Origin of the sequence: Methylovulum psychrotolerans, assembly GCF_002209385.1 — a bacterium.
Lineage (GTDB): Bacteria > Pseudomonadota > Gammaproteobacteria > Methylococcales > Methylomonadaceae > Methylovulum > Methylovulum psychrotolerans.
Map to the genome: position 1 here is coordinate 1,327,034 of NZ_CP022129.1, position 115,343 is coordinate 1,442,376.

A 115,343-nucleotide genomic window follows, 5' to 3' on the forward strand; every position below is an offset into this window, starting at 1 on the left:
TACCAGCACCTGTAAGCCCCGAGCCAAGGCGACAGCAATTAACTGCATATACACCTCCGTCTTACCGCTGCCCGTCACCCCATCCAGCAAAAACACCCGAAACTGCCCGAAACTCTCGGTCACAGCCGTAATCGCCGCCTGTTGGTCGGCATTACACGCCAAGCCCAGCTGTTGATTAAACGCCTGTACCGCCACCTCCGGCGCGTCGGCCAAAGCCAGCAAACCTTTGTCTTGCAACGCCTTCACCACCGCCCGCCAAGTGCTGCCACCTAACGCCAATTCCGCTTCTGAAATAACCCCATCCTGTCCCTGCAACTGTTCGACCAGCTTTTTTTGCTGCGGGGCGCGTTTTAACAACAGCGTATCGAAGCCCCTACCCGCCTCCGTCAGCGCGTAATAACGGGCGCGAGCCAACACCGCCGCCTTACCTTGGCGCAAACCCGCAGGCAAGGCAGTGCTGATCACCATCCCCAACGGATAATGATAATAACGGCTCACCCACTGCAACAACGCCATATCCGCCGCCACTAACACAGGCTGCTCATCCACCCGCCGCACAATCGGCCTTAACTTCGCCTCCACCACCGTACTGCTCTCCGCCAACGCCACCAGCACCCCGATTTTGTTACCCTTCCCAAACGGCACCTCCACCCGCACCCCCAAACAAACCGGGGCATCATCAGGTGCCAGATAATCAAACAGGCTAAAAATAGGCACAGCTAACGCGACACGGTAAATCCGCGCCGAAGTATGGGGTGATGTGGGCATGGGGGCAAAACTAGAAAATGGGATAGGGCATTATAGCCATCTGGGGGAATGGCGGGGGAAATTGTTCAAAGGAAGATAAGCTTGTGGATGAAGTGAGGTATGGCGAGGGATGCAACTGGATTACCACTTCTGGAAGGTCAGACAAAAACGTCGCATGAACACTTAAAAATGCCATAGCAGGCGCGGGGGTGAACATCCATCGTGGCAACGGGTGAGAGAGCAGTGTCCACTCGGAAGCATTTTATATCAAAACTGTTTTAAAACAGTTTTGATATTTTTAAACCAAAAACAAAATAGAACTACAAAATCCCGCCTTTACCCCGCCACCTCCAGCATCCCCGCCTGAATAATAAACGCCTCAATATCCCCCAAGCCCGTGCCCGTTTTCAAATTACTGAACACAAAAGGCCGTTCTCCACGCATTTTCTTCGCATCCCTGTCCATCACTTCCAAAGACGCGCCGACATAAGGCGCAAGGTCGATTTTATTAATCACCAACAAATCCGAACGGGTAATGCCGGGGCCGCCTTTGCGGGGGATTTTGTCGCCCGCCGAGACATCAATCACATAAATGGTCAAATCGGCCAGTTCCGGGCTGAAGGTCGCGCTCAGGTTATCGCCGCCGCTTTCCACCATGATAAAGTCCAGATTTTCCCAACGCTCGCACAGTTCATCCACAGCCGCAAGATTCATCGACGCATCTTCACGGATGGCGGTATGCGGGCAACCGCCCGTCTCCACGCCTAAAATACGCTCTTCCGGCAAAGCTTGGCTACGGATTAAAAACTGCTGGTCTTCGCGGGTGTAAATGTCGTTAGTCACCACGGCAATTTCAAATTGGTCGCGCATTCGTTTGCACAAGGCATCAACCAACGCCGTTTTGCCGGAACCCACCGGGCCGCCTATACCTACTCTTAAAACAGATTTATCACTCATGCTCTATACCTCCTAGGATCGGAATAATCGGGAATATTGATTTTCATGGCGGCTACTGGCCAACGCCAAGCCGAAAGCGCTGCCGCCCAGCTCGGCATCGGCCAGCAAGGCTGCACGGTCAACCTGCGCGGGAATCTGTGCCGCTAACGCCTGTAACAACTGCTGGCCCGCAACTTGCCCTAGCGGCACTAACTTAACGGCGCAGAGGACTTGGTTCTCTAACCAGCCCCAAACATAACCGATAGCCGCCGCACGCGGCACTATCCCCCAGCGCACCGCCGCCAAACTATACGCCGTCGCTAGCGTCGCCTCAGGATGACGCAACCACGCTTGCGCGTCGGGAATCGCTAAATTCACCAATAAGCGGGCTAACGCCTGCCCGGTCTGCCGATCTTCGGCGCGTAATTCGGCGGTTTCGCGGCAAGCCGTCAAGGTTTGGCTCCACTCGCCAACCGCCGCACTATCTTCACGCTGCCAAGCGGCATACAATCTCAGCAGAATCGGCACATCCACCCGTGTCATACCCGTCTGTAAAATGCCGCCTATCCACGCGCGGGCAGCCTCGGCATTACTGACCCAACCATCCTCCACCGCCCGCTCCAAGCCTTGCGAATAGCTATACATGCCTATCGGCAAACCGGGGCTAACCAGTTGCAACAAACGCAATAAAGCCAGATCAGTGACCATGGCTCTTATACGCGCCAGCTTCCGGTTCAAACGGTAAAATGTCGTGTATTACCACACCACCCAAGCCCTCGACCATCGCATCCAGAACATGGTCACTCAAAAACCGCAACTCCCCCGGCAAAATCTGCAACGCAATATGGCGGTTGCCCAAATGGTAACAAAGCCGCGCGAACAGCAAGGCATCATCCGTGCGGACAACCGACAGCGTTTCTGGCGCGGCCTTAATCATCACCCGAAATTTTTCATTACCCGTCAGCACCACACCGGAGCGCAAATACTGCCCGCGCTGTAAAAACAAACCGACTTTTACCCCGCCATCGGTACAGGCAGGCAAACGGCTTTTTTGCCGCGATTCAAACGGTAAGGTCAAAATATCATCGGCTTGGGTATCAGAGGGGGCTAGTTCGGTCAGTTTCAACATAGTAAATTAGTAAAAGGTTGGGTATTCTTCCAGCGGTAAGTTTGAAAATCACGCTTATCGGTACTCAAAATCCGCCCATGCCCTAAATGCTCCGCCAACAGCACCAAGGACGCATCCGCCAAATCCATGGGCAAATCGGCATATTGCCGCATCAGCGACAAAATACGGCTTTTGTCTTGGGTGGGTATGTCAAATACGTCAAAAGCACCAAATTGATACATCGTAATAAATTTAAGTTGTGCCGTAATACCCTGCCGTTTCAACAGCAAATGGCATACCTCCGTCATTACCGGATAAGTCGAAACCAATTTTTCACGGCTGGTTTTTGCGAAACTATCGGCCTGTAGATGATGTTTATCGTTTTTATCGCCCAACGCCAGCCAAAAGCCAGTATCGGCAATAATCATACTTTGTCGCTCCAGTCCAAATAACTTTTATAATTTTCCGAAAACGAGCCATCACCTTCCATACAGCCAATAAATCCCGATTGCTGCATCAATTGGTAAGCATTTTTCCCTTCTGTTACGCCCACGTTTTTTACAAACAGCTCATCAATCGCCAAGGCAATTAACTCGGCGCTTTCTTTTTGCAACGACTGCTTTAATGCCTGTAATTTTTCCCAGTGCTGGCTATCTAATTCTGTAGTAATTTGCATAAGTTAACGCCTTCCTATCAAAAAATGCCATTCGTCAGCCCATCTAATGACTTTCAGCCCGACGTTCAAGTTAATAGTGGAAAATATTAGCTAAGACCTATTCACAGGCTCGCACAATTCCCCAATACTCAACTGTACCGTATTCTTGGCAAAAAATCCGCCCAACTCACTAATATCATCATTTTTCACATAATGGGCGGGACGTAAAACGACCACATCCCCTACCGACAATAACACCAATTCGGGATTATTTTGCCAAGCCGCGCGGTTTAAAACCTCAGCAGGTAACGTAATTTGCCCTTGCGGGGAAATGCTTAAAGTCGTCATAGCCTGCCCCATACAATCTCAAAACAAAAAATACCGCTGAGCCATCGGCAACACCGCCATCGGCTCACAGGTCAACAACACCCCATCCGCCCGCACCGAATAAGTCTGCGGATCTACCTCGACAACAGGCTGGTAAGCGTTATGCACCAAATCCTTTTTACCAATACTACGCGTATTTTTGACAATGCCAATACGTTTGCGCAACCCCAACGTGGCAGGCACACCACCCGCCACCGCTGCTTGCGGCAAGAAAATCATCGAAGTGGCGGCGGCGGTCACGCCAAAACTGCCGAACATCGGGCGATAATGCACAGGTTGCGGCGTGGGGATAGAGGCATTAGGGTCGCCCATCGCAGCGGCGGCAATCAGACCGCCTTTTAAAATCAAACTGGGTTTTACGCCGAAAAACGCCGGGTTCCATAACACCAAATCCGCCAACTTACCGACCTCTATCGAGCCGACTTCATGGGCGATACCGTGGCTAATGGCCGGGTTAATCGTATATTTAGCAATATAACGCTTAATACGGAAATTATCGTTACCCGCCGTGTCTTCCGCTAACGCCCCGCGCTGAAGTTTCATTTTATGTGCGGTTTGCCAAGTGCGCATAATCACTTCCCCCACCCTGCCCATCGCTTGCGAATCGGAAGAAATCATCGAAAATGCCCCCAAATCATGGAGAATATCTTCGGCGGCAATGGTTTCGCGGCGGATGCGCGACTCGGCGAAGGCGACATCTTCGGGGATGCTCGGATCAAGATGGTGGCACACCATCAGCATATCCAAATGCTCATCCACGGTATTGATGGTATAAGGCCGGGTCGGATTTGTAGACGACGGCAACACATTGGGCAATCCGCAGGCCTTAATAATGTCAGGCGCATGACCGCCCCCCGCGCCTTCGGTATGGTAAGTATGGATAGTGCGGCCTTGGAACGCGGCAATCGTGTCCTCGACAAAACCGGACTCGTTCAGGGTATCGGTATGAATCGCCACCTGTATATCATAGCGTTCGGCAACGCCTAAGCAGCAATCTATCGCCGCCGGAGTCGTGCCCCAATCTTCATGCAGCTTTAAGCCCATCGCCCCCGCCAACACCTGTTCTTCCAAAGCAGCAGGCAGACTGGCGTTACCTTTGCCGAGCAAGCCAAAATTCATCGGGAAACCGTCCAACGCCAACAGCATTTGCTGCAAATGCCAAGGCCCCGGGGTACAGGTGGTCGCATTCGTCCCTGTCGCCGGCCCCGTACCGCCACCGATCATGGTGGTCACACCCGAATTTAAGGCCTCTTCAATTTGTTGCGGACAAATAAAATGGATATGCGCATCAATACCGCCAGCGGTCAAAATACTGCCCTCACCCGCGATAATTTCCGTGCCGGGGCCGATAATCATATCCACACCGTTTTGAATGTCGGGGTTGCCCGCCTTACCAATCGCCGCGATACGGCCTTGCTTAACGCCGACATCGGCCTTAACAATGCCCCAATAATCGATAATCAGCGCGTTAGTGATGACCATATCCATCGCCTGCCCCGCCCCGACTTGGCTTTGCCCCATGCCGTCACGGATGACCTTGCCGCCACCGAACTTTACCTCTTCGCCGTATAACGTGCGGTCAGCCTCAACCTGCAAAAACAATTCTGTATCGGCCAAACGGACTTTATCGCCCGTGGTCGGGCCAAACATATCCGCGTAAGCTTGTCTGCTGATCTTGCTCATACTGTCTGCTCCAAATCGCCCATTACCGCTTGCCGAAAACCAAACACCCGCCGCAGCCCCGCAAACGGCACTAACTGGATTTCCCGTTGCTGCCCCGGCTCAAAACGCACCGCCGTACCCGCCGGAATGTCCAAACGCCACCCCCGCGCCAGCTCACGGTCAAACTGCAAGGCCGGATTCGTTTCGTAAAAATGATAATGCGAGCCGACCTGAATCGGCCTATCGCCGCTATTCGCCACCACCAAGCGCAAGGTCGGGCAACCCGCATTTAATTCAAGCTCGCCAGCGGCGGGGATAATTTCACCTGGGATCATGGGATGCTCCTACACAATCGGATTATGGACAGTCACTAACTTCGTGCCGTCAGGAAACGTCGCTTCCACCTGCACATCCGGCAACATATCGCCGATACCTTCCATGACATCCTCTTGGCTTAACAACGTGCGCCCGTACTCCATCAGCTCGGCGACCGTGCGCCCATCCCTGGCCCCTTCCATAATCGCGGCGGAAATATACGCGACCGCTTCGGGATAATTCAGTTTCAGGCCACGGGCTTTGCGCCGCTCGGCCAATAAGGCGGCGGTAAAAATTAATAATTTGTCTTTTTCGCGTGACGTTAATTGCATGGTGTGGTTTCCTCTTTACCTTCGTCTGATGCAGGCTAAGCCATCGGTTAAAATCAAGTCGCCCAAATGCGCGGCGCACAAGCCTCGCGCCCCAGCACCCCAGGACGCAAGACACGCCAAACCTGCTGGAAAAAATCCCGCAAACGGTCGGCGCGGTTATCTAAAGCGCGGCAGACCAACACATCGTCTATTAAGGTCACGCCCTGCCCGGCAGTCTCGCCAATCAACGCCTGCACCGCCGCCAACTGTTGCGCCGTCGCCGGATAGGCGAACAACGTACCACAGGCCGACTGCCCCTGCAAACCCCACTGGGCGGCAAACGCTTGCGCGTCTATCAGCAAACGTTCACGGTAAAACAACTGGCCCGCGCGGAAAATGTGCCAATTCATCGCCACTTCGCCTAGGTTAAACCCTTCATTAGCGGCAGGCCTGCCGAAGGCGAGAATTTCCCAACCGATAAACCGCGCCCCCGCCGCCAACTCCAAGCGTACCCCGGTCGCTACCCGCGCCCCTTCATAAACAATCGTCTCCTGCGGCAACCATTCCAAAGCCGCACCCGCCGCTACCGTCAACACCACTTGTTGCCGCGCCAGTTCCCCATCGCTACGGTAAAACTTACCCGCCGCCGGGGTCGTCACCAACGCCGCGCTACCGCTAGCCGCCGCCACCGAAATCGCCAAACAATCGCCCGCCACCACCCCGCCCGGCGGATGCAAAATATACAAATGGCACACCTCACCTTCGGGATAAAAAGGCCGTTGCACCGTTAACGGGCCGCTATGGCGACGCTCCGCCAGAACAGTTTTGCCATGCCGATGGGCAAAACCCAATGCCAAACGGGCTTGCCAACCTTGGTTGGGCTGGGGGTTTAGGTGAAAGGGGGTATCCTGTAGGGTATCGGGTTTCAAAAGGGTGTGACCGTTATGTAGGCGTAATTAAGGCAGAAGCATCGGAAAATAGTCCGTCAGCAAGATTATTTAGGCGGGCTTAGGTACAAGCGTTACCGTTCTGCTCAGCTTGCAATTGTGCCAAAGCCGGAATATCGACAACAGGCTTGGCCTCGCTAAAATCAAGGGCAGCATAAAGGCCATACCAATCATCGAAGTCAGCTTCCATAATAAGGGTTCATCAATAATACCTATTCCTCTGGCATAGCATCAAACTCCAGCCAACAACCCCACGCCAACCACGGCACAAACCAAACCAAAACCCGCCGCCAACATTTTAACCCGCGCCGCCGCAACCACGCCCGCCGCCAAACCCAAGCCATGCAGTGCCGCCGTAGTCAGCAGAAACCCTGCCGCATAACCCAAAGCATCGGCACTATCCGTCAGTTCTAACGCATGGACGTAACCGTGGGCAAGGGCAAAAACCGCCACTACCGCCATCGCCAAAGCCGATGACATGCGCGTGTTACGCCAGACCAATAGGCCAGCCATCAACACCGAACCCGCCACCGCCGTTTCCGCTGCCGAAATAGTGAGACCCAGCATAGACAAGCCTGCCCCCGCGCCCATTGCCATCAAAAACGCCAACGGCAATTGCCACAAAGCCTTCCCGCCGCGCAAAGCCGCCCACAGGCCAACCGCCAGCATCACCAAAACATGGTCTATGCCCAGCAAAGGGTGTAACGCCCCCGCCAACAGGCCATGCACTGCCCCTACGCCTGTATGGGCATGGACAGGCAAAGCGGACAATAATAAACTGGTAATAAGTAGTGATTTGTTCATTTTCATTAGAGCTTCCTCATTATTTATGGACATATCCGAATTGGAATCTGCAAACAGTAAAATTTACCACGAAAGGTATCCTGTATACGAAGAAAAACGTTGCCTTATCCCACGCTCCATTAACATTGTCCGGTAAGAAACCGCTGCCGACCCTCATAATCCGACAAGGCGAGTAAACAAGATTCGGCACATTGGCTACAGACCCAACGCGACCTCGTCGGCCATCGGCCATAAATAAGCTTAAACAGCTTAACGGACAACCAAGATTTTTCCCGTTTCGTCTGTCTGGCCATGCCGATATGGCCACATTCAGTACAAAGGCTTAACCTTAAAAAATTATCAGGCAGGTCAAGTTCACAAAGCTCAAGAAACTGCTTTGCCACCTTAATGATGAAGCCATCACTGTTTTCTTGGGCTAAACAGGCATTCCAAAAGTATTGCTCGCCTTGTTCAAGCCAACAAATATCCTCATCCAGATCATACCAGATACCATAAAGCGGGTTATCATCGGCAAAATCCCAAAAACATTGCAAGTGTCCCAGGCCAATCCTAGGTTTAAGCGTACCATTACACAGCTGTGTACAAAGGCTTTTGGCATAGTCAAGAATCGCAAGCTTCTCTTCTGGAATAGTCCAACCCAGTTCCGCCACACACTTTTCAAAGTATGCCCTGACCTCATAAATGTCGGGTGAGCGCTCCACCCCTAAGCTGGCTAATATCGCAATACTTTCTGATTCAATGGATTGAAGCAATAAATCTTCCGCCCAATCGCAATAATCTTTTGCTTGGGCGTGACCTACTGCCCTCTTACCTAATAACGTTGTGAAATCCATAGTGACTGCCTGATTAGCTGACTCAGCACACACTACCACTAATAAGGCAGAAAAAGAATAATCTCACCCATCAAACCGTCAAATACTGCTTAACCATCCCCTCGCTCAACGCCTCCATCGCCCCGGTCGCCACGGTGCGCCCCCTATCCATAATACAAAACCTATCCGCCACTTTCTTGGCAAACGGCAGTTTCTGTTCGACCAGTAACACTGTCACCCCCAATTCTTGGTTAATTTTGTTAATCGCCTGATGCACTTCACCCAAATCATTGGGATTAGGCTTAGGCATCGGCAACGGCGTACCGCGTGAGCGGTTGAGGCGAATAATGACATCACCAATTTCGCTGACGATATTCGGCTGGATGCCTTCGGTGGGTTCGTCCAAAATCAACAAGCGCGGATTCAGCACCAAAGCGCGGCCTATCGCCAATTGCTGTTGCTGGCCACCGGACAAATCGCCGCCGCGCCGTCTGAGCATTTGTTTTAAGACCGGAAAAATGTCATAGATATGGTCAGGGACTTTTTTAATGCCGTGCTTGCTAGCGGCACGCAAACCCGTTTTCAGGTTCTCCTCCACCGTCAATAACGGAAAGATTTCCCGTCCTTGCGGCACATAACCGATACCCAGTTCGGCGCGTTTTTCCGCCTTACCGTCGCCCAGCGTTTCGCCGTCCAAGGTGATCGTACCGCCCCGGACCGGAATCAAACCCATAATGGCTTTCAGCAAGGTGGTTTTACCGACACCGTTACGTCCCATCAGGCAGACACACGCGCCCGCCGGCACGTCCAAATCCAAATCCCACAAGGTATGGCTTTCGCCATAATATTGTTGCAATGCGTTAATTTTTAGCATTAGCCCCCCAAATAAACTTGAATGACGCGCGGGTCGTTTTGTACTTCGTCCATCGTGCCTTCGGTCAACACCGTACCTTCATGCAAGACGGTGACTTTTTTCGCTATCGAGCGGACAAACTCCATATCATGCTCGACCACCACTAAAGAACGCTCGCCTTGCAGCGATAACAGCAACTCGGCGGTGCGCTCGATTTCCTGATGGGTCATGCCCGCTATCGGCTCATCCACCAACATGACTTTCGGTTCCTGCATCAATAACATGCCGATTTCCAGCCATTGCTTCTGCCCGTGCGAGAGAATACCCGCCCGCTCCTTAGCAAACGCGCTCAAGCCAACCGTCTCCAGCACTGCCCCGATACGGTCGCGCTGTTCGCCGCTCAACCGGAAAAATAAGGTCTGCCATGTCCGCTTATCGGCCTTTAAAGCCAATTCCAAATTTTCAAATACAGTTAAGGCATCAAAGACACTGGGTTTTTGGAACTTCCGACCAATCCCTACTTGGGCAATAGCCGGTTCGTCCATTTTTAGCAAGTCAATGGTTTGCCCAAAGAATACCGATCCCACATCCGGGCGGGTCTTGCCGGTAATCACATCCATCATCGTGGTTTTACCCGCGCCGTTAGGGCCAATCACGCAGCGCAGCTCACCCGCATCAATGTAGAGCGATAGCTTATTTAAGGCCTTAAAGCCGTCAAAACTGACGCTGACATCTTCCATATACAAAATCGGCCCATGGCGGGTGTCCAGTTCGCCATCCGCCAAAACAGAAGACTTCAACTTATCATCTTCACCAAACAAATTTTCCGCAAAGGTTTTCATGCGTGTTGCTCCTGTAATTTCCGCCGCAACAGGCCGACGATACCATCAGGCAATAATAAGGTGATGACGATGAACACCGCACCTAAGGTAAACAGCCAGATTTCCGGCATTAATCCCGTCAACACCGTTTTGCCGTAATTGACCACCACCGCGCCGATAATCGCCCCATATAAGGTGCCACGTCCGCCCATCGCCACCCAGACGACAATTTCCAAGGAATTGAGCGGGGTAAATTCGCTGGGGTTGATAATACCGACTTGCGGCACATATAAGGCCCCGGCAACGCCTGCCAGCATCGCGGCAAAGACGAAAATCCATAACTTGAACATTTCCACCCGATAACCTAAAAACCGCACCCGCGACTCTTGGTCACGGATTGCGGTAACGACCCGCCCCAGTTTGGTGTTGACTATCCAGCGGCACAACAAAAATGCGCCGATTAAAGAAAAACCGGACAGGAACAGCAGCACCGAGCGCACCGCTTCAGATTGGATGTTAAAGCCTAAAATATCCTTAAAGTCGGTCAAACCGTTGTTGCCGCCAAAACCCATTTCATTACGGAAGAAGGCCAACAATAGCGCGTAAGTCAGGGCTTGGGTGATAATCGACAAATACACGCCCGTAACCCGCGAACGGAACGCCAACCAGCCGAACACAAACGCTAATATCCCAGGTGCCAACAGCACCATCAGCAGGGCAAAGCCGAAATGATCAAAACCGAGCCAATACCAAGGCAACTCTTTCCAATTCAAGAACACCATAAAATCCGGCAATAACGGGTCGCCGTACACGCCGCGCGTACCGATTTGCCGCATTAGGTACATGCCCATCGCATAACCGCCCAGCGCGAAAAACGCCCCGTGACCGAGCGCCAAAATGCCGCAATAGCCCCAGACCAAATCCAAGGACATGCCCAATAAGGCAAAGGTCAAATATTTGCCGATTAACGACACCGTATAAGCAGAAAAATGCAGCGGCGAATCGGCGGGGGTCAGTAGATTGCATAGCGGGATGATAAACGTCACCGCCGCCAAGGCCATCAACACGGTGGTGCAGGTTTTATCCTGGCTTGCTAATGTTAATAATTTCATATCAAAACCTTATTCAGAACCTTATTTGGGATAACACATAGTCAATATTAAGAATCCGCCGCCCTGCCCTTTTGCGGAAACAGGCCACGCGGACGTTTCTGGATAAATAAAATGATAAACACCAGCACCAAAATCTTTGCCAACACGGCCCCGGCAAACGGCTCCAAAAACTTATTGGCTATCCCTAAGGAGAAACCCGCCACCAAGGTGCCGAGCAAATTGCCGACCCCGCCGAACACCACGACCATGAACGAATCGACAATATAAGCCTGCCCCAGATTGGGGCCGACATTGGTGATTTGGCTTAAGGCCACCCCAGCCACCCCGGCAATACCGGAACCTAAGCCAAAGGTCATGGCATCGACCCGCGCCGTGGGTATGCCCATTGCCTTAGCCATCTTGCGGTTTTGCGCCACGGCGCGGACTTCCAAGCCTAAACGGGTACGTTTGAGGATTTGCAACAGCAGCACAAACACCAGCAAACAAAACACCAAAATGTAAAAACGGTTCCACGTCAATGACAAAAAATCATTGATCTGCCACGAGCCGCTCATCCATTCAGGCGTGGCAACACTGCGGTTTAACGGCGAAAAAATCGAACGCACACTTTGTTGCAAGATCAAACTTACGCCAAAGGTCGCCAACAAGGTTTCTAAAGGCCGTCCGTACAAGAAACGGATAATGCCCCGCTCTATGGCAATGCCGACCAGAGCAGAAATGACAAAAGCGGCGGGAATAGCCAGCAACACCGAAATGCCCAAATGGTTGGGCATCAGTTGTTGCATGACATAAGTGGTATACGCGCCCAGCATCATCAACTCGCCGTGCGCCATATTAATGACCCCCATCACCCCAAAGGTGATCGCCAAGCCAATTGCCGACAACACTAACACTGCCCCTAAGCTGAGGCCGAAAAACACCGTTTCTACCGAGCTGTACAGTTGCAGGCGGTTATTGATATTAATCAAGGCGGCTTTCGCCAAATTACGGATGTCCTCATCCGGCTCGACAAACTCGCCGCTCTCGTCCTTTTCCACCATCGCATTCAGGCGGTTGACCACCTCTTGGTTATTCTTGGCCTTTAAAGCCTCTATCGCCATAATCCGTGTGGCTTTATCTGGGCTATCCATATCCTGCAATAACAGCGTCACCTTAATGGCTTCTTTAACCGCCGGATCAGCTTCCTTATCGGCGCGGCTGCGCAACAAATCCAAGACCCTATCATCAGCCTCCTTTGCCATGGCCTTGACTGCCGCTAACCGCACCGCCGGGTCATCCGCGCTTAATTCCAATTCGCCGATAATTTTGCGCAACGTGCCGCGCATTTTGTTGGTTAAATTGATTTTGCTCAGGGCATCATGGTCAACCGCCCCTAAGGCGGCACCGCTGACGGCATCGCTGATGTCAAATCCCTGATGGTTATCAATGCCGATAACCAGCTTGGTATCGGTCTTGGTGGTAAATAATCGGCCATCCAGCAACGCTTGCAAAATTGCCAAATTATGCGCGTCCTTTATCTCGGCAAGCTGCATAATGGCCTGTTCGCGCTCCGGCATGGAGCCTTGCTTAAGGCTATTTAAAGCATCCAGCCAAGGCTGTGATGCGGTAATGGGGTCACTGTGCGCCGCCAGCGAAAATACCAGCATCAGCACCGCAAGCACATGATGGAAGCGCGTTAATGGAGGGATGTTCATCGTATTTTCCTTATCAGGGTAACAACAGGCCGTTTACCCCTGCCAATGGTTAGGCTTGTGCTGTTGGGGCGGGTGAGCCGGTTGCGCCGCACTAAGGCGGCGCAACCGGCACTTTATAAGCTAAGCGGACAAACTTAATAGTTTTGGCCGGAACACTTTTTGGTTTTGGTATTGTAGTTACCGCAATTGATAGGTGGGGTCCAGTCGGCAATAATCGGTTTGCTTTCCGGCAAATAATCCGACCAAGCATCACCGTCGATCAGCTTATTGGTTTGCCAAACGGTGACAAATTGGCCGTCATCCTGAATTTCGCCGATTAACACCGGTTTGCTGATATGGTGGTTAGGCAACATTTTCGCCATACCGCCGGTTAAGTTGGGGGATTCCACACCGATAATGGCTTTTTGAACAGCATCAGGATCGGTAGTCCCGGCTTTTTCAACCGCTTTCACCCACATATTGAAGCCGATGTAATGCGCTTCCATCGGGTCGTTAGTCACCCGTTTCGGATTCTTGATATACTCATGCCATTGCTTGATAAAGCCTGCGTTTTTGGTGGTGTCAACGCTCATGAAATAATTCCAAGCCGCCAAATGGCCGACCAACGGTTTGGTATCGATACCTGACAACTCTTCCTCACCGACCGAGAAAGCCACGACCGGAATGTTTTCCGCCGATACGCCTTGGTTGCCCAACTCTTTATAGAACGGTACGTTCGCGTCGCCATTGATGGTCGACACTACAGCAGTCTTCTTGCCAGTCGAGCCGAACTTCTTAATATCAGCAACGATACTTTGCCAATCGGAATGGCCGAACGGCGTGTAGTTAATCATAATGTCTTTCTTCGCCACTTTTTTCGATTTCAGATAGGCTTCCAAAATCTTATTGGTGGTGCGCGGATACACATAGTCCGTACCCGCTAAGACCCAACGCTTAACGCCTAAATCGTTCATCAGATAATCAACCGCCGGAATGGCTTGTTGGTTAGGCGCCGCCCCGGTATAAAAAACGTTCTTTGACGACTCTTCGCCTTCGTATTGCACCGGATAAAATAGAATGCCGTTCAGTTCTTCAATGACTGGTAACACGGATTTGCGCGATACCGAAGTCCAGCAACCAAAAATCGCCGCGACCTTATCCTTAGTCAGCAACTCGCGGGCTTTTTCCGCAAACAAAGGCCAGTTAGAAGCCGGGTCAACCACCACCGCCTCCAGTTTTTTGCCCAGCAAACCACCCTTTTTGTTTTGCTCGTCAATCAGCATCAGCATCGTGTCTTTCAGCGTGGTTTCGCTGATCGCCATTGTGCCGGATAGGGAGTGCAACACGCCGACTTTAATGGTGTCTTCGGCGTGTGCGGCGGGGAAAAAGGCTATCGCCGCAGCGGCGATAGGCGCTAAAAGCCGTTTCTTTGCGAACTTATTTGCAATTGTATTAAACATGTTCTTGTTCCTTAACATTTATACCGATGAGATTAGATTTGCACCTGAACGCCAAGCTTGATCGCATTGACAAACGTACCGTTGGCATTGGGGTTATAAATTGCGCCACCACCGGATAAATCACCGCCTTGCCATAACAAGGAGACACGGGCATTATGGCCATCAATGATATAGTTCATGCCGGCTTCATATTCACTTTGGTCTTGCTTAACATTAACACCACCAACAGAATAACCTTGGCGCGTATTAACTTGGGTGTACATGATATAAGGTTGGAATTGGCCTACCCACACCTTTTGGGGAATCAGATAGAGCAGGTTGCCGGTGACAGAGTCACCTTGGAATCCGTTCGTCAGACCGCCGCCGCCGCCGCCGACATAGAAAGTGGTCGGATCATTGGCACCAGGAGAGCCGTGGTGATAATCAATGCCAAAGTTTTTATATTCGGTATTGATCGTCAGTACGCCATTATTAGGCAGCACTTTTTCAAACTTAACATCACCACCTGCCAGGAGGAAATTGCCAGCGTTGGCGGCAGTTCCTGCACCATCTTCTTGATATTGGGCAAAACCAGCGAAGGTAAGTACATCACCATCGCCGCCATACGCCGTACCGCCAGAATAATAACCGGGTGCTTTTTCGGCATTTAGTATGTTATAGGCAATACGGGTACCATAAAGCAGATTGCCATCGGCATTAGCGCCCGTCTTATTGTGTTTTAAGCCCTGGAAGGCACCAAACACATATTTCAAATGGCCGTCCAAAGCCGCACCCCAATAGTTGACACCTTCATCACGGCCATAAGTACCGGCATCCATTCCCGGTATCACACCCTGAATACTGGCATCAGAAGGTTCGAAAGGGGCTTTAAAAGGTTCATAGGTCGCACTGTAAAATGGCCCGTTCATTTCCAGACGGCCTTCAGGCACCAGTTGCCGACCCGCCCAGATATTGGTGTAGGGATTAAATTCAAACTGGACAATACCGTCCAAAACCTGGATATCCGCTTTATCGTGACCATTACAACCCGGACATTCCGTGTTAAAGGTAAATTTGATATATTTATGGATTTGACCGTTTGTATACAAACGGAGGTTGTTCAGCGTGAAATCGGTCGACCATTTGGGATCGCCACCCGTATTTCCCGCCTTATCTTCAGCTGCCGAGAAACTGGTTCTCATCCCCAACCCGAGACTAATCCATTTGGTATCATCAATTTTAAACGTTGCTCCAGCTTCGGATACGGATGAATGACCTGCCACCAAAGCCGTTAAAGTCACCATTGGCAACCATCCGACCTGACGGATTTTTGCTAAATGCTTGCTTGAATTGTTCATGTTAAGCCCCTTTGATCTTAAGCTTGCGTTGATTGATACATCAAGCGGCACTTGATGTAGCCATGCGATACGGCTGGTAGAGATTATTTGGCTTATGCGGATATTGCACAATGCGTCATCTGACTCATAAGTTAAATGACGTATATCGGAAAAACCGGAGGATTTATACAGTAGCTGCCAGCAATCGTAGCGCGTGTTACAACGGAAAATGGGCAATACAGCGTCTTTGGATAGGGCGGTGTAGCGGTATTTCCAACCCGTGCGTGTATCCGGTATGCTATGCAAATACTGTCAGGTTACACTAGCGCCTTTCTGCCCAAGCTTAACCCGACCCCCAGCTTTCCATAGGAACCCGCACATGAAAACACCCACACCGATCTTGCTTTTGCCGCTCATTTTCGGCTTGATAGGGGGCGTAAATGTCAGCGCCGAACCGCTGGACAAACCGGCGATCAAAGCGATTGATCTGCAACTGAACCAGCAACCGCTCATTAAGTTAGGCTTATCCGATACCAAAGCGTTGCGTACCGCCGTCATTGCCAACCTTAGCCAATGGCGTTTTCCGCTCCAGACCGGAAACGGGCAAACGTACACGCATACCTTAACCGTCGAAATTGGCGACAGCAAATACGATCAAACTCCCGTGGGATTTTCTTTCACTAGCGGCAACTCCGACCCACGCGCTCCAGGTTTCCAAAAAGCCTATGTCACCCCTATCCAATGCCGTTTAGAAGCTAACGCCAACCCTAAGCAGGCAGAGCAATTGGCAATGACTTTTTCCGCACCTCCCGCCTCAATCAGCAGCCAAAAATTGCAGGAAACCTTAGCCGATAACATCAGCAGCGTGTGTTTTGATCTACTGGATAGCTTGAAATTTTTACCGCCAGCTACTGCCGCGCAAGCGGCGGCAACCGCCACCCAGCCAACCTGGATGCCGAGCGTACAAATAGAAACCGTACCCATTCCGCCGCTCCAACCCAAAGCAGAAAGCTTACCTACCGCGCCCTTACCCATAGCCGCCCCTGCGGCTATTGCTCCGCCGGTTCCTGCCACGACCTTACCTATGGCTACCGCCCCTAAAGCCATGGCTTCACCAACTCCCGCCGCCGCCTTACCTGCGCCAGCAGTAGAACCCGAAGAAACCCGTAAACAGGTCATCATCCATAACCAAGGCACACCTGTGATTATAAAATTTGGCTATGATCGGCAATAACATAGCCGCTTAAGCACTAGGGCAAAATGCCCTACCCTCCACCTCTACAATTAAATGCCATGGGGAGCCGGAGTAAAAAAACCTGTTTTTACTCCGGCTCCGATAACACCACGCAGAACCTTACCCGACCCTTATCCATCGGTTGCCTCCCCGTACGGGCCAATCCAGTGCAAAAATCCTTTCTTTGCACCTATATCAACCAAAATCTAGCCCCACGTTTGCACCAATATCCCCGTCAAGCACCGCTTTAACTGCGCATTAGCATGATTTTAATTCCGTTAACAGGCACCCCTCCATTTGGCATTGATAATGCATTTATTGTTGTATGCAACAATGGCGGGCAAGAATTATCCTGCCCATCGCTTTGCAGGCATAACAACACGTTTCGCCCAACAAGCAACGGTTACGCCGCCAGTTTCTGCCTATCTGGCGGGCTTACCTCTACCCATGAGACCACACTATGAACCGATACGTCACCAGCACACCTTACGCTTACCCTTACAACGGCGATTTACGGCCCGAAAACACCTGCCTGATTATCATCGACATGCAGTTCGATTTTTGCGGCGAAGGCGGTTATGTCGATAAAATGGGTTACGACATCGCACTGACACGCGCCCCTATCGGGCCGATAGGCCGTGTGCTGGAAACCTGCCGCAAACTGGGTTTTCACATTATCCACACCCGCGAAGGCCATAGGCCAGATTTAGCGGATTTGCCAAAGAATAAGCAATGGCGCAGCCGCCAAATTGGCGCGGGTATCGGCGATGTCGGCCCTTGCGGACGGATATTGGTGCGTGGCGAACCGGGCTGGGAAATTATCCCGGAACTCGCCCCCCTACCCGGCGAGCCGATTATCGACAAACCGGGCAAAGGCTCGTTTTACGCCACCGACTTGGATTTGTTATTGCGCAATCTTGGCGTAGAAAATATCGTCTTAACGGGCATCACCACCGATGTCTGTGTGCATACTACGATGCGCGATGCCAATGACCGTGGCTATGAATGCCTATTGCTGGCGGATTGTTGTGCGGCGACCGACCCTGGCAACCATCAGGCGGCACTGAATATGATAAAAATGCAAGGCGGGGTGTTTGGCGCAGTCGCGGATTCGGCAAGCTTTATTGCGGCAGTGTCGTAACACTATCCCCATCAACCTAGCCTAATCACCGCCTAAGCGCAGAGAACATCATTTTGAACACATCGACTGATTGTTTACCCTTGGATTTATTTTCCTTAAGACAAGCCTATCTGGACGGCACAACCACGGTATCGGCAGTGATCCGGCAAACCTTAGCACGGGTTAAGGATTTTAAAAACCACAATATCTGGATTAGCCTGTACGCCGAAAGTACGTTGATGGCGCAGGCGAAAAAGCTCGAAGGCTTAAATCCGCATGACCTGCCGCTCTATGGCATCCCCTTTGCTGTCAAAGATAATATTGATTGCGCCGGACTGCCGACCACTGCCGCCTGTCCGGGTTTCAGCTACCTGCCCGCAACATCGGCGTTTGCGGTGCAACGGCTGCTTGATGCAGGCGCTGTGCTGATCGGCAAAACCAATATGGACCAATTTGCCACCGGATTGACCGGCACCCGCTCACCAGAACCTTACGGTATTTGCAAAAACGCCCTCAATCCTGACTACATTTCCGGCGGCTCCAGTTCCGGCTCAGCGGTGGCGGTAGCGTTAAGTATCGTCAGTTTTTCCTTAGGCACAGATACCGCCGGTTCCGGGCGCGTCCCAGCGGCCTTCAATAATATTGTCGGCTTAAAACCTACCCGTGGCTTACTCAGTTGCAGCGGTGTTGTCCCCGCTTGTAAAAGTTTGGATTGCGTGTCGATTTTCAGCCCCACCCTCGCCGAGGCAGAGTACCTGCTGGACATCGTCACGGCTTACGATGCCCACGACAGCTATGCGCGTAGTGACCGTCAGTTGTTGGCCGCCGACCTCACCGCAACCGCCAAACTGCGCTTTGGCGTACCCAAACCGGAACAGCTCAATTTTTTTGGTGACGCGGAAAGCCAAGCCTTATTTGCCCAAACCGTCGCCAAGCTACAAACCTTGGGCGAAGTCGTGGCAATCGACTTCCAACCGTTTCTGGAAGCGGCGGCGTTACTCTACGAAGGCCCGTGGGTTGCCGAGCGTTATGCGGGTATCCGCCCGTTTATCGAGACCCATCCTGAACAACTGCATCCGGTCATCTTGGAAATCTTAGCGGCGGCAAAAACCAAAAACGCCATCGCCGCCTTTGATGCGCTGCATCGCTTGCAACAACTCAAACGTCAAACCACGACGCTATTACAAGGCTTATCCTGCATTGTTGTACCGACCGCACCGCGCATTTACCGTATCGAAGACGTGCTAGCCGACCCGATCCGCCTCAACAGCAATCTCGGCTACTACACCAATTATATGAACCTGCTGGACTTGGCCGCCGTTGCGATACCCGCCGATTTTTACGCCAACGGGCTACCATTTGGCATTACCCTGTTCTCAACCGCCTTATCTGATAACCGTTTGCTGACCATTGCCAAACGCTTTGCGGGCATCAGCGGGCAACCGCCCACACCCAGTAACTCGCGCTACCAACGCCTAGCCGTCTGCGGCGCACACTTGCAGGGTTTACCGCTAAATCCGCAATTGCTGAATTTAGGCGCCCGCTTTTACGCAAGCACCCGCACCGCCGCTAAATATCGGCTTTACGCCCTAGCCATTGCCCCACCGGAACGCCCCGGTTTAGTCCGCGACGACCACGCTGGCCAAAGCATCGACGTAGAAATATGGGAGCTGCCCAAAGAAAACTGGGCAAACTTTATCAGCAACATCAAAAGTCCGCTGTGCATCGGCTCGGTGGAAATGCTGGATGGCAGTTGGGAATATGGTTTTTTATGCGAGCCTTATCCGTTAGATAAATCGGTTGATATTACCCAGTTTGGGGGCTGGCGGAATTATTTGCAAAATAAGGCGTAAGGCAGGCAAATTAAGGCTTATAATTTAAAAAAACCGCCAAAAAGCCATTCCCTTTCTTACTGACAAGGCTATCATGACCCATCTAAAAACTCCCCTACCATTCACCCTATCCCCCGAAATGATTGAAGGCGATAGTGCGGACTGGCGGCAACTGCGCGAAGGCGTAGTGTTGCGTACCTTATTCGAAGATACCGACAGCGGCTACAGTGTCGGCCTGATCCGTTACCAACCCGCCGCTTGTGTCCCCCTGCATCGGCATATCGGCGACGAGCATATTTATGTGCTGTCCGGTTCGCAACAAGACGAACGGGGCATCTATGCGACCGGCAGCTACATTTATAACCCCGAAGGCTCCCAACATAGCGTCAGTAGCCAAGACGGTTGTTTGGTTTTGGTGCATTGGCATAAGCCCGTGCAGTTTATTGGCGATTAAATTTGTTAGGATATGCCCACAAAGAGCCTATCCTAATAACATCAATCAAACGCCACCCCACTTTCCGCTGGCTTAACGGCCGCAAATGGAAAACTGTTATTTTTGCGTATGCCCATGCGGATGATCGTCAGCATTTTGCTGAACTCTTCGCTTTTTTTGATATGGCGCAGCATTTCATTTTTCGCGGCTTGGATGTCGCGTTTTAACAAATATTGGAGGATGCGGTAATGTTCTTCGTAAGTTTTCCTGATGCGTTCCTGATCGGTAAAATCCAAACGCCGGACGATGCGGATGCGGTTGTTGATGTCGATCAGCAATTTCATTAACGCTTGATTGCCGCCGCCTTCGGCCAGCTTGATATGAAACGCCTCATCTAGGCCGGCTACCCGCTCCGCTTTGCCCTCATCATCTTCGGCGGTGTCTTGTTCCCAGACTTTACACAAATTTTTTAACGCCTCATCCGACATATTGGTGCAAGCCAATTCTAACGACAACATTTCCAGACTGACGCGGATTTGGTAGTAATCGGTAAATTCCTCCAAATCCATAGACCGCACAAAACAGCCTTGTTTGGGACGGATGGTAATCAACCCTTCGTTTGCCAAACGCTGCAAGGCTTCCCGAATCGGTGTTCTGCTGACATTAAAATAGTTAGCCAACTCGGTTTCGGTCAAACGCGAATTGGGCTGAACTTCAAAATTCAGGATCATGTTACGAAGTTTCTCATAAATGTGTTGCGCAGCCGCGCCTTTTGCTGTCGTCATGTCAGTTCTTAGTAAAAATAGAGGCATCTGCCAGCAATGCCCAAAAGATCAATAAAGTTAAGAGGTCGCCCTATTATGCGCCCTAATAGGTGAGTATATAACATCCGACCACCGAATATTGAAGTGCCCCGAAAAACCTGCCTAAGCCAGAAGTGCGACATTGATGTGCAAAATTACCGCTTTTTACACCCTATTGACCAGAAATTGTGCAGGCTTACTCCGCCATCAAATCCTTACCCTCCTTTTATTTTTAGAAATTACGAATTATTTACAATAACTTGCAAGAAATGTGCGGCAGTTTATCTAATAGGTATGGGACTTGCTTTGTTGTATACATAGTTGCATTTTACCTGCCATCTTCCCTACCATGCAGAGATCCGTTATGCAAACCATTGAAATTGATGCCGAACCCGAAGCCATCACCATTGAGCTAGCCAAAACAGCTATTGTCATCATTGATATGCAGCGGGATTTTCTTGAACCGGGCGGGTTTGGCGAATCCCTAGGCAATGATGTTGCCTTATTGTCAGCCGCCATTGAACCCTGCAAAGCCTTACTCCGTGCGGCAAGGCAAAAAGGCCTGTTGATCATCCATACGCGTGAAGGCCATCTCCCCGATATGTCCGATGCCCACAAGGCCAAAGTGGAACGTGGCGATCCCAGTGTCCGCATAGGGGAAATGGGGCCGATGGGGCGTATTTTGATCCGTGGCGAGCCAGGGCAAGACATTATCCCGGCTCTCTATCCGCAAGCGGGCGAACCCGTCATCGACAAGCCCGGCAAAGGGGCGTTTTATGCGACCGAGTTTGAAGCCATTTTGCAAGCCAACGGCATTGCAGACCTGATTGTTTGCGGCGTAACCACCGAAGTCTGTGTGCACACCACCATACGCGAAGCCAATGACCGGGGTTACCGTTGCCTCGTACCCGGTGATTGCTGCGGCTCTTATAACCCCGAATTTCACGAAATCGGCTTACGGATGATCAAAGCACAAGGCGGGATATTTGGTTGGGTGACGGATTCCCAACGTATTTTAGCGGCAATGGCCGGATAAAACACCCGCACGACAGTACCGCCGCCCAATTAACCCCCAGCCAAGATGCCTAAGCTCCAACTTGGAACCCCGGGCCGAGAAATTCTCGCTTCAGGAATTTTGCAACAAGCAGATAACACCGAAAATCCATCAAAGACTTACATACACCCCCCTAATTTACATTAGGCCTACCAAAACAGAGGGCAACATGACAACATCAAAGGTTAACATTTGGACACCCGGAGACTGGAACGCTTACTTCGGCTTTGGCACCAATATTTTGGTCAACTTGCTGGTCTTGACCGGGCTATTACGCTTTGTACTGAAAATGCCTGATGACCTGGTCTTCGGGCGCATTCTTCCGGCAACCGGGCTTATGCTGTTTTTAAGCACTATTTACTATGCGTGGTTAGCCTACAAATTGGCAAAAGAAACCGGTAGGGATGATGTCTGCGCCCTGCCCTCAGGCATTAGCGTACCGCACATGTTTGTGGTCGTTTTCGTTATCATGTTGCCGATTTCGCTGAATACCGGCGATCCGGTCAAAGGCTGGGAAGCGGGTCTGGCATGGGTGTTCATCCAAAGTTTTGTGCTCATGGTAGGTGGCTTTATCGCGCCCATTATCCGAAAAATCACCCCCCGCGCCGCATTGCTCGGCACGCTGGCCGGGGTGTCCATCGCCTTTATATCGTTACGCCCTGCCTTGGAAATGTTCATGACTCCCGTGGTCGGCGTGGTGTGTTTCGCCATTATTTTAGCAAGCTGGTTCGGCGGAGTACGTTATTTCAAAGGCATTCCGGCAGGTTTGGTCGCGATTGCCGTGGGTACGCTGATTGCTTGGTGCTCTACCTTAATGGGCTTGAATTACGGCGGCATGAGCTTAGAGAATGTCTCGGCATCCTTGACCAACTTTGGCTTTTCGTTTCCTATTCCGGCCATAGGCCATGTTTTTTCCGGGTTTGAATTTTTGGGCGTGATTCTGGTGACGGCTATCCCATTCGGCATTTATGATTTGGTTGAAGCCATGGATAACGTGGAAAGCGCCGCCGTGGGCGGCGACAGCTACCCCACCACACGGGTACTGAGTGCCGACGGCGTGGTTAGCCTGATCGGCTGCATGATGGGCAACCCGTTCATCAACGCCGTCTATATCGGCCATCCCGGCTGGAAATCGATGGGCGGACGTATAGGCTACTCGGCGGCAACCGGCGTTACCGTGCTGGTACTGTCTTGGCTAGGCATCATCGCGCTGATAGCCTCTCTAATCCCGGTCGTCGCCATCTCACCTATTTTGCTGTACATCGGTATGTTGATCGGTGCACAAGCCTTTCAGGAAACCCCAAGAAGCCATGCCCCCGCCATCATTTTGGCCTTAATGCCCAACCTTGCTGCATGGGGCAAGTTGCAGATTGATAATGCCCTAGGCGCGGCTGGTACCAGCGCCGCCACACTGGGCTTAGATAAACTGGGCAAAGTCGGGGTGCTGTATCATGGCTTGGAAGTATTGGGTGGCGGTGCGATTCTGGGCGGCTTAATGTTGGGCGCGATAGCCGCCTTTGTTATTGAGCGGGAATTGGTCAAAGCCGCAATGTTTGCCTTAGCCGCTGCGGCCTGCACGTTTGTTGGCCTGATGCACGGTGAAGCCATCGGTTTCGGCCAATCGTTGCCCGTGGCGTTCAGTTACCTTGCCGTGGCAGGTATTCTGTTGGTCTCAGCAAAATACGCCGAAATAATACCCGCTGCAAAAGACAGCCATTAAATCCTAACGTGCTGGTAAATGGCGTTAATGCCATTTACCAGCTGATGTTACGCAGCCCTTAGTTTTTGCAACTCTTCATAAGCCATTTGGTTGGCCTTGACGAACAGCTTGGCCCGCATAGCGAAATGATTGGTTTTATGTTTTATCTTCAGGCATTCGAGCTTGAACCATTATGATTTTGGCAAAGGTTTTCGCACCAAAAATCAAGGGAACGGCAATTGGGAAGACCGGGTAAGCAGTGAGTGTAAAAAGTGTACTTTCTGCACTCTCTGAAAAGTGAAATCGATGATCTTTAACTGGCTGCCGCCGAGTTTCACCGACGATAACCACTGTAAGAAGACAATAAAGTCCTATACTTAGCTGACCTTTCCAGTATGGCATCCATCGAACGCACCGCTTACCCACGCTTCAAGCGAAATCCGCTAGCCAATGAGTTGGATGCGCTCTACACCCCAAAAGAGGATGAGCTGCATTTTGCCAATACCCTGTCACGCAAAGAACCGACACGTTTTTGTATCCTATTGCTGCTTAAGGCCTTTCAGCGGCTTGGTTATTTTCCGGACGTGGCGGTTATACCTTCGGACATCGTGCAGCATATCCGTGCTGCCAGCGGTATCAGTAGCGAAGTATCACCGGTTTATTCCGACTTAAAAACACTGTATCGGCATCATCAGGCTATCCGGCAACATTTAGGTGTAGCGGCCTGGAATGATGACGGATTGCGGGTGGCCAGCGAAGCCATGGCTACCGCTGCCGAAGTGATGGATAACCCGGCCGACCTGATCAACGTTGCCATTGAAGAGCTGGTGCGGCAGCGTATCGAGCTGCCTGCCTTCAGTACGCTTGACCGGCATTCACGGCGAATTCGTACCCTGGCCAATAGCCGCATATTCGAAACGGTATTGAAACGCTTATCGCCGTCTGAGCGTGAAGGCCTCGATGCATTGCTGGAAGTCGGAACTAACCCCCAAAAAAAGTCCCTGTTCTTTACCATCAAGCAATTGCCTAAATGCCCGTCTCTGGGGCATTTACAGGATTTGCTGGATCATATTGTCAAGCTTTCCGATACGGTAGGAAGCGACCAGCACTTGCAGGGTATCCCTTATGCCAAGATCAAGCATTTTGCCGCAGAAGCTAAGGCCTTGGACGCTGCTGAGATAAAGCAGTTTTCGCCGCCAAAGCGGTATGTGCTCATCCTCAGCATGATCCACCGTGCCCGCATCCAGACCCGTGACGATCTTGCCAACATGTTCATCAAGCGTATCAGCCAAATCCATCGGCGAGGTAAAGATGAACTGGAACGGTTACGCATCAAATTCCGTCAGAAAACCGAGCATCTGGTTGCAACGCTGTCCGATGTCATTAACGTGCTGGAAACGCAGCCTGAAGATGAGGAGGCCGGGCGCACCATACGCACTTTGCTGACGGAACACGGCGGAGCCGCCGCCTTGCATGACGATTGCGCGGCCATCACCGCTTTTAGCGGTGATAACTATTTCCCGCTGTTGTGGCGTTTTTACCGTAGCCATCGGCCCGCATTATTCCGTATGTTGCGGTTGTTGGCCATGACTTCGACAACTGAAGACACGTCCCTGATGCAGGCATTGGATGTCTTGATGAAACACGAGCACCGAAAATGCGTCTTGATTGATGACACGGTGGACTTTTCTTTCACTAACGGGCGCTGGAAACGCACTGTACAAGTGAAAACCGAGAATGGCGAACGAATTAACCGCCAACACTTCGAAGTGTGCGTCTTTTCCGCATTGGCTGCGGAAATAAAATCGGGGGATGTGGCTATCCGGGGTTCGGAATCTTACGCCGATTATCGTGAACAACTTTTGGGTTGGGAGGAATGCGAACCCTTGGTGGGGGATTACTGCCTGCAATTAGGCTTTGCAAATAACGCGCAGGCATTTGTAACCAACTTGCGTGAAGTGTTGGCCCAGAAAGCCGCAGAAGTCGACGCAGGGTTTCCGAACAATAAAGCGCTGGGGCTCACTGAAAGCGGCCTGCCGATTCTGAAACGGAGCGAACCCCACGAATCGAAAGCCTCGGCCCGTGCGCTCGAAGCGGCTTTACTGCAACGGATGGATGAACGTAACGTAATCGACGTGCTTTGCAATGTCGCCCATTGGACAGGATGGAACCGTCATTTTGGGCCGCTATCAGGTTCTGACCCCAAGATCGAAAACCCTGGGGAGCGGTATATCCTCACCGCATTCACCTATGGCTGCAATCTGGGGCCGGCACAAGCCTCGCGTCATCTACGCGGCACGGTCACGCCGCACATGCTGTCTTTCATCAACCGCCGACATGCCAATACCCATAAATTAAATGCAGCGATTAAGGACATTATCAACCATTACCATACGTTTGAATTGCCAAAACTGTGGGGCACCGGAAAATCAGTTGCCGCAGACGGCACGAAATTAGAGATATACGTCCAAAACCTACTGGCGGAATACCATATCCGCTACGGCGGTTATGGCGGCATTGCCTATCACCATATTGCCGACACCTATGTGGCGCTGTTCAGCCATTTTATACCTTGCGGGGTATGGGAAGCGATCTACATCATTGAAGGCTTGCTGCAAAACACATCAGACATACAGCCTGATACCGTTCATGCCGACACCCAAGGCCAGTCGACGCCCGTGTTTGCCTTGTCTTATTTGTTGGGCATAAAACTAATGCCGCGCATCCGCAATTGGCATGATCTGGTGTTTTTCCGGCCCGGCAAAGACATTACCTACAAACATATCGATATACTGTTCAAGGATGCCATCGACTGGGAGTTGATCGAAACACATTGGAAAGATTTGCTGCGGGTAGTCCTGTCGATCAAGGCCGGAAAGGTTTCATCCTCGATCTTATTACGCAAGTTGAGCAACTATAGCCGTAAAAACCGGCTATATCAGGCTTTCAGGGAATTAGGCAGGGTGGCCCGTACCCTCTTCCTTTTGGATTACATCTCCGACATGGAATTACGCGAACAGATTACGGCGACCACAAATAAGGTGGAAGCGTACAACGGATTTTCCAAGTGGCTGTTTTTCGGTGGTGATGGCGTCATCGCCGACAACGATCCCGAAGAGCAGGAAAAAGTCATCAAGTATAATGATCTGGTGGCCAATGCCGTCATCTTCCAAAACGTGGTCGATCAGACGCGGATATTACGGATGCTCAAAGAAGAGGGTTTTCCGATAAACCGGGAGGATGTGGCAACTTTAAGTCCTTACGTCACAAGCCATATCAAGCGTTTTGGCGATTACGTTATCGATTCAAATGCCATTCCGGAGCCTATAGACCCGACATTGCCGATATAATCAACTGGGTTTGGCCGCTATGTCCTATTTTTACATGTATGTCGGCTGTACCCGATCATTGTGGTAGGGGAGGGGAATTATGCCGCCAGTTGGATTATGGTCGTTAGACCAAATAACCATAGCGTTTTAGCCGATGACGCAGGATATTTCGGCTGATACCCAGCAAACGGGCCGTTTGTACTTGGTTGTTCTCGCAATAGTCATAAGCAGTGCGGATAATCGTTTCTTCCAACGTATCGAACAGATTGTCCGCCGGATGTTCATATAAGGCCGCTAAGGCGTTTTCTAATGATGTCAGCGAAGCGGGAGCCGCAACGCTTGTGCTGGCATTACTGTAGGAACTGCCAAAATGGGGATTAAGATGTAAATCCTCAAGGCCTACCCGCCCGTCTTTGCAGACCAATAAAGCATGATGGATGACATTTTGCAATTCACGGATATTGCCCGGCCAACCATAGCGTAATAGGGCGCGTTCGGCATCTTTAGCCAATTCCAAACTATTTAGCTTTAAACGTATGCCATAGCGCTGCATAAAATGCTTTGCCAAGGGCAAAATATCGCCCGGACGCTCGCGTAAGGGCAGCAGATCCAAAGCGGCGACATTCAGACGGTAATAGAGGTCTTCACGGAACCGCCCCGCTTGGACGGCTTCCGCCAAATTGACATTGGTGGCGGCCACCAGCCGCACATCAATAGGGATGGGAGTTCTGGAACCGATACGCACTACCTCATGTTCTTGTAAAACGCGTAAAATCTTCACTTGCGTGGAGATGGGCAGGTCGCCGATTTCATCAAGGAACAAGGTGCCGCCGTTGGCGGCCTCAAACCAGCCGCCACGGGCGTTTAAGGCGCCGGTAAACGCACCGCGCTCATGCCCAAACAGTTCGCTTTCGACCAGTGACTCGGAAAATGCCCCGCAATTTAAGGCGACAAAAGGTGCGTCTTTGCGATGGCTGAGCTTATGCACTTGCCGCGCCACCAATTCCTTACCCGTACCGGTTTCGCCAATAATCAATACCGTCGCGTCACTAGGGGCAATCCTGGCGATATATTCCAGCAAACGCACGGAAACTGGGTCGGCAAACACCAAAGCCGTGGCACGGATGGAGGTTGCGTGGGCATCGGGGTTCGGTAAGGTGATCAGCGGTTCGCCGTAAAAATCGGCAACAGGGCTGCTGGTGCTTTTGGACTTATAATGATCCATAATTGACATAACCTATCGTGCAATTGTTAAGTAAGTGAGAATAGGCTTTCCATAGCTTTTGCCTTTCCTTATTGGTGTCTTCGGGTAGCTTGTGTGCTTACTCTAACAGCCTAATAGGTTTTTGGTAGTGATAAATTGTTATGTAGTTATCTTATTATTAGATATAACCATGCCTATTTACACGGCCCGATTGCCGCTTCTTCTTATACCCCTCGAGTTTCGTCAGAGAGGGTTTCCTGTCTTTATGCCCTTTGGGTATTTATGCCCTTTGGGTGCGCACCTTGCCGCACCCTTGGCTGATCCTGACAAAGCTTGCGGTATTCGGCAGGCAAACGGAAGTAAGGCATGTTGCCGCCTAACGTCAGTGACATCAGATGTTTTGATCGCATCGGTTAACGAAGCGGCTCAGCACAACCTCCTTTTTCTTTTGATGGCCGTAACAGTTGCACACCTTAGATGGCGCATCCTTTGGTTAACCATCAGTTATGTCAAAGTAAACATCCCCCCATTACATAATACCGTCAACCTCAGGGCTCGTCCCTATGTCCGCAGTATTGGTTTCTTATCCAGAATTTAAGTTCAATAGCATGGCTTGCTTCTTCGGGTGAGTTGTTAAACTAGGCCGACAATCACTGTAGCACTTTTTTGTAGAAATTTCACATTTTTAGCCATGAAGATTGGACTTAGGCTTCCCGTTATTGTTATGATTTAAGCCGTGGTCAGATTGTTCAGGTATTACGTTCACAGATAGACATTTGTCTGATCATGTCTTCCTGTTGTTTAACAAATAATGCGGTTATTTTTCAATTGATTGAAAAAATTAATTGTTTAGCAGAGCATGAGGATGTCGGTATTGGTAAGATTTTAGACAGGTAACACATCAGATGCGTCCGGCTTGGGCGGCGCAATAATGCACTTTTTAAGTTCTATTTTTTATTTCACCGAAGGTAACCATTATGTTGAAACATAACACTCTCTCTATTGCCATATTGACTGGCCTAGGTTTTTTGCCGCTCGCCAACGCTGCCGATGAATTTTTAGATAAACGTTGGTATATCGCTCCGTTCGGCTCTTTTGTCAGGACGGAAGGCGGTCATAACACCGCAGATGGTTGGGGCGGCGGTCTAGGTATCGGCAAGATACTCAATGAGCATTTTAATGTTGAAGTGAAAGGATTTTACCAAGCGTTTGGCAGTTATAATCCAAGCGGTCACTATATCGGTGACTGGCAACTGGGCGGCGGCACAGTCGATGCCCAGTATTTCTTTAACCGCAACAAATTCGCTCCTTATACGGTAGTTGGTTTGGGTGGTATGATAAGGCACTTTCCTTCCGGGAGTGAGGCAAAAGGCTTTATTGCCGAGCTAGGCGCCGGTTTCACTTACGAGGTGAGCGATAACTTTTTACTGCGCAGCGACGTGCGTTACCGCTATAACAATAATCCCTCTGTATCATCTTCATCGGGTTTAGACCAATTTCATGACGTGGTCGTTAATTTCGGTTTTGTCATTCCGCTGGGGGCAAAACCCACTCAAGTCGCCCAAGTCGCACCCCCCATCGTGAATGCCCCGCCCGTTCCCGACTGCAGGACACTTGACGCTGACGGGGACGGCGTTAACAACTGCCAGGATAGCTGCCCAAACACCCCTGCCAGCAGTAAGGTCGACGATGCAGGTTGCCCTATTAGGCTTATCCTGAAAAATGAACATTTCAATTTTGACTCGGCCGAGCTGACGTTTAAGGCTCGGCAACTGCTTGATGAAGTCGCGACCAGCCTGAACCTATATCCGCAAAAAAATGCTATTGAAGTGCAAGGCCACGCCAGCAGCGAAGGCTCTGATACCCATAATATGAAATTGTCACAACGGCGGGCAGAGTCGGTGGTCAATTACCTCAAGGGTAAAGGTGTCAGCAACAGATTGCGGGCGATAGGTTTTGGCGAAAGCCGTCCGGTTGCCGATAACAGCACAGAGGGCGGGCGCTCCGCAAACCGACGGGTCGAATTAATTTGGATTGAAAATTGATTTTACGCCATTAACCCAGCCGGACATTTACCGAATGGCTACCAGAACCTGCATATAAGCAGATATTTTATTTGCTAAGCAAGCGGTGGTCTCAATGGCTACCGCTTATCTTACCCTTCCTACTAGCCAACAGCATTCAATATCGAAAGCTGCTGACAATTTCTAGCGTTCGTCTACGGTCTTTTTGTTTGGCTATGCCGCTGTTAATTATTGAAAAATTTTTATTTTCGGCGCAAAGCCTTATTTAAAGCGGATTGTGGCTTTTACCCAAAGCCACGTCATTTAAGGCTTCCACAATTAACGGTGACCTAGCCTTTTGTATTGTTAGCCCCTACTGCATTTACACTGGCAACCATTTCTTTTCTCCCATGGAAAAACTGTTATGAGGGGGGGGGCGTGTATTCAGAAGCCTTCCTTATATAAAGCTCAATGTAGTGGTCAATGACTATCTTAACCCCCTCTCTTTTAACCATATATTTAAATTTTTGCAGTAAAAATCTGCATTTCACCATAAGTTGCTGGCGTAAAAATCATCTTAAAGCATCTATTCCTTCGCACGGCACTTACCTTTATTTATCCGTCATCGCTTAAATAAGTTATCTGTGTTTTATTTGTAACTGATAATTGTTTTTATTTGTAATAAATCAATTTAATCGATATAAGCGATAATATAGATACATTTTTATTATATTGTGCTATATTTAGCACCGTGCAATTTAGAGTCGATTTAATATGTAGATATAATTGAATTAATAAAACTTAACTGATTGAAATAAAGGCAATATTTACTTGATAAAATAATGTGTTTTGTTAATTTTTACCTATTGCCACTGGATATCGTCTTTATTTAGGTAATTAAAAAAATCTACCGTTGCAAGCCTACGCAATTTGCTAGAAAAATTTAAAGCCTTGCTTGAACTTCGGCCACAGACCCTCCTTGGCCGTATTTGAGTGACGGTGATTTCCGTCAAAGAGAGGGCTATATGAAAATTAATTTTCATATAGCTACGAGTAACGTTTTTCAATGCCAGCTAGTGAATAACAATGCAAAACTAATAGGTAATTCTGCTAAGGCAACAAATGATGCGTTGATTGCTATTTAATTTATTTTTGGTTTGCTGTTATTCAGTGTCCAAACCGCAACAAATGGAGACAGAAAAAATGCCTGCTTTACTTTTTCTGACATCGCTGCTGACAACGATTATTTTTATTGTTGTCTTATATCCTTGCGCACAAAAAATTGGTTTTTTGGACAAGCCCAATTATAGGAAGCATCACCAAAAGCCAGTGCCCCTTATTGGTGGCGCGGCAATATACTTGGCCATATTATTTACCCTATTGGTTACTGACATCCAGATTTTTCAACAGACGGGGTTTATTGCCGCCGCCACTATTTTAGTTTTAGTGGGCTTGTTAGATGACTATAGGGAGGTTGCCGTAAAGTACAGGATATTAGCTCAAATAGTAGCAACCTTAATTATGACTGAAATTTCAGAGATAAAAATTACAGGTCTTGGTGATTTATTGGGTACTGGAGATATTAATCTGGATGCTTTTTCAACTGCATTCACTGTCTTTGCGGTGGTAGGGGGAATAAATGCTTTCAATATGATTGATGGCATAGATGGCTTATCGGGCAGCTTGGCATTGGTCTCAGTCATAACAATAGCCATCCTGTCTTGGTCTTTAGAAAACTGGTTGATTTATTATTATTGCCTTATTTTAGCGGCAACAATAATAGCGTTTTTATTATTTAATTTACGGATATTCGGACGTAAAAGCGCCGCCATTTTTTTAGGCGATACGGGAAGCACCCTGCTCGGATTTTCAGTCTGTTGGCTGGCAATTTATGCCTCGCAGGGAGAAAACGCAATCATTACCCCAACTACTGTGTTATGGCTTATCGCCATCCCTCTTTTAGACTCTGTTAGTGTCATGTGCCGACGGATAAGCAAAGGCCGCTCGCCGTTTTATCCTGACCGGGAACATTTGCATCACCTTCTTGCCTTAGCGGGCTATAAAGTTAACCAAAAACTCATCATCCTCGTTGTTTTTGCCGTGTTTTTTTCGGGTGCAAGCATTATGGCCCCTGTTTTGCTGGATGTATCCGAGCAAGCGTCATTTATATCTTTTTTGTGTCTTTTTGCCGTCTATTACTGGTGTACCAATAAAGCTTGTCAAATGCAGAAAAGTAGCAAAACACAAACGCCCTGTGCCGAATCCGAAACAGAGCAAATAGAAAAATTAGAGCATATCCGGTTATCTTTCTTGGATTTAAAATCGGCTAAATCTTTATCCAGAGAGCCATAAAATGGGCAATAGGCTTAACCTATTTTTAATAAGAACATAGTGTGTTTAACAATATTCTTATTGTGTGTGTAGGCAATATCTGCCGCAGCCCTATGGCAGAAGTGCTTTTTAAAAAAGCCTTTGCCGATAAACAGGCTAACTGTGCGGTCATCTCAGCCGGACTTCATGCGGCGGTAGGCCATAAAGCAGATGAAAAGGCCTGCCAACTGATGACGGCCAGAGGGTTGGATCTGTCAAAACATCGGGCTTGCCAGTTAAACACGCAAATGGTGCGGCACGCCGATCTTATTCTGGTGATGGAGTCGGGTCATAAAATGGAAATTGAAAACCAAACACCTTATGCCAAAGGGAAAGTATTTCGGTTGGGCGAATGGGGTGGGTATGACATCCGCGACCCTTATCTACTGGATTTACGGACGTTTGAGTCGGTGCTGGAACAAATTGACCACGGTGTAAACCAATGGGTCAATAAACTTTATCCTTAAGGATAATAGTAAGGCTGTTAAAAATGACGATAGATTAACGTGTGATAGTCAACTAAGAATTCAAACATTGAAAATGCGGACACACGCTATGGGAAAAAAATATTTGCTGAGCAGTTTTCTGGTAATGCTGCATTTGACCGGCTGTACAATTGTGCCGGGGATGCACATGAGCCAATTTTCAAAACAATCCAGCATCGAAATGCCGGTTGAGGAAAATAACGCCACCACCTTAAAAAAGCTGAATATCCAAACCATAACCGCCCAAACGATTATTGATTTGGAAAAGAACTTCAATAACCGAAGCTTAGGGGCAGATAATGTAGTCAATCATTATTTTGATTACCGTATAGGTTCTAACGCGGTAAAAGGGGTGCCTGAAGCCGAAAACGGCCACCAATATCTGGTAGGGCCTAGGGATATCCTCGTTATTACTGTCTGGGAACATCCCGAATTGACTATTCCGGCCGGGGAATTCCGCTCCGCTGACAGTTCTGGGAATATAGTTGGCGAAGACGGCACTATTTTTTATCCTTATGTAGGGATTGTAAAAGCGGCTGGCAGAACGGTGGAAGATATCCGCGCGGAATTAACCCATAAGCTATCCAAATATATAGAACAAGTCCAGTTGGATGTACGGGTAACATCTTACCGTAGCCAACGGGTTTATGTGGTGGGGGAAGTTAAACAGCCCGGAATCCTGTTGGTAAAGGATATTCCCCTGACTGTTTTGGAGGCCATTAATGGTGCGGGTGGCTTAAATACCGAAGCCGATCTGCGCAATATCACCCTAACGCGTGATGGCGACACCTACAGCATCAATCTGCTGTCACTCTATGAAGGCGGCGACATTAGACAAAACGTGATACTTAAACACGGTGATGTGCTGAACATCCCTGACAATAGTTTAAACAAAATATTTGTTTTGGGGGATATTGCCGCCATCGGAGCAAATGGCGGTATAAATTCTCCGGGGGGGGCGCGTAGCATTGTGATGAACAAAGGCCGGATGACCTTGACTGAGGCGATCAGTGACGCGGGCGGTATTAGCCAGGCGACCTCTGATCCGGCACGAATATTTGTCTTTAGAAGCGGGATTAAAAAACCAGAAATTTACCACTTGAATGCAAAATCGCCGGATGCGTTTTTATTGGCAGACCGTTTCCCTTTGCAGCCGCGTGATGTGATCTATATCGATCGGGCCGAAGGTGTCCGCTGGAACCAGATCATTGCGGAAATTCAACCGACATTGCTAATGCTGAACTTGTTTAACAGTGCTGCAAAAGTAACCACTTCATTTGGTCAATAAATATGGCGAAATTATCAAACATGGCAGAGCCATTACCTGAGCAAGCTAAAAATGGCGAATGGGCATCATGAAAAATCAACTTTCAGATAGCAATGCTTCTCAGGGAAATTATCAATCTGACCAAGACGATGATGACATCGATTTAGGGGGATTAATAGCGACTATCCTTGACGGCAAATATATCATTGCCTTTGTGTCCCTGTTTTTTTTGCTGGCAGGTGTGGCCAAAGCGTTATTGGATACGCCGATTTATAAAGCCGATGGGATGCTTCAGATTGAGGAAAAGGCTAATACCTTAAACGCACTGGAATCGGTGACACCATTACTGGAAAGTAAAATGCCGGCTCTGACAGAAATAGAAATCATCAAATCGCGTAAGGTGTTGGGTCAGGCGGTGAAAAACCTTAACTTGGAGATTATCGCCAAACCGACCTACTTTCCTATTATTGGCGAGGCCTTTGCCAGGCACTTTCAAAAACAGGCGGTAGATAATCAAGTTGCCGTCCCACTATTTGGTAAAGACCAATATGCTTGGGGCGGTGAAATGATACGCGTAGATACCTTCTCGATACCAGAAACTTGGATCGGTAAAGAATTCACCCTACAAGCAGGTATACAAGGGCATTTTACCTTATTAGATAATGGACAAGCATTACTTAATGGCGAAGTTGGTAAACCTATCATCAAGCCCTTAACTGACGGCCAAGGCACGCTCAGCCTCTTTGTCCCGCTATTAAAAGCCCGCCCTAACACCTTATTTACGGTTATGAGACGGTCTTTGCTCAGCGGGATTAATGAATTGAGTGATAGCTTTGGCGTTGTTGAGAAGGGCAAAAATACCGGTATTTTAAGTTTTACCATGGAGTCCGCCAGTCCGACCTTGGCGGCGCAGACCCTCAATGAGGTGGCCAATATTTATGTCAAGCAAAATGTCGAACAAAAATCCAAAGAAGCGCAAAGCACTTTGGAATTTTTGGATAAACAATTGCCGGTTCTCAAAGACCAACTGGAGGCTTCCACCAACGCCTTAAACGACTTTAGGATCAACAAAGGTTCTATTGATCTGGATCTGGAAACACAAAGCGTTCTGGCAGGAGTGGTGGAAATCAAAACCCAAATTACCCTTTTACAGCAAAAAAGAGACGAATTACGCGGTCGGTTTACCGAATCGCACCCCACTATTATAGCGATTGACAAACAAATTGCCCGGCTTCAGACACAAATGAATGCTAATGATAGAAAAATCGAAGCCCTGCCTGAAATCCAACAAGTTATTTTAAGATTATCGCGTGACGTAAAAGTCAGTACCGAGTTATACACCACATTGCTCAATAGCGCACAAACCCTAAGGGTCGCTAAAGCCGGTACGGTAGGCAACGCCCGGGTAATTGACGAAGCCGTCTTGCCCTCCAGTCCGATTAAGCCGAAGAAGCCTTTAATCGTCGGTATATCGTTGATATTAGGCTTAGTTGTCGGTGTGGCCATTGTGTTTGTCCGCAAAGCCTTGCACCGGGGTATCGAAGATCCTGATCAAATTGAAAAGCACCTAAATATTCCGGTTTATGCCACCATTTCCCATAGTAACAGGCAAGTAAGGCTTAGCGAAAAACTAAAAAAATTGGGTAAAAACCCGACCAATGAAATTTGTATTTTAGCGTTGGAAAACAAAGAGGATTTGGCCATAGAAAGCTTGAGAAGTTTACGGACAACCCTGCATTTTGCCTTTTTGGGGGCGCAAAACAATATTATCATGATTACCGGCCCTAGCCCCGGAGTCGGCAAATCATTCGTTTGCATTAACTTGGCGACCGTATTAGCCGATGCTGGCAAGAAAATCCTGTTAATTGACGGTGATTTGCGCAATGGCTTTATTAACAGGTCATTAGGTGTCAGCAGGGAGGATGGATTATCTGAGCTGATTACCCAGGCAACTACGCTAGATAAGGCTATCCACACAATAACAGCCGCTAATATTGACTTTATTTCGACCGGTGCCATTCCGCCTAACCCGTCGGAATTATTGCTGCATGAGCGTTTTGGGCAGTTACTGGAAGCACTCAGCAAAAATTATGACCATATCATCATCGATTCGCCGCCGATATTGGCAGTCACGGATGCTTGCATTATAGGCCGTATGGCCAGCGCGACCTTGATGGTGGTAAAAGCCGGACAACATCCGATGCGTGAACTGGAGCAAAGTACCAAACGCTTAATCCAAGCAGGCGTGCATATAAAAGGTGTGGTCTTTAACGACCTGCCGCTCAGTTCGTCAAGATATGGCTATGGCTACGGTTATGGGAAATATGTCTACCGATACCATTATCAACGGGCCAGTTAACTGTCCACTTTCGAGATAAAGCAAACTATGAATAAAGTCGCCCTTATTACAGGTATTACCGGACAAGACGGCGCTTATCTGGCAGAATTTTTACTAAAAAAAGGCTATATCGTCCACGGTATAAAACGCCGCGCCTCGCTTTTTAATACGGAGCGTATCGATCACCTGTATCAAGACCCTCAGGTATCCAATCGGAATTTTGTCCTGCATTATGGCGATCTGACCGATTCGACAAATCTTATCCGTATTATCCAACAGGTGCAGCCGGATGAAATCTATAATTTGGCGGCTATGAGCCATGTGGCGGTCAGTTTTGACACGCCGGAATATACCGCGAATGCCGATGGCATAGGGACTTTACGCCTCTTAGAGGCGATCCGTTTGCTAGGCTTGGAAAAGAAAACCCGTTTCTATCAGGCCAGCACCTCAGAACTTTACGGCTTGGTACAGGAAATTCCGCAAAAGGAAACCACCCCTTTCTATCCGCGCAGCCCGTATGCGGTAGCTAAATTGTATGGGTATTGGATTACAGTCAATTACCGCGAAGCGTATGGCATTTATGCCTGTAACGGCATTTTATTCAACCACGAATCGCCGTTGCGCGGAGAAACCTTTGTCACCCGCAAGATTACCCGCGCCTTAGCCAGAATTAAACTGGGTATGCAAGACTGCCTTTATTTGGGCAACTTAAGCGCTTTGCGCGATTGGGGACACGCCAGGGATTATGTGGAAATGCAATGGCTGATGCTACAACAGGAAACGCCAGATGACTTCGTTATTGCCACAGGAGTCCAATATTCAGTCCGCGACTTTATTAATTTTGCGGCACAAGAACTAATGATAGGACTGCGTTGGGAAGGCGCAGGTATTGATGAAAAAGGCTATTGCACCCAGACTGGGAAGTGCCTTGTTGCCGTCGACCCCCGTTATTTTAGGCCGACAGAAGTTGAAACCTTATTGGGCGATCCCTCTAAAGCTAAAGAAAAATTAGGTTGGTTTCCTAAAACGTCACTGAAAGAATTAGTTGCGGAAATGGTCAAAGCCGACCTTAGCGTTGCCGAACGGGATGGCTTGTGCCAACGAGAAGGCTTTAAAACTTTTTGTTATAATGATAACGATTAAGCGATAATTTATTTTGAGCTATAAAAATGGATAATGTAAATACCTTTACAATACGTCCCCAAATATTAGCACTGACAGGGCTAAGGTTTTTTGCAGCATCAATGGTTTTTTTATTTCATTCTGGTGCTGGATTTGCCCTTAAAATCGGTGCCCCAATCTCGGTAGTTAATTTTCTATCAAACGGATTTCTGGGGGTAAGTTTATTTTTCGTATTGTCAGGGTTTGTGCTGACGTATACTTATAGAGATGGAGTATCTTCGAAAAAAAAATATTTATTAGCCCGTTTTGCCAGAGTTTATCCTGTTTACATGCTGGCATTAATTGTTTCGTTGCCACTTGTATACGCTAACTTACATTTTTCGGATTATGTATTCGTGCTTGGGATGGTGCAATCTTGGACACCCTATAATTCCTCTTATGGATTTATGTGGATTATGCAAGCTTGGACTATTTCAGTTGAGTTATTTTTTTATTTAACATTTCCATTTCTTATTGTGTTCTTAAAGAAAATACCAACAAAGATTGGATTGATTTTTTTGATAGTGATAATGTTTCTCATCATCAATTTTGGACTTTCAACAATCAGTCCTGGGTCAAATAGACCGGAATATCCTCTTTGGATTAACTTTGTTATTCTACCTGTTTTGAGATTTCCGGAATTTTGTTTAGGTGCTATTGTTTGCAGAATTTATTTAAATAATATTAGTTATTTAAATAAATTCCCTAAAAAATATTTGGATCTATCAATCTTTATTAATCTATTGTTAATAGTATTTATTTTGTCAAGATATAGCATACAAAGCTATTCTATTCTTAGCGTTGCCACATTATTATTTGTGGTTCTTATTTTGCTATTTAGTTTAGGAGATTCAATATTTTCAAGAGCAATATCTTGTAATGTATTGGTCTTACTTGGTGGGGCGAGCTATGCGGAATATATTCTTCAAGGGCCTATCAGAGAGTGGGTGCGCTTATTTTTGCCATCTAGTGTAATTGGGCAAATAATATCTCCAGTAATTCTTATTGCTGTTTCTATTTTTGTTTATGTTTTTTATGAAACACCGGTCAGGAGGAGGATACTTAACCAATTATAGGAAATCCCCAGACCTTGCCGCACTGCCATTAATTAAGTATTATTAATTAGTATGTTATATAGTCACATAAAGCCAAGTAGGATTAGCCGTTCGCCCTGAGCTTGTCGAAGCCTGTCCTGAGCCTGCGGAAGGGGATGTGGTCGGTTAATCGATCCATGGTTCGACCAGACTCACCACCAACGGATTAAATGACTACGATAATAGTCTCTATATTATTGAAATATAAGGCATAACCCATTAACTTAATGACATTGCGGCTCTGCCGGAGGGGATAGCACAAGTTTGACATTAACAACGACGTAATAAATGCGGAGGATTAGCTTGTATTGCTTATTAGGTATCTTAATAAAGTATTTAGAGAAGCTTCGCCTATTACAAACGACTAAATAGGATTAACCATGGAAACCAACAAGAACGCCAAGATTATAAATAATAATATAAAAATATATGTCGCTGGTCACCAAGGCTTAGTGGGTTCAGCTATTATCAGAAACTTGCAAAGCAAAGGTTACGATAATATCGTGACTCAAACTCGGCAAGATCTTGATTTGATGGATAAGGCGGCGGTCGATGCTTTTTTGGATCAAGAAAAACCCTTGGTGGTGATAGATGCAGCAGCCAAAGTCGGTGGTATCCATGCCAATGATAATTATCCGGCGGAATTTATTTACAATAACCTCAGCATACAAAATAATCTGATTGACGGAGCTTACCGTGCCGGGGTGCAAAAATTTGTTTTTTTGGGGTCTTCTTGTATCTATCCTAAAATGGCGGATCAACCACTTAAGGAAGAATACCTTTTAACTGGGGCTTTAGAGCCTACTAACGAATGGTATGCTGTCGCTAAGATAGCCGGTATAAAAATGTGCCAGGCTTATCGGCAACAATATGGCTTTGATGCCATCAGCCTGATGCCTACCAACCTTTATGGCCCAGGAGATAACTTTGATCTGCAAAACTCCCATGTGTTACCGGCTTTAATCCGAAAATTTCACGAAGCCAAAATAAGGCAAGATACCACTGTGAGCATTTGGGGGACCGGCGCACCCAAACGCGAGTTCCTTTATGTCGATGATATGGCAGATGCTACAGTTTTTTTACTAGAAAATTATTCTGATGCAGAGATTGTCAACGTGGGTACTGGGGAGGATGTCTCCATTAAAGCGTTGGCGCAGTTAGTGCAATATATTGTGGGCTTTAATGGCGAACTCGTTTTCGATGCCAACAAACCCGATGGAACACCGCGTAAGCTTTTAGACGTAAACAAGTTACACCAGCAAGGCTGGCAAGCCAAAACCGATCTGGCAATAGGAATACAACAAACTTACGGTTGGTTCTTGGATAACCAGGGGTATCTTAGAATTGAACAGTAGTTTACTGAAAAAATGCTACAGATTTTATGTAGGTTGATATGTTTAGGTTTATTAGGAGAAATTAGATGTTAAAAAATCTAGTCCGTAAGGCTTGCTATGGAAATAGAAACTACTCAAGGCTCCATGATGAAAAAGGCAATAAAATTGCTTATAAGCTTTTGTTTTTGCATAGCCCTAAAGCAATTATGACCGGATTGTTACGCATCGCTTTTGGTTATCGTCCGCTCCTGCCGTGGATTAGTTACAGCGCTATTGATTATTTACAGGATTTTCTCAATAAAGAGAAAACCGTTCTGGAATTTGGTTCTGGTATGTCTACTGTGTGGTATGCACAATTCGCCAAACAGGTAGCTTCCGTGGAAGATTGCCAACCGTGGTTCCAAAAAGTGAAAACTATTTTCAAAGAAAAAAATATCACAAATGTTGAATACGTCATTTTAACCGATGACGCTTATGTGGGTTACAAATCAGATTCAGGCGAACAGTTTGATTTGATAATGATTGATGGCAGTAACCGTCACCATTGCGCATTGAATGCGATCAACCTAATTAAAGAAGGCGGCATCATTTATCTTGATAACTCGGACAAGCACGCCGATACCCTTGATGGCGATACAAAATTGGCTGAAAACGTATTGCTTGATTTTGTCAAACGTAAAAAAGGGGCGGATGTGATTTATTTTACCGATTTTGCGCCGACAACATTTTTTGTACAGCAAGGGATGTTATGCCATTTTAAGAAAACTAATCATTAATTTCAAATGGCATCAACAAGTACGCACAATTATTTTATTACGTTTTCTACTAGTGTGTTTATCCAGCTGTGTACTATTCTTCAGGGTATTATTCTTGCGAGAATGTTAGGGGCTGATGGTAGAGGCGAATATGCTGCGATTATTCTGTGGCCAAATCTGTTTGCTGGAATAGGTATATTGGGCATTAACATGGCGATTGCCAGAAGAGCCGGACAAATTGGAAGCTCGGATAATTTAGTCGGTATCGCATTACTGGCCACTTTTCTGACAGCATCAGCCACATCTGTTATAGCGTTTTTCAGCTTGCCTTATGTCTTATCAGAGTCGGTCAAGCATTTGTTACCTATCGCTTATGTGTTTTTATGGTTCATCCCATTAAATCATTTGGGTATGAACCTGCAAGCTATCGATCATGGTAGAGGGCATTTCGGTTTGTATAATGTGACCCGTGGTCTTATCTATCCCGTTTTCCTGTTGGGCTTGGGAGTGTGCTGGTTCTGGGTTGAAAATAAGCTTTATGGCGTAATAATCGCCCAATTACTATCAAATGCGGTATGTGTATTCCTTAGGCTTGCCACCAAAATACGAGGATTGTTGTATATACTAAAAGGAGAGTTTGCAAAAATAATTTGCGAATCTATGCCTTTTTTTAAAGCTAATATATTGGAATTGCTTACGCAACAATTTGATAAGGTATTATTGATTTATTTATTGCCGACTACTGAGATTGGCTTTTATATGGTGGCCTTATCGTCTGCTAGTGTCATTAATTCGCTGTGCCAATCACTCGGTATTGTTGCTTTTACCAATGCGGCAAAGCGAAAAACCAGAACTGGTTTTCCAGTAATTATCACCGTATTAAGAAGGGCGGGGATTTTTTCTATGTTGGGAGCGGCTGCCTTAGGTGTATGTTTGCCTTGGTTAGTACCTTTGATTTATGGTATTGCCTTTGTTCCGGCAATAAATATTACATTAATACTATTGCCTGGCATTATATTATCAGGCTTATCCGAGATAACAAACCAAGATCTACGAGGACAAGGGCAACCGATGGCCGGAATGTTTGCCCGTATTGTTGGTTTGTTGGCTTTTGCCATTGCCGCTTTGTTTTTGGCACAAACATACGGGGCTCAGGGAATTGCCATCAGCTATGTAATTGGGGTAACAATTAATTTTTTCGGCATGTTAATCATTGTTTTTCGGTTTTATCGGGATGTCAGCCTTGGGTGTTTCATTCCCCGTTATGAAGATGTTAATTTTATTTGGCGTAGACTGGGACGCAGGGATAAAAAAATACAATGAATTTTGTATATACCTTAACAAAATTTTTTTTTCGGTTATTTAATCATAAATTGAAAATAATGCCCGGCGTAATCATTGATCCGCGTGCATTTTTGGCAAGAGGCGGAGATATTTCAATCGGCGAAAATAGTGTAATTAGGGCGGGGGCAATGCTTCTGCCATCAGGCGGCAGCATCACAATTGGAGCGCGTACCAGCCTTAACCACTATATTATTATTAATGGCGAAGGAAACGTACATATTGGTAATGATGTGATGATTGCGGCATTTGTGTCAATATTCGCCGCCAATCATCATTTTGACCGTATTGATATTACTATGCGCCAACAAGGTACGGGTACTAAAGGCGGCATCACGGTTGAAAATGATGTGTGGATCGGTACACATGCCGTTATCTTGGATGGAGTGACTGTGGGCAAAGGTAGTGTGATAGGCGCAGGAGCCGTCATCACCAAAAATGTTCCGCCTTATTCCATTATGGTCGGTGTGCCTGGGCGTTGTATTGGTAACCGTAAGAACTAACAAAATTAGATGGCTTCACTAAACACTCAACAAACCGTAAGGATATCGTAATGAGGGCTTTTAAGCTTTGTTTGTCCGACATATCCAATCGTTATATTTTATCCTAGCTATCAAGAGAGGAAACATCATGCAGACTTACCCCCTGAGATCGAAATTAGTTCAAGCGTTGTGTCCGGCACCTAAAAGATATGCCCAGCAACTGATTTTAAAATATGAATTAAATTCTGGGCTTGACATAGGATGTGGTGGCGACAGTATATTAACCGCTGTACGCTCTGCAACATTCGAATCGACAGGAATTGATGTTTTTCCTGAAAACATACAAAACTCGCGTCACGATAAATATATTCTTGGTGACTTTAGAAGTTATCACTTTGATCAAACGTTTGATGTCGTTGTGCTTTCGCACGTCATTGAACACTTTGCCCGTGATGAGGCATTTGATGTTCTAAAACGAGTAGAACAATTAGCCAACCGTCTAATTTACATAGAAACGCCTTATGGATTCCTTGAACAGTGCGCATATAAAAATAATGCCTTCCAACGGCATTTATCAGGGTGGTTTCCACATGATTTTATCAGTCGCGGCTATAGTGTGTTGGGTTCAGGAATGAGAGGCTTAACGGGCAGTATGGGCAAACCATGTATTTTGCCAAGCAATATCACAAGGGATATAAACAGAAGCTTGCAATGGTTTTATTTTAGGAGGCCACACTATGCATCGACTATAGCTGCAATCAAATATATAGATGAAGACGGCAATGTAAGGGGAGTCTGAGATTTAAACGCTACCTATAAGCAATCTGAGAAAGTTAAAAATATGCCTAAGCAGCCTTTTTTTTCGGTCATCATACCAACATACAATTACGCCTCTCTTTTGCCTAGTGCAATAGAAAGCGTTTTAGCCCAAAGCTTTAATGATTTTGAATTGTTAATCCAAGATGATATGTCAACCGATGACACAGATGCAGTAATCGGTCATTATGACGATCCAAGAATTTCCTACTGCAAAAATACGTCAAATTTGGGCATTTTTGGTAACCTCAATCAATTATGTGCCAGATCGAAAGGACGCTACATCAAGGTGTTGTGCGCCGATGATATGTTGTCGGAATGGTGTTTAGAATCAATCATTGGCATTCTTCGAAAAGAAAATTTCCAATATAAAGTGGTATCGGTTAAAGAGTCGCCAGACCCTATGCAAATTGTCCATAAGCCTTTACTTGACTTATTAAAAACCCATATAGTCAATCGTAATACTCTATTTTCTTATCTGGCAGAACCAGATAATTGGGGGGCTGGATTGGCAGAGCTCTGTGTTGAACGTGATTTTTTTGAATCGCTAGGTTTTTTTGGCGAGACTGATAAGTCAAGCGACTTTTCGAAAGACATCTTGACATGGCTGGAGATGGTTTTAAAAACCGATGCCTTGATGATTGCAGATTCCCTCGTCTTCCAACGTTCACATCCAAACCAAGCACGCTATAAATTAGCGCGTATCACTCAATTACGGGAAATGCTCGATTTTTTCTATGGACGTGAGAGTGATTTGTATTTATGTCCGGATTTTATCATGGGAAGACAATTTTATTTGGACCGCTATGTTTTAAGCCATTATGTATACGGTGTCAAAGCTACGTTTCAGGGACATGGTGCAGCTTATTTTCGGGAAGTCCGTAATCTCTTGGAGCAAGCTGGTTACCGTGGATTTCCTTGGTATTTGCTCATATCAAAAATGCAACAGCGTTTGTTATCCCATTTTTAAGCTAATTAGGAACTTCCCAGTGGCAGATATCTTAAAACCGATACGATCTCATCCGCCATCACAAATTATTGTTGCGATGATGGGTGCACGTCGTCATTACGCTATTCCCCGTATTTTGCATAATTCGGGTCGACTAGAACATTTTTATACGGATATTTGTGCTGTCCAAGGTTGGCCTAGCTTGCTAACCCACTTACCAAGACAATGGCAATCTAAGCCCTTGCAACGGTTAGCCGGAAGAATTCCGACAGACATCCCGGTAAATAAAATTACCAGCTATCCCGGTTTCGGTTTGGCCAATTCATTCCGGTTATCCCGCGCCAATTCATTAGGCAAAAAACTTGCAGTTTTTACTTGGGCCGGCAAACGATTTAACCATTTGGTTGAAACAAGTGGCTTTAAAAATGCGGATGCCATTTATACGTTTGATCGCGCCGGGTTGGAGTTAATGGGGACAGCGAAAGCACAAGGCCTGAAAACTATTATGGAACAGACGGTCGCACCTTTTATAATAAACCAGCGCTATATGCATGAGGAACAAGAACAATTTCCAGGATGGGAGCCTCCAGAAATTCTTAGTAATGATGCCGAGATGTGGTTTAGTGAACGGGAAAAAGCAGAATGGGCTAAAGCTGACCTCATTTTGTGTGGCTCTGAATATGTCAAGGCAGGAATAATTGAATGTGGCGGTGGTGATTTAAGTGGACGTTGCGTGGTGGTTCCTTATGGTGTTGATTCCCGGCTGTCTGGAATTCAACGGCAACCACACACTGGGCCACTAAAAGTCCTTACCATAGGATCGGTTGGATTACGGAAAGGCGCACCTTATATACTAGAATCTGCGCAACATCTAAAAGGCCGAGCAATTTTTCGAATGGTCGGTTCGGTAGATATTCTGCCCGCTGCTGAGGCAAAATTGCGTGAGCATGTCGAACTTACCGGACAAATACCGCGCTCTCTAATCTCAGAGCATTTTCAATGGGCTGATGTGTTTCTTTTACCTTCATTGAATGAAGGTTCGGCGGGTGTCATTTACGAAGCCCTTTCCAGTGGATTGCCAGTGATTTGCACTCCTAATGCAGGCAGTGTGGTGCGGGATGGTGTTGATGGGTTTGTTGTGCCTATCCGTAATCCACAAATAATTTGCACCCATTTGGAAAAATTGGCCCATGATAGGGAATTGCTTACAGAAATGTCACAACATGCCCGTCAAAGAGCCGCCCAATATACGCTGGCCGCATACGGAAATCGACTCACAGATGCTATTGATTTAATACCCGTTACGTTATGAGCATCTTACTCTTTTTTATTTTAATCGTTATTAGTTTATCGATGGTCGTTTGGGGATTGATGCGCCCTGAACGGATATTCCAGTTTCCACTCCTCGCAGGTTCAGTGTGGTTACTTTATATTTGCCCGCAAGCCTTGGGAGTGCTGATAAACCCTTATTGGATACCGATAGGTGCACAGCGAGATAATGGCATAGAAATGGCCCTAATTATGGCTAACTTGTGTGCCGGCATGAGTTTTTGGGGATATCTGAAACCCACTCCAAAATCTAACTATTCGCTACATCCCGCCTTTTATTCTTATTCACGCTTTTTCTTAGGCGGATGTATGCTTATTGCCATTGCTTTTTTTAGTTTTTACAAACTTGCAGGCCTAAGTGGCGGGCTAGTAGAGCATTACTCTGTAGAAGGCAATTACGAATTGGAGTGGACAGGCCTTCCAGTGGCCTATGTATTTTTTGTCAGGCTAATATATCCTGGGCTGATGTTGTGCCTTTTGGCAGCTCTTCATAAACCAACAACACTAAGAATCCTAACGGTTTTTATAGGTACTCTCTTACCTTTGGCAAATGTTTTTCTTTTAGGTCGCCGGACAGAAGCTGTTTTTCTGCTGCTTACCTTTGGTTTATGCTTTTTTTTCCAAAAAAGATGGATACCTAGGCGGTCTTTGGTAATTACAATGATTATACTAGGTGGAATTATGGTTATGGTGATGCCAAGCTATCGCAGCCATAGCCAAATTGGGGCGGACTACAGTGAGATTTTGGAAATGGACATTGAAAAAATTGTTACGTCCCAAGTGGAAGGAAAAGAGCCGGTTGAGTTTATTTATCCTGTCGTACAATTGCCCGCTACCCAACAGGCTTTTGAGTTTAATTATGGTTTAGGTTTTTATAATCGGTTAATAAAGGAATGGGTTCCGGCACTTTTTGTGGGCAGGGAATTTAAAAGTACTTTGATGATTGATGGACCAGATTTCGCTAAACATACTATCAATTATTATAGTTGGGAAGCTAGTTATGGTTGGATCCCATTGGGTATGACTGATGCTTTTCGGGAATTTTGGTTTTTCGGTGCTTTTTTGTATTTTTTGATAGGGCGTGGTTTTCGTTTTATTTGGGATCATGCTCATATCGGCTCTGATATGGCGTATAAAGTGTTTTATATTACGTTGGCTTCCGAAGCCATGCTAACCATTCTTCATGGAGTGACTCCGCTGCCATTTTTCATCGTTTATGCCATTCTTTCTCTGACTCCAATCATCTTATATTCTAGGGTCTATCCGCGCAATTATCATCGCACAGGATTAAGAAGTAGGCTCACATATTTTACGGGCGGCGCAGAAAATGAAGAATCTTAATCTTGCCATTCTGTTTCATCGTTTTGGCCCATACCATCACGCACGATTGGACGCTATTTCGCAAGTGGTTAATTTGACGGCAATTGAGTTTTCCTCCGTAGATACAACGTATGCTTGGAAAAAAGTTGGTAAATCTTGTTCATTTCAACATTTGACATTATTCCATGATACAGATGTAGAAAAAAAACCGCATTTGCAATAAAAGCCCGTATTGAAGCCATTTTCAATAATGCCCGACCTGATGTAGTTGCTATTCCAGGATGGTCTAGCAAGGGAGCCTTAACAGTGTTGTTTTGGTGCATATACCAATCCATTCCTGTCATTATCATGTCTGATAGCACAGCGTTAGATCGGCCCCGCAACTCTATTCAAGAATTCATCAAGAAACGAATTGTGAAGCTGTGTTCAGCTGGTTTGGTGGCCGGTACACCTCAATTTGAATATCTTCATAGTTTGGGCATTCAGCGTGCAAATATATTTTTGGTTTATGATGTTGTGGATAATCTCTATTTTTCGACTGGAGCAGATTTCGCGCAACAGAATGGCATAATCGTCCGGGAAAATATCCATCTTCCAGAACATTATTTTCTGTCCAGTTGCCGTTTCATCCGAGAAAAAAACCTGCCCAATCTCTTGATTGCCTATGCGGATTATAAAAAGCAATCTGGTGAAAAAGCTTGGCCTCTTGTGTTACTTGGCGATGGGCCATTGAAAGCTGATGTAGTGAAGCTGCGTGATGAACTTAATATCGGCAATCATTTGTTACTGCCCGGTTTTAAGCAATATCACGAATTACCTCTATTTTACGGTTTGGCAAAAGTATTCATCTTATCCAGTATATCAGAACCTTGGGGGCTGGTGGTCAATGAAGCTATGGCTAGCGGTTTGCCGGTTTTGGTTTCCAATTATTGCGGCTGTGCAGCTGATTTGGTCGAGGAAGGTAAAAATGGCTTTACCTTCGATCCTTACGATGTGAATGCCTTGACACAATTAATGCTGAGAGTAGCATCTGACGATTGCGATCTCGATATCATGGGTGCGGCAAGCCGTGAAATAATAAGCCATTGGACACCAGAAACGTTTGCAGACAATTTATTAAAGGCTACCGATGCCGCCCTTAAAGCCCTCCGTCCTAAAATCACACTGTTGGATAAGGCCTTGTTATGGGCATTAATCAGACGATGAATATAGGTTTTTTAAGCCCTTCGGTGTCCCGCTCTGCGGGTGGCCTATACGATGCCACCCGCTATTTGGCTTCTGGCTTAAGCTCCCAACCCAATTTAACTATGCAAATATTTGGAATAGGTGATGACTATACGGCTGCTGACTTATCCGGCTGGAGTGGTTTGGCCACCCAAATTTTTGATCGTAAAGGCCCCGGTTTTTTTTCTTATGCCCCGCGTTTACAACTGGCCTTACAAGAGGCTAACTTAGATGTCCTCCACTCGCAAGGCCTATGGATGTATCCATCTATGGCCTCATCGCAATGGGCAAAACGAACAGGCAAACCTTATCTTATTTCCCCGCATGGTATGCTAGACCCTTGGGCAGTGCGTAATTCCCGATGGAAAAAACGCTTGGCAGGTTGGGCTTATGAAAATGCCCATTTACATGGTGCAGCTTGTTTGCATGCGTTATGCGAATCCGAAGCAGAATCTATCCGTGCCTACGGCTTAAAAAACCCTATTTGTGTTATTCCAAACGGTATACATGCGCCTCCTAATACCATTTCTGAAACAGCCTTTTGGCGACAACAAATACCGGATAAAGCCAAAATCTTGCTGTATCTGGGGAGGCTTCACCCAAAAAAAGGTTTATTGCAGCTACTGGAAGCTTGGGCTACTGCCCATGAATATTCAGATGCCAATACATGGCATTTAGTGATTGCTGGCTGGGATCAAAACGGTCATGAGCAGATACTGAAGGCGTTGGCCGATAACTTGTATATACAGGGGAGTGTGCATTTTATCGGATCCCAATTTGGCGGGCAAAAACATGCCTGTTACAGTAATGCCGATGCCTTTATTTTGCCTTCTTTTAGCGAAGGGTTGCCTATGACCATTTTGGAAGCCTGGTCTTATTGCTTACCTGTACTTATGACTGAACATTGTCATTTGCCGGAAGGCTTTCAGGCAAACGCAGCTATACATATTGGTACAGATGCTGATTCTATCAAAAATGGACTGGCTGTATTGTTTAACATGTCCGATAGTGAGCGTTGTGCGATGGGAGAGAGAGGCAAGATGTTAACAATCAACCATTTTAGTTGGTCGCATATTGCCAAGCAAATGACCTTAGTTTATCAATGGGTGTTAGGAGAGGGTGATAAGCCTGATTGTGTTATTTGTGATTAAATGTTCTCATGAACTACATAACGAATGAAGCGCATTGTCTTTGCTGTCAGCGGACTATTTTTATTGCTTGGAATTGCTTTCGGTAACTTAGGTTATTGGTTATCTACACCCGCAAGTGAACCCATTAAGGCCGACCTGATTGTCGCGTTAGGCGGTGATAGCGGCGAAAGAGGACAAATGGCGGCTATGCTTTACAACGCGGGTTATGCCAACAAGATTTTGTTAACGGGTATGCAAGGGGGGCCGGATGCTATTCAGCGGCATTATTTACATTGGCGTTCCCAATTTTTGTTTAAACAAGGCATCCCTGCGGAAGCATTGATGTTTGATGACCAAGCGACCAACACACACCAAGAGGCGATCAGCATTGCCGCTTTACTGCAAACTCATCACTGGGAAAACGCGTTGATTGTCAGCGACCCGCCCCATTTGCGGCGTTTAGATTATTCGCTAAAGCCCGTGTTCGGAAAAGCGGGTTTGCATTATCGCCTGATACAAAGCCATGCACCGACTTGGCATCCTAATCGTTGGTGGCAAGATGAGAAATGGGCGCAATTTTGTGTTACGGAAGTCGTAAAGCTGGTTTATTATGCGTTCGCATACTGCCATTAGGAATAGAACCTGTGCCGAAAAATAACGTCAGATCATTAAAAAAACATAAACTTTCAAGAGCCAATAAACTGCTTCGAGTGCTTTGGCAATTGATTTGGCTGTTGTTATATAGACCTAGTCCTGTACTTTTGCATGGCTGGCGAAGGTTTTTATTGCGAGTATTCGGTGCAACTGTTGAAAAAGGGGCACATCCTTATCCTTCGGCAAAAATTTGGGCGCCTTGGAATTTAACCATGCGCCAACATAGTTGTTTAAGCCATCATGTGGATTGTTACTGTGTGGATAAAGTTGAATTGGGTGTCCATACCACTGTCAGCCAATATTCGTATTTATGTACCGCCAGCCATGATTATACGCGGCGTGATATGCCTTTAGTCACGGCTCCTATCATCATTGGTGATTATGGTTGGGTTACTGCGGATGTATTCGTAGGCCCCGGCGTTACTATTGGTGAGGGGGCGGTGGTTGGAGCCCGATCCACCGTTACCCGCAATGTCCCTTCTTGGACGGTAGTGGCAGGTTCCCCACCCAAAATCATTGGGTCTAGGGATTTTATAACAAGTGGAGAAATTTTAAATGTCTAATGTATCTATTGGCGGCTATATTTACCCCAATGCCGAACTTAACTACAGCCACAGTTACATACTCCCGACAGTTTACCATTTATTGGATTCGCTCAATTTACAATCTGGTGATCGCAGGATATTTGAATTGGGTTGTGGTAATGGCTCAACCGCCGCATATCTAACACAACAAGGCTTTGAAGTCGTAGGCATTGACCCTTCAGTTGATGGTATTACCAATGCGCAACGTGAATATCCGAACATCAAATTGGCATTAGGTGACTGCTACAGTGATTTGGCTGAACAGTATGGGCGATTTCCTGTGGTATTAAGCCTTGAGGTTGTTGAGCATGTGTTTTTGCCTCGTGAGTTTGCCCGGCGTGTATACGAACTTTTAGATGAAGAGGGGGTAGCGATTATTTCTACTCCCTTTCATGGGTATTGGAAGAATTTGGCTTTGGCACTGAGCGGCAAAATGGATGCGCATTTTACCGCCCTGTGGGACTACGGGCATATCAAGTTTTGGTCGGAACAAACTTTAGCGCAACTTCTCCGGGAGGTGGGTTTTAAATCGGTTGAGTTTGAGCGTGTTGGCCGTATAAGGCCGCTTGCAAAATCAATGATAGCTGTTGCGCGTAAGTAAATCATTGGAAATTTTCTTCTTATGTTAAACCTGACGATTATCGTACTCACCTTTAACGAAGAACGCCATATCCGACGTTGTTTAGATTCCTTCAGCGGTATTGCCAGCCGAGTGGTTGTCGTGGATAGCGGATCAAGCGATCAAACACGAGAAATTGCGGCCAATAGCGGGGCTGATGTCTATGGAAATCCATGGCTTAATTATGCCAAGCAATTTAACTGGGCTCTGGATCATTGCAATATCCGTACAGACTGGGTAATGCGCCTGGATGCTGATGAGATTGTCACACCCGCATTGGCTCTGCAATTGCGGCAACAATTGGCCTTGATTCCGGCAGCTACGGCGGGCATCACCATTAACCGGCAAATCCATTTTATGGGCAAATGGATTAGGCATGGGGCGATTTACCCCATCCGGACTTTACGGGTGTGGCGCAATGGCCGGGGACGTTGTGAAAACCGTTGGATGGATGAACATATTTTAGTGGAAGGCGATATTCACCATATCAATGCCGACATTGCCGACATTAATTTAAATAACATAACCTGGTGGATTAATAAACATAATCATTATGCCAGCCGTGAAGCGGTTGATTTGTTGATGGGCGAAAACAACAACACTGCCGGAGAAGCTGCCAAAGCAATGAATGCGCAAGCCCATATCAAGCGTTGGATTAAACACCATATTTACGCGCATTTGCCGTTAGGGATGCGGGCATTATGCTATTTTCTGTACCGCTATTTTTTTCGCTTGGGTTTTTTAGACGGTTGGCCGGGCTTGGTGTTCCATGTCTTGCAAGGGTTATGGTACCGCTTCTTGGTGGACGTTAAAGTGTATGAGCTGCGTCAGTTAATCGTGGAACGCGGGCAACCGTTGGCGCAAGTGGTCAAGGATGAGTATGGTTATGATATTTCCTAAAAATAGGAATTTTTGCTTTGACAAATAGCAATGCCTTCAGTCTCTGCGCTAACGGCTTACCCCTGATACACTTAAAAACTTTTCAGCCCCTCATTGCAACCGCCAGTTATTGCTATAAGTAAACGGAGCTTAGTTTGAAAATTTCCCTCATCACTTCAGTTTATAACAATCAAGAAACCATTGCCGAAGCCATCGGTTCGGTGCTTTCACAGACGTACCCGAACATTGAATATATCGTTATCGACGGCGGCTCCACCGATGGTACGGTGAATATTGTCAGATCTTACCAAGACCAACTGGCCACGTTTGTTTCCGAGCCGGATCGGGGCATTTACGACGGCCTCAATAAAGGTATAAGGTTGGCGACGGGGGATGTCATCGGTTTTTTGCATTCGGATGATTTGTATCAAGATAACAAGGTGATTGCAAAAGTCGCCCAAGCCTTTACTGATAATCCTGTCGATTCCGTATACGGTGACCTGACCTATATCGATAAAAATGATCCTACGAAAATTATCCGCTATTGGCAGAGCGGTCTGTTTTCCTTGAAGAAGCTGCGCTATGGTTGGATGCCGCCCCATCCGACTTTTTTTGTCAAACGGGACATCTACGAACGCTATGGTACGTTTGACACTAGTTTTAAAATTGCCGCCGATTATGATTTGATTTTGCGTTTTTTAGGTAAAAACCGAATTTCAACCTACTACATTCCTAGCGTCTTAATCAGAATGCGGGTAGGGGGGGCAAGCAACAAAAATTGGAAAAATATATTACGAAAAAGCACCGAAGATCTTCAAGCCATGAAAAATAATGGCATCGGTAGTGTATTAAGTTTGCTGATCAAAAACCTTTCAAAGCTACAACAATTTTTTATAAAAAACCTTAAGAATTAAACTGCCGTTATATCGGGTTAAGATAAAACCCTAACTTACCGTTAACGTCTATGTTGTTATCTTCTTGAAAGTTTCTGATTGCCATAGATTAAGCCAGAAATGAGATTTTATATCGGTTTTAAACGTCCCATTATCAGCTCAACCAGTATAGTTCTGTAACGGAGTAGCACTTCGTGGAGTTAGGTAGGCATGAATGAGACATTTTCGATTGTCGATAGGCTAATAATAGAATGACGACAAAATGTTGGGCTTATCATTCTGCAAATAGTTTTCTAACTCGGTCGCCTCGTCAGTTCTGACCCTGAATTTGACCAGCGTATTAGGGCCAAAGGTAGAACTGATAGCGACATCGGCGGCATCGCGGCCACGCGCTATCAATACCCGTCCAATTCTGGGCGTATTGTTACGCGCATCGAATGTGTACCAACAGCCATCAAGGTAAGCCTCAAACCAACCGGCAAAATCCATCACGCCAGGCAACGGCGCTATACCTATATCACCTAAGTAGCCTGTGCAGTAGCGGGCGGGGATATTCATGCAACGGCAAAAGGCAATGGCAAGATGGGCGTAATCACGGCAAACGCCGGCTTTTTCCTGAAAGGCTTCCCAAGCCGTCTTAGTGCGGCGGGCATGTTGATAACCAAAGGCAATATGTTGGTTAACATAATCGCAGATGGTTTGGACACGCATCCATCCCGTCGGGGCTTTGTCGAACAATTGCCACGCTATTTCAGACAGGCGGTCGGTTTCGCAATAGCGGCTCCCCAACAGAAACACCAAAGTCTCGTCTGGCAAAGCTTCTACTGGCATTTGTTTTGCGTGTGGGACAAAACTATCCGTTTGCCCTGTATCACGGATGACCGCATTAGCGGACAACCGCAACTGGCCTTTAGGGGCGACAATACGGCTGCACCAGTTGCCATAACTGTCATGATAGGCGGTAATTGGTATGGGTGGGTCGGTGATCATGTTGTCAGGAATAATTAAATCTGAGACGCGTGTGTGATGCACATTCAAGGTCAGGATCATTGGAGTCGGCTGCGGACAGTCGTAAATTACTTCATAGCCTATATTGATTTTCATGGTGATTGCCCTTAATTGATTGCAAAACTAGCCTGAGGCAAGTTCTAAGGTATTGATTAGCTTATGAGGATGTTCCGTAACACTGGCTCACAAGGGTTTGTCCTAACGATTCGATAAGGACTTTGCGTAGGTTTGGCCAAGCTTGACCTGCCCTGATAACATGCTTCTGATTGATTTCCAGCTCAATGCCCAGATAAGTTCCGGGCGGCATTTGTTGGCGTAACCAAGAGGTCAAGCCATCGCCTTTTCCTAAATAAGGGTAATTGCGGCGGACTTTTAAATCAGGTGCGCATCGCTTGAGCGCGAACTGCCAACGCCCGCACAAATCCGCTTCCCCTGGTCGGGCAGGATCGTACAGCAAGCCTATATCGGCGGTGCGTATTTTGCCGTTTAATTCGGGCGTAAAGCTATGCGACGAAACATGAATCACCAGCCCATGATAGGCAATCCCCTGCCTGACCAAACGTTCCACTTGCTCGCGGTAGGGTTGGTAATAGTGTTGCAAAATTTCCTGCCGCGCAGCCACTGAAAGGCGACGGATCACCTCTGCATGGAGGCGCGGATGACCGACAGAACGGTTCAAGTCAACCAACAAGCGGCTAACAGTGGCCGCCACTAGCGGCGCAGATAATGCTGTTGCCAGTTCTTTTGCCATCAGCAATGCACCGAAATCAAAGCCACAATGGGTTGCCAATTGCGCTTGATAGCTATGGAAAAAATCCTGATACGGTAGGGGGATTAAGTTGCCGCCATGCTCGCAAGTCACCACAAAGCCTTGGCTGATACAGTCTGTTACCGATTTATCCATGGCCTCAGTTTGTGGTTTTATAGCCAAGGCTTTCACCAATCCAAATTGGGCAGGCGGTTGAATACCTCCCGCGTACCTTCAGTCCATTGCTTACCCAAGGTACTGAAGTAGTCATCCCCCACCTCAAAGCGGCGGCGCATCTGCACCTTAAGGCTATCACGCTGATAACAAACTAAATCAATCGGCATACCGACAGATAAATTACTGCTCATTGTTGAGTCAAAAGACACGAGGACAGACTTTGCGGCATTGTTCAGAGACGTTGAGCGGGTAATGACCCGATCAATAATCGGCTTCCCGTATTTGGTCTCCCCTGTTTGGAAGTAAGGTGTTTCAACGCTAGCCTCGATAAAGTTGCCCTGCGTATAAATTCGGAACAGGCGGGGCGGTTCACCTTTGACCTGCCCCCCCAATATGAACGAGGCGTTAAAACTGATCGCACTTGCGGCCAAATGTTGGCCATCACGACGGTTAATGTCACGCATGGCATCCGACACCTGTATGGCCACATCGAAAAGTGTTTTCGCGCTCCAGAGATTAGGTTCGTCGTTATTTTCATTCCGCTGCTTCAATACGCTGACCACCGCTTGTGTCCCTGCCAAATTGCCCGAACTTAATAGCACAATGACGCGGTCAGCAGCGCGTTCAAACACTGTCATTTTACAAAAGCTCGCAATATCATCGACACCCGCATGAGTGCGCGAATCCGATGCAAATACTAGCCCCGTGTCGAGCATGATGCCTATACAGTAAGTCATGGATAAATTAGTCGGTTAAGTCATTGAGAGATCGGCTCTATAACCCTTAAAGAAAAAAGATGGGCAGAGTCGGTTGGGATTTTGTTGTCATTTTACCCCTTACTCAAGGATTGTCTGTGTGCTATCTAACATTGTGTGAGTTTAAGATGGGGGCTTGTAAAAACGCTTTTGTCGCAAAATTTACCGCATCTGCCTTATCCTACAACGGCAAACCATCTATTGCCTGATTATGCCCATCTGGCATTAGCTGCGCCCGTAGGACGCTGAGCTCAGCATAAGCTATAGCGTCATAATAAGCCGCTTTCCGGCATCATATCCCATTAAAAACACAAGGTTATTCCTGCGGCAACGTCTATGCTTGCCGAAAAATTGCCCGACTTTGTCATAAAAGCACCAAAACAGGCTATTTAATTACTGGCTAATATAATAAATAATCTTTATTTTTCAAAAAATTATATATTTCCCGAAATTTTTTTTATTTATTTCCGAAAATATTTACAAAAGTGTGAACTATTCACTCTACCTGAAATATAAATTATGATTTAATTCGGAAATGGTGAGTTAATAAAATTGTAACAATAACCCCTTAAGGCATTTCCAAGAAAAATACGCACCCGGAAATCGCCTTGATACCGTATTTTTTCTGCAATGGCTTACAGGAGTTACCTTAATGTCTTTACACACTTCGTTCGGCGAATCGGTCTATGAAGAACGGGTCGTACCGTTTACTGCCGCAGACGGTTTAGCCCTTAACCTGATTAATCTGCGTGGCCAGAGAAAGCCGCATAAATGTCCGGTGCTGTTGGTGCATGGGGCAGGGGTGCGCGGCAATATTTTCCGCGCCCCGGTCACTAAAACCATTGTCGATGCCCTGATTGAAGAAGGCTATGATGTCTGGCTAGAGAACTGGCGGGCGAGCATTGCCTTCCCGCCAAATTTGTGGACGTTAGACCAAGCCGCGCTGTACGACCACCCGCAGGCGGTCTACACCCTATTGCGGGAAACCCGTGCCGACGAAATCAAGGCTATCATCCACTGCCAAGGCTCCACTAGCTTTACCATGTCCGCCATTGCCGGACTCGTCCCCGATGTTACGACCATTATCAGTAACGCCGTATCGTTACATCCGATTGTGCCGTGTTGGTCACGTTTTAAATTGCAATGTTTGGTGCCGATAGTCGGCCTAATGACCGACTACCTTAATCCTCATTGGGGAGTCTATGCCCCTAACCTCATCGCCAAATTCATTACCCTGCTGGTCAACCTGACTCATCATGAATGCCATAACGCCGTCTGTAAACAAGTCAGTTTTACTTACGGCAGCGGTTTTCCGGCACTATGGCGCCATGAAAACCTCAACGAGGCAACCCACGAATGGCTAAAAGAAGAGTTTGGTGCCGTGCCGTTGCGCTTTTTTGCCCAAATCACCCGCTGTATCCAGCAAGGCCATTTAGTGGCGGTTGAAGACCTTGAAGGCTTGCCCGACGACTTTACCGCCGCACCGCCAAAAACCGCCGCCCGTTTTGCCTTTTTTGCGGGTGAGGACAATCTGTGCTTTTTGCCCGACAGCCAAACCAAAAGCCATGCGTATTTTTCGGCTTTGCGCAGCAACTACCATACGTTGCACCGCCTGCCTAACTATGGGCATTTGGATATGTTTATGGGCAAAAATGCCGCCCAAGATGTCTTTCCGTTAATGTTGCAAGAACTTGCCAAATAATTTTCACTCAGGGGCTGACCATGTTGTGTTTTTCTAACCGTATTAAAAATTATGCCGGACGCTATTCGTTGGTCGACGGTATCCCTTTCAAGCTGCCGGTGGCGGCGGTCAATTCGCCTGCGCTCATGGCGGTGTTTCCGATTGATGCCGAAAAAGCCAAGCAGTTTTTGCCGCACGGTATCCATCCGCTCCGGTTATGGACACAGAGCCTGTTAATTGTCACGGTGATTGATTATCGGGAGACCACCATAGGCAAATATATCGAGTACAGCATCGCCATTGCCTGCACCCACGGCGAAAAGCCCGCGCCGCGCCTGTTGCCCGGGCTGTTCCAACGCTTTTTTAAAGCCGGGCAATATGTTGTCGACCTGCCGGTCTCTTCGGAAATTTCTGTCAAAGGCGGCAAGGGCATTTGGGGTATGCCCAAGCATCAGGCCAATCTGGATTTTAAGATTAGCGAGACCAAAGTCAGCAGCCAGTACGATTTGGACGGCAAATTGGTGGCTTATGTCGAAATCGAACCCGCCAAATGCACAAAAATTCCGGTGAAAGCCAGAGCGTCCAATTATTGTTCGTTTCGCGGCATGTTAATGAAATCGGACATCCTGCTCGACACCCACTGCGGGGTGAGGTTGCTGAAAGCCGCCAAGGCGCGTTTTGTCATCGGCGACCATCCCCGCCTGCAAGCGTTAAAAGAACTGGACATCGGTGTCGCCATCGCTACCGTGTATTTGCCGTCGATTACCGGCACGTTAGATGACCATATCGAAAGCTGGTTTTTGGACTTCGCGCAATTGCCCGAAAAAGCTCCCGAAGGTTTTGAGTCGGTGATTAATTTAGGCTTGAGCGAAGCCTGGCTGGCTCCGCCGGATGCGCCTATACCGCCGTCATAAACCGACAGTGTCACCTGAGCAAATTCACGTTGTACCCTCCCATTCACTATAACTAAAAGGACAGAAACAATGACTACACCCTGCGGTTTCCAATTTAAAGAAACAATGGCGGGCGGTTTTGCCCTGGGCGTTGACACGCCTGCCGAAGGCCTGCATCAGGGCAACCGCCTCGATACCAAGTTGGCCATCCATGTCACGGTGTCGATTGATGATGTGGAACGCTTTATTAAAGAGCCTGAGCATCCTGGGCATTTATCAGGCACTATCGACTTTGCGCCTATGGGCTTGGGGATAGTCGCCAATACGGGTGTGTTTAACCTGTTCTCGCCCACCGACGACCCAGAATTAAAACTAATGGTGTATGAACTGGCTTTTGAGCATGACGGCGCAGCATATTATCTGGCGGGTAAAAAAGAAGTCCGCGACGATCCGGGTTTTGATTTGTGGTCGGACACCACCACTCTCTATACACAACTGCATAAAGGCACGGATAAAAGCGGGCCGCTGGCAGGGGCGGGGATTTTGACCTTAGGTGTTACCGACCTGATCAAGTTGGTCTCCACCATGACGGTGACCAATGCCAGTTGTGCCGCCGATAAGGCGAAAACCCTCAGCCAATTTGGCGGTTTCTTCTTAGGCGAGCTTTGGGACACTTACGGCTTACATCTGGGCAAGTAAGCATCCCTAGCACTTAACGTGATCGTCACCTTAACAAAAATAATAAAAAATAGGCCTTAATGGCCCGCCCTACCCAAGCGCATAGCTTGGCACGGGCGTAGCAAACAAAAAAAGGAGGAAATACCATGTCTATCCCTTATGACTACGAAGCCATTGTTATCGGCAGTGGTTTTGGCGGTTCCATTAACACTTGCCGTTTGGCAAAAAAATGGCCGGGGCAAGTGCTGTTGTTGGAACGCGGTAAGCGTTACCCGAAAGGCTCTTTTCCCCGCTCGCCCCAGACGATGGCGGACAACTTCTGGAATGTCCCGCTAGAACAGCGCAAACGCCCGAAAAACATTGCCACTAAGCGCCAAACCCACGGCATGTTTGATGTGCGTAATTTTGACAATATGGATGCTTTGGTTTGTGCTGGCTTGGGTGGCGGTTCGTTGATTTATGCCAATGTGTTCTTGCAACCGCCTGACGAGGTGTTTAATGAAAATTGGCCGGAAACGTGTAAAAAAGCCGCATTGCAACCCTATTATGCGGTCAGCAAAGCCGTATTGGGCGCACGGCCTATCCCGCAAAACGACGACCCGCGTCGGCAGATTATCCGTACCGGCTTATTTAAGGCGTTTGCCGAATCCGAACAGCGCGATTCCAAGTTATTGGACATTAACGTTTTCTTCGGCAATGATTTTGACAATCCTTTGGATATCGGTGAGCAGGACAAAAACCGTTATGGCGCCACCCAAACCTCTTGTGTCTATTGTGCCGAATGCGATGTGGGCTGCAACACCCATTCCAAGAACACCTTAGACTTGAATTATTTATTTGTCGCCGAACGCCGCTATGGGGCGCAGATTAAGACCGAAGTGCTGGCGCAAAAAATCGTCCCGCTGAATGCTGACGGGGCTGAGGATATCTCTGCCAATGGCGAATACGGCTATAAAGTGTACTGGCTGAATCTGCATGGCAATACCGAATGCGTTGCCGTGAGCCGCCGCGTCGTCGTGTCAGCAGGTACTTTAGGCACCAATGAGTTACTGATGCGCTGCCGCGATGTCCATAAAACCTTACCGAACATTAGCCAACAGTTAGGCAAGCATTTTTCCGGCAACGGTGACTTTTTATCGTTTGTCATCGACGGTGACAAACCCGCTGACCCCAATTATGGACCGGTCATTACCCAAGGCACGGATTATAATTTGTTTAAGGATTTCAACCGCGAAAACGCTTTTATCTTAGAAGATGCCAGTTTCCCCAACTTTGCCGCGTGGTATACCGAAGGTTTGCGTCCCGGCTTCTCGCATTGGCGGGCGTTTATCAGAACCGCGACGCTGGTGTTTTTGCGTTTTGTACGCGGCATTACCACCGGAGAGATCGGTTACGCCTTCAACGCCTTGTTAAAAGATAATTTGTCGTTTACCACCGCTGTCTTGTTGTGTATGGGTATAGATAAAAGCAACGGGGTCATGCAGCTCGACGCGCACGGCGCATTGAACGTGAAATGGCCGTATAGGGACAGCCTGCCTTTATACGAAGCGATTTTAGCGGTAGGCGAGCGTTTTAAAACATGGGCGGGCGGTAAGTTCTTTTTGCCGCTACCTAATTGGATTTGGCCAATCCGCAATAATATCACTGTCCATTCACTAGGTGGCTGCCGCTTGGCAGAAGATGCTTGCCAAGGCGTGACCAGTTCGGCATTGCATAATTTTGGCCAAGTATTTGGCTATCAAGGCTTGTATGTAGCGGATGGGGCGTTATTGCCGACCGCCGTTGGGGCTAACCCGGTGGCGACCATTTCGGCCTTGTCGGAACGGGTTGCCGAAGGTATTACCGGTATCGCACCTGATGCCGATCTATAAGCAACCCTACTACAACGGAGATTTTATTTATGCAAGCAGCCACACCAGAAAACCCTACGCCGGATTTGTATTTTGAACTGATCACCCATGCCAAGCCCGAACGGGCGAACCGTATGTGCGTGGTAGTCAGCGACCTGCATTTTACCGACGGTACTGTCGGCTTCCAGAACCTCGGCGATTATGCTTGGGAAGCTTTTTACAGCACTATCCTGCAACGTTGCCTGACTTACCGCATCCATGAACTGGTGCTGGTTTTGGACGGCGATATTGTTGATATGATCCGTAGCAGCAAATGGGCCGAAAAAGGCATTTATCCGTGGGAGCGTGACCGCAAGGAATGCTTTTCCGCTGTCGTCAACGCCATTTTAAAAGATGTCATTGATGTGCAACACGCCAATTTCTTTAAATTGCTAAGGGACTTGGAAGGTAGGTTAACCGCCGATACCCACAGATTAGACCGCCGTACCGCGTTTAAAAAAGTGAAAATCGTCGTGACGGTCGGCAACCATGATAAGGAACTGCTGTGCGACAACGCCGCGCTGACCTATTTTTATGAGCAGGGGCTAGGCATTAAACTGACTGACATAGAACCGGAACGCCGTCAAATGATGGGACGTATGTACGGCGACGAAACAATGTTTGACAGTGTAAAAACCGCGCCGTACTTGCCATTTTATTATGGTGACACTGGTTTCCGTTTTTTCACCACCCACGGGCAATGGCGCGACCCGGACAATAGCGCCGTAGTCGCCGCTGATCCCGACAAAGGTTTACCCGGTTGGTCGGCGAAAGACGGTTGGACGCTTGCGGTTTGGCAAAAATTAAAATTTTCGCCGTTTTTATTGCCGTGTTTTGGCGATACGGTGGCGGCAGGGGTGTTATCGACGTTTATCTATAAAACCAAAATTGCCATGGATCAACAAAATTGCCATGACCCAGTGATTGATTCCATTCTTGATGAATTGGATTTATACCGCCCCACTTATGCGGCCATCGAACGCATTCTGGAAGTCGCCGCCAAAAACCGTGCCGCCCAAACCAATCTGGATGCCGTGCAAATTATTGAGGATAAGCTTTATGAGTGCCTGCTCGATTGGCTGGGTTGGGATTTTACGTTGCAATCGTCACCGCCGTTGCGCCGGGTTGCCCTGATTGCCGCCAAATGGCTGCTGAAGCTGATGAGCCTATTTGGGCACAGCCTGCGCATTAGCGTTATCGGCGGCTTAATTAAGTTGCTTAAAATCGGCAACGTTCATGATACGCCCCCTACCTTCAATGAAATGGCGACCTTTCCGAGCTTCTTACCCGCTTATCGCCATTACGGTTTCCAAATCCACGGTGAAGGCCATACTCATGTGCCTTTACAGGGAGAGGCTAATATTGATAATGAAAAATATGCCAGCACTTACATCAACTTTGGGACGTGGCGGGATCAGATTGTGTTGCGGGAAAAGCAAGGCTACCGCCGCCGAGGCACTTTACGCAGCTTGTTTATCTTAGATTTGGAGAACTTGACCAAATCCAAAGACAGATTCCCCAGAAGTTTCGACTATTTTGTCTCCGATGCCATTACTTGGAGTGATTTAAACGACAATACGCATGAAGTAGGTAAAAACTCGGCGAAAATATAAAACTTGTCCGACCCTGCCGCAATGGCGGCAGGGTCTTCGATCGCTCCAATACCTCACAACCTAGTTCTGATAAAATCCCGCTGAGTTAAATGGGAGCGTATGTCCTTCAGGCCTTGCCGACGACTTATTATGCGTCAAATAACAAGACAAAGCAGCTTACTTGAAAGCTAGCTTCAGTTCCCTCATCAAAATCTAACCCAATCCTCATCTAATCTTAATCAAACCGCCCCATTTTTTCTCATCTTGCTTCTGTAACCTTTACATCAAATCATTGTAACTGCCCTATTCAGGCTATGGCAATGAACTTCGGTTGGGTCGGCTGTCGCCGAGTCCTTATGATGTATTGATAAAACAGAGGGTTAGTGTCATGCCACTTGGATTAGGAACTATTTTCAACGGGCTTTTCAGGCAATATGGGCATACGGTCATTCTGTTGCTGCGCTTTATCGACATAGTCATGCTGTTGTGCGCCGCTTGGCTTGCTTACTATTACTGGCACAGCCGAGCAATTATCGACCAGGATCACCGGATTGTCATCGCCTTGGGGATGCTGGCGGCCATTATCTTTTTTGAAATGGGGCAAGTTTACCAACCTTGGCGCAATGATGCGGTGCGCGGGGAAATCGCCCGTATTGTCAGGGCGTGGGTATCGGCTTTGGTGTCGGTCATCACCATTGTCGCATTAATTAGGCTGCATTTTTGGCTGGGCTCCAGTTACCGCTGGATTGCCACTTGGGGTGGTTTGGGACTGGTATTTGTCTTGACCGCGCGGGTGTTGCTGTCCCGGTTGTTGCATTGGCTGCGGGCGCGGGGCTGGTCACAGAGGCGTATTGTGATGGTTGGGCTTAACCAGATGGCGGTGGCGGTATGTCGGCAATTGCACGATTCCACTTGGGCGGGTTTGCAGGTTGTCGGTTTTGTCGATGATAACCCGGATAGCCTACCCTCTGGTCTTAGTGTTGCTTTGCCCCATCTTGGCCGCTTGGATGACTTGGCGGAGTTGGTGGCCGTGCAAGCCATTGATGAAGTCTGGGTGGCGTTTCCGGGTGAAGCACTGGCGGAACGGGTGCAGCATGAACTGCGCCACTTACCGGTCAGTATCCGCTTAGTGATTGACTGTTTCGCCTTCAAGCAAAGTAAGTTTTTAAATCTGAACAGTGTTGCGGGCATTCCGACCTTGGATGTTTCTGTCTCGCCGCTGCACGGTGTCAACCGCTATGTCAAAGAACTCGAAGACCGTATCTTGGCGGTCATTATCCTGCTGTTGCTTAGCCCTGTGATGTTAAGCATTGCTATCGGGGTCAAATTAAGTTCACCCGGCCCGGTGTTTTATCGCCAAGAACGGGTCGGTTGGAACAACCGCAAATTTATTATCCTAAAATTCCGCTCAATGCCGGTAAATACCGAAGCTAAAACCGGTGCCGTGTGGGCAAAACCTGGCGAGCAACGCGCTACCCGCTTCGGTGCGTTCTTACGCAAGACTAGCCTGGATGAACTGCCGCAACTGATTAATGTGCTTAAAGGCGATATGTCGTTGGTAGGGCCTCGTCCTGAACGGCCTGATTTTGTCGAAGTGTTTAAAGAGCAAGTGCCCAATTATATGAAAAAACACATGGTCAAGGCGGGCATCACGGGATGGGCGCAAGTGAATGGCTGGCGGGGTGACACAGACCTTAATCAACGTATCGAACACGATTTGTATTACATCCAGCATTGGTCGGTTTGGTTTGATCTGGAAATTGCTTTGCGCACCGTGGTGTTTGGTTTTGTTAACAAGAACGCTTATTAAGGGGTAGTTGCCATGTATAGCATGTATAGATTGATGCCTTTGTTAATGGCCTTGCTGTTGCCAGCTTGCTCCTTAACGCCAGGTATGCAGATGAAGGCGGAAGACAATTTGTCGGATGTGCTGGTACCCGTATCGGTCAACGGCAAGATGACCAAGGCCAAGCTCAAGATTGTCCCTATCACAGCCGACCTGATCATCGAACGGGAAAATATCCGGCAGGGAGTAGCCGACACTTTACCGCCAGTGGATGACAGTAAAACGGTGTATCGGCTGGGACCCCACGATAGGGTGCAGATTACGGTGTGGGAGCATCCCGAACTGAACGATCCGGGTGGTGAAAAGATTCTCCCCGAACTGGCGGGTAAGGTGGTCGATGACGATGGGCTGTTGTATTACCCCTACATCGGCAATCTGCCTGTGGCAGGTAAAACCGTGCCGGAAGTCAGAATGATGTTAACCCACGAACTGTCCAAATATTTCAAGAAGGTCAAACTGGATGTCCGGGTGCTGTCGTTCCAAAGCCATCGGGCGGCAGTGGTCGGCGAAGTGAAAACACCGGGTATCCAAGCGATGACGGAAACGCCCTTGACGGTTGCCGAAGCCATTAGCCGGGCGGGTGGTGCTAGTGAAAATGCCGACCTGAGCAATGTCGCTTTGGCGCGGGGCGGCAAGCTCTACAAACTGGATGTTTTGGCCTTGTATGAAACAGGCGGCGTTAAGCAAAACCTACTGCTCCAAGACGGTGATGTCCTGAATATTCCTGACCGTAAAGATAATAAGGTATTTGTGATGGGTGAAGTGGGCAGGCAACAGGCGTTAGACATCCATAAGGGCAGGTTATCTCTAGCACAAGCGTTGTCGGAAGCGTCCGGGCTTGATTTTAATTCTTCCAGGCCGGAACAGATTTATGTGATCCGAACAAGTGCCGTAAATCCTGAGATCTTCCAATTGAACGCCGAGTCGCCTGATGCCCTGATTTTGGCGGATCAGTTTCCGCTCCAAGCACACGATACCGTCTTTGTCGGCACGGCGGGGGTTACCAAGTGGTCGCGGGTGCTTAACCAAATATTGCCCGGCTCTTTCACATCGATCATGACCCGCGCTTCTTATGTGGGCATGTAGCGGCGGCTTTGTTTTACACCATTAGGATATGAACGCTATGTATTTACAAAACGAAACGGCAGAATTGCCGCCTTTAAGTCCGCAGGTCACGGTTGATTATGGTGTGGGTATCCGAGATTACGTTGACTTGTTGCACGAAGGTAAAGCGACCATTGTAAAAGCGGTGTTGTTGGCGGTGTTGGTGACAGCCGTGTATTTAGTTTTGGCTCCGCGTACTTACAAGGCGGACACATTATTGCGCATCGACCGCAATAAGGCCTTGCTGGCCGCCACTTTGCGCAGCGAAGCCAATCCGGCGCCAGCGACCGCCGAAAGCCCCAGGGCGCAACGCGAGGTGGAAATTCTCCGCTCCCGTTCAGTGCTGGGCAAGGTGGTCGATGATTTGAATCTGGTGGTGGAAAGCTCACCCAGTTATTTTCCGGTTATTGGCGAAACACTGGCCCGTAAGCATGATGCCCATGATGGTTTGGCTGCGCCTTGGTTGGGGCTGAACCGATGGGCTTGGGGTGGCGAAAAGCTGAAGATCGCCACGTTTACCGTATCTGACCGTTATCTGGATAAAGAATTTACGCTGGTTGCTCTGGCAGAAGGACGCTTCCGTTTACTCAGCCCCAAAGATGAGGTATTAGCCGACGGGACGGTAGGCGAATGGGTCAATGCCGATATGGGCGAAGCGGGCCAGGTCAGCCTTAAGCTGACCGAACTGAAAGCCAATCCGGGTACACAGTTTGAATTGACACGCAAAACCTCGTTGGCAGCCATCGAAACCTTACAAAAGGCCTTCTCTGTTAAGGAAGTGTCCAAAGACACAGATATTCTCAGTGTTGAACTGAAGGGCCGTGACCCTGAGCAACTGGCCAAGTCGGTCAATGACATCGCCACTATTTATGTTAATGCCACCGTCCATTGGGAGTCTGCCGAAGCGGGGCAAAAATTGGCGTTTTTGGAAAGCCAATTGCCTATCGTCAAGGACAGTTTAGAAAAAGCCGAGCAAGGTTTGAGTGTGTACCGACAAAAACATGGGGCTATCGACATCTCCACCGAGGCGGAAATTTTGCTCAAACAGGTGTCAGAAATGGAGACGCTGGGCATTCAGTTGAAACAGAAGTACGAAGAGCAGAACCAACATTTAGAAGGCGAACATCCTGACATGATCGCCACCAAGGCGCAAATCAAGCGTGTTGACCTTAAGTTGTCGGCATTGAACAAACGCATTAAGGATTTGCCGCGCACCCAACAAAATATGGTCAGCTTGGCGCGGGACGTACAAGTCAATACCGAGCTTTATACCTCTTTGCTCAATAGTGCCCAGGAGCAGCGCATCGCTGCCGCCGGTTCAATCGGTAACTCGCGTATTGTCGATTTTGCCGTCATCCCCGAAAAACCGTATTGGCCTAACCCCAGCCTGTTATTGGCTATTGCCACTTTGTTGGGCTTAAGTGCGGGGTCGGCGTTAGTATTTCTAAGGCATTCTCTGCAACGCCATGACAATTATCCCGCTTTGCTGGAGCATCGGGTAGGTTTGCCGCTGTATGCCGCCATTCCGCATAGCAAAAAGCAACGGCACTTGGCCCGTCTGATCTGCCAAGGCAAGGAGCGCCAACCCGGTATTTTGGCCAGCCAAGCGCCGCAAGATATTTCCGTGGAGTCACTGCGCGGCTTTCGGACAACCTTGGAGGCGACCCTCGCCAACAGTGAGAGCAAGGTCATCATGGTCAGCAGTCCGGCCCCTGGCATGGGCAAATCCTTTGTCAGCACAAACTTGGCGGCATTGTTGGCGAGCATTAAAAAACGGGTGTTGGTGATTGATGCCGATATGCGCAATGGTCAGTTACACGAAGCCTTTTCTGTCGCCCGCCAACCCGGGCTTGCTGATTTATTAGCGGGTAGAGCGACCTTAGGAGAGGTGATTGTCAGCTTGCCGGATGTCGGGGTGGATTTTATCCCTAGGGGCGGCACGGTGTTAAATCCGGCGGAATTGCTGGTGTTGGGTAATCTGGAAGAAACACTCGGCCAGTTGAAGAGTTTTTACAATCATATTGTGATTGATTCGCCGCCTATTTTGGGTGCGACGGATGCCGCAATTTTAGGCAAATACGCCGATGCCACCTTTTTGGTTGTTAAGGAAGGCCGCTATACGGCGCAAGAATTGGAAGTCAGTTTTAGGCGTTTCCAGCAAGTCGGTATCAAACCGAACGGTTTTATTATCAACGATATGAAAGAAGGTTCGTCGTATTCGCCTTATTACGGTTATGCCTACAGCCATACCGATAGAGCGCAGCAAAACCCGTCTGCCAAGATACCCGGTTATCAAGCTATTGGCGCTTGGTTCAGAAAAAACCGGACTATCGATGTGCTGCCTCCTTTAGTGACCGACGATGACGTGCAGGTGTAAGCCATGACGATACGTTTTGAAAAAGATTTGCCGATTCTGCTATTTGCGTTGGTCTGCGCGTCGGTTTTTGCTTCTTTGCCGCAAGTCGAATCGGCTTGGCTGGGCATAAAAGAGGTGTATGGCGAGCAGGATTTCGGCCTGCGCATTCTGCGTGAACTGATGCTGGTGGTGCTGAGCGGCTATGCCTTGCTGGAACCGCGTTTGCGGGGCGGTATTTTTATCAGCCCAGTGTTGGCGTTTCTGGGGCTGTTAGCCACCTATATCCTGTTGGAGATAGGCTACGCCCTGTATTTAGATTTACCGTTGGTGGTGCCGATGGCGGGACTGCGGGTTTTTGAATATTTACCTTTAGCGTTGATCGGCTTCGTGACCAGCCGCTTAGGGGCGGGTACACACGTCATTGCTACCTTTGCTAGCTATCTGCGTTATTTCATTGCCTTGCAGATGGTGTTGGCGCTGGCTCAGGCAATGTGGGCACCGCCTCTGTTTGGGATATCGTTTTTGGGCGGTGGGCGGCCTTTTGGCACATTTGTCAGCCCGAATTTGTTCGGCGCAACGATGGCAACCTGCGCCTTACTATTTGCGTTAGTGCCGGGTCGGCATAAATGGGTGGCAATGAGCGTGTTTCTGGCGTTGCTGAGCGGCTCGCGGACGGCTTTCATCAGTGCCTTATTGGTGGTGTTCTTTCAAGTGTACGCAGGGATGCGCCCACGCGACCGCTGGGCCTTGCTTATGCCCGCACCGATACTGGCGGTAGGCGCGTTGATTTTGGCATCCAGCCCGTTGTTAAGCGGGCGTGACGATGCCGACCCTACCGAAGATGGCCGTATCGACCTCTGGCAGCGGGTATTTTCCGCCCATATCCACGGCCCTGAGGATTTGCTGTTCGGTTGGGGGCTGGGGCTAAGTTCCAACACGATCAATATCCTCTATGGCGCCGAACATTTTCAGGGGCAATTCGATTCTGACAGTCTATATTTGTTTTTGCTGAACGGCTATGGCTTGATCGGGCTGTTAGCTTACCTTGGCTTTTTATGGCTAACGTTAAGGACATCTGCCCACCCTAACAAAAGCTTGGTGATGCTGTTTATTTTCGTGGCTGGGCTGACCTTCAATATGTGGGAATATTTCCCACAAAACGCCCTGCTGATGTTGCTATGGGGGATTGTGTTAGGCACTGGCTATCAAGCCACTTCGGGCTTGGCGCCACTTAAGCCGATAACTGGGACGACTTTTTCGGCGCTCTTAAAAATCCATCGATAAGGGGAAGCATCTATGTTCACGCTATTGAGAGAAAAACGTTTATTCGGCGATGCCTGGTGGGCGTTATTTGGCCAATTCGGTTCTGCCCTGGCTTTACTGGCAGGGACGCGGATGCTGACCGAATGGGTAACACCTGATATGTACGGCAAGGTGGCGTTGTTGAACGGTTTTGTCGCCTTAGGCGTTAGCCTGTTTTCTTACCCTTTCATCGGTGCCGGGATGCGGATTGTCTCGGAGTGCAAAAATGCTCTGGAAAGGGCGGACTTATACACGGTTGTGGCAAGCCTGACGGTTTGTTCAACCGCTATGGCCATCACGTTTCTCATGCTGGGCGGGGCGGCTTATGGCTATTTTACCGACAGCGACATCCGGCTGTTCGCACTGGCCAGCCTCTTACTGGCGGTCACGGTACGCCGCGAACTAGGCATCCAGTTATTGATCGGTGAGCGCAAACAACGCGGCGCAAGCTTTTGGCAAACCAGCGACAGTATTTTACGGCCTGTCTTGGCACTGGTGCTGGTTTGGTATTTTGGCGGTAGGGCGGAGTGGGTGTTGTCGGGGTATATCTTAGCCAGCCTGTCCGCCAATACCTTATGGGGCTTCGTCCAACGCCTGCAAATCGCTAAGCCAGAACCGCAAACCCAAACGGGTAAAGGCCGTGATTTCAGAAGCGAAGTATGGCTCTATGCCTTGCCGCTGATTCCTATGGAAGTGATTTTTTGGCTCAACGGCTTAGGTGACCGATATGTCATTGGCTATTTTATGACGGCGGCGGATGTGGGTTTATATGCGGCAACATACACCATCATTAACGAAGCGTTTAACCGAAGCGCAATGGTACTGTTGCGGACTTTCCAACCCGCCTATTTCCAAACCGTTGCCAAGAACCAGAGCCGCGAAGGCTTTGTACTGTTGTGGGCATGGATAGGCGGTATTGTCGCCTTAGGGGTGGGCGGTGTGGCGGTATTGCTGATGACTAAAGATTGGTTGGCGGATTTGCTGCTGGCCAAAGCCTACCATTCGGCGGTGCTGCTGATGCCGGCCATCGCTATCGGCTCGGCGTTACATGCCTTAGGAACGGTGGTGGCGCAACCGCTGTTGGCGAACAAACGCCCGCAAGCCGTATTAAAAGGCCGTATCTGCGGAGCAGTTATCGCTGCTATCAGTATCCCGTTACTGGTCAAGTACGACGGCTTAGCAGGCGCGGCTCTCGCCAATCCCCTTTATTTTGGCGTTGAAGCCCTGGTATTGGCGTTGTTGGCTAAGCCTTGGCGGGCCATTAGCCCAAAGGCCAGCTCAAGCGAAGACAGCAGATGTGATGTCAGGCTGCGGCGTATCAATTTAACAAAAATTCTAATAAAAAGCTAAAAGGAGCATAAAGACAATGATTTATACATCCGTTGTTTCAGGGGTTTATGGCGATATTTTGCAAGAATGTGTGGCTTGCCGGAATCCGCACATCAGTTATTGGCGGAAAAAAAACTTCCATTACACAGACGGTGAAGCCCAGAAGGAGTTTCATATTTACCGTTGCGCTAACTGTGGCACGGGCTTTTTAAATAGGCCACCCCATAAGCAATGGTTACAGGCCATTTACCAGTATTCAGGCCAAGCCTTAACTCAAGCGATAACCTTAGCGGAGGTTTTAGCGCGGGAGACGGAGTTTCCCAATTGCACAGCAGATGCCATCCGCATGACTGAACGGGACAGCCAACTTAACCGCTCAGGCAATCGGCAGGCGCTTGATATTGGTTCGGGCTTTGGTTTTTGCACCCATTCCCTTAGAAAATTGGGCTATCGGACGGTCAGCATTAATCCGGGCCAATACGAAAATACAGTGTTCAGGGAGCTGAATGGCGACGAACCACTACCTATCGTGTTTGAGGACTACCATGCCGCAGAGCCTTTTGGCATCGTGATGCTGTCGCAGGTCTTGGAGCATTTGCTTGAGCCGGAGCAGGCCATCGCTAAGGTCGGCGGCTTATTGGCTCAAAACGGCGTGTTGGCTTGTGCTGTGCCTAATTACCATTCGGTTTTGGTCAAGCTATTGGGCACTAAGGATAACGCCTGTTTATGGATACCCGAACATGTCAATTATTTTACCGAAAAAGGTCTGACGACCCTACTTGAGCGCAATGGCTTTAACGTGGTTAAGGTGGAGCAAATCACCCGCATCCCTGCCAAGGCCTTATCTAAACGCTTAGGCTTACAGGGTAAATCGGCGGCGGTAATGGATGCACTGACCCAGCGTTGGCAAAACCCGTTTGCACGTCTGATGAATGCCCTGGGTTGGGGTATTTATCTCAATGTATATGCGGTCAAGCAATGACAGTATCGCCCCCATTAACCCCACAATAGTAAAGGAGCCTTATGTTAACCGCCGTTATTTTGACCCAAAACGAGGAAGCGAATTTGCCGCATTGTCTGGCGGCAATTCCTGAGCCCTATGCCATTGTTATTGTCGATTCTGGGAGCACAGATAACACCTTGGCGATTGCCAAGCAACGGGGATGCGCAATCTACAGCAATCCCTGGCCCGGTTTTGCCGAGCAGCGTAACTTTGCCATTAAGCACTGTGCCATCAGTACACCGTGGATCTTGTTTATCGATGCCGACGAAATCTATCCCGAAGCGTTTTACGCTTGGTTTGAGTCGGGGATGGCTGGAATCGCTTCAGTAGATGTACTGATGGTGCCATCGCTCTTGTATCTGCGGGGCAAACGCCTAAACCACGCACCCGGCTACCCGATTTATCACCCCCGCCTGGTGCGTAGGGAAACCGTCCGCTTTGTCCGCAACCATACCGGGCATGGTGAAGCGGTCATCAATACTTGCCGAATGGGTTATGGCGATATTCCCTACCAGCATTATTTTTATCATGGCGAAATCATTGCGTGGATGCACAAGCATATCGGTAAGGCCGCCCAAGAAGTGCAGCTACATCCTAACAACGGGGCGGTAATGACCACGCGCGGACGCTTAAGCGTGTTATTGGGACGTTCATGGCTAAGGATACTAGCGCGGTTTTTCTACCATTTTGTCCTGCGCGGCGGTTTTTTGGACGGGGCAGGGGGGCTGGAGTTCGCACTTATGTTTACTTGGTATGAGGCGAGCATTTATTTACAAGCCAAAGCAGGCGTTCAAGCCGGGGGCTAACGATGAAAGTATCACTTATTTTAGCAACATTAGGCAGAGATGCCCAAGTATTGGATTTTTTAAAGTCTTTACAAGCACAAAGCTATGCAAACTTTGAGTTGGTTATTATCGACCAAAACCAAGACGGCAAAATTGACGCAGTGGTCGGGCAATTTAAAGGCTGTTTTGCAATGCGGCATATCAAAGTCAATTTTGTCGGCAACGCCAGGGCGAGGGATTACGGCATTGGTTTTGCCCAAGGCAACATCATCGCCTTTCCTGATGACGATTGTATCTATGACACGGATGTTCTTAAGGCGGTTGTCGCGGAATTTGTGCGGCGGAACACCCTCGCCATTTTAGTCGCGGGTTCCTACGATTTTTCATCAACCCGCTTCAGCATTGGCGTTAATAGCCACAAAGCTGGGTATTTTTCCCGGTTCCAAATGATGGGGGTCGAGTTTACGCACTTTTTTGCTGTGGACAGGATTGATCGGCGGCTGTTCTATTTTGACCATGATTTTGGCATCGGTTCGAAATATGCCGGGGGTGAAGGTTTTGAGCTGATGTACCGCTTGCTGCGGGCCAGAAACAGTGCGTTCTATAACCCGCAGATACGGATTTTCCACGCCAACAAAGACCACTATACCTTGGGGACGGCAAGAATGCTGATGTATTCCACCGGAGTGGGCGCTTACATCAGAAAATTCGCCAACCAGCGTGATAGGTTCATGCTCTATTACATCGTCCGCAAAATGTTCATCGCGCCCCTTTTTAAGATGCTGCTGGCGGGGATTTTATTTAACCGCAAAAGGCTGGCTTATGATTTTTACAATCTACTGGGGGTTTGGCGGGGATTTTTGGCGTATCGCAGGTGATGAGGCTGCATTATGCGGCCTTAGATGGTTTACAAATAAATCCAGGAGAAATGTTATGGATGTAGGTATTGTTGCAACGCATATCCCACCCGCCAAAGGCTATGGCGGCGTATCAGTCACGGCGGCAGTCTTAACGAAAGCGTGGGCGGAACGCGGTTATCAACAGGTGTTGATTGCCGCCGACGAATCGCTGGATGGCCGTTTATCGGCTAAGGATGTTCGGCTAGGCCAACAAGTGGAAGTCAGGCTTTATCAGTGCTATGGGTTCCGGCGCTGGGGATTTGGCTTGGGAGCCATCCCTAAAATATTCAGCGTCTGCCGACAAGCCCCTGTCGTTTATATCCACGGCATTGCCACTTGGCCGTCGACTTTGGCGGCGGTGTTTTGCACCTTGTTGCGCCGCCCGTTTATGGTGGCAGTGCATGGTGGATTAATGCCCGAACATGTCGGGCTAATCCGACGGCAAAAACCCCACAAATGGCTATTTTATCAATGGCTTACATTACCTACCTTGCGTAAGGCCATTGCCGTGCATTGCACCAGTCCGACGGAAGCCGAAGGAGTGCGTCAGGTATTGGGTGCAGATACCCGTATCGTCTTAGTGCCGAACGGTATAGACAGCCGGGATTTTAAGGTGGCTGATTATCCAACCGGAACGGGGCTTAAGCTTTGCTTTCTGGGGCATATCCAACAGGAAAAAGGGATTAATGCCTTTATCCGCGCTTGGTTAACGGTGCGCAATCCGAAGGATAGCTTACTGATTGCCGGCAGGAGTGTCGACGGAGCGTATTTTGAAGAATTTCAGACATTGGTCGGGCAGGCGCAAGGGGCTATCCGTTATCTGGGGTATTTACCGCGCGACGAAATTGTGACGGTGCTGGCCGACAGCCATTTTTTAGTGTTGCCTTCGGGTTTGGAAGCCGCTGGCGGTATGCGTGAAAACTTCGGCAATGTGGTGGCCGAAGCGATGGCGGCAGGAAGGCCGGTTTTAGTCGCCAAAGGCTTGGCTTGGGATCATCTGGAAACCGTGGGTGTAGGCTGGGTTTTCGAAAGGTCTGCCGCATCTTTGTGTGACGTGCTGCGTAAGGCACAAGCGGTGAACCAGCGCAAATGGGAGCAGATGTCACGGCAAGGGCGGCAGTATGTCGAAACCCAGTTAAATCCGGTGACGCTTGGCGAACGGATCTGGCAGGTGTTGACCCAAACAGTCGCGGTCAATAGGCCGCAATCGGCAATGGAGACTACTCATGACTAATATCGGCCTTATCGGCCTTATCGTACCAACCCTCAATGCGGGCTTGGCTTGGGAAGTTTGGCTGAAAGCCTTCGCACAACAGACCCGAAAACCGGACACGCTGTTGCTGATCGATTCTTCATCCCAAGACTACACCGTGGCTTTGGCTCAAGCCTACGGCTTCACCGTACAGCAGATTGCTAAAGCCGAATTTAACCACGGTGGCACCCGTCAGATGGGGATCGGTATGCTGCCGGAAGCGGAGATTATCGTCTTCTTAACCCAAGATGCCTTATTGGCTAGCCCCGATGCCATCGGACGGCTCTTGGCGGCATTTACCGATGCCCAGGTTGGTGCGGCTTACGGACGGCAGCTTCCGCACCGCCATGCCGGACCGATTGCCGCCCACGCCCGCCTGTTCAATTATCCGGTGGCCAGCCAAGTGCGCAGTCTGGAAGATAGCAGCCGCTGGGGCATTAAAACGGCTTTTATCTCCAACTCCTTCGCCGCCTATCGGCGTAGCGCCTTAGTCCAGGCTGGCGGTTTCCCTGTTGATACCATCATGAACGAAGACACTTTTGTCGCGGCTAAGATGCTGGTTAACGGCTGGAAAATCGCCTATTGCGCCGATGCGCAAGTGTTCCATTCCCACGACTATGGCTTTCTGGACGAGTTTAAACGCTATTTTGATATTGGCGTATTCCACACCCAGAACAATTGGCTACAAGAGCTATTGGGCGGGGTATCCGGCGAAGGCTGGCGTTTTATGTACTCGGAACTGCGCTTTTTGTTAAGACGGGCACCTTGGTTCATCCCGTCAGCCTTGTTGCGGACAGGACTTAAAGGCTTAGGCTATAAAATGGGCGGGGCTTTACCAAGAACCGTCAGCCGCTGCCTTAGCCTACATCCGACTTATTGGCTACAAACCCGGATCTCCAAAAAACCAGCAGCTAGCCTAGCCGTTAAGCGCTGACTTCTTTTTTCCAAAAATTGTAGGGTTGTCTGTTCGGCGGCAACACGACCTAAACCAAGCTCTTTTTTTGTCCATGTAAGCGGCTTAACCGTTTGCTGGGTTAATGAACGGATCATTATTATGTCAAATACCCAAAAATCACTATTGCCATCGACGCTAGGCTTAGCGGTTATTTTTGCCGCTATTGTACTTAGCGGTTGCCAGAGCCTGGGTGTGTCGCCCGACCCTAAAACTATCACACAGGTGGCACCTGAAATTACCCAAACCAGCATTCCGACCCATGAATTTGCGCTCACCGATGGTCAAACGTTAATAGGCACATTGGCGACGGTCAACACCCGAGAAAATGATACGCTCTCTGATATTGCCCGGCATTTTGGCCTAGGCTACAATGATATTACCTTGGCTAACCCCAATATCCCCGCGTGGACACCCGCCACAGACAGCCGGGTACTGTTACCGTTAAGCTTTATTCTGCCGGATTCGCCGCATCAGGGCATCACCCTTAATCTGGTCAATATGCGGATGTTTTATTATCCTAAAAGCCAACCTGACAAGGTTTACACTTACCCTATCGGCATTGGCCGACAAAGCTGGAATACCCCCACGGGATTGACCCGCATCGCCACTAAAAAAGCCAATCCTAGCTGGTATGTGCCTGCCTCGATACAGAAAGAACATGCCCAAAAAGGCGATTCCTTACCGACTGTCATAGGACCAGGCCCTGACAATCCCTTAGGGCTTTATGCCATGAACCTGGGTTTTGAGCGTTATCTGATCCACGGCACCAACAAACCCTACGGCATCGGTATGCAGGTCAGCCACGGCTGCGTACAGCTTTACCCGGAGGATATTGAAGCGTTATTCAATAATATTGCGGTCGGTACACCTGTGCGCATTGTCCATCAGCCGTATTTGACGGCATGGCACAACAATATGCTCTATCTTGAGGCCAATGAGCCGCTAGCCAAATGGGCGCATGATAAAAGCCACCAAAAGAAACAGTTATTGAAACAACTGCGCCAACTCAGTGCCGAAAAAAACTCGGCGGTTGATTGGGAAAAAGTCGAGCGTATTATTGCCCGCGCCGATGGCATTCCGACACCGGTAAGCCTATCCAGCCCTAATGAAGCGGAATTGGCAAAAGCAGCCGTGCCGATTAAGCATCCTGACCAACTTAACCAACAGCCGGTGGTTGCCGAATTGACAGACGGCGACTGGTCGGCGGTGGTCAGCCGCTTTGATAATGGGACGGAAGCGCAAAAACTGGCCGCCATGCTCAATCACCAAGGCCCTATGATACCGGCACGGAAAGTTCAGCAAGACCATAGCTATCTGGTAGTTGCCGGGCCTTTTAAAAATAAGCAAGAAGTCAATGCCGCCGCCAAACGTATCCACATGGATTTCGCCATTGACATAAAACCCTTACAGCCTAATTCAAGCCTGTCAAAGAAGTTATAAACCATTGCGGCATCACCAGAGACTGACATTTTTCGGCTTTAATTCAACCTTTATTTGGATAAAAATGCGTCTCTTTATTAGTTTTAGCTAAACGTAAGAATATAACCGTCATTTTCATCACCATAAGCCAAACTGCTCAATTCAGATTCACGATCCCAAACACTTGGTGTTTTTGGTTGTCGCTTTCCATTCCGACATACATAAATCCGGTTGGCAAACCTACCGTTTTAGTGTGCAGTTCAACAATGTGGATCGCATCATCCGCTGAAAAATCGCCGTCGTCTTGTAACTGACCCAAATCTTGCCGATAAGCTTCATCCAGTAAATCCAATGACGTAGATGTCATGAACGCTGTATAGGATTCGGCAACACCTAATTGTTGCGCAGCTGATCGGTTTTGTGTGGGGGATAATTTACTCATATTTTTTCTCAATTTGGTGGCCAGTTTAATTAATGGCTTTTGGCGGATACGGGAGATTGTAAAGCATAGGCCGGATTTATGTGTTATGGCAATACGCTAAAGCAACGTGCAAATGAAGCCCCATAACAAAAATGGCGATAAGTTGCATTTTCCAAGATGCCTGTCAAAGATCAACAGAATCCCGAGCCGTTATTTGGATTTTCTCCACAAGTTCCATGATTTGCTGGTCTAGCCTAAAGCGCAGTTCCCATTCCAAAGCCAAATCAGCAGGTAAGCTGTCGATACGGTGATGTTTGGTATAACTTTGTTTCAGCAACTCGTGGATATCGGCAACCTCAGTCCAAGTTTCTTGTTGCCCGCCTTGCAGCATCAATGCCGCATTCTCCAACTCGCTTGCCAAAGCCTTATCGAAAGCGCGGCTATATTGTTGCAACTCATCAGGAAAATGGCTAAATTGCTGCCCGCTCAACAAACGATAGCGGCGCCGAATCTGTAGCAGGCCAGACAACTTTCCGGCGGCTTCAATCAACGCACTCAGCGTTGTCCTTTCATAGATTTTGTGGCTTAATTTAGCATCCGGTTCCAGTATCGCGTGAACCACCAAATCCTGAGCCGCGGCCAAATCTTTATCTGCCGACAAACGTAATGGCAGGGTATGCGTGAGTAACACGCCTAAATCCGGCAATCGGGCAGTCAGCTTGGCTATGGTGTGCAATGCGGCTATGCTATGGTGGCGGGCAAGCACAATCGAACGCCGCGGCCATAGCGCGTAATCGAGCACGCCCATCACGATAATGCCCAGAAAAATGCCGGCAACGCGGTCACGCGGCAAATAAAGATCGGAAACCGGGCCAAAATCATGTAACACGAACATGGCGAACGAAAACCCCAGTTGCCTGCCCAGATAAGCGATACGCTCACTACCCGAGGAAATCCAAGCAGCCAAAGCCCAAAACGGCGCCGTTGCCAGCGCAAAGCCCGCTACCGTGTCAAGCTGGGACTGGAAAACCAGCACGTAAAAATAGGCGCACAAGCCACCTACAACCGCACCCGACAAACGCAATAGCGATAAACGGTAGTCGGCGCCAAGACTGGTCTGCGCGGCAACCAGACAAGTGGGGATGGCGGTATTGATAGCTGGCCAACCTAAACTTTCCACGATCAATGCACAAACTATCGCCCCTAAAGAAAATTTAATGCCAAATTGTAAGCTATCTGCATGGGTGGCCCAAAATGCATAGCCAAACCAAGCCGGAAACCAACGGCCCTCTGTTTCGTCATCGTCCGTTTCGCCAGCCAAAGTTGGCACGTCCGTATCGGGCTGATGCAAGTCATGCAGCAGTCCGGTAATCCGTTGCAGTGCCCGCCACATAGCCGTTAATATCGAGGGGTTGGTTTGCGGCGCATAACTATGCAGCACCGCGTCGGTCAGCAGCGTACCGATTTGCCCGGACACATCGCGTGATTCCTCCACGCCTTGCCGTAACATTGCGCAGGCACTTTGTAAGGCCAGATAGACATTTAACTTCTCCTGATCCATCGGTTGCCTACGAAACGCTGGTGTCAAGGTCTGATCCAGCCAGATGGCGATCTGCCGCAGGCCATCAATTTCCAGCAATAAGGCAAGATAAGTGTCGTGCTGCTGATGTGTGGAGGGATGTAGCAGTTCCGTGTTGGCCAGCAATACCAAAATCTTACCCAAGCTGTCTGGGATGGTATGCTTTGGCATAGCCTGTGTCTGAAGCGTCACACCGCTGTCGGCCAGACGTGTACTTAAAATAGTTTCCACGGCCGCCAATTGCGCCGCGATACTTGCCTTCAGTTGTTTGAGCGGGTCTTGCGGTTTAATGGTCAGATGCACCACTGTCCATGAACCGATAGCCAATACGCCGATAATAGGGATATTCCACAACGCATTGTAAATGCCTTGTTCGGGCGTGCTTGGGCCATACAACACCGCTACTGAATACCATAGCGCGATACCGGTAGGCCAAGCGATCAAGCGGGCATGAAACAGGGCTACCGCTAAGATGATAAAAGACAGAGGCAGCAACAGCCAAGCATCATTACCGGCAAACATCAGCGTCACTACCGATATTAAGGTAGTGACGCTAATATATCCCAGTTGGCGCATCCCGAACGCCAGGGATTGGCCGGCATTCGCATACGCGTCGTAACTCAGGCAGATCAGCAACGCAATCGCCCCCAATGGCGGCACATGCAGGGTTTGGCTGACCAAAGCAATGATTAGCGAAACGATGAACAAACGCAATGCGGCAACCCGCCGCCCCGGAAAATCCCTAAGTTCAGCTATCAGGAATTGTGTCAGGCTGGTGCCGAACCAGAGGCCGCCGCGCCTTTCGTTCGGCACCGAAGCGGGCTGCGGGCCGCCGTTGCTCATCGCGAAACAGGGGTTTTACTGACTGGCGTAAGCTCCGGCAGTTCGGCGAGGCGACCTAGAACGGTGACAAAGGCGGTCATACCCATGCGTAAAGGATGATCGGGATCCCGTTCGGGTATCTCAATCCGAACTTGGAAACGGGATGCCAGAATAACCCAGTTCAACGTGCGCTGAACCTCCGGCAGTACGCCTTGCTGCTTGATATTATCAGGAGAATTCGCCCAGCCTATGCCGGTCACGACACCCCGGTAGCGTTTGCCCGGATAACCGACCAAGAATACTTCCGCTTCCTGGCCTGGGTGGATAGATTGCAAATAGGTTTCTTTAAAGTTGGCAATGGCATACCAATGGCGGTCATCAACCAGAGCAAACATTTGCGTTCCGGCTTTGGCGTATTCGCCCTCACGGGTATTCAGGTTTGTGACATAGCCATTGAAAGGTGCGCGTACTGAACAGTATTCCACATCAAGTTCGGCGGCAGCGACAATCGCCTTAGCCACTTCGGTACGCGCATTGACGTTGCCGGACTGGGCAATCAACGATACCGCGCCACGGCTCTCGCTTTTGGCCTCGGCAATGGCACTTTGAGCCGACAGCACTTTGGCGCGGGCATCCGCCAACTCAGCGCGTGAAGCGGCGTACTTGGAACGCGCTTGCTTGAGCTGGTCTGCCGTGACGTATTGCTTCTCCGCTAATGGCTCAAGGCGTTCCAAATAGCTATGCAGATACTCATCTTCCGCCTCAATCCGTTTAACTTCCGCTTCGGCAGCCGTGCGTTGGTGTTCCAGCCGTCCGATGGCGATTTCTGCGGAACTGCTGGAGGCACGCCGTGAATCCACGTCTTTTTCCGCCAACAGCAATTCTGCCTTGGCCTGGTCCAGTTTGGCCTGGTACGGGCGCGGATCGATAACGTACAGCAGATCGCCCTGTTTAACATACTGATTGTCTTCAACATGCAGTTCGACGATACGGCCACTCACTTCCGGTGCAATGCCGACGATGTCGGCCCGCACCATCGCGTCGTTAGTACGGGGATGCTGATAGTTGATGCGCCACGCCAAAGCCCCAGTTACCAGAGCACCGAGTACGATTAAGATACCAATGAGCCGTCCTAGCAAGATGCGGCGCTTAAGATTGATAACTTGGCTATCCATTGGCTTATTTTCCATATTGGGCGGCTCCGGCATTTAGGTCGAGTAAAATAACAACCAGATGGAAAAAGTGCATAACGCCCATAAGCTCGGCACAATCAACAGCGGCGATCCCAGATGCGCGGCCAGCCGGTATCGCACCAATTGCCACATCAGCACCATACTTGTCGCCAAACCAGCAAGGATGCAGATAATCCAAGCGGGCCAGAATGAACCCTCAATACTCAGTATCGGGTCGCAAGCCGGCAAAAAAACCGCCAAAACCGCCGGAACCCCTGATTTTTGCAATATCGCTTTGGACATCATAAGCTGTAACTAAACGAAAAACTCAATTTCGATGATCTTAATAACAACATTTGCTTGGTTTTGATTTGGGTCGTGTATCACTCGGATGCTTATTGTTATATTATGGGCGTAATTTTTCTGTTGAGCCACTCAATTAAGCGGACAAGCAGTTATTTATCCCACAACAGATCTGGCATTTGAAAAAATGGTTTCACGTTTTGCGGCATTACTGGGTTACCGAAGCAGCAATTTACCATTATGCCTAGCCTACTTGCTACGGGGCGGCCAGTTTTTGGCAATGGCTTTGGCGGTGGCATTAACAGCCTGTATGTCGCCAGGCCCCCTGCCGTTTAGCAACCCTTATGGGGCGGCTCCGGCTGACCCTGCCGCTTATTGGCAGGGCGAGAGTACCGCCGGTATGCAACAAACCGCTATATCCAGCCATCCGCCTGAAGAAAGTCCGGTCGATACCAAGCTAACTTACGATCTGCCTGCGCTGGTCGATCTTGCCCTGAATTGCAACCCGGAAACCCGGATTAGTTGGGAAGAGGCAAAAGCCGCCGCCGCTAAGCTAGAGAGGAATCGCGCTGCTTGGTACCCGACTCTAACGGCAATGGCGTTCGGGCAATATTTCAAAACCAGTTTCCCTATCCCCGGCGGGGCGCTGACTAGCTATGGCTATTCTTCTTTGGGCAGTTTAAATTTGGCATGGACATTGTTCGATTTCGGACGCAGGGAGGCGGTGATCGACGCGGGCGTACAACGTTTGAGCGCCGCTAATTTTACCTTCAACCGCAAACATCAAGAAATTGCCTATCGGGTCGCCAACAGTTTTTTTGCTTATCAGGCCGTCCTGGCCAAAGTAACGGCGGCGCAGCAAACATTGGCGGCAGCAAATGCCGGTACCGCGTCAGTCCGGGCGAAGCTTGACCAAGGTCTGGCGACGCGCCCCGACGTGCTGTTGGCGGTCCAGGAGCAAGCCAAAGCCAACTATGACCTCCAAGATGCCCGCGGTTCGGTCATTCAGGCAAAAGCCGATCTGACAACGGGCCTGGGCATCTCGCCCTCTTATTCCTTGCGGCTAATAGACCTGAGCAAATTGCCGTTACCCGCAGAATTGGTGCAGTCGGTTGAAAAAATTGCCGATCAGGCTTTGGAACAACGCCCCGATCTGATGGCACGGCTTGCACAATTGCGTGCCCGCGAAGCGGAAGTAAAGAAGGCCAGAGCCGAATTTTGGCCGAAGGTCTCTCTCGGCGGTAGCTTAGGTAATCAATACTGGGGCGATGTGCATACGACACCGCCCGGTTATGGGAGTTATTCGGCCAGCAATCTGGTCGGCACGGCATTGCTGACGATAGAATGGACGTTGTTCGATGGCTTTGAGCGCAGCAATGCCGTCCATGAAGCCGAGGCCAAGAAACAAGCCTCCAAAGCCGAACTTGAGGCCTTGCGCCTGGAAATCATCCGTGATATCTGGAAAGCTTACGCCAACACCAAGACTATGTTGGAAAAACGCGAATTTGCGCTAGCCTTGTTGAAAGCCGCTGAAGAATCATACGCCGCCACCCAAGAATCTTATAACCATGGCTTTTCCACGGTGATAGAACTGTTGTCCGCGCAAAAAGATTTGGCACATGCGCGTTATACCGAAATCGACAGCCGCGCCACCTTGCTACAGTCCGCTGCCACCTTGGTTTATGCGACCGGCAATCAAGGTAAGGAAGAACGCAATGCGGGTAGTGAAACGTTTGGCCACCGTCTGCCATAGTGAAGGTAACATGCCGTACGGAAAGGCGGGTTCAGTCAATTACGGCTGGACAATACCGTAAAACATGGGCGGGGCGGAAGCTCCCTCGGCTGCTCAGACACCATCCGGCCTAAGCCGAAGTGGAAATGATTTTTTATGCGCCAATTTTGGGCGGCTCTGTATCTGGACATCAACGTCAATACGTTGCATACTTAAGGATAATAAGGCGACTGTGCGTCCCTGGCGCCTGCCGCAACAGTGCGCACGGACAGATAGCCCGGCAACACATTAAAAAGCTTAACATTAATGACACTCTCAGCAGTGAACCGATACAATAACAATTGGCAAAAAAGGAATGCTTAATATGATTATCAACGAACAAAAACAGGGTGACATAGATATTGTGGCTTTATCTGGCCGCTTTGTGATGGTGGAGGCATCCGAAGTACGCGAGCGCTTAAAAACGCTCATTGATGAAGGGCAGGGGCTACTGGTGATTGACATGGAGCAAGTCACGTTTATAGATTCCAGTGCTTGTGCCGTGCTGATTTCGGCATTTAAAGCCATGCAAATAAAATCTGGGCGCTTAATATTGGTCACTAGTCCGGTGGTGCAATCATTAATTGAACTGACCCGCCTGCATACCGTTTTTGAAATTCTGCCGACCCAAGTGGCGGCCTTATCGGCATTGCTGGGCGATTGAATTGGCTAACGCACTTTTTTAAAAACCACAACCCTAATCTATGCGTATTCTAGTTGTCGAAGATGACCCGATCACGCGGCTCATGATCCAAGGTAGCTTGAAAAAATGTGGCTACGATATTATTGCCACCAATAACATCAATACGGCAATAAGCTTGGTTTTAGAGGGGAATATCCAATTCGTCATTACTGATTGGTTGATGCCAGGCGGTAACGGTACAGAGCTGTGTGAGCAAATACGCGCCTTGGCATTGCCGTTCTATATCTATATTATTTTAATCACCGCTCTTGAGGATGCCCAGTCGGTGGTACAGGGCATGGATGCGGGGGCGGATGATTTCATACGCAAACCCATCCAGTTTGACGAATTGCACGCCCGCATCCGCGCCGGGGAGAGAATTTTGCTTCTGGAGCAAGAACTCCAAGAAAACAATTTGCGCCTGACTGAAACCAGCAAAAAATTATTGGCGGCGAATGATATTATCAACCGGGATTTGAAAATGGCGGCGGCCATGCAGCGTAGCTTACTGCCCGATGCCGCAACCCAAAACCAAGGCATCGCCATCGACTGGCTATTCCATCCCTCAACCCATTTATCGGGCGACATTTTCAATTTTTTTCCGTTGGATGACCACCATTGTGGATTTTATATCATCGACGTGGCGGGACATGGTATTGCTTCCGCCATGCACTCGTTTACCCTCAGCCGCTTGTTGTCTCCCGACACCCACCAAGGCAGCAATTATCTAAAACATAGCCTGCCAAACGCACCGTACCGCCAAGTTGTACAGACTGCGCCTGCTGTTGTCTCTGCGTTGAACCACCAATTCCAGACTGACATCAATAATATCCTCTACTTTACGATGACTTATGGCGTGATTGATACTAAAGCCAAAACTATCGAACTATGCCAAGCCGGACACCCCCCCGCACTGTATCTGCACCAACAACAACCGACAGAATTGATTGTTAATGGCGGCTTAGCAGTCGGCATTATTGCCGATGTCCATTATGAATCCATCGTACTCAACTACTGTTCTGGTGATAGGCTGGTTTTGTATTCTGACGGCATAACCGAATGCGAATCACCTGCCGGAGAAATGTTCGGTAGCGAGCGTTTGCGGATAGCCGTGGAAAAAACCCGGGGGCTACCTGTAGCAGAAGCGATCCGTTTGTTAGATAGCGACATCCATTTATGGCGCGGCGGAGCCGATTTTGAAGATGATATTTCTTTGTTAGTTTTAGAAATGTAAGGTAGCGGCTTGGCTGTTCACTGCTTTTATGGAACACACAAAAATCAAATGCAGTCCGAAGCATGACAAAAAACACCCAACCAATTATTAAACCTGCGCATTGATGATATATTTCTTGATGTCGATACCGCGATTCCCTGCGGGCTAATTATTAGCGAATTATTGACAAACTCCCTTAAACATGCTTTTCCTGAAGGTCGGCGCGGTACGATTGCTATCACTTTCACCGAGGATGCAGGCGAGTTTATCCTAGTGATCGCCGATACTGGTGTCGGCTTCCCTAGCAGGGTGGATTTCAGAAACTGTACGTCCCTAGGCTTGCAGCTAGTTACCACGCTGACCAACCAACTGATGGGGGAGATGACGCTGGACGGGCAAGACGGGGCTGCATTTACCTTTTACGCTTTGCTAACGCTTTTTAAGGAGAGCCACGATGTTTAGCAGCAGCAAGATTATGATTGTCGAAGACGAAGGTATTATTGCTATGGATATTCGCAGCCAATTGGAAGGATTCTGCTATGAAAGGTAGCGACAGCTTTTTCAGGAGGCCAAGCCATTAGCCTAGTATCCCAATATAGCCCAGATCTGGTAATGATAGACATTAGACATCCTTCCTAAATGTTGCCAGATATCAGGTTAACCAGCACGGCCACCACCAGAATTCGGTCTTGCTCGTCAAAAAGACAAAAGACAAGCCGCTTTCAACCGCCGCTGCAAGATTTTCAGTATCGTCAAAGACGTTTACCGGGGCAAACACAAAAACTACTCCCTGACATGGAGCTTGGTGGCCGCGTTGGTTAACCTGAGATACGGCAACATTTAGGAAAGATGTCTTATCTTAATTTTATGAGATTTTGGTCTAGACAATGGGGAGTACCTTACTCCAATTGGCTTCCAGATAGTGGTTTTGAACCTGATGGATTTCTAATGTTAGAGCATTACTTAAATGACATAAGAAATGAGGGTTACGTTGAAATGGAGATTTTTGTTAAATTAAAAAATTGTAATCTATTTGGTAGTTCTACAATAAGCAAAATGGCCGGGCAGAATGACTTGCCTGACCATTCTCCTATATTAAACAAGCTATTGATTTTTAATATAAAAAGCAAAATTAGTAAAAAACCACGGTCGTCCCTATCGCAACACCCCCGCCGGATAGCTATAACTATCCAGCACCTGCACATAATTCGCCCGCTCGTAAGCACTGGGGTCTATGGCGTGTTGTTGGCTGACGCTGCCTTTTAGTTGGCTGACGGATTCATACTCATGTTCGGTCAGCCACGCGGCCAATTCCCCTAATAATTCACGCAGTTTATCCGCACCGTGGGTCAGTAAGACACTGCAAAGTTGTACGGCATCCGCTCCGGCCAGCAGGGCTTTGATAATATCAGGGGCGGTATGGAAGCCGCCTGTGACGGCCAGCGACAATTTCACCCGTGCGTACATTAACGCCGTCCAGCGGATACGCAATAAGGCTTCCGCCGACGTGGACAATTCCAATTTTGGCACGACTTGCAAGGTCTCCAGATCAATATCGGGCTGATAAAAGCGGTTGAACAAGACCAGCCCATCGGCACCGGCCTGTTCCAATCGTTTGGCGAAATGGAGTGGTGAGCTAAATTGTGCGGACAGTTTTAAGGCAATCGGCAAGCGGATATGTTTTTTCAGTTCTTGGACAATATCCAGATAACGGTTTTCTACAGTTTGGCTGTCTTCAAGGATGTTAGCCGCCAGATGGTAAATGTTCAATTCCAACGCGTCGGCCCCCGCTTCTTGCATATCCCGCGCGTAATCCAACCAACCGCTGACGGATGTGCCGTTGAGGCTGGCGATAACCGGAATGGCTAAGTGGGTCTTCAGCTTTTGCAGATGCTCCAGATAATGTTGCTGGTAGGTCTGCACGTTGGCGGGAACAGGGTGGAAGGAGTCGGCCTCACCGTGGCCTAGTGCTTGCTGGAAAAAAAAGCGGGCGAAATGGCGGGTTTCGGCGGTGATTTTCTCTTCAAACAGCGAATACATGACGATGGCTGAGGCACCGGCATCCTCAAGCCGCCGCGCACTGTCCAAGTCCTTGCTCAGGGGCGAGGCGGACGGGATGAGCGGATTCGCCAAGTGCAGGCCTAGGTAACGGGTGCTTAAGTCAACGCTGGGTAAGTCAATCATGGCTGGCCTCGGTTTTTAATTGGGCTTTGACTGCCGAAACGGAGGTATTTTCATCCCAAACCAGTTCGGACAGTTGTTTATAATAATGGTAGCGGTGTCTCACATCTTGTTGCGCCTGTTGCAAAAACGCTTCCGCCGCCTCAGGCTGGCTTTGCCATAACATGCTGAAACGGGTTTCGCTCATGACAAAATCGCGGTAAGGGATAGAGGGTTCAGCAGAGTCCAAGTGCATGGGGTTTTTGCCGTGCTTAATTTTGTTAGGGTCGAAGCGGAATAATGGCCAATGCCCGCTTTTGATGGCCAAATTCTGTTGGCGGTGGTTGTTGGACAAATCGACACCGTGAGCGATACAAGGCGCGTAAGCGATAATGATCGAGGGCCCGTCATGGGCTTCGGCTTCCAAGAACGCGTTCAGGGTTTGGGTGTCTTTACCCGCGTAAGCAACATGGGCGACATAGACGTTGGGGTAGTCCATCGCCAATAAGGCCAAGTCTTTTTTCGCGGTCGCCTTGCCGCCTGCCGAGAATTTGGCAACCGCGCCTAAGGGTGTGGATTTAGAGGTTTGCCCGCCGGTGTTGGAATAGACTTCGGTGTCCAGTACCAAAATATTGACGTTGCGGCCACTGGCGAGGACATGGTCGACCCCGCCAAAACCAATATCATAAGCCCAGCCGTCGCCGCCGATAATCCAGACGCTCTTTTTACATAAATGGTCGGCGAGTTCCAATAAGGCGATGGCTTTGCTGTGGCTGAGTTTGGCGAGATGGTGTTTTAAATCGGCGACCCGTTCGCGTTGTTCGTAAATTTCCGCTTCATCGGCTTGGTTGGCCGTTAGGATGGCATCGGCTATTTCAGCCCCTAGTAAGGAGCGTAAGTCTAATAATAATTCTTGGGCGTGGCCGCGCTGTTTATCAAGGGCGATGCGTATGCCTAAGCCAAATTCGGCATTGTCTTCAAACAGTGAATTATTCCAAGCGGGGCCGCGGCCTTCGGCATTTTTAGTCCAGGGGGTTGTCGGTAAGTTACCGCCGTAGATCGACGAGCAACCCGTGGCGTTGGCAATCACCATACGGTCGCCGAACAGTTGCGAGGCCAGTTTTAAATACGGGGTTTCGCCGCAACCGACACAAGCGCCGGAAAATTCAAACAAGGGCTGCATGACCATCGCGCCTTTGATGGTGTTGGTTTTTAACAGGCGGCGGTCATATTCCGGCAGGCTTAAAAAGAACGCCCAATTGTCGCGCTCGCTTTCCACTAAAGGGGCTTGCGGCTGCATGTTTAAGGCTTTGCGGCTGGCATTGGACTTGTCGCGTATCGGGCAAATGTCGACACACAAGGTACAGCCTGTGCAATCTTCCGGTGCTACTTGGTAGCTCATCGCCAAACCTTCGGGAAAATCTTTGCCTAGCATCGGTGCGTGTTTGAAACTGGCGGGGGCATTTGCTAATGCTTCTGTCGCATAGATTTTACTGCGGATTACGCCATGTGGGCAGACCATCACGCATTTGCCGCATTGGGTGCATAGATCGGTCTCCCAAACCGGGATTGCCATCGCCAGATTGCGTTTTTCATACGCGGCAGTGCCGGTCGGAAATGTACCGTCGCAGGGCATAGCACTGACGGGTAGCAAATCGCCATGCCCAGCAATAATTTCGCCTGTCACCTGTTTGACAAAATCGGGGGCCGAAGCCGGGATGCGGGACGGGATACTCCAACCCGTATCATTGGCGGGTAGGGCGGCGTAGTTGACCGGGTGCAAATTGGCTAAGGTGTCATCAATGGCCTGAAAATTCAGTTCGACAATGCGCTGGCCTTTTTTGCGGTAGGTTTTTTCAACGGCGTGCTTGATCGCGGCAATCGCCTGATCTTGGGGCAGCACGCCGGAAATGGCGAAAAAGCAGGTTTGCATGATGGTATTGATGTGCTTGCCCATGCCGCACAGCTCGGCGACTTTATAGCCGTCGATGACATAAAAGCGCAGGTTTTTCGCCCGCATTTGCTGCTGCATTTGCGCGGGTAGCGAAGCCCAGACCTGTTCGGGCGTTTGTGGCGAGTTGAGTAAAAACACCGCATTAGCGGCGGCGTTTTTCAGCATATCGTAGCGTTCTAAGAAAATCGTTTGATGGCAACCGATAAACTGGGCATCGTTATCGGCAATCAGGTAGGTCGAGCGTATCGGCTGTTTGCCAAAGCGCAGATGCGAGACGGTAATGGCGCCGGATTTTTTCGAATCATAGACAAAATACCCTTGCGCGTATAGGTCGGTCGCTTCACCAATGATTTTTATGGTATTTTTATTGGCGCTCACCGTGCCGTCACTGCCTAGGCCATAAAACATCGCCTGGAAAGTCTCGGCCTGGGCATCGGTGCGGAACGCCGCGTCCCACGCTAGGCTGGTATGGGTAACGTCATCATAGATGCCGATGGTGAAGGGGTTTTTCGGTTGCGGTTGTGCCAGTTCGGCAAAAATCGCCCGAATCATGCCGGGGGTGAATTCCTTTGAGGACAGCCCATACCGTCCGCCGATAATGGTCGGAAAACCTGAAAATTTGCGGTGATTTTGGGCAATCGCCGTCACCACGTCTTTATATAGCGGCTCGCCATCTGCACCCGGCTCTTTTGTGCGGTCGAGTACGGCAATTTTGTTGCAAGTGGCGGGTAAGGCGGCAATCAGAGCCTCGGCAGAAAAAGGCCGGTACAGACGCACTTTCAGCAAGCCGACGGTCTCACTGTGGTTATTTAAGTAGTCCACCGTTTCCGCCACCGCTTCCGCCGCTGACCCCATGATGATAATGACCCGTTCGGCCTGTTCTGAGCCAAAATAATCAAATAATTGGTAGTGACGGCCTGTCAGTCCGGCGTAGCGGTCCATTACCTGTTGGACAAGGCCGGGCATGGCTTGATAATAGCTATTAACGGTTTCACGGGCCTGAAAATAGACATCGGGATTTTGCGCCGTGCCGCGCAACACCGGACGGTCAGGCGTTAGGCCGCGTTGGCGGTGGGCGTGTAGCCATACCTCGTTAATCATGGCGTGTAGCACCGTATCATCGGGCAATTGAATCTTGGCGATTTCGTGCGACGTGCGGAAGCCGTCAAAAAAGTGCATCAGCGGAATTCGCCCCGCCAACGCGGCGGCATGGGCGATTAAGGCAAAATCTAACACTTCTTGCGGCGAGTTGGCGCAAAGCATCCCGAAACCGGTCATCCGTGCCGCCATCACGTCGCTGTGGTCGCCAAAGATCGACAAGCCCTGACAGGCTAAGGAGCGGGCGGCGATATGGAAGACCGTGGCTGTCAGCTCGCCAGCAATTTTGTACATATTCGGCAACATCAGCAACAAGCCTTGCGAAGCAGTGAAGGTGGTCGCCAACGCCCCCGCCTGTAAGGCCCCGTGTATCGCCCCGGCGGCTCCGGCCTCGCTTTGCATTTCGATGACCTGCGGCACCGTCCCCCATAAATTCACTTGTCCCTGTGCCGACCATTCGTCCGCCCATTCGCCCATCGGCGAGGCGGGGGTGATCGGGTAAATGGCAATCACTTCATTGAGCTTATGGGCGATAATCGCGGCGGCCTGATTGCCGTCAATAGTAAGCGTTTGCTGATGTGGCATAAGGCACCTCTTAAGATGAGCGCTGGTTAACGCATTAACAGATTACAATAATCTTAATCCTAATGAGGTATTTGTCGAGCAGAATTTATGTTTATCGTATTTTCTTAAGAAAGCTCCGTACTCAACGGCTTGGCTTATTACCAGGCACTGATTTGATTTTAAAGCGGTGCGGCTTATTCTGCCCTTGGTCAAGTTTACTTAAAACCTGTTGCAAGCGTTGTTGTTCTTGGCGCAAGCTGGCGCAGACTTGGCGCAAGCTGGTTTCGGATTCGCTCAATACGGCAATTTGTTGGGCTTGCCTTTGAATTTTTTCTTGCCATTTTTCTTCAAGAAACTGCTTTTCCTCGCTGAGCCGCCGGGCAAACCACTCTTGCTCTTGCGCTTGTTGCTGTTGCCAACGCAGAGCCTGTTCCTGCATAAGCTTGTGTTGCTCCTGCAACTGCTTTTCGTTGGCCGCTACCTTTTCTTGCAACTCCGCATTCTCTTGTTGCTGTCCGTTCAGTTGCTGTTGCAAGGCTTGGCTGTATTGCCCTGCTTGCGCTAACGCGGTGTCGGTGTCCCTAAGTATGGCTTTTAACGTTTGCTGTTCCTGTTGCTGCTGGACCAGTACCGCTTGGTTTTCGGCCAAGCTATGCTGATAGGCTTTTTCTTTGTCAAGATAGGCCTTTTCTGCCTCTAGCACCGCCAGTTTCCAGACTTGTTCGACGCTATGGATGAGTGTCACCGGAATATCGGGGCGGTGCAATTTGTCAAAATGCTGTTCGGCAAAATGTTGCGTCCATTCGTTCATCGCCTTTTTGATGGTCGTCGGACTATTGACCCCAATCCGCTCCCGGATCAGGTCAATAGTAGGAAAACGGCCTAATTCGGTGAGAATCCGGTCACAACAATCGTAAGCTCTAGCGTAGGTGTCGGTGAGTTTGGGCATGGTAAGGCGTAACCGTATAGGTAAGAAAACGGGAGACTTAAGCCGCTGCCGCACCTAAACAACAGATGAAACGTAAGGTAGAAAAGGGAAGCGCCTAAAGCCAAAGTATAGGTGCTTATTATAATGAACTTTTTCAGTGTATTGCTGATAATGAAATCTTCTTACAATACCTTTGCCAAATGGATAGGTTAAGCTGAAGCCTGAATTGCCCCCAACCCACTGATTGGCCTAAAGCCCCTTCCCAAACGCCGCCCTATTTGGGATGGATCCTGCCGATTTCTACAGCCCCGAAGACGGTGTTGCCGATTAATAAACTTTTCACGTCCAGGCCAAGCGATTTGATAACGCGGAGCGTGTATTTTTGCGCCCTGAAGAGCGTCTTCATGTCCAAAATGCCGAGTTTTTCGTCACCGCCCATTTTGGCGGCCATCACCTGCGAAAAGGTCACCATGAACAGGGAAAGGTCGGCGGCATTGCCGACTTGGGCCGCGCCGATGTTCATGAAGTCCTCTAACCTCCAATGCTGCTTGGCGGCGCGGAAATTGAACCGGGGGAAGCAGTTAATATTGCGTCCATTTTAACAGGATTTTTGTTAACAAACTTCTGCACCACTACTTAGCTTATATCATTGGCTAAATTACATTATGCACGTTCCTAAGCTAGGAATAACGGAAAGCCAGCTTGGTATAAAATAGTTTTTAGCCATTTTGTAGATCGCCGCTAGGATTTTAAAGATTGATACACACCTAAACCATCGGTAAAGGCTAAAAGCCCTTGCACACCGCTTTAGTCCGGCGAGCAACTATGTACCGCCAGCCATACCGTGACTTCTTCCGCCGCCGTCCATGCCACCCGATGTTTGGTATGGGCAGTAATCAGCACATAATCACCCGCATTTAATAGGCTATCAGCTTGGTCTTCATAAGCAAGCTGGGCTTGGCCTTGTAAGACCAACACCCATTCATCCCAAGGCTGGTCATACCAGAAACCCTCGGCACTGGCATGGCCTTGCGAGACAATGCGCTCGATATGGACGTGCGGGTTTTTGAACAAGGTCGTGAAAAGCTCTTCTGGCAATTGCTTGGGAATGTCGGCAAAAATATGGGTTTGGCTCATAAGCGGGACAGTTTGGCTAGAGGTTTAAAACACCGTCTAGTTTACCCGTCTGTTTGACAATATGCTATTATCGGCTAAGCCAGCTTAAAATCTGGGCGGCAGTATCAGCCTGCCCAGGCTATATTATGCTTTCGTTGCCTTAACCGACTGCCGACTGCTCTGCTGCTGCATCATGGCTGAAACGGACGCTGTCTTCGGCAGACCGTCCCAGGGCTTTGGCAAACCAAGGTGGCGGCGCGGCAAAAACGGCTTGGAATTCCTGCAATTGCGCCACCGCTTCGGTGACATCCGGCACTTTAATCGGATAAATATCGGCGCGGATTACTTTTGCCGCCGCTGGCCCACCGATAGACTGCACGAATAAGACATGGCAATCTTTAATCAATTGGGCGCGGAACAAGTTACGGTCTTCGGCACTGTCGGCTTCGATGGTCGAGCGGATGTCCACTAAACGGTAATCGGTAGCCGATAATTGGTAGACCAGGAAACGGATGCACGAGCCAAAATGGCCGTTAATTAACGCACCACTGTTCGAGCCGATGGCGACCCGGATCGATTCGGGCAGGTCGCCGTCTTGGTAGGGCATAATTTCCGGCAAATCTTCGTCTTGGTCTTCATCACCCCACAAATAGCGTACCGCCAGTTTGATATTGGCCAGACCGATGCCGATGTCTTCGCCGTCTTCTTCGCCATCTAAACTGCCCAAGCCCGTTTTTAGGTTAGTGACGGTGATGGATTTGAGCTTTTCGTCAGTTAACGGCGAACCGACCCGTTCATGCAGTATGCCCAGTAATTTAGGTATATCAATGCCGGGTAAGATGCGTGATGCCAAAGCGATGCGTAAAGCCAGTTCACGGGGTAATGCGTCCATTTCAAGCTCCTGGTTTAACAAGCGGGGATAAGAATTTGAGGATTTTTCGGGTTGACGCTAAGTCCACCGCAGTAAAATCATCATGGTTTTTCAGGGTCGGATCAGCCCCGCCCTGAATAAGCTGTTCGACCACCGCTTCCCGGCCACTGGAGGCGGCAAACATCAGGGCAGTCGCACCTGAGGCCGGGCTTTGGTAATCCGGGTCAATACCTGCCTGTAGCAAAGCTGCGATACACTCACCGTTTTGGGCATAACAGGCCGCCCATAAGGCGTTATTGCCATAATCATCGACGACACTCAGGTCGGCCTGTTCGGCCAGTAAAAACCTGACAACATCACTACGGCCTTGCTGGCAGGCCAAGATTAGCGGATACAGGCCTGCACTGTTTTGTGCCGTAGGTTGGGCGATTGAAAAATAATTGTCTTGCAGCCAAGCCCATACTTCCGTTTTCATCAGGCCGCCTGAAGGGCTTCCCGCCAACTGGCATAGCCACCATCCAGGCTATAGACGGCCTTGAAACCGAAATCGCTAAAGAATTCGGCAAGATGCTCACTGGCATGGCCGTAATAGCAATAAATCAATAGGTCACGTTGTTTATCGCCGCGTTTGATTAAGGACTCTTTCAGGCCCTCATGGACATGCAGCGCGTCATCAATATGTCCGGCCTTATAGTCCTTGGTGTCCCGGCAGTCCAGAATCATCGGGGCGGCAGCTTGGATCAACGTTTTTGCTTCGGCAACAGAAATTTTTTTATACTTAATAGCCATTGGGCTTTCCCTCTTAAAATTTACGGCAGGGCGGCTGGAGACAGTCCCCCATTAGCGGGCTGATCTAAATCCATACCCCGAAATATGGAGCAACGGGTAAAGACATCCAACGTCGGCGGGACGTTTTTATGTTGGCAAAACTTCGCCACTAATTTAGCAAGCCCTTTGATGTCGCGGCCTGTCGCCTGCGGGAAGTTATCGGCAAGTTGGCCGATCAGGGCGGCATCGATATTCAGCTCAAACTGGGCAGCCATCACTTGCCAAATTTTCCGCCGGGCTTCAGTATCCGGCGGGTAATACTTAATCAGGGCGATACAGCGCGAGACGATAGCCTCGTCAATATCATCGACGCGGTTGGTGGTCAAAAACAGCAGGCCATTGAAATATTCCAACACCCGCAAGAACACCCCAACCACAGCATTCATGGCGATATTGTTGTCACGGCGTTTGATATAAACATCGGCTTCATCAATCAGCATCACCGCACCCCAACGTTGCGCACGGGTCAGCACCTCTTTCAGGGCTTTTTCCATTTCCGCGACGCTCAACCCCAATTGCCCGGAATGCACCCGGTATAAAGGCCGTTTGATAATTTCGGAATAGACTTCAGCAGTCAGGGTTTTACCGACTCCAGCGGGGCCTGCGCATAACACGGTCGTGCCACCGGATTTGCCCGCGACAATATCATCCATTAACACATCCATTTCGGCGGTCAAAATATCAATCAGATCAATTTGTTCTTCACGCAAAATCAGCTTTTGCTTAAGTTCGGGCTGATATCGGTAAGGCTCTATATCGTTGACATGCACCCATAAATGATGATGCAGTTCCAGATGGAACATCAATAAATAGCCGTGTACGGGCAAATCGATGAACAGGCCTTTGGGGATTTCCGCTTGGGTGGCTTCCACGGCATTTTCGACCTTGCCGTTATAGCGGGTGCTTTTGGCGGCTTTGCGCAAATATTTCGCCAAAATATCGCCTTTAGCATCGGTGGTTAACGCCCGTTCGCTCAGGATGCTTTCATCGCAGACCAGCCGGGCATTACCGCCTTCGGTGGACAGCACCACCACATCCTTACGCGCCCAATCGGTGTTACGGTGCGTGGCGGTAGGGTCTTCGGCGTAAAAGCCCGTGCCTTTACCGAGAAATTGGTCGCCGGATTGGCCGCACCAAGTAAAATAACGTTCGGCGGCTTCATCATAGCTGCTGATCAATTCCGGCGTTTCCTTGATATAGCCCTTGGCCAAGAAAATTTCCGTAATGGTTTTATTGGCAATATCACGGGCGCGGATAGTGACGGTGGAAATGGCCACCTTGCCTTTGGCATTGGCCTTTAATTCCAGTGTCACACGTCCGGTCTCTTCCTCGCCGGACGGCGTGTAATCCAAGCGGGTGACCAGATAAGCCATCGGCTTGCCCGCGACATTGGCTTGAAACAACCAGCCGCGCAAGGCATTATGGATAAGATAATGGGCAATGGCGGGCAGCAACATTTCCAGATCATCTTCGGTAAACGTCACAATATCGTCGTTCATCGCTTTTTGTAGCGTCGACAATTGCGCGACATGGCCTTGCATCGCCACACCCTCTTGCTGGTACAACACTTGCAAATAATTCAGCTCATTGTCGGAAAGTTGCTTGAAGGGGATTTCGGCCTTATTGCCAAACCGCAATTGCTCTTTTAACGCCGCCAAGCCCGGAAACTCATCCACCATCGCTTCTACATATTTGCGTTCTATTTGCAGTTTCATGGCTACTCCATAAAGGGGGGCGTAGTGTAGACGGGTAGCCGCCGACGGATTGGCTGGCTTGCTTAAAGTTATGGTGTAGACAAATCGCTAAAGACAGCCGACGCTTGGCTTAGCCGTTATGTCCGGCAAGCCAAGCGGCACTAAAGCTTATCCTTTGATAATGCCTTAGGCTAAAGGCTAGCTTAAATCGCCCCTACTGACGCATCTTTGACCACGACAAAGGTATTCGCTTGCGCTTCTTCATACGTCACCAGCGGTGCTTTGGTTTTATAGGTTTTGGCGGCGGCATAAGCGATGGCCACTTTATCTTCGGCGGATTGGTTTTTCAGCTCGCTTTTTTCGATATATAGCTCTTCTAAAATCTCGTTCCAAACCAAGCCTTCTTTGTAAGGCAACAAGATATAAGTGACCCCGGCCAATTCAACTTGCAGGCTTTTGGCGATATTTTCGACATAGACGATGGCAACACAATCGCTGGCAATGTCGGCCTGATATTTTTCTACAAAAACAGGCAATAAATCGAGCTTAGGCAATAGGCCGTTGATAAATTTGATTTTGTCATTTTCGATAATTAACGCCGAATGGATGAACAGTGCTTCGGGCGGCTTGCGGTCGTGCGTGGTGCCTTCGCGCAACGCGCCTTCTTTCAGCACCAAATCGCCGCGATACGCATAAACGCCCGCCGTGCTGGTTTGGCCGTTGACTAAAGTGACGGTTAATAAGCCTTGGGCCTGATAAGTTTCTAATAACATGGTTTTCTCCAATATTCAGTAAAAATAATGTGTTAGGAATGGGTATGAAATAAACTCATCAATTAAGGCCTTGCAGGTTTTGGCAACCTACAAGGTCTGCCGGATTAATGCCGAAATTATTTCATGCCCGTTCCTTAGGGAGTTAAGGGCAGTAATTTGGCTTCCGCTTTGATATTGTCCGCTTGTCCCCAGGCTGTGACCCCTTCAACAAACCATTGGCTTTTACGCGGATGGGGTTTGACGACATCAAATTCAGCATAAAAACTGCCGTCGCTGTTAAATTGCAGCTTACCCAAACGTTGCTTATTGGCATGGTTAAACCAATGGCAGGCCAGATTATGCCCCCCCGTATACGGGTCTTTGACCAGCTCGAAACGAGCTTCGTCATACTGCGGGTAAGGCAGGGCTTCGCTGGCGGCAAAACCCAGTTTGTCGATTTCCGCGCTTAGGCGCTGGCATACGGCTTCGCCTAAGGGGCGGTTGGCCGTAATCTGTGCTGTCAAATCGCTCATGCCGCCATCCCCGCCGCTAAATCCATAATCACCGAAGCCCCCGAAAGGTCTTTCGGATCCAGTTGCCGCAAATGCGCCAATACCTGTTGCGCCTCGCTGTCATAGCCTTGCCGTAATTTGATGAAGGCTAACGCTTTCAAGGTGTACAAATAAAACAAGGTGGTATCATTGGCATACAAATCCCATTGTTTGGGCTGTTGCGCCAGTTGGCTATAATCTACCGGAAACTGGCCTTGTCTTGCCGCTTCCGCCAAACCCGCCCTGACGATGCGCTCGGCATCGGCTAGGCGTTTTTGGAAAAAATAAAACTTATACAGGGCGAAATAGGTTTGCAGGCAAGCGTTATCCAAGCTTTGCGCCTGTAAAAATAGCCTTTCCGCCCTGCTGTGGTCTACCGAACTGGCGGCGACCGCCGCTTGTAAAAGCTGGTTGACCGCTTCCGGGATGTCCGGGCTAAACAGCACCCGTTCTTCAATCAGCGTAACAGCGGCCATCACCAAATCTCGGCGGGCATCAACAAATCGGCGACTGGCTCGCCGCCGAGCAGATGTTGTTCGATGATGGTTTTGACATCGTCTTTTTGCACTTTGCCGTACATCACACCTTCAGGGTAGACCAGTACACTAGACCCCATCATGCACGGCCCCATGCAGCCGGTATTGGTCAGGCCGATTTTTTCAAATAAGTTACGCGCTTGGATTTCGTTCATGAACTCATTCATGACTTCGGCACAACCCGACTGGGCACAAGAGCCGCGCGGATGACCCTGCGGACGGTTTTGGGTGCAAACAAACACATGTTTTTCGGGTCTGGGCATGATGAATATCCTTTAAAAAGTTACAAGCGACTAGCGGCTAGGCGGCAATTTTATGGGTATGGGTAAAGCAAGCTTTAGGGCAAACTTTTGAGCAAGCCTCGCAACCGATACAATCAAGAGAATTTTTAATGCTCATGACCATACTGTTATCGTCATCGTCTTCAAAATCACCGTAATCGTCGTCAAAATCCTCGGCATCCAAGGCTTCTGCCTTATCCACCAAATCAAACACATCGCGGGGGCAGACTTTAAAGCAGCGGCCACAACCGATGCAGGTCTTTTGGTTAATGTCGGTAACGTATGCGGGAGTCCACTCCGAACCGCCAAAGGTAACGCCGGTGACAAATTCAGCCATGATGTATCTCCGCTTAGGCCGCCGCCGCTTGGGCGGCCAGCAGTTTTTGGTTAGCTTCATCCCAAGCCTTGCAGGCGGCATAAACTTTTTCGGCTATGCCCATCAATTCACCGTAACCATCCGGTAAACGGTCTTCGATCAAGTCATGCAAGACCATCGCCTGTTCACTCGCCAAGCGTTTGGTTTTTTTGACTTCTTTTTCCAGGGTTTTTAAATCGTCAGACATGGCAAGCCCTCTTAATCCGTTGCGGCAGCGTTATATTTTTCGATTAAGCCCAACGCTTTTTCGATGACTTTGTCGGTTTTGTCACACAAGTCTTCCAAGCTGGCGAAGCCGAAACGGTGGGTGTCGCGTAAAATTTTATCGACCACAATCAGCTTACCGACCATGATTAACGCGCGGCCAAACCCTTCGTGGCTAAGATGCACGATAGGGGCGGCCATCAATCCGGTCTTTTTTTCGATCAGGGTCGCCAACGAGTTGTAATAGGCTTTTAAACGGGCGATGGTGATTTCATCAGGGTCGCCAATAACCGGAATGCCTTGTTTGCGTTCTTTGGTCAACACAACCGGGTCGATGATTTTAGCTTCCGACCAACCTGCATAAGTATCGTAAGTGTCAATCGCGCGTAATTGTTTAATGTAGTCTTTGACAATATCAGAACTTAAATGGACATCGTCTTCGGCTACGACTAATGCGGCAGTACTCATGGTGTTCTCTCCGTTTAATGATTAGTGGGGGTGTTTGTGCCGGCTTGGCAATGGGCAAACGGGCAGCTATTCATCCCAGCCCTCATCAAGCATTTTATTGAAGCGCTCGGGATCCGGGCCTTTGTGTTGGTTAATCGCCTTCGCCAACCAGCTTGACGGGCCGGCTTTGATTTCGTTTTGCAAATCGGCAATCAGGTCTTTAATCTTGCTGCCTTCATGCACCTTGACGGGCTGGATATTTCTGGCGATCAGTTGGTTAATCGCCGACCCGCCGACCGCTTGGCAATACACCGCCGCACAACCATCGAGCAGGTCAAGCTTGACCGACAGCTTATCTTCGTTACCGTCTTGGTTAAGTTCGCCAAACTGCGCGGCTTCCAATAACTGCGAATTTTCCATATCCACGGCATAAATGGCGAAGGATTTCGCCGAGCCGAAATGCTGATTAACCGTGTCCATATCGGTAGTGGCGAACGCGATTTTTAAGGCGGTTTCCATAAATTTTTCCTCTTCTGTGTCAGGCACAATGTGCATTCGTCTGGTTAATGACATGGCTGTGGCCGGTCGGTAAGTTCACTGGCGGGTTTTTGCGCGTACACAGAGTGGTACACAGGAATTTCTTCATGCGAATAATTGATGACCAAGTTAGCCAAATCAAACAAGGTTTGCCGTGTGCCCCGATAACCGACCCAGGTTTTCTGGTAGCCGCCGATAATGTCGTACAAGGGGAAACCCGCGCGTAAAATTGGCGTACCCAGCCGTTCGGCGGTATCTACCGCATGGGAGTTACCAATGACCAATTGCACTTTATTTGCCCGGCCCATCAGTTCCATGTCTTCCAGATCGCCAATTTTGATACTGGCGACCGGAATTTTCGCCAACAGCGGCGTATTGCAGGAAGTCACTGCCGCCACCACATCCGCACCCATTTCCTGTACCAAATCAATAAACGCCGCCAACAAATCGGCATCGGCGGCAATGGCGACCCGCAATTGCCCAAGCATAAAATGGGTGTCGAGCATGGCATCCTGCAACTGGGCGCGTTGCCGTTCGATGCGTTCCGGCACGGCGTTGCCACTGATCTTTGCCAAGGCGCACATCAGCGCGTCATTGGCTTTTAAGCCATAGAGGTGGGGTAGGGGATAGGTAGGCACACCCGTTTTGGCCTCCAACAGTTCGGCGGCCTTGCTTAAGGAGTCGCCAATCACGATGGTTGCCAACGCATCACCTAAGGTCGCCATTTCCGAGATAAGTGTGCCGCCGATTGTCACGGGGCTAAAATCATCATCGGTCAAACAACCGTCTAAGGAATCCGATAAATCAGGGACAAATACAGGCCGCAGCTGGAATTGCTCAAAAATATCGCGTAACGCCTCCAAATCACCCGGAGTCAGCATATAACTCGCCAAGACATTGACCTGACGCTTACGTTTGCCCGGATAGGTGCCAGCGGTTTTAGCATCCGGCACTAAAGCGAGGATGATTTCCACCAGTGTCGCCGCATAACCCGTCTCGACACTGCCCGTAAAATCAGGTGTATTGACCGCAACGACGGCGACATCGGCAAATTCTGGATTGGCCTCGCGGAACTCGCGGACATTACGGTGGACATCCGCCCCTTGCGTTTCGGCCAAGCCTGTCGTCAAAATCGTAATCAGCGCGGGATTGGATTTTTCGGCGATATTACGGATACCTTCGCGGACATTCTCATCCGCCCCCAGCACCGAACTGGCCTGATCCATAGCCGTGCTTTGCAACGGGATAGGCTCGCGGAAATGCCGGACAAAAAATACCTTGGCAAACGCGGTGCAACCTTGCGAGCCGTGTAGCATCGGCATAGCGCGATTGAAGCCTAAGGTTGCCAAAGAGCCGCCTATCGGTTGGCTGGCTTTTAGCGGGTTAACCGAGAGCGCCTTATTGCGCTTTAAAATATCAGCCATTACGCCGCCTCCGGTAAAGCCGCCAACGTTTTCCACGGTGCGGGAGCCCTAACGGCCTGCCAGACGGGACTTTCAATGGTCAAAGCCAATTGCCGTACCAATTCCAACATGCCTTGATAGCCTTCATAACCAAATTCGCGCTCTTGGTTAATGTCCAAGAACGGGATCTTCGCTTTTAAGGCCGTGTACATATTCCGGCCTCCGGCAATCAAAATATCGGCCTTATAATCATGGACGACTTTTAACAAGGCTTTCGGGCTACCGTCATTGATCATCAGGGTATCCTCACCCATCAGCTCCCGAATCCGCGCCTTATCCTCTTCGGTGGACTTGTTCGTACCCGTCGCCACCACCACCATGCCCAAATCTTGCAGAGCCGAAATCACCGACCAGCTTTTTACCCCGCCCGTAAACAGCAACACCCGTTTGCCTTTCAGCCGTACCTTCCACGGCTCCAATTCGGCACGGATGCGGCTTTCTTCGCGGGCAATCACTTGCTCGGTGCGGGCGGTCAAATCGTCATCACCCAAAGCTTTGGCAAAATCCCGCAAGGCTTGGCTAGTGTCGGTAATACCGTAAAAACTGCCTTCAAACCACGGTGTCCGGTAACTTTGCTGCAACTTCCGCGCGACATTAACCATCGCCTTGGAGCAAACCATCATATTGACTTCCGCTTTGTGCATCGTTTGCACTTCCCGGAACCGGGCATCGCCGGACAAAGTACACAGCACCCGCAAGCCTAATTCGTCTAACAGCGGCAACACATGCCAAAACTCGCCCGCAATATTGTATTCGCCAATCAGATTTACATCATGGATAGTAATAGGGCTGTCAGCAGGTAAGGGGTCAGGGTCGCGTGTGCCGATGACATATTTGACCATCGCATCGCCAGCAATCCGGTTGCCCAGGTTTTTTGTGCCATAAAAGCCCGCGCTGTCTATTGGCACGACTGGCACACCCCACAGCTCTTGGGCAGATTTACAGACGGCGTTGATATCGTCGCCGATTAAGGCAGGCACGCAAGTGTTATAAACGAACACGGCAGGCGGCGAGTAAGTGTCTATCGCCTGTTTAATGGCATGGAACAAGCGTTTTTCCGCCCGACCCATGACAATATCCTGCTCGGTCAGGTCGGTGGTCATGCCGATACGGTATAAGTCCGCGCCGGAAGAGCGTGTCCCCCGGTTATCCCACGAACTGCCTGCACAAGCGATAGGCCCATGGACGATATGGGCGACATCGGCAATGGGCAACAGGGCAATCTGCGCCCCGTCAAAAGCACAGCCACCCGCCGCCGACCCCGGCTTAGGCTTGGCACAACCGGATTTTTCCTTTTTGTTATGCTCGCAAGCGGGTTCGTCCAGCAACGCCGCAATGTCTTTTGTCGATTTCATGGCTTTTGACCTGATAGCTTTGTTTGTTAAGCTAAAAGCAAACAATGTGCCATTTATTATCCAATTGAATTATAACATATTTTAATGGATTTATTTTGTAGGGAACCTGACAATTTGGTGGAGGAGGGTGTGACAAGGCTGGAACAGGCGGGCAGTGCAGCCCGATGATCATGTTTTTCATAAAGCCATCCCAAATTTGTCGCTAACCACTGGGTGGGAAATAGGTAAGGAATGCAAAATAATCTCGGCGTAATCCGTATCGTGAAACGGGTCCTGGCATACGGCCATCTTGCCAATACACCAAGATCCGTACCCATTAGCATTTGCCTGAATTATTTGCGCCTTACAAAAAACAAGCTACGGCGAAAAAAAACCTTTTACACAATGTATTAACAATGTTAAATTAACGTCGTTAATAACATAATCTATTGCCCATGCCCCCTAAAGTTAAATCCGAACAAGACCGCGAACAGCTACGCACCCTGATCCTTGATGCCGCCCGCAGCTTATTTGTCGAGCGCGGCATAGAAGCGGTATCGATGCGGGAAATCGCCAAGCAAATCAAGTATTCTGCCACTACGCTATATAACTATTTCCAAGATAAAGAAGCCTTATTACAAGCCGTTTGTGATGCCGATTTTTTGGCCTTAGCTTCAGGGATGCGCGAGATTATGCAAATTCCTGACCCTATCCGGCGCATCCAAGCGCTATGCCAAGGCTATGCCCAATTCGCGCTACATCATCCCGGCCATTACCGCTTTATGTTCATGACCCCGCGCGGGCCTTGCAATATGGACATTACCCGTATCGAACAGGGCAATACCGAACAAGATGCCTATGCGCAACTGCAAACCATCGTGCAGGCGGCTTTTGATGCAGAACTGTTCAGGGCTGACCTTAACGATAGCGAACTGATTGTCCAAACCTTATGGGCGGGCGTACACGGGGTTTGTTCCTTACAAATCGCCCTAGGTAATGAGATTTGGATGCAATGGACTGACATTGATGCCCGACTCAGCTTAATGCAAAACGCCCTTTTACGCGGCCTGCTCCGCCAACCTGACAGGATTTTTTAAATGCGACATTTACTCTTTGGATTATTGGCCTTAATTTTATTGGTAGCTTGTGAAAAACCTGTAGAGCCCCCCCCGCCGCCGCGTCCGGCTTTGGTCATGCAGGTAGCTGACAGCGCCACAGAGACGGCAATGAGTTTGATAGGGCAAGTACAGCCCCGTTATGAATCTGCCCAAGGTTTCCGTATTGCCGGCAAAATTATTGAGCGGCGCGTGGAAATGGGCGCTAGAGTCAGTAAAGGCCAAGTTATCGCGCGGCTGGATGCCACCGATAGCCAGCTTAATGCGGCGGCGGCGGCGGCGGAAGTGGCTTCGGCGGAAGCCAGCCATGCCTTGGCGGTGGCGGAAGTCGCCAGACAACGGCAATTGTTCGCCAAAAAATTCATTTCCGCCTCGGCCTTGGATATTAAGGAGTCGGAGTTGAAAGAATCCAGCGCCCGCTTGGCGAAAGTCAAAGCCCAAGCCAATATCTCCGGCAACCAAACCCAATACACCACCTTGACCGCCGACCGGGACGGGGTAGTCAGCTTTATCCAGGCCGAACCGGGGCAAGTGGTTGCGGCAGGTGACGTTATTGTGCGTATCGCCGACATCCGTACCGTCGACGTGCTGGTTGCCGTGCCGGAATCGCGGATGGCGGAAGTCAAGCTGCAAGCTCCAGTGCTATTAAAAATGTGGGCGGATCAGCAAAAAACCTATACCGGGATCGTGCGGGAAATTGCCCCGACGGCGGACGCGGCGACCCGCACATTTAACGTGCGCATCACCTTGGAAAATACCGATGCTGCCGTTAAATTCGGCATGACCGCTGGAGTCCGGTTTGCTGCCCCAAACGCCGCTAATGACAGTAGTGTATTGATACCCAGCCGTGCTTTAACCGCCAATAACGGCAAAAGCCAAGTCTGGGTGATTGATGCTAATAACCATGCACAACCACGCGCGGTTGAAACGGGGGAGTTTCGGGAAGATGGCGTAGTGATCCGCAGCGGCTTAAGCACGGGCGAAACTATCGCCATCGCGGGTGTCCATACCCTTACTAAAGACCAACTGGTGCGTCCGGTTATGGAGACAAAACCATGAATAAGACTCCTGAACACGAAACCGCCAATACGGGCTTTAACTTAACCGACTGGGCATTGAAGCACCAGACCTTAGTTTTGTACTTAATGTTGGTGCTGACGGTGGCCGGTTTTATGGGCTATACCAAACTAGGGCAATCGGAAGATCCGCCGTTTACCTTTAAAGTCATGCTGGTACACGCCACTTGGCCGGGGGCGAGTGCTGAGGAAATGGCCGAGCAAGTCACCGACAAGCTGGAAAAGAAAATCCAAGAATTGCCGCACCTTGACATTATCAGCAGCTTTTCGCGGCCTGGCGAGACCATGATTTTTGTCATCATTAAGGACGACACCATGTCGTCGGCCATTCCTGAGTTGTGGTACCAGCTACGGAAAAAAGTCGGCGACATCCGCAATACCCTGCCGCAACAATTGGAAAGCCTGACTTTTAACGATGAATTTAGTGACGTGTACGGCAGTATGTATGCCCTGACGGGCGACGGTTTTTCTTATGCCGACCTCAAAAAACACGCCGAACTAATCCGTACCGAACTGCTTAAGGTCAAAGATGTCGCCAAAGTGGAATTTTTTGGCGAACAAAAACAGCGCTTATTTATCGAAATAGCCAATGCCAAACTCGTGACATTAGGCATCAGCACCCCAGAGCTGATCCAAACTTTGCAAAACCAAAACACCGTCGTGCGGGGCGGCACTTATGATTCCGCCGACGAACGTATCCGTATTGCGGTATCCGGGCGCTATACCGATTTGGAAGACTTGCGGGAGCTGCGCTTGCGTTCGCACCAGCATGATTTCCGCCTAGGGGATGTGGCAAAAATTTATCGCGGCTATGAAGACCCGCCCCATGACCGTGTCCACTATCAGGGCAAAGAAGCTTTATTGCTGGGCGTGAGCATGACCGACGGCGGCGATGTGATTGAACTGGGCCATAACCTCGATAAGGCCATTGCCGGTATCAAACAAAATTTGCTGGTCGGTTTGGAACTGAACACCGTCACCTCACAACCGGAAATTGTTACCCGTTCGGTCAGTGATTTTGTCCATTCCTTGGCCGAAGCTTTGGTGATTGTGCTGGGGGTCAGCCTGTTATCACTGGGCTGGCGTAGCGGTATCGTCGTTGCCATCACCATTCCGGTGGTACTGGCGACAACGTTCCTGGTCATGCAGCAACTGAATATCGGCCTGCATAAAATCTCGCTGGGCGCGTTAATTCTGGCCTTGGGGCTGCTGGTTGACGATGCGATTATCGCCGTGGAAATGATGTCGGCGAAAATGGAGCAGGGTTGGGATAGGCTGAAAGCCGCTTCGTTCGCCTACACCTCCACCGCCATGCCGATGCTGACCGGTACCTTAGTCACTGTGGCGGGGTTTTTGCCGATTGCCACCGCCGCTTCGTCCACAGGCGAATACACGCGGTCAATTTTTCAGGTCTCGGCGATTGCCCTGTTAGTGTCATGGTTTGCGGCGGTGATTTTTGTACCGTACTTAGGCTACCATCTGCTACCTGATTACGGCCAAGCCCCACAGCCCTCAAAATTGGGCAACTGGTGGCGGGCAACGCTGAAGCTGACACCGAAAGTACCCCAAGCCCACCACCACGACATTTATAACTCGGCTTTTTACCACGTTTTCCGAAAAGTCGTCACTGCCTGTGTGCGCTACCGTAAGACCGTCATTGCCATTACCCTTGCCTTGTTTGTGTTCGCGATTATCGGCTTCGGCAAAGTGCAGCAACAATTCTTCCCCGATTCGACCCGTCTGGAATTGATTGTCGACTTGCGCCTGACGGAAGGCGCGTCTTATACGGCGACCGAAAGCCAAGCGAAAAAGCTGGAACAATGGCTGCTCGAATGGAATACCCAACATCAGGGCATTGATAATTTTGTCGCGTATATCGGCAGCGGTGCGCCGCGCTTTTATTTGCCTCTGGACATCCAATTGCCGCACCGTGGTTTTGGCCAGTTTGTCATCCTGAATAAAACCCTGGCCGACCGCGAAGCTTTACGCAAAGATTTGCTGACCTTATTTGCCAATGACTTTCCGGCTCTGCGGGCTTCGGTGCTGCGTCTGGAAAATGGCCCGCCTGTCGGTTTTCCGGTGCAATTTCGGGTCAACGGCAGCAATATCCCTGAAATACGCACAATTGCCCGGCAAATTGCCGACATTATGCGGGCCAATAGTAACCTGACTAACGTTCAGCTGAGTTGGGATGAACCCAGCAAAGTGATTAAAGTCAGTGTCGATCAAGCTAAAGCCCGCTTGCTAGGCATCAGTTCGGCGGATATTGCCACGGTGTTGAATGGCGGGGTTCAAGAGCTATATATCACCGAATTTAGGGAGGGTATCGAGCGCATTGATTTGGTCGCCCGTGGCACGACCGAACAGCGTACCCGCCTGTCGCATTTGCCGGATCTGATGATTAACACACAAACAGGTGTGGGTGTGCCGCTGGCGCAAATCGCCACTATCAGCTACGAATTTGAAGAAGGTGTGATTTGGCGGCGCAACCGTATACCGTCCATTACTGTACGCGGTAATTTGCAAGGCGATTTGCAAGCCCCTGTAGTGTCCGGGCAAGTGGAAGAAAAATTAGCCGAGTTGAAAAGCCACTTGCCGCTAGGGATCAGTATCGAAACAGGCGGTGCGGTCGAGGAATCCGCGAAAGGCGGCGCCTCCGTAGCAGTGGGCTTCCCGCTGTTTCTCATCGCGGTACTGACCATCCTAATGATACAGTTACAAAGCTTCGCACGGGTCATATTGGTGGTGCTGACTGCGCCTTTGGGGCTTATCGGGGTCACCCTGGCCTTATTACTGTTCGATAAGCCGTTCGGTTTTGTCGCCATGCTCGGCACTATTGCCCTGTCGGGGATGATTATGCGCAACTCGGTGATTTTGGTCGATCAAATCGACCAAGATAGGGCAGGGGGAATGGCACCGTGGCAAGCGGTGGTCGAATCGACCATCCGCCGTTTCCGCCCCATCGTACTGACAGCGGCAGCGGCGATTCTGGCGATGATACCGTTGACCCGCAGCGTCTTTTTCGGACCCATGGCGGTCGCTATTATGGGCGGTCTGGCCGTGGCGACCTTATTGACGGTGCTGTTTTTACCCGCCTTATATGCGGCATGGTTTAGGGTAAAAATGCCTGAGGCACTGGATGAGGCCTGATAAGCCTCCTCATGAACCCATCCGTACAGGCGGCCTAACAAGCCGTATCCTAGGCGGCGACATCATTTTTTGCGCGTAATAAAGGTTATCCACTATGCGACATCCCAGCATTTTTGTTACTACACTGATTGCCGCTACGGCGGCGTGGGCCACCCCTGCGGTGGCCGAAACCAGCCCCCAGTCTTTACTGGATATTTACCATCAGGCGGTGGCACATGACCCAACCTTAGCCTCGGCCTTAAGCGCCAACAGCGCGGCGCAAGAATTGATCGAACAAGCCAAAGCTTTATACCGCCCGGTCATCAGTTTCAGTGCGGGCGGTAGCGCCTCGCAGTCCGATGTCCATTATCAAGGTATGGGTGTACCTTTCCCCAATGGCGTACGCTCTTATCAAGGCTACCAATACGGGGTGGAAGCGCGGCAACCGCTGTTCCGCCAACAGAATCTGGTGCAAATGGAACAACTGCGCACCCAAGTCAGCCAAGCCGACAAGCAACTGCATTTAACCTTACAAAATCTGATGCTGCGCACCACCCAACACTATTTTGATGCCCTGATAGCCCAAGATAAACTGGCTTTGATTACCGCGCAAAAAGCCGCCATCTTAAGCCAATTGGAGCAAGCAAAATCTAAATTCGATGTCGGCAACGCCACGGTTACCGACGCGAATGAAGCCCAAGCACGCTATGATTTGGTTATCGCCCAAGAAATAGCCGCCGAAAATGCCATTGAAATTGCCAAACGCGCGGTACAGTCAATCACCGGAGAGTTGCCCCAGCAGCTAGCGACGGTAAAACCCAGCCTGAAACCCAATACCTTGGCACAGACCATGGATCAATGGCTGAAAGTGGCGGCGGACAGTAATTTAAGCATTCAAATCCAACAGGATCTGGCAAAACTGTCTAGCCAAGAAATCGAACGCAACCAAGCCGAACATCTGCCGACAGTGGACGCAGTCGCCAGTTATACCGAATCGTCCGCTAACGGCAGCACCTTCGGGTTTGGCAGCGACATTAACACAGGTACGATCGGCGTACAATTGCAAGTCCCGCTCTATCAAGGCGGGGCGACCAGCTCGCGCATCCGTCAAGCCGTGCTGAACAAGCAAAAAGCCCAAGATGATGTCGAAATTGCCCGCCGCCAGACCGAACTGGAAACCCAACGGGCGTATTTGAACCTCAACTCCAGTATTGCCCAAGTCAAAGCCTACGAACAGGCCTTAAGCAGCAGCCAAACCCAGTTGGAATCGACCCAAACCGGCTACGATGTCGGGATACGCACCAGTGTTGATGTCTTGAACGCCCAACAACAATTGTTCGCCGCCAAACGGGATCTGCTGGAAGCCCGCTACCAGTATCTGATGAATATTATCCGCCTGAAATCGGCGGCAGGGGTGGTTAGCGATACGGACTTGGCTGATATTAACCAGCAATTGGAACTCCCGCCAAAGAGCCGTAGTTAAACTATCCATCCCGTGAAACAGCAAGCCTTCGTGGTGAAGAGGGCTTGCCAATCGCCACTACTGATTTTCGGCGGGGGGCTGGGGATTGTTATGGGTATCTTGCCTGATTGTTGCAATGGCTTCCTGTACGGTCGTCATGAATTGCGCGGGGAAAATAATGGTGGAATTCTTTTCCGTGGCGATTTCGGCCATAGTCTGGAGGGTGCGAAGCTGGAGGGCGACGGGGTGCAGGGCAATAATATCCGCCGCCTCGCCCAATTTCACCGCCGCCTGGAACTCGCCTTCGGCGGCGACGATTTTAGCCCGGCGTTCACGTTCGGCCTCGGCTTCTTTCGCCATTGCCCGCTGCATATTTTCGGGCAGCGTAATATCCTTAATTTCCACCGCCGTCACTTCCGCGCCCCAAGGTTCGGTATGGCCGTCAATGACATTTTTTATCTGTAAATTGATACTGCTGGTTTGAGAAAGCAATTGGTCTAGCGAAAACTGCCCGACCACATTGCGCACGGTGGTCTGGCTGATCTGGTTGACGGCACTGGTAATATCCTCAATGGCAATGACCGATTTTTGCGGGTCAATAATTTTGTAATAAGCGACGGCGGCAATGTCGATGGATACATTATCCTTAGTGATAATTTTCTGCGACGGGATGTTCATGGTAATGGTGCGCAGGGTCACTTTCGTCATCTGTTCAAAAACAGGGATAAGCAAAATCAGCCCAGGGCCGCGTACGCCAGTGACCTTGCCCAGAAAGAAAATAACCCCACGGTCATACTCCTTGACAATGCGGATTGCCATGAAAATCAGCATTAAGATGAAGAAAACGAGTACATTAACTAAAGACATACAGTGCTCCTGTGGCTAAGCTGTCGCGAAGGACTGGATGCCTCCGGCTCACGGCTATTAGACCCCACAATCAAGCTAAAGTTTGTACAGGGTAGCTATTTTTCAAATTTTCGCCCAAGCCACCTGCAACGGCAAATCGCCTATATGCCTATACCTCCTATTTACAACAGACTTCCAGCAACTCGCCCTAGGCAGTCTCCTTAAGCAAAACCTCATATAATTTCTCCCCTAAAGCAAAATCATCCTCCCAATCAACATCGAAACCATACAAAGGCGGGGTTTCAAATAAGAAAGGGTTTTGGCCGACGCGGTCTTGCAGGGCAACCAGCAATGGCTGTTCAATCACAAACAAAGCGCTGTTGACGAGTTGTATCTTCTCCAAATCTTGGGTACGCGGCCAGCGTTTGATGGTGCTGTCATGACTAATCCATGCCCCGGAACGCAAAGCGAAGGTTTGCGCGACATCAACCGACATGAGACTATCGGCGCTGTGGTCTTGTTTGGCCTGAAAATACGCGTAAAGCGCCGCGTCATATAACGGCGCGTCAAACAGCGGCGAGGTGACATGAGTCCAGGCGATAATATCGGTGTCTACCGTTGCCCCAAGATAACCGATCAGACCTTGCAGGGAATCGTCAGCGGCATATTGGTCAGGCCGCCGATCAAGAATGATGGGTTTGTTCAAGGTTGGCCGCACTTCTTCAATATAGGCAATGACGACCGGGTCATTGGTGGTGACAAAAATATCGTCTATCGCTGTAGATGCGGTGAGCTGCTGTAGCTTTAACTCCAACAGGCCATGATTAAAGCCCGCAAAGGGGCGGGTGTTTTTGTTGACGACGCGCTGGCTACCCTTACGGCAGGGAATAATCGCAGTGACTTTGGCAGTGTTCATAGATGGATACCTTGGATAGATAAGGGGAGGAAAGGGCGGGTAAGTCTCTGTTATAGCGAATATTCCGGCAATAACTCATAAAGGTCAGGCAATACATTGATGACGGGCAAACCGGTTCCTTCAATCAGTAGCGACATCTCGGCGGGAGCCGCCGCAAAACGCCGCATATAGACAAAATCGCACCAGTGGTGGCGTTGCGCCGCCTCCAAATCCGCTTTGGCATCCCCGACAAATAATGCCCGGCGGGCAGATTTAGGCGCAAGAGCCGTTAAAATATCGGCTTTACTTTGCGGCGAACCATAAATGCCGGTGAAATAACCGCTCAGTGAGCGTTGCTCCATAACCCAGCGCAATTCCGTTTGGTCGGAACCGGAAGCGATATACACCGGCCCAAAGCCGGCAAGATAGACCAAGGTTTCGATACAGCCGGGCGTAAGCGGCACATCCAAATAAGCCGAGCGGACAATCGCCGCATAACGGTCAAGCAAGTGCTCAAGCTCGCCCGCTTCTGGCTCGCGTTCCAAAAATTTAAAAAAATCCTTAAATAAAACATACCGCGAACGACCAAAATTACGGGCCTGATAAGCCGAAAAACGCGCGACAACGCCTTCAGGATAGGCAGCCAACGTAGTGCGGAAAGCGGCTATTTTCATAGTATTGGAATCAAGCAACACACCGTCGCAATCAAGTATGGTAAGGCTAGGCGATAACATGGCGGTCTCCTTTAACAGGCTTGTACCATCGCATACAGCGACCGTACCGGAATGCGGTATAAGGTCGGCGCAAGGCTGACTAAATACGGGACGTTGGCGACCGCCAAATAATCGGCAATAGTGCTGGCATTTTCATCATGTTTGGCATGGGAAGACTCCCCATCATCAGCATAGCCGTCAAAACCTATCAGCATGACTTCATCAGCCCCGCATTCGACCGCTGCTGTTAACCCCAATTGCAAGGGGCTAGGCACGGAAACGTCGGCAATCTCCGTAATCAGGAACAGGGATGCCGGGTTCACTTGGCACACTTCACCGATTTCGGGAACACTGCCCGAAAAACGCGGCGGTGGGGCGATCACCCAGCAAGCAATGGCTTGTGCCAAAGTATGCAGGCGCGTTTCGGGTATCTTTTGGATTTCATGGCCGGACAGGGCAATACAATGCCCATTTAAATCGGTGAAATAATCCGTCGATTTAAGGCTGGTATGTAAAATAACAGTATCATCCAAATCAAAATGTCCGATAGTCGAGGCCGCCCGCCGCGCACTTTCACCACTGCCGATCAAAATGAAACGGCTACGGCCTGTTGCTGCCGGAAAATCCGCCAGCTTAGCAAAAGCTTTGTCGTCCAGACTGCCTTGCACCACCAGCTTATTTTGCAAAGCCCCCATAACCACTGATGGGTCAAAACGGTCTTTAATCAGCCAATCCATCACCTTGCCTTGCTCCTGCCCGGACAAGCTGGAATACATATACGGCAAAGACGTTCCCCATTGGTAAAGTTCATGCAGTTTGGCCATTTTGTCCATAAACTTGCTCAGTTCAAAATAGGGGATTTCCGTACCCGTAGCAATGCCGATATAGGTCAGCATCAGCTCGGTTTTCAGATTGCCGGCACCGCGCCCCATCCCCATAAACGTCGCGTCAATCGACAAACCTCCAGCCGCCAAGGCCGCCAAAGCATTGGCAAACGCCAAGCCCGCGTTATCATGACCATGAAAACCGACATTACCCGGAAAAATGGTGCAGGCCAAATTTACTGCCCGTCCCACCTCTTCAGGAAAACAGCCGCCGTAACTATCCACTAAGGCTAGGCAATCCAGATTATCAAGCCCTTGGAAAGGCGCCAGCACCTCTTCAACCCGATGGCTCCATTTGCTCAAGTGCATAATATTCAAGGCACAGGCAAAACCGTGGGCGACGACTTTTTCATGCAGACGCAAGGCGCGGGCTATTTCACCCGGTGCGACCGCAAAGCGGATCAAGTCAACAATCCCTTCAATATCGTCAAGAAAACCGTCGATGCTGTCTTCATGGACATCTTTGAGGTTAAACATCAACGCCAAACGTTGGTCAGGGCGTAACTGCTGTTTAGCTTCGCGCAACTGCTGTTGCGACAGGTAAAAATACTGGCCAAAATAACTGTCTTTTTCAGGGCTGCGGTAACCTATTTCAATATCGTGTATCGGGCTACGCGCGACCAGTTCCAAATATTCGCTGACAAAGTCCGCCGCAAACTCCCATTGGGTATAATAGCCGCCATCACGCAAGGTGCAGTCGAGTAGCCGCGTTTTGTTCGATAAGGTATTCATGGGCATAGACTCACAATTAAGGTTGGTCTTTATAGGTCTGCATGGTTTGCAAAACTTGTTCGAAAAACGGTGGCGTGTGTTTTTTACAACATTCAAACCGCTCAAAAATGTTTCTGAAATCAATTTTCAGTTTGGCTGGGGATTTACCCGACGCAAACCGCGACTGGGGTGGCAATTGGTCTTTGCTGCAAGCCATGGCGGCGCAATAAGCCGCTTCGATATAACCTAACAGGTGGTGGCAATCGCTGATCTGGCCTAGCAACCAATTATTTTGTGGGTGCAATAAGTCGATCATGCCATAACGTCCGGCATTAACAGCACTGATGAACAAACTGGTGGCTTCGTCAAAACGTTGGTTCCAGACCTTAATCAAGCCGCCTTGGAATAACAGCAGGGTAAAATTTTGATGTACCATAGGATTAAAACCCGGATGGACAATCGTTTTTAAGGCCGTTTCAACCACATTACTGGCTTGGGCAATCGAACCGACCGACAGCAACACCGTAGCTAACGCGCTGGAACAGGACACAAACCATCGGAAAGCAATGGCATCATGGGTCTGGACAACTTCCCGATATTGCCGATAGGTGGCATAGACGTTATCAAGTAAATCGCCCCGTTCGTCTAATTTGTCGGCAATACGGTAAGATAAGACAGTTATCAGCCCGCCGAAATTTTGATTTTCTAGCGGTATGCTCTTTAAGTACGCATAAGTCACGACAAACAAATCATCAGGCGAAAAATCCCGCGCCGAAGCGTTAAAAATCGTATGCGTCAAATAGGCATTATCATTAAGCTTATTTTTATTAAGCTGATAGCGCAAAAATACCGGACTAATATCCAAACTGTCACCTGCGACCAGCAAATAGGCTTTCGCTAGCGACGGGATATGAATAGCTTGAATCGGCACACTTAAGGTTAATTTGCCGTGCAAGCTAGTTTGGACATCAACGGCAACTAATGCCTCGCTACGGTCATGGCTGACTATCTTAAGTTCATATTGGCCAACCACAGCAGGATCGGACAGTTCCAATTCCAGCACAAATGCCAAGCCACGCACTTTAACAGCGGGTTGCTGGATGATGGTTATTGCATTCATAAATCCACCACACTTACGGTTTTGCTAACGCAAACTGGGTGGTTTTCACTAACGCAACCGCCTCTTGCCCAACTGCCAAACCTAATGTTTTTAATGAACTAGTGGTGATAATAGACGTAATGATACCGGCGGCGGTATCCAATTCGATTTCGGAAAGGACATCACGGGTGTGGATAGTCCGTATTTTGCCTTTAATTTGGTTATGGCCATTAACCTCAGACGTATTCATAAGCTTTTCCCTCAAGTAGTTGGATAGTTGTTGCACATAAGGACTAAAAGCAACAACAATGCCATGTCAAAAAGAAAATAAAAATCAATGTGTTATTTTGTTTTATCAGAATAATAGGTGTTGATATATCAGCAGAAGCTGTTGATTTAGTGTTGATATATAAGCAGCAATCTGATTGAAG

Annotated in this window: 107 protein-coding genes and 1 pseudogene (1 of these 108 cut by a window edge); 53 read left to right on the forward strand and 55 right to left on the reverse strand. The window is 49.1% G+C overall.

Going from position 1 to position 115,343, the window contains the following annotated elements:
- From CEK71_RS06005 to CEK71_RS06095, 20 genes are all read right to left on the reverse strand, one after another.
- Window positions 1–768 carry the start of a primosomal protein N' gene (locus CEK71_RS06005; RefSeq protein WP_088618535.1) on the reverse strand. Its footprint begins 1,446 nt before the window's first position, so only the first 768 of its 2,214 coding nucleotides appear in the window; its start codon is at window positions 766–768; its stop codon lies off the left edge, out of view.
- Window positions 769–1,083: 315 nt separating this feature from the next.
- Complete coding sequence (gene ureG, locus CEK71_RS06010; protein WP_088618536.1) at window positions 1,084–1,704, reverse strand: urease accessory protein UreG; 621 nt, start codon at window positions 1,702–1,704, stop codon at window positions 1,084–1,086.
- Between the two features lie 12 nt (window positions 1,705–1,716).
- A complete protein-coding gene (locus CEK71_RS06015; protein WP_088618537.1) occupies window positions 1,717–2,391 on the reverse strand; it encodes an urease accessory protein UreF in 675 nt (224 codons plus the stop codon).
- A complete protein-coding gene (gene ureE / locus CEK71_RS06020; protein WP_088618538.1) occupies window positions 2,381–2,812 on the reverse strand; it encodes an urease accessory protein UreE in 432 nt (143 codons plus the stop codon). Before ureE ends, CEK71_RS06015 begins: the two co-directional genes overlap by 11 nt.
- Window positions 2,806–3,219 carry a type II toxin-antitoxin system VapC family toxin gene (locus tag CEK71_RS06025; RefSeq protein ID WP_088618539.1) on the reverse strand — a complete coding sequence of 138 codons (414 nt, stop codon included), beginning with the start codon at window positions 3,217–3,219 and terminating at the stop codon, window positions 2,806–2,808. The genes ureE and CEK71_RS06025 overlap by 7 nt, the downstream gene beginning before the upstream one ends.
- The gene (locus CEK71_RS06030; protein ID WP_088618540.1) at window positions 3,216–3,467 is read right to left on the reverse strand and encodes a hypothetical protein; all 252 of its coding nucleotides are present in this window, start codon (window positions 3,465–3,467) and stop codon (window positions 3,216–3,218) included. Before CEK71_RS06030 ends, CEK71_RS06025 begins: the two co-directional genes overlap by 4 nt.
- Before the next feature lie 90 nt (window positions 3,468–3,557).
- Window positions 3,558–3,794, reverse strand: coding sequence for an AbrB/MazE/SpoVT family DNA-binding domain-containing protein (locus CEK71_RS06035; protein WP_157679018.1), 237 nt, complete (start codon window positions 3,792–3,794; stop codon window positions 3,558–3,560).
- An 18-nt stretch (window positions 3,795–3,812) separates the two neighbouring features.
- Complete coding sequence (ureC, locus tag CEK71_RS06040) at window positions 3,813–5,516, reverse strand: urease subunit alpha (protein WP_088618542.1); 1,704 nt, start codon at window positions 5,514–5,516, stop codon at window positions 3,813–3,815.
- Window positions 5,513–5,830 (reverse strand): urease subunit beta, encoded by a 318-nt coding sequence (locus CEK71_RS06045; RefSeq protein WP_088618543.1) that lies wholly within the window; start codon window positions 5,828–5,830, stop codon window positions 5,513–5,515. Before CEK71_RS06045 ends, ureC begins: the two co-directional genes overlap by 4 nt.
- Window positions 5,831–5,839: 9 nt before the next feature.
- A complete protein-coding gene (gene ureA / locus CEK71_RS06050) occupies window positions 5,840–6,142 on the reverse strand; it encodes an urease subunit gamma (RefSeq protein WP_088618544.1) in 303 nt (100 codons plus the stop codon).
- 53 nt (window positions 6,143–6,195) lie between these two features.
- The gene (locus CEK71_RS06055) at window positions 6,196–7,050 is read right to left on the reverse strand and encodes an urease accessory protein UreD (RefSeq protein WP_088618545.1); all 855 of its coding nucleotides are present in this window, start codon (window positions 7,048–7,050) and stop codon (window positions 6,196–6,198) included.
- Between the two features lie 79 nt (window positions 7,051–7,129).
- Window positions 7,130–7,258 carry a hypothetical protein gene (locus CEK71_RS23885; RefSeq protein ID WP_269766609.1) on the reverse strand — a complete coding sequence of 43 codons (129 nt, stop codon included), beginning with the start codon at window positions 7,256–7,258 and terminating at the stop codon, window positions 7,130–7,132.
- A 41-nt stretch (window positions 7,259–7,299) separates the two neighbouring features.
- Entirely contained in the window at window positions 7,300–7,872 is a 573-nt protein-coding gene (locus CEK71_RS06060) for a HupE/UreJ family protein (protein WP_232463773.1), read from the reverse strand.
- Window positions 7,873–7,991: 119 nt separating this feature from the next.
- Window positions 7,992–8,705, reverse strand: a complete 714-nt coding sequence (locus CEK71_RS06065; RefSeq protein WP_088618547.1) for a hypothetical protein — start codon at window positions 8,703–8,705, stop codon at window positions 7,992–7,994.
- A 70-nt stretch (window positions 8,706–8,775) separates the two neighbouring features.
- Window positions 8,776–9,558, reverse strand: a complete 783-nt coding sequence (locus tag CEK71_RS06070; RefSeq protein ID WP_088618548.1) for an ABC transporter ATP-binding protein — start codon at window positions 9,556–9,558, stop codon at window positions 8,776–8,778.
- Window positions 9,558–10,379, reverse strand: a complete 822-nt coding sequence (gene urtD, locus CEK71_RS06075) for an urea ABC transporter ATP-binding protein UrtD (RefSeq protein WP_088618549.1) — start codon at window positions 10,377–10,379, stop codon at window positions 9,558–9,560. The genes CEK71_RS06070 and urtD overlap by 1 nt, the downstream gene beginning before the upstream one ends.
- Window positions 10,376–11,470: an urea ABC transporter permease subunit UrtC gene (gene urtC, locus CEK71_RS06080; RefSeq protein ID WP_088618550.1), complete on the reverse strand. Its 1,095-nt coding sequence runs from the start codon at window positions 11,468–11,470 to the stop codon at window positions 10,376–10,378. Before urtC ends, urtD begins: the two co-directional genes overlap by 4 nt.
- Before the next feature lie 47 nt (window positions 11,471–11,517).
- A complete protein-coding gene (gene urtB / locus CEK71_RS06085; RefSeq protein ID WP_088618551.1) occupies window positions 11,518–13,164 on the reverse strand; it encodes an urea ABC transporter permease subunit UrtB in 1,647 nt (548 codons plus the stop codon).
- 134 nt (window positions 13,165–13,298) lie between these two features.
- Complete coding sequence (gene urtA, locus CEK71_RS06090) at window positions 13,299–14,603, reverse strand: urea ABC transporter substrate-binding protein (protein WP_088618552.1); 1,305 nt, start codon at window positions 14,601–14,603, stop codon at window positions 13,299–13,301.
- A gap of 32 nt (window positions 14,604–14,635) precedes the next feature.
- Window positions 14,636–15,940: a hypothetical protein gene (locus tag CEK71_RS06095; RefSeq protein WP_088618553.1), complete on the reverse strand. Its 1,305-nt coding sequence runs from the start codon at window positions 15,938–15,940 to the stop codon at window positions 14,636–14,638.
- Window positions 15,941–16,298: 358 nt separating this feature from the next.
- Between CEK71_RS06095 and CEK71_RS06100 the strand changes: the two genes are divergently transcribed.
- From CEK71_RS06100 to CEK71_RS06115, 4 genes are all read left to right on the forward strand, one after another.
- A complete protein-coding gene (locus tag CEK71_RS06100) occupies window positions 16,299–17,153 on the forward strand; it encodes a hypothetical protein (RefSeq protein WP_088618554.1) in 855 nt (284 codons plus the stop codon).
- 460 nt (window positions 17,154–17,613) lie between these two features.
- Window positions 17,614–18,294, forward strand: coding sequence for a biuret amidohydrolase (gene biuH / locus CEK71_RS06105; RefSeq protein WP_088618555.1), 681 nt, complete (start codon window positions 17,614–17,616; stop codon window positions 18,292–18,294).
- Window positions 18,295–18,347: 53 nt separating this feature from the next.
- Window positions 18,348–20,126 (forward strand): allophanate hydrolase, encoded by a 1,779-nt coding sequence (gene atzF / locus CEK71_RS06110; RefSeq protein ID WP_088618556.1) that lies wholly within the window; start codon window positions 18,348–18,350, stop codon window positions 20,124–20,126.
- Between the two features lie 73 nt (window positions 20,127–20,199).
- Window positions 20,200–20,559: a dimethylsulfonioproprionate lyase family protein gene (locus CEK71_RS06115; RefSeq protein ID WP_088618557.1), complete on the forward strand. Its 360-nt coding sequence runs from the start codon at window positions 20,200–20,202 to the stop codon at window positions 20,557–20,559.
- A 41-nt stretch (window positions 20,560–20,600) separates the two neighbouring features.
- Here CEK71_RS06115 and CEK71_RS06120 read toward each other — a convergent pair whose 3' ends face one another.
- Window positions 20,601–21,323 carry a GntR family transcriptional regulator gene (locus CEK71_RS06120; RefSeq protein ID WP_088618558.1) on the reverse strand — a complete coding sequence of 241 codons (723 nt, stop codon included), beginning with the start codon at window positions 21,321–21,323 and terminating at the stop codon, window positions 20,601–20,603.
- 382 nt (window positions 21,324–21,705) lie between these two features.
- Between CEK71_RS06120 and CEK71_RS06125 the strand changes: the two genes are divergently transcribed.
- Window positions 21,706–22,377, forward strand: coding sequence for a cysteine hydrolase family protein (locus tag CEK71_RS06125; RefSeq protein WP_088618559.1), 672 nt, complete (start codon window positions 21,706–21,708; stop codon window positions 22,375–22,377).
- A gap of 187 nt (window positions 22,378–22,564) precedes the next feature.
- Entirely contained in the window at window positions 22,565–24,115 is a 1,551-nt protein-coding gene (locus tag CEK71_RS06130) for a regulator (RefSeq protein WP_088618560.1), read from the forward strand.
- Window positions 24,116–24,162: 47 nt separating this feature from the next.
- Here CEK71_RS06130 and CEK71_RS24285 read toward each other — a convergent pair.
- Window positions 24,163–24,282: pseudogene (locus tag CEK71_RS24285) on the reverse strand (IS701 family transposase); the annotation flags it as partial.
- A 207-nt stretch (window positions 24,283–24,489) separates the two neighbouring features.
- On the opposite strand from CEK71_RS24285, the gene CEK71_RS06140 reads away from it, so the two are divergent.
- On the forward strand, window positions 24,490–27,444 hold the full coding sequence (locus CEK71_RS06140) for a Tn3 family transposase (protein ID WP_088618562.1): 2,955 nt from the start codon (window positions 24,490–24,492) through the stop codon (window positions 27,442–27,444).
- 103 nt (window positions 27,445–27,547) lie between these two features.
- Here CEK71_RS06140 and CEK71_RS06145 read toward each other — a convergent pair whose 3' ends face one another.
- Window positions 27,548–28,648 (reverse strand): sigma-54 interaction domain-containing protein, encoded by a 1,101-nt coding sequence (locus tag CEK71_RS06145; RefSeq protein ID WP_198328473.1) that lies wholly within the window; start codon window positions 28,646–28,648, stop codon window positions 27,548–27,550.
- Between the two features lie 956 nt (window positions 28,649–29,604).
- On the opposite strand from CEK71_RS06145, the gene CEK71_RS06150 reads away from it, so the two are divergent.
- The 22 genes from CEK71_RS06150 to CEK71_RS06255 all read left to right on the forward strand — a co-directional run bounded on the left by CEK71_RS06150 (window position 29,605) and on the right by CEK71_RS06255 (window position 53,675).
- A complete protein-coding gene (locus CEK71_RS06150) occupies window positions 29,605–30,672 on the forward strand; it encodes an OmpA family protein (protein WP_088618564.1) in 1,068 nt (355 codons plus the stop codon).
- A 1,146-nt stretch (window positions 30,673–31,818) separates the two neighbouring features.
- A complete protein-coding gene (gene wecA / locus CEK71_RS06155) occupies window positions 31,819–32,982 on the forward strand; it encodes a UDP-N-acetylglucosamine--undecaprenyl-phosphate N-acetylglucosaminephosphotransferase (RefSeq protein WP_157679020.1) in 1,164 nt (387 codons plus the stop codon).
- Window positions 32,983–33,044: 62 nt separating this feature from the next.
- Window positions 33,045–33,467: a low molecular weight protein-tyrosine-phosphatase gene (locus CEK71_RS06160; RefSeq protein ID WP_269766618.1), complete on the forward strand. Its 423-nt coding sequence runs from the start codon at window positions 33,045–33,047 to the stop codon at window positions 33,465–33,467.
- Between the two features lie 88 nt (window positions 33,468–33,555).
- The gene (locus CEK71_RS06165) at window positions 33,556–34,773 is read left to right on the forward strand and encodes a polysaccharide biosynthesis/export family protein (protein WP_088618567.1); all 1,218 of its coding nucleotides are present in this window, start codon (window positions 33,556–33,558) and stop codon (window positions 34,771–34,773) included.
- A 67-nt stretch (window positions 34,774–34,840) separates the two neighbouring features.
- The gene (locus tag CEK71_RS06170; RefSeq protein ID WP_088621519.1) at window positions 34,841–37,111 is read left to right on the forward strand and encodes a polysaccharide biosynthesis tyrosine autokinase; all 2,271 of its coding nucleotides are present in this window, start codon (window positions 34,841–34,843) and stop codon (window positions 37,109–37,111) included.
- Between the two features lie 27 nt (window positions 37,112–37,138).
- Window positions 37,139–38,233 carry a GDP-mannose 4,6-dehydratase gene (gene gmd / locus CEK71_RS06175; protein ID WP_088618568.1) on the forward strand — a complete coding sequence of 365 codons (1,095 nt, stop codon included), beginning with the start codon at window positions 37,139–37,141 and terminating at the stop codon, window positions 38,231–38,233.
- A gap of 26 nt (window positions 38,234–38,259) precedes the next feature.
- Window positions 38,260–39,327: an acyltransferase family protein gene (locus tag CEK71_RS06180; protein ID WP_088618569.1), complete on the forward strand. Its 1,068-nt coding sequence runs from the start codon at window positions 38,260–38,262 to the stop codon at window positions 39,325–39,327.
- 398 nt (window positions 39,328–39,725) lie between these two features.
- Window positions 39,726–40,700, forward strand: a complete 975-nt coding sequence (fcl, locus tag CEK71_RS06185; protein ID WP_088618570.1) for a GDP-L-fucose synthase — start codon at window positions 39,726–39,728, stop codon at window positions 40,698–40,700.
- A gap of 65 nt (window positions 40,701–40,765) precedes the next feature.
- Window positions 40,766–41,455 carry a class I SAM-dependent methyltransferase gene (locus CEK71_RS06190; RefSeq protein WP_088618571.1) on the forward strand — a complete coding sequence of 230 codons (690 nt, stop codon included), beginning with the start codon at window positions 40,766–40,768 and terminating at the stop codon, window positions 41,453–41,455.
- Window positions 41,456–41,461: 6 nt separating this feature from the next.
- Window positions 41,462–42,757 (forward strand): lipopolysaccharide biosynthesis protein, encoded by a 1,296-nt coding sequence (locus tag CEK71_RS06195; RefSeq protein ID WP_088618572.1) that lies wholly within the window; start codon window positions 41,462–41,464, stop codon window positions 42,755–42,757.
- Entirely contained in the window at window positions 42,754–43,278 is a 525-nt protein-coding gene (locus tag CEK71_RS23890; protein WP_198328474.1) for an acyltransferase, read from the forward strand. The genes CEK71_RS06195 and CEK71_RS23890 overlap by 4 nt, the downstream gene beginning before the upstream one ends.
- 127 nt (window positions 43,279–43,405) lie before the next feature.
- Window positions 43,406–44,056 (forward strand): class I SAM-dependent methyltransferase, encoded by a 651-nt coding sequence (locus tag CEK71_RS06205; RefSeq protein ID WP_088618573.1) that lies wholly within the window; start codon window positions 43,406–43,408, stop codon window positions 44,054–44,056.
- A 42-nt stretch (window positions 44,057–44,098) separates the two neighbouring features.
- On the forward strand, window positions 44,099–45,043 hold the full coding sequence (locus tag CEK71_RS06210; protein ID WP_088618574.1) for a glycosyltransferase family 2 protein: 945 nt from the start codon (window positions 44,099–44,101) through the stop codon (window positions 45,041–45,043).
- 19 nt (window positions 45,044–45,062) lie between these two features.
- A complete protein-coding gene (locus CEK71_RS06215; protein WP_198328476.1) occupies window positions 45,063–46,334 on the forward strand; it encodes a glycosyltransferase family 4 protein in 1,272 nt (423 codons plus the stop codon).
- Window positions 46,331–47,692: a hypothetical protein gene (locus CEK71_RS06220; protein WP_088618576.1), complete on the forward strand. Its 1,362-nt coding sequence runs from the start codon at window positions 46,331–46,333 to the stop codon at window positions 47,690–47,692. Before CEK71_RS06215 ends, CEK71_RS06220 begins: the two co-directional genes overlap by 4 nt.
- 327 nt (window positions 47,693–48,019) lie before the next feature.
- Window positions 48,020–48,877, forward strand: coding sequence for a glycosyltransferase (locus CEK71_RS06225; protein ID WP_088618577.1), 858 nt, complete (start codon window positions 48,020–48,022; stop codon window positions 48,875–48,877).
- The gene (locus tag CEK71_RS06230; RefSeq protein ID WP_088618578.1) at window positions 48,856–50,046 is read left to right on the forward strand and encodes a glycosyltransferase; all 1,191 of its coding nucleotides are present in this window, start codon (window positions 48,856–48,858) and stop codon (window positions 50,044–50,046) included. The genes CEK71_RS06225 and CEK71_RS06230 overlap by 22 nt, the downstream gene beginning before the upstream one ends.
- Before the next feature lie 24 nt (window positions 50,047–50,070).
- Complete coding sequence (locus CEK71_RS06235) at window positions 50,071–50,658, forward strand: YdcF family protein (RefSeq protein WP_088618579.1); 588 nt, start codon at window positions 50,071–50,073, stop codon at window positions 50,656–50,658.
- An 11-nt stretch (window positions 50,659–50,669) separates the two neighbouring features.
- On the forward strand, window positions 50,670–51,242 hold the full coding sequence (locus tag CEK71_RS06240; protein WP_088618580.1) for an LbetaH domain-containing protein: 573 nt from the start codon (window positions 50,670–50,672) through the stop codon (window positions 51,240–51,242).
- Window positions 51,235–51,864 carry a class I SAM-dependent methyltransferase gene (locus CEK71_RS06245; protein ID WP_088618581.1) on the forward strand — a complete coding sequence of 210 codons (630 nt, stop codon included), beginning with the start codon at window positions 51,235–51,237 and terminating at the stop codon, window positions 51,862–51,864. The genes CEK71_RS06240 and CEK71_RS06245 overlap by 8 nt, the downstream gene beginning before the upstream one ends.
- 21 nt (window positions 51,865–51,885) lie before the next feature.
- Window positions 51,886–52,782 (forward strand): glycosyltransferase family 2 protein, encoded by an 897-nt coding sequence (locus tag CEK71_RS06250; RefSeq protein WP_088618582.1) that lies wholly within the window; start codon window positions 51,886–51,888, stop codon window positions 52,780–52,782.
- A gap of 134 nt (window positions 52,783–52,916) precedes the next feature.
- Complete coding sequence (locus CEK71_RS06255; protein WP_088618583.1) at window positions 52,917–53,675, forward strand: glycosyltransferase family 2 protein; 759 nt, start codon at window positions 52,917–52,919, stop codon at window positions 53,673–53,675.
- A gap of 219 nt (window positions 53,676–53,894) precedes the next feature.
- Here the strand turns inward: CEK71_RS06255 and CEK71_RS06260 are convergent, their stop codons facing one another.
- The 3 genes from CEK71_RS06260 to CEK71_RS06270 all read right to left on the reverse strand — a co-directional run bounded on the left by CEK71_RS06260 (window position 53,895) and on the right by CEK71_RS06270 (window position 56,324).
- The gene (locus CEK71_RS06260) at window positions 53,895–54,758 is read right to left on the reverse strand and encodes a transglutaminase-like domain-containing protein (protein ID WP_088618584.1); all 864 of its coding nucleotides are present in this window, start codon (window positions 54,756–54,758) and stop codon (window positions 53,895–53,897) included.
- Between the two features lie 61 nt (window positions 54,759–54,819).
- On the reverse strand, window positions 54,820–55,593 hold the full coding sequence (locus CEK71_RS06265; RefSeq protein WP_232463774.1) for an N-formylglutamate amidohydrolase: 774 nt from the start codon (window positions 55,591–55,593) through the stop codon (window positions 54,820–54,822).
- A 5-nt stretch (window positions 55,594–55,598) separates the two neighbouring features.
- The gene (locus CEK71_RS06270; protein ID WP_088618585.1) at window positions 55,599–56,324 is read right to left on the reverse strand and encodes a peptidase; all 726 of its coding nucleotides are present in this window, start codon (window positions 56,322–56,324) and stop codon (window positions 55,599–55,601) included.
- 670 nt (window positions 56,325–56,994) lie between these two features.
- Here CEK71_RS06270 and CEK71_RS06275 point away from each other — a divergent pair.
- The 16 genes from CEK71_RS06275 to CEK71_RS06350 all read left to right on the forward strand — a co-directional run bounded on the left by CEK71_RS06275 (window position 56,995) and on the right by CEK71_RS06350 (window position 77,346).
- Entirely contained in the window at window positions 56,995–58,044 is a 1,050-nt protein-coding gene (locus CEK71_RS06275; protein ID WP_088618586.1) for an esterase, read from the forward strand.
- A 20-nt stretch (window positions 58,045–58,064) separates the two neighbouring features.
- Window positions 58,065–58,937 carry an acetoacetate decarboxylase family protein gene (locus CEK71_RS06280; RefSeq protein ID WP_088618587.1) on the forward strand — a complete coding sequence of 291 codons (873 nt, stop codon included), beginning with the start codon at window positions 58,065–58,067 and terminating at the stop codon, window positions 58,935–58,937.
- A gap of 69 nt (window positions 58,938–59,006) precedes the next feature.
- Window positions 59,007–59,615, forward strand: coding sequence for a hypothetical protein (locus tag CEK71_RS06285; RefSeq protein ID WP_088618588.1), 609 nt, complete (start codon window positions 59,007–59,009; stop codon window positions 59,613–59,615).
- 125 nt (window positions 59,616–59,740) lie between these two features.
- On the forward strand, window positions 59,741–61,465 hold the full coding sequence (locus CEK71_RS06290) for a GMC family oxidoreductase N-terminal domain-containing protein (RefSeq protein WP_088618589.1): 1,725 nt from the start codon (window positions 59,741–59,743) through the stop codon (window positions 61,463–61,465).
- 29 nt (window positions 61,466–61,494) lie between these two features.
- The gene (locus CEK71_RS06295; RefSeq protein WP_088618590.1) at window positions 61,495–63,096 is read left to right on the forward strand and encodes a metallophosphoesterase; all 1,602 of its coding nucleotides are present in this window, start codon (window positions 61,495–61,497) and stop codon (window positions 63,094–63,096) included.
- Window positions 63,097–63,463: 367 nt separating this feature from the next.
- Window positions 63,464–64,885, forward strand: coding sequence for an undecaprenyl-phosphate glucose phosphotransferase (locus CEK71_RS06300; RefSeq protein WP_088618591.1), 1,422 nt, complete (start codon window positions 63,464–63,466; stop codon window positions 64,883–64,885).
- A gap of 21 nt (window positions 64,886–64,906) precedes the next feature.
- On the forward strand, window positions 64,907–66,007 hold the full coding sequence (locus CEK71_RS06305; protein ID WP_198328479.1) for a polysaccharide biosynthesis/export family protein: 1,101 nt from the start codon (window positions 64,907–64,909) through the stop codon (window positions 66,005–66,007).
- 37 nt (window positions 66,008–66,044) lie between these two features.
- Window positions 66,045–68,402 carry a polysaccharide biosynthesis tyrosine autokinase gene (locus tag CEK71_RS06310; RefSeq protein ID WP_088618592.1) on the forward strand — a complete coding sequence of 786 codons (2,358 nt, stop codon included), beginning with the start codon at window positions 66,045–66,047 and terminating at the stop codon, window positions 68,400–68,402.
- Window positions 68,403–68,405: 3 nt separating this feature from the next.
- Window positions 68,406–69,665 (forward strand): O-antigen ligase family protein, encoded by a 1,260-nt coding sequence (locus CEK71_RS06315; RefSeq protein ID WP_088618593.1) that lies wholly within the window; start codon window positions 68,406–68,408, stop codon window positions 69,663–69,665.
- 12 nt (window positions 69,666–69,677) lie between these two features.
- Entirely contained in the window at window positions 69,678–71,033 is a 1,356-nt protein-coding gene (locus CEK71_RS06320; RefSeq protein ID WP_157679024.1) for a lipopolysaccharide biosynthesis protein, read from the forward strand.
- A gap of 16 nt (window positions 71,034–71,049) precedes the next feature.
- Entirely contained in the window at window positions 71,050–71,994 is a 945-nt protein-coding gene (locus CEK71_RS06325; protein ID WP_088618594.1) for a class I SAM-dependent methyltransferase, read from the forward strand.
- A 41-nt stretch (window positions 71,995–72,035) separates the two neighbouring features.
- A complete protein-coding gene (locus CEK71_RS06330) occupies window positions 72,036–72,821 on the forward strand; it encodes a glycosyltransferase family 2 protein (protein ID WP_088618595.1) in 786 nt (261 codons plus the stop codon).
- A gap of 2 nt (window positions 72,822–72,823) precedes the next feature.
- A complete protein-coding gene (locus CEK71_RS06335) occupies window positions 72,824–73,678 on the forward strand; it encodes a glycosyltransferase family 2 protein (protein WP_088618596.1) in 855 nt (284 codons plus the stop codon).
- 55 nt (window positions 73,679–73,733) lie between these two features.
- On the forward strand, window positions 73,734–74,933 hold the full coding sequence (locus tag CEK71_RS06340) for a glycosyltransferase family 4 protein (protein ID WP_088618597.1): 1,200 nt from the start codon (window positions 73,734–73,736) through the stop codon (window positions 74,931–74,933).
- The gene (locus CEK71_RS06345) at window positions 74,926–75,885 is read left to right on the forward strand and encodes a glycosyltransferase (RefSeq protein ID WP_157679026.1); all 960 of its coding nucleotides are present in this window, start codon (window positions 74,926–74,928) and stop codon (window positions 75,883–75,885) included. Before CEK71_RS06340 ends, CEK71_RS06345 begins: the two co-directional genes overlap by 8 nt.
- Before the next feature lie 120 nt (window positions 75,886–76,005).
- On the forward strand, window positions 76,006–77,346 hold the full coding sequence (locus CEK71_RS06350) for a L,D-transpeptidase family protein (RefSeq protein ID WP_088618598.1): 1,341 nt from the start codon (window positions 76,006–76,008) through the stop codon (window positions 77,344–77,346).
- Window positions 77,347–77,482: 136 nt separating this feature from the next.
- Here CEK71_RS06350 and CEK71_RS06355 read toward each other — a convergent pair whose 3' ends face one another.
- The 4 genes from CEK71_RS06355 to CEK71_RS06370 form a co-directional block, all read right to left on the reverse strand.
- Window positions 77,483–77,692 carry a hypothetical protein gene (locus CEK71_RS06355; RefSeq protein WP_198328481.1) on the reverse strand — a complete coding sequence of 70 codons (210 nt, stop codon included), beginning with the start codon at window positions 77,690–77,692 and terminating at the stop codon, window positions 77,483–77,485.
- Window positions 77,693–77,930: 238 nt separating this feature from the next.
- Complete coding sequence (locus tag CEK71_RS06360; RefSeq protein ID WP_088618600.1) at window positions 77,931–80,168, reverse strand: FUSC family protein; 2,238 nt, start codon at window positions 80,166–80,168, stop codon at window positions 77,931–77,933.
- Complete coding sequence (locus tag CEK71_RS06365) at window positions 80,165–81,337, reverse strand: efflux RND transporter periplasmic adaptor subunit (protein WP_088621524.1); 1,173 nt, start codon at window positions 81,335–81,337, stop codon at window positions 80,165–80,167. The genes CEK71_RS06360 and CEK71_RS06365 overlap by 4 nt, the downstream gene beginning before the upstream one ends.
- A gap of 18 nt (window positions 81,338–81,355) precedes the next feature.
- Window positions 81,356–81,625 (reverse strand): YtcA family lipoprotein, encoded by a 270-nt coding sequence (locus CEK71_RS06370; RefSeq protein WP_088618601.1) that lies wholly within the window; start codon window positions 81,623–81,625, stop codon window positions 81,356–81,358.
- Window positions 81,626–81,809: 184 nt separating this feature from the next.
- On the opposite strand from CEK71_RS06370, the gene CEK71_RS06375 reads away from it, so the two are divergent.
- From CEK71_RS06375 to CEK71_RS06390, 4 genes are all read left to right on the forward strand, one after another.
- Window positions 81,810–83,375, forward strand: a complete 1,566-nt coding sequence (locus CEK71_RS06375) for a TolC family protein (RefSeq protein WP_232463775.1) — start codon at window positions 81,810–81,812, stop codon at window positions 83,373–83,375.
- A gap of 343 nt (window positions 83,376–83,718) precedes the next feature.
- Window positions 83,719–84,057, forward strand: a complete 339-nt coding sequence (locus tag CEK71_RS06380; RefSeq protein WP_157679028.1) for an STAS domain-containing protein — start codon at window positions 83,719–83,721, stop codon at window positions 84,055–84,057.
- 40 nt (window positions 84,058–84,097) lie between these two features.
- Window positions 84,098–85,309, forward strand: a complete 1,212-nt coding sequence (locus CEK71_RS06385) for a SpoIIE family protein phosphatase (protein WP_088618603.1) — start codon at window positions 84,098–84,100, stop codon at window positions 85,307–85,309.
- A 108-nt stretch (window positions 85,310–85,417) separates the two neighbouring features.
- Entirely contained in the window at window positions 85,418–85,750 is a 333-nt protein-coding gene (locus CEK71_RS06390) for a sensor histidine kinase (protein WP_269766619.1), read from the forward strand.
- Between the two features lie 693 nt (window positions 85,751–86,443).
- Here CEK71_RS06390 and CEK71_RS06400 read toward each other — a convergent pair.
- From CEK71_RS06400 to nifE, 19 genes are all read right to left on the reverse strand, one after another.
- Window positions 86,444–87,472, reverse strand: a complete 1,029-nt coding sequence (locus CEK71_RS06400; protein ID WP_088618605.1) for a dihydroorotate dehydrogenase-like protein — start codon at window positions 87,470–87,472, stop codon at window positions 86,444–86,446.
- A complete protein-coding gene (nifJ, locus tag CEK71_RS06405) occupies window positions 87,465–91,085 on the reverse strand; it encodes a pyruvate:ferredoxin (flavodoxin) oxidoreductase (protein WP_088618606.1) in 3,621 nt (1,206 codons plus the stop codon). The genes CEK71_RS06400 and nifJ overlap by 8 nt, the downstream gene beginning before the upstream one ends.
- Window positions 91,086–91,206: 121 nt before the next feature.
- Window positions 91,207–92,013, reverse strand: a complete 807-nt coding sequence (locus tag CEK71_RS06410; RefSeq protein WP_088618607.1) for a DNA-binding protein — start codon at window positions 92,011–92,013, stop codon at window positions 91,207–91,209.
- A gap of 253 nt (window positions 92,014–92,266) precedes the next feature.
- A complete protein-coding gene (locus CEK71_RS06415; protein WP_088618608.1) occupies window positions 92,267–92,515 on the reverse strand; it encodes a hypothetical protein in 249 nt (82 codons plus the stop codon).
- A 284-nt stretch (window positions 92,516–92,799) separates the two neighbouring features.
- The gene (locus CEK71_RS06420) at window positions 92,800–93,129 is read right to left on the reverse strand and encodes a cupin domain-containing protein (protein WP_088618609.1); all 330 of its coding nucleotides are present in this window, start codon (window positions 93,127–93,129) and stop codon (window positions 92,800–92,802) included.
- Between the two features lie 139 nt (window positions 93,130–93,268).
- Window positions 93,269–94,000 (reverse strand): dinitrogenase iron-molybdenum cofactor biosynthesis protein, encoded by a 732-nt coding sequence (locus CEK71_RS06425; RefSeq protein WP_088618610.1) that lies wholly within the window; start codon window positions 93,998–94,000, stop codon window positions 93,269–93,271.
- Between the two features lies 1 nt (window position 94,001).
- The gene (locus CEK71_RS06430) at window positions 94,002–94,454 is read right to left on the reverse strand and encodes an ankyrin repeat domain-containing protein (RefSeq protein ID WP_088618611.1); all 453 of its coding nucleotides are present in this window, start codon (window positions 94,452–94,454) and stop codon (window positions 94,002–94,004) included.
- Window positions 94,454–94,768: a rhodanese-like domain-containing protein gene (locus CEK71_RS06435; protein WP_251827730.1), complete on the reverse strand. Its 315-nt coding sequence runs from the start codon at window positions 94,766–94,768 to the stop codon at window positions 94,454–94,456. The genes CEK71_RS06430 and CEK71_RS06435 overlap by 1 nt, the downstream gene beginning before the upstream one ends.
- 20 nt (window positions 94,769–94,788) lie before the next feature.
- Complete coding sequence (locus CEK71_RS06440; protein ID WP_088618612.1) at window positions 94,789–96,522, reverse strand: ATP-binding protein; 1,734 nt, start codon at window positions 96,520–96,522, stop codon at window positions 94,789–94,791.
- A gap of 182 nt (window positions 96,523–96,704) precedes the next feature.
- Complete coding sequence (locus tag CEK71_RS06445) at window positions 96,705–97,274, reverse strand: hypothetical protein (RefSeq protein ID WP_088618613.1); 570 nt, start codon at window positions 97,272–97,274, stop codon at window positions 96,705–96,707.
- Window positions 97,275–97,408: 134 nt separating this feature from the next.
- Window positions 97,409–97,786, reverse strand: a complete 378-nt coding sequence (locus CEK71_RS06450) for a hypothetical protein (protein ID WP_088618614.1) — start codon at window positions 97,784–97,786, stop codon at window positions 97,409–97,411.
- Window positions 97,783–98,280: a hypothetical protein gene (locus tag CEK71_RS06455; protein ID WP_088618615.1), complete on the reverse strand. Its 498-nt coding sequence runs from the start codon at window positions 98,278–98,280 to the stop codon at window positions 97,783–97,785. The genes CEK71_RS06450 and CEK71_RS06455 overlap by 4 nt, the downstream gene beginning before the upstream one ends.
- The gene (locus CEK71_RS06460; protein ID WP_088618616.1) at window positions 98,280–98,603 is read right to left on the reverse strand and encodes a (2Fe-2S) ferredoxin domain-containing protein; all 324 of its coding nucleotides are present in this window, start codon (window positions 98,601–98,603) and stop codon (window positions 98,280–98,282) included. The genes CEK71_RS06455 and CEK71_RS06460 overlap by 1 nt, the downstream gene beginning before the upstream one ends.
- Before the next feature lie 37 nt (window positions 98,604–98,640).
- Window positions 98,641–98,958 (reverse strand): ferredoxin III, nif-specific, encoded by a 318-nt coding sequence (gene fdxB / locus CEK71_RS06465; protein WP_088618617.1) that lies wholly within the window; start codon window positions 98,956–98,958, stop codon window positions 98,641–98,643.
- 13 nt (window positions 98,959–98,971) lie between these two features.
- The gene (locus tag CEK71_RS06470; RefSeq protein WP_088618618.1) at window positions 98,972–99,184 is read right to left on the reverse strand and encodes a CCE_0567 family metalloprotein; all 213 of its coding nucleotides are present in this window, start codon (window positions 99,182–99,184) and stop codon (window positions 98,972–98,974) included.
- An 11-nt stretch (window positions 99,185–99,195) separates the two neighbouring features.
- Window positions 99,196–99,669 (reverse strand): NifX-associated nitrogen fixation protein, encoded by a 474-nt coding sequence (locus CEK71_RS06475; RefSeq protein ID WP_088618619.1) that lies wholly within the window; start codon window positions 99,667–99,669, stop codon window positions 99,196–99,198.
- 66 nt (window positions 99,670–99,735) lie between these two features.
- A complete protein-coding gene (gene nifX / locus CEK71_RS06480; RefSeq protein WP_088618620.1) occupies window positions 99,736–100,221 on the reverse strand; it encodes a nitrogen fixation protein NifX in 486 nt (161 codons plus the stop codon).
- Complete coding sequence (nifN, locus tag CEK71_RS06485) at window positions 100,212–101,609, reverse strand: nitrogenase iron-molybdenum cofactor biosynthesis protein NifN (RefSeq protein ID WP_088618621.1); 1,398 nt, start codon at window positions 101,607–101,609, stop codon at window positions 100,212–100,214. Before nifN ends, nifX begins: the two co-directional genes overlap by 10 nt.
- Window positions 101,609–103,003, reverse strand: coding sequence for a nitrogenase iron-molybdenum cofactor biosynthesis protein NifE (nifE, locus tag CEK71_RS06490; protein WP_088618622.1), 1,395 nt, complete (start codon window positions 103,001–103,003; stop codon window positions 101,609–101,611). Before nifE ends, nifN begins: the two co-directional genes overlap by 1 nt.
- 434 nt (window positions 103,004–103,437) lie before the next feature.
- Here nifE and CEK71_RS06495 point away from each other — a divergent pair, with 434 nt between their 5' ends.
- The 4 genes from CEK71_RS06495 (at window position 103,438) to CEK71_RS06510 (ending at window position 109,785) form a co-directional block, all read left to right on the forward strand.
- Window positions 103,438–104,079 (forward strand): TetR/AcrR family transcriptional regulator, encoded by a 642-nt coding sequence (locus CEK71_RS06495; RefSeq protein ID WP_088618623.1) that lies wholly within the window; start codon window positions 103,438–103,440, stop codon window positions 104,077–104,079.
- Window positions 104,080–105,156 (forward strand): efflux RND transporter periplasmic adaptor subunit, encoded by a 1,077-nt coding sequence (locus CEK71_RS06500; RefSeq protein WP_088618624.1) that lies wholly within the window; start codon window positions 104,080–104,082, stop codon window positions 105,154–105,156. It abuts the gene before it with no gap.
- Window positions 105,153–108,323 carry an efflux RND transporter permease subunit gene (locus CEK71_RS06505; protein WP_088618625.1) on the forward strand — a complete coding sequence of 1,057 codons (3,171 nt, stop codon included), beginning with the start codon at window positions 105,153–105,155 and terminating at the stop codon, window positions 108,321–108,323. Before CEK71_RS06500 ends, CEK71_RS06505 begins: the two co-directional genes overlap by 4 nt.
- Before the next feature lie 94 nt (window positions 108,324–108,417).
- Window positions 108,418–109,785, forward strand: coding sequence for a TolC family outer membrane protein (locus tag CEK71_RS06510; protein WP_088618626.1), 1,368 nt, complete (start codon window positions 108,418–108,420; stop codon window positions 109,783–109,785).
- A 57-nt stretch (window positions 109,786–109,842) separates the two neighbouring features.
- Here the strand turns inward: CEK71_RS06510 and CEK71_RS06515 are convergent, their stop codons facing one another.
- The 6 genes from CEK71_RS06515 to CEK71_RS06540 form a co-directional block, all read right to left on the reverse strand.
- Window positions 109,843–110,631, reverse strand: a complete 789-nt coding sequence (locus CEK71_RS06515; protein ID WP_088618627.1) for an SPFH domain-containing protein — start codon at window positions 110,629–110,631, stop codon at window positions 109,843–109,845.
- 187 nt (window positions 110,632–110,818) lie between these two features.
- Complete coding sequence (locus tag CEK71_RS06520) at window positions 110,819–111,526, reverse strand: acylneuraminate cytidylyltransferase family protein (RefSeq protein ID WP_088618628.1); 708 nt, start codon at window positions 111,524–111,526, stop codon at window positions 110,819–110,821.
- 50 nt (window positions 111,527–111,576) lie between these two features.
- Window positions 111,577–112,239, reverse strand: a complete 663-nt coding sequence (locus tag CEK71_RS06525; RefSeq protein ID WP_088618629.1) for an HAD family hydrolase — start codon at window positions 112,237–112,239, stop codon at window positions 111,577–111,579.
- A gap of 11 nt (window positions 112,240–112,250) precedes the next feature.
- Window positions 112,251–113,834 carry a beta/alpha barrel domain-containing protein gene (locus CEK71_RS06530; protein WP_157679030.1) on the reverse strand — a complete coding sequence of 528 codons (1,584 nt, stop codon included), beginning with the start codon at window positions 113,832–113,834 and terminating at the stop codon, window positions 112,251–112,253.
- A gap of 16 nt (window positions 113,835–113,850) precedes the next feature.
- On the reverse strand, window positions 113,851–114,933 hold the full coding sequence (locus tag CEK71_RS06535; protein ID WP_088618631.1) for a hypothetical protein: 1,083 nt from the start codon (window positions 114,931–114,933) through the stop codon (window positions 113,851–113,853).
- Window positions 114,934–114,946: 13 nt separating this feature from the next.
- Window positions 114,947–115,162 carry a TOBE domain-containing protein gene (locus tag CEK71_RS06540; protein WP_088618632.1) on the reverse strand — a complete coding sequence of 72 codons (216 nt, stop codon included), beginning with the start codon at window positions 115,160–115,162 and terminating at the stop codon, window positions 114,947–114,949.
- Window positions 115,163–115,343: the final 181 nt, after the last annotated feature.

What these genes read in the sequence shown, in the direction of transcription:
- CEK71_RS06320 (WP_157679024.1), top strand. Translation starts at nt 69,678, where the DNA reads ATGTTCACGCTATTGAGAGAAAAACGTTTATTCGGCGATGCCTGGTGG.
- CEK71_RS06305 (WP_198328479.1), top strand. Translation starts at nt 64,907, where the DNA reads ATGTATAGATTGATGCCTTTGTTAATGGCCTTGCTGTTGCCAGCTTGC.
- urtA (WP_088618552.1), bottom strand. Translation starts at nt 14,603, where the DNA reads ATGTTTAATACAATTGCAAATAAGTTCGCAAAGAAACGGCTTTTAGCG.
- CEK71_RS06150 (WP_088618564.1), top strand. Translation starts at nt 29,605, where the DNA reads ATGTTGAAACATAACACTCTCTCTATTGCCATATTGACTGGCCTAGGT.
- CEK71_RS06520 (WP_088618628.1), bottom strand. Translation starts at nt 111,526, where the DNA reads ATGAACACTGCCAAAGTCACTGCGATTATTCCCTGCCGTAAGGGTAGC.
- CEK71_RS06450 (WP_088618614.1), bottom strand. Translation starts at nt 97,786, where the DNA reads ATGAGCGATTTGACAGCACAGATTACGGCCAACCGCCCCTTAGGCGAA.
- CEK71_RS06310 (WP_088618592.1), top strand. Translation starts at nt 66,045, where the DNA reads ATGTATTTACAAAACGAAACGGCAGAATTGCCGCCTTTAAGTCCGCAG.
- CEK71_RS06375 (WP_232463775.1), top strand. Translation starts at nt 81,810, where the DNA reads ATGGTTTCACGTTTTGCGGCATTACTGGGTTACCGAAGCAGCAATTTA.
- CEK71_RS23885 (WP_269766609.1), bottom strand. Translation starts at nt 7,258, where the DNA reads ATGGAAGCTGACTTCGATGATTGGTATGGCCTTTATGCTGCCCTTGAT.
- wecA (WP_157679020.1), top strand. Translation starts at nt 31,819, where the DNA reads ATGGAGACAGAAAAAATGCCTGCTTTACTTTTTCTGACATCGCTGCTG.
- CEK71_RS06460 (WP_088618616.1), bottom strand. Translation starts at nt 98,603, where the DNA reads ATGCCCAGACCCGAAAAACATGTGTTTGTTTGCACCCAAAACCGTCCG.
- urtD (WP_088618549.1), bottom strand. Translation starts at nt 10,379, where the DNA reads ATGAAAACCTTTGCGGAAAATTTGTTTGGTGAAGATGATAAGTTGAAG.
- CEK71_RS06315 (WP_088618593.1), top strand. Translation starts at nt 68,406, where the DNA reads ATGACGATACGTTTTGAAAAAGATTTGCCGATTCTGCTATTTGCGTTG.
- CEK71_RS06510 (WP_088618626.1), top strand. Translation starts at nt 108,418, where the DNA reads ATGCGACATCCCAGCATTTTTGTTACTACACTGATTGCCGCTACGGCG.
- CEK71_RS06525 (WP_088618629.1), bottom strand. Translation starts at nt 112,239, where the DNA reads ATGTTATCGCCTAGCCTTACCATACTTGATTGCGACGGTGTGTTGCTT.
- CEK71_RS06330 (WP_088618595.1), top strand. Translation starts at nt 72,036, where the DNA reads ATGTTAACCGCCGTTATTTTGACCCAAAACGAGGAAGCGAATTTGCCG.
- CEK71_RS06170 (WP_088621519.1), top strand. Translation starts at nt 34,841, where the DNA reads ATGAAAAATCAACTTTCAGATAGCAATGCTTCTCAGGGAAATTATCAA.
- CEK71_RS06410 (WP_088618607.1), bottom strand. Translation starts at nt 92,013, where the DNA reads ATGCCCAAACTCACCGACACCTACGCTAGAGCTTACGATTGTTGTGAC.
- CEK71_RS06190 (WP_088618571.1), top strand. Translation starts at nt 40,766, where the DNA reads ATGTTAAAAAATCTAGTCCGTAAGGCTTGCTATGGAAATAGAAACTAC.
- CEK71_RS06250 (WP_088618582.1), top strand. Translation starts at nt 51,886, where the DNA reads ATGTTAAACCTGACGATTATCGTACTCACCTTTAACGAAGAACGCCAT.
- CEK71_RS06295 (WP_088618590.1), top strand. Translation starts at nt 61,495, where the DNA reads ATGCAAGCAGCCACACCAGAAAACCCTACGCCGGATTTGTATTTTGAA.
- CEK71_RS06095 (WP_088618553.1), bottom strand. Translation starts at nt 15,940, where the DNA reads ATGAACAATTCAAGCAAGCATTTAGCAAAAATCCGTCAGGTCGGATGG.
- CEK71_RS06540 (WP_088618632.1), bottom strand. Translation starts at nt 115,162, where the DNA reads ATGAATACGTCTGAGGTTAATGGCCATAACCAAATTAAAGGCAAAATA.
- CEK71_RS06280 (WP_088618587.1), top strand. Translation starts at nt 58,065, where the DNA reads ATGTTGTGTTTTTCTAACCGTATTAAAAATTATGCCGGACGCTATTCG.
- CEK71_RS06445 (WP_088618613.1), bottom strand. Translation starts at nt 97,274, where the DNA reads ATGTTATTAGAAACTTATCAGGCCCAAGGCTTATTAACCGTCACTTTA.
- CEK71_RS06350 (WP_088618598.1), top strand. Translation starts at nt 76,006, where the DNA reads ATGTCAAATACCCAAAAATCACTATTGCCATCGACGCTAGGCTTAGCG.
- CEK71_RS23890 (WP_198328474.1), top strand. Translation starts at nt 42,754, where the DNA reads ATGAATTTTGTATATACCTTAACAAAATTTTTTTTTCGGTTATTTAAT.
- CEK71_RS06300 (WP_088618591.1), top strand. Translation starts at nt 63,464, where the DNA reads ATGCCACTTGGATTAGGAACTATTTTCAACGGGCTTTTCAGGCAATAT.
- nifE (WP_088618622.1), bottom strand. Translation starts at nt 103,003, where the DNA reads ATGAAATCGACAAAAGACATTGCGGCGTTGCTGGACGAACCCGCTTGC.
- CEK71_RS06455 (WP_088618615.1), bottom strand. Translation starts at nt 98,280, where the DNA reads ATGGCCGCTGTTACGCTGATTGAAGAACGGGTGCTGTTTAGCCCGGAC.
- nifJ (WP_088618606.1), bottom strand. Translation starts at nt 91,085, where the DNA reads ATGCCACATCAGCAAACGCTTACTATTGACGGCAATCAGGCCGCCGCG.
- CEK71_RS06420 (WP_088618609.1), bottom strand. Translation starts at nt 93,129, where the DNA reads ATGAGCCAAACCCATATTTTTGCCGACATTCCCAAGCAATTGCCAGAA.
- CEK71_RS06495 (WP_088618623.1), top strand. Translation starts at nt 103,438, where the DNA reads ATGCCCCCTAAAGTTAAATCCGAACAAGACCGCGAACAGCTACGCACC.
- CEK71_RS06270 (WP_088618585.1), bottom strand. Translation starts at nt 56,324, where the DNA reads ATGACTTACTGTATAGGCATCATGCTCGACACGGGGCTAGTATTTGCA.
- CEK71_RS06505 (WP_088618625.1), top strand. Translation starts at nt 105,153, where the DNA reads ATGAATAAGACTCCTGAACACGAAACCGCCAATACGGGCTTTAACTTA.
- CEK71_RS06070 (WP_088618548.1), bottom strand. Translation starts at nt 9,558, where the DNA reads ATGCTAAAAATTAACGCATTGCAACAATATTATGGCGAAAGCCATACC.
- CEK71_RS06220 (WP_088618576.1), top strand. Translation starts at nt 46,331, where the DNA reads ATGAGCATCTTACTCTTTTTTATTTTAATCGTTATTAGTTTATCGATG.
- CEK71_RS06115 (WP_088618557.1), top strand. Translation starts at nt 20,200, where the DNA reads ATGACCCATCTAAAAACTCCCCTACCATTCACCCTATCCCCCGAAATG.
- urtC (WP_088618550.1), bottom strand. Translation starts at nt 11,470, where the DNA reads ATGAAATTATTAACATTAGCAAGCCAGGATAAAACCTGCACCACCGTG.
- fdxB (WP_088618617.1), bottom strand. Translation starts at nt 98,958, where the DNA reads ATGGCTGAATTTGTCACCGGCGTTACCTTTGGCGGTTCGGAGTGGACT.
- CEK71_RS06245 (WP_088618581.1), top strand. Translation starts at nt 51,235, where the DNA reads ATGTCTAATGTATCTATTGGCGGCTATATTTACCCCAATGCCGAACTT.
- CEK71_RS06335 (WP_088618596.1), top strand. Translation starts at nt 72,824, where the DNA reads ATGAAAGTATCACTTATTTTAGCAACATTAGGCAGAGATGCCCAAGTA.
- CEK71_RS06140 (WP_088618562.1), top strand. Translation starts at nt 24,490, where the DNA reads ATGGCATCCATCGAACGCACCGCTTACCCACGCTTCAAGCGAAATCCG.
- ureA (WP_088618544.1), bottom strand. Translation starts at nt 6,142, where the DNA reads ATGCAATTAACGTCACGCGAAAAAGACAAATTATTAATTTTTACCGCC.
- CEK71_RS06065 (WP_088618547.1), bottom strand. Translation starts at nt 8,705, where the DNA reads ATGGATTTCACAACGTTATTAGGTAAGAGGGCAGTAGGTCACGCCCAA.
- CEK71_RS06210 (WP_088618574.1), top strand. Translation starts at nt 44,099, where the DNA reads ATGCCTAAGCAGCCTTTTTTTTCGGTCATCATACCAACATACAATTAC.
- ureE (WP_088618538.1), bottom strand. Translation starts at nt 2,812, where the DNA reads ATGTTGAAACTGACCGAACTAGCCCCCTCTGATACCCAAGCCGATGAT.
- CEK71_RS06205 (WP_088618573.1), top strand. Translation starts at nt 43,406, where the DNA reads ATGCAGACTTACCCCCTGAGATCGAAATTAGTTCAAGCGTTGTGTCCG.
- CEK71_RS06275 (WP_088618586.1), top strand. Translation starts at nt 56,995, where the DNA reads ATGTCTTTACACACTTCGTTCGGCGAATCGGTCTATGAAGAACGGGTC.
- CEK71_RS06365 (WP_088621524.1), bottom strand. Translation starts at nt 81,337, where the DNA reads ATGGAAAATAAGCCAATGGATAGCCAAGTTATCAATCTTAAGCGCCGC.
- CEK71_RS06180 (WP_088618569.1), top strand. Translation starts at nt 38,260, where the DNA reads ATGGATAATGTAAATACCTTTACAATACGTCCCCAAATATTAGCACTG.
- CEK71_RS06025 (WP_088618539.1), bottom strand. Translation starts at nt 3,219, where the DNA reads ATGATTATTGCCGATACTGGCTTTTGGCTGGCGTTGGGCGATAAAAAC.
- CEK71_RS06430 (WP_088618611.1), bottom strand. Translation starts at nt 94,454, where the DNA reads ATGAAAACGGAAGTATGGGCTTGGCTGCAAGACAATTATTTTTCAATC.
- CEK71_RS06165 (WP_088618567.1), top strand. Translation starts at nt 33,556, where the DNA reads ATGGGAAAAAAATATTTGCTGAGCAGTTTTCTGGTAATGCTGCATTTG.
- CEK71_RS06380 (WP_157679028.1), top strand. Translation starts at nt 83,719, where the DNA reads ATGATTATCAACGAACAAAAACAGGGTGACATAGATATTGTGGCTTTA.
- CEK71_RS06195 (WP_088618572.1), top strand. Translation starts at nt 41,462, where the DNA reads ATGGCATCAACAAGTACGCACAATTATTTTATTACGTTTTCTACTAGT.
- CEK71_RS06360 (WP_088618600.1), bottom strand. Translation starts at nt 80,168, where the DNA reads ATGAGCAACGGCGGCCCGCAGCCCGCTTCGGTGCCGAACGAAAGGCGC.
- biuH (WP_088618555.1), top strand. Translation starts at nt 17,614, where the DNA reads ATGAACCGATACGTCACCAGCACACCTTACGCTTACCCTTACAACGGC.
- gmd (WP_088618568.1), top strand. Translation starts at nt 37,139, where the DNA reads ATGAATAAAGTCGCCCTTATTACAGGTATTACCGGACAAGACGGCGCT.
- nifX (WP_088618620.1), bottom strand. Translation starts at nt 100,221, where the DNA reads ATGTCATTAACCAGACGAATGCACATTGTGCCTGACACAGAAGAGGAA.
- CEK71_RS06235 (WP_088618579.1), top strand. Translation starts at nt 50,071, where the DNA reads ATGAAGCGCATTGTCTTTGCTGTCAGCGGACTATTTTTATTGCTTGGA.
- CEK71_RS06030 (WP_088618540.1), bottom strand. Translation starts at nt 3,467, where the DNA reads ATGCAAATTACTACAGAATTAGATAGCCAGCACTGGGAAAAATTACAG.
- CEK71_RS06325 (WP_088618594.1), top strand. Translation starts at nt 71,050, where the DNA reads ATGATTTATACATCCGTTGTTTCAGGGGTTTATGGCGATATTTTGCAA.
- CEK71_RS06355 (WP_198328481.1), bottom strand. Translation starts at nt 77,692, where the DNA reads ATGACATCTACGTCATTGGATTTACTGGATGAAGCTTATCGGCAAGAT.
- CEK71_RS06045 (WP_088618543.1), bottom strand. Translation starts at nt 5,830, where the DNA reads ATGATCCCAGGTGAAATTATCCCCGCCGCTGGCGAGCTTGAATTAAAT.
- CEK71_RS06370 (WP_088618601.1), bottom strand. Translation starts at nt 81,625, where the DNA reads ATGATGTCCAAAGCGATATTGCAAAAATCAGGGGTTCCGGCGGTTTTG.
- CEK71_RS06400 (WP_088618605.1), bottom strand. Translation starts at nt 87,472, where the DNA reads ATGATTGACTTACCCAGCGTTGACTTAAGCACCCGTTACCTAGGCCTG.
- CEK71_RS06130 (WP_088618560.1), top strand. Translation starts at nt 22,565, where the DNA reads ATGACAACATCAAAGGTTAACATTTGGACACCCGGAGACTGGAACGCT.
- CEK71_RS06285 (WP_088618588.1), top strand. Translation starts at nt 59,007, where the DNA reads ATGACTACACCCTGCGGTTTCCAATTTAAAGAAACAATGGCGGGCGGT.
- CEK71_RS06120 (WP_088618558.1), bottom strand. Translation starts at nt 21,323, where the DNA reads ATGACGACAGCAAAAGGCGCGGCTGCGCAACACATTTATGAGAAACTT.
- CEK71_RS06440 (WP_088618612.1), bottom strand. Translation starts at nt 96,522, where the DNA reads ATGAAACTGCAAATAGAACGCAAATATGTAGAAGCGATGGTGGATGAG.
- CEK71_RS06035 (WP_157679018.1), bottom strand. Translation starts at nt 3,794, where the DNA reads ATGACGACTTTAAGCATTTCCCCGCAAGGGCAAATTACGTTACCTGCT.
- nifN (WP_088618621.1), bottom strand. Translation starts at nt 101,609, where the DNA reads ATGGCTGATATTTTAAAGCGCAATAAGGCGCTCTCGGTTAACCCGCTA.
- CEK71_RS06100 (WP_088618554.1), top strand. Translation starts at nt 16,299, where the DNA reads ATGAAAACACCCACACCGATCTTGCTTTTGCCGCTCATTTTCGGCTTG.
- CEK71_RS06340 (WP_088618597.1), top strand. Translation starts at nt 73,734, where the DNA reads ATGGATGTAGGTATTGTTGCAACGCATATCCCACCCGCCAAAGGCTAT.
- ureC (WP_088618542.1), bottom strand. Translation starts at nt 5,516, where the DNA reads ATGAGCAAGATCAGCAGACAAGCTTACGCGGATATGTTTGGCCCGACC.
- CEK71_RS06345 (WP_157679026.1), top strand. Translation starts at nt 74,926, where the DNA reads ATGACTAATATCGGCCTTATCGGCCTTATCGTACCAACCCTCAATGCG.
- CEK71_RS06500 (WP_088618624.1), top strand. Translation starts at nt 104,080, where the DNA reads ATGCGACATTTACTCTTTGGATTATTGGCCTTAATTTTATTGGTAGCT.
- CEK71_RS06015 (WP_088618537.1), bottom strand. Translation starts at nt 2,391, where the DNA reads ATGGTCACTGATCTGGCTTTATTGCGTTTGTTGCAACTGGTTAGCCCC.
- CEK71_RS06385 (WP_088618603.1), top strand. Translation starts at nt 84,098, where the DNA reads ATGCGTATTCTAGTTGTCGAAGATGACCCGATCACGCGGCTCATGATC.
- CEK71_RS06260 (WP_088618584.1), bottom strand. Translation starts at nt 54,758, where the DNA reads ATGAAAATCAATATAGGCTATGAAGTAATTTACGACTGTCCGCAGCCG.
- ureG (WP_088618536.1), bottom strand. Translation starts at nt 1,704, where the DNA reads ATGAGTGATAAATCTGTTTTAAGAGTAGGTATAGGCGGCCCGGTGGGT.
- CEK71_RS06475 (WP_088618619.1), bottom strand. Translation starts at nt 99,669, where the DNA reads ATGAGTACTGCCGCATTAGTCGTAGCCGAAGACGATGTCCATTTAAGT.
- CEK71_RS06425 (WP_088618610.1), bottom strand. Translation starts at nt 94,000, where the DNA reads ATGGACGCATTACCCCGTGAACTGGCTTTACGCATCGCTTTGGCATCA.
- urtB (WP_088618551.1), bottom strand. Translation starts at nt 13,164, where the DNA reads ATGAACATCCCTCCATTAACGCGCTTCCATCATGTGCTTGCGGTGCTG.
- CEK71_RS06225 (WP_088618577.1), top strand. Translation starts at nt 48,020, where the DNA reads ATGTCTGATAGCACAGCGTTAGATCGGCCCCGCAACTCTATTCAAGAA.
- CEK71_RS06470 (WP_088618618.1), bottom strand. Translation starts at nt 99,184, where the DNA reads ATGTCTGACGATTTAAAAACCCTGGAAAAAGAAGTCAAAAAAACCAAA.
- CEK71_RS06515 (WP_088618627.1), bottom strand. Translation starts at nt 110,631, where the DNA reads ATGTCTTTAGTTAATGTACTCGTTTTCTTCATCTTAATGCTGATTTTC.
- CEK71_RS06230 (WP_088618578.1), top strand. Translation starts at nt 48,856, where the DNA reads ATGGGCATTAATCAGACGATGAATATAGGTTTTTTAAGCCCTTCGGTG.
- CEK71_RS06060 (WP_232463773.1), bottom strand. Translation starts at nt 7,872, where the DNA reads ATGAACAAATCACTACTTATTACCAGTTTATTATTGTCCGCTTTGCCT.
- CEK71_RS06290 (WP_088618589.1), top strand. Translation starts at nt 59,741, where the DNA reads ATGTCTATCCCTTATGACTACGAAGCCATTGTTATCGGCAGTGGTTTT.
- CEK71_RS06535 (WP_088618631.1), bottom strand. Translation starts at nt 114,933, where the DNA reads ATGAATGCAATAACCATCATCCAGCAACCCGCTGTTAAAGTGCGTGGC.
- CEK71_RS06530 (WP_157679030.1), bottom strand. Translation starts at nt 113,834, where the DNA reads ATGAATACCTTATCGAACAAAACGCGGCTACTCGACTGCACCTTGCGT.
- fcl (WP_088618570.1), top strand. Translation starts at nt 39,726, where the DNA reads ATGGAAACCAACAAGAACGCCAAGATTATAAATAATAATATAAAAATA.
- CEK71_RS06435 (WP_251827730.1), bottom strand. Translation starts at nt 94,768, where the DNA reads ATGGCTATTAAGTATAAAAAAATTTCTGTTGCCGAAGCAAAAACGTTG.
- CEK71_RS06415 (WP_088618608.1), bottom strand. Translation starts at nt 92,515, where the DNA reads ATGAACATCGGCGCGGCCCAAGTCGGCAATGCCGCCGACCTTTCCCTG.
- CEK71_RS06125 (WP_088618559.1), top strand. Translation starts at nt 21,706, where the DNA reads ATGCAAACCATTGAAATTGATGCCGAACCCGAAGCCATCACCATTGAG.
- CEK71_RS06145 (WP_198328473.1), bottom strand. Translation starts at nt 28,648, where the DNA reads ATGGATCATTATAAGTCCAAAAGCACCAGCAGCCCTGTTGCCGATTTT.